Annotated in this window: 98 protein-coding genes, 3 tRNA genes and 1 other RNA gene (2 of these 102 cut by a window edge); 56 read left to right on the top strand and 46 right to left on the bottom strand. The window is 66.6% G+C overall.

What is annotated here, in order from left to right; all coding sequences use genetic code 11:
• The 3 genes in view from KRX55_RS00985 to KRX55_RS00975 are tightly spaced (at most 45 nt apart) and all read right to left on the bottom strand, a layout consistent with a single transcriptional unit that may run on beyond the window.
• Window positions 1-862, bottom strand: partial view of a phosphotransferase gene (locus KRX55_RS00985; RefSeq protein ID WP_370625720.1) — the 5' portion only. Its footprint begins 401 nt before the window's first position; 862 of the gene's 1263 nt are visible here — the first part of the coding sequence; its start codon is at window positions 860-862; the stop codon falls past the left edge of the window.
• 10 nt (window positions 863-872) lie between these two features.
• Window positions 873-2663: a maltose alpha-D-glucosyltransferase gene (treS, locus tag KRX55_RS00980; protein WP_218405999.1), complete on the bottom strand. Its 1791-nt coding sequence runs from the start codon at window positions 2661-2663 to the stop codon at window positions 873-875.
• A 45-nt stretch (window positions 2664-2708) separates the two neighbouring features.
• Window positions 2709-4094, bottom strand: a complete 1386-nt coding sequence (locus KRX55_RS00975) for a carboxylesterase family protein (RefSeq protein WP_218405998.1) — start codon at window positions 4092-4094, stop codon at window positions 2709-2711.
• A gap of 3424 nt (window positions 4095-7518) precedes the next feature.
• Here KRX55_RS00975 and KRX55_RS00970 point away from each other — a divergent pair.
• A complete protein-coding gene (locus KRX55_RS00970; RefSeq protein ID WP_218405997.1) occupies window positions 7519-8853 on the top strand; it encodes an MSCRAMM family adhesin SdrC in 1335 nt (444 codons plus the stop codon).
• 651 nt (window positions 8854-9504) lie between these two features.
• On the opposite strand, the gene malQ is transcribed toward KRX55_RS00970, so the two are convergent.
• Window positions 9505-11667 (bottom strand): 4-alpha-glucanotransferase, encoded by a 2163-nt coding sequence (gene malQ, locus KRX55_RS00965; protein WP_370625719.1) that lies wholly within the window; start codon window positions 11665-11667, stop codon window positions 9505-9507.
• Between the two features lie 194 nt (window positions 11668-11861).
• Here malQ and KRX55_RS00960 point away from each other — a divergent pair, with 194 nt between their 5' ends.
• The 3 genes from KRX55_RS00960 (at window position 11862) to hemW (ending at window position 15771) form a co-directional block, all read left to right on the top strand.
• Window positions 11862-13691 (top strand): AMP-dependent synthetase/ligase, encoded by a 1830-nt coding sequence (locus KRX55_RS00960; protein ID WP_218405995.1) that lies wholly within the window; start codon window positions 11862-11864, stop codon window positions 13689-13691.
• Window positions 13692-13894: 203 nt separating this feature from the next.
• The gene (locus KRX55_RS11740; RefSeq protein WP_255567446.1) at window positions 13895-14596 is read left to right on the top strand and encodes a hypothetical protein; all 702 of its coding nucleotides are present in this window, start codon (window positions 13895-13897) and stop codon (window positions 14594-14596) included.
• On the top strand, window positions 14593-15771 hold the full coding sequence (hemW, locus tag KRX55_RS00955) for a radical SAM family heme chaperone HemW (protein WP_370625718.1): 1179 nt from the start codon (window positions 14593-14595) through the stop codon (window positions 15769-15771). The genes KRX55_RS11740 and hemW overlap by 4 nt, the downstream gene beginning before the upstream one ends.
• A gap of 24 nt (window positions 15772-15795) precedes the next feature.
• Here hemW and KRX55_RS00950 read toward each other — a convergent pair whose 3' ends face one another.
• Genes KRX55_RS00950 through KRX55_RS00940 form a run of 3 tightly spaced genes read right to left on the bottom strand, consistent with a single transcriptional unit; the run spans window position 15796 to window position 19423 of the window.
• A complete protein-coding gene (locus KRX55_RS00950) occupies window positions 15796-17070 on the bottom strand; it encodes an ABC transporter permease (protein WP_218405993.1) in 1275 nt (424 codons plus the stop codon).
• Window positions 17067-17759: an ABC transporter ATP-binding protein gene (locus KRX55_RS00945; RefSeq protein WP_255567445.1), complete on the bottom strand. Its 693-nt coding sequence runs from the start codon at window positions 17757-17759 to the stop codon at window positions 17067-17069. Before KRX55_RS00945 ends, KRX55_RS00950 begins: the two co-directional genes overlap by 4 nt.
• Window positions 17756-19423 carry an efflux RND transporter periplasmic adaptor subunit gene (locus KRX55_RS00940; protein ID WP_218405992.1) on the bottom strand — a complete coding sequence of 556 codons (1668 nt, stop codon included), beginning with the start codon at window positions 19421-19423 and terminating at the stop codon, window positions 17756-17758. The genes KRX55_RS00945 and KRX55_RS00940 overlap by 4 nt, the downstream gene beginning before the upstream one ends.
• 218 nt (window positions 19424-19641) lie before the next feature.
• On the opposite strand from KRX55_RS00940, the gene hrcA reads away from it, so the two are divergent.
• Window positions 19642-20670, top strand: a complete 1029-nt coding sequence (gene hrcA, locus KRX55_RS00935; RefSeq protein WP_218405991.1) for a heat-inducible transcriptional repressor HrcA — start codon at window positions 19642-19644, stop codon at window positions 20668-20670.
• Between the two features lie 153 nt (window positions 20671-20823).
• Here the strand turns inward: hrcA and KRX55_RS00930 are convergent, their stop codons facing one another.
• Complete coding sequence (locus KRX55_RS00930) at window positions 20824-21027, bottom strand: hypothetical protein (protein WP_218405990.1); 204 nt, start codon at window positions 21025-21027, stop codon at window positions 20824-20826.
• Between the two features lie 291 nt (window positions 21028-21318).
• Between KRX55_RS00930 and dnaJ the strand changes: the two genes are divergently transcribed.
• The 9 genes from dnaJ to KRX55_RS00885 all read left to right on the top strand — a co-directional run bounded on the left by dnaJ (window position 21319) and on the right by KRX55_RS00885 (window position 29980).
• Window positions 21319-22452 (top strand): molecular chaperone DnaJ, encoded by a 1134-nt coding sequence (gene dnaJ / locus KRX55_RS00925; RefSeq protein ID WP_218405989.1) that lies wholly within the window; start codon window positions 21319-21321, stop codon window positions 22450-22452.
• Window positions 22449-23228 (top strand): 16S rRNA (uracil(1498)-N(3))-methyltransferase, encoded by a 780-nt coding sequence (locus tag KRX55_RS00920; RefSeq protein WP_218405988.1) that lies wholly within the window; start codon window positions 22449-22451, stop codon window positions 23226-23228. Before dnaJ ends, KRX55_RS00920 begins: the two co-directional genes overlap by 4 nt.
• Before the next feature lie 8 nt (window positions 23229-23236).
• The gene (locus KRX55_RS00915; protein WP_218405987.1) at window positions 23237-24304 is read left to right on the top strand and encodes a PhoH family protein; all 1068 of its coding nucleotides are present in this window, start codon (window positions 23237-23239) and stop codon (window positions 24302-24304) included.
• Window positions 24304-24909, top strand: a complete 606-nt coding sequence (gene ybeY, locus KRX55_RS00910) for an rRNA maturation RNase YbeY (RefSeq protein ID WP_218405986.1) — start codon at window positions 24304-24306, stop codon at window positions 24907-24909. Before KRX55_RS00915 ends, ybeY begins: the two co-directional genes overlap by 1 nt.
• A gap of 2 nt (window positions 24910-24911) precedes the next feature.
• The gene (locus tag KRX55_RS00905) at window positions 24912-26234 is read left to right on the top strand and encodes a hemolysin family protein (RefSeq protein ID WP_218405985.1); all 1323 of its coding nucleotides are present in this window, start codon (window positions 24912-24914) and stop codon (window positions 26232-26234) included.
• A 145-nt stretch (window positions 26235-26379) separates the two neighbouring features.
• Window positions 26380-27300 (top strand): GTPase Era, encoded by a 921-nt coding sequence (era, locus tag KRX55_RS00900; RefSeq protein ID WP_218405984.1) that lies wholly within the window; start codon window positions 26380-26382, stop codon window positions 27298-27300.
• Between the two features lies 1 nt (window position 27301).
• On the top strand, window positions 27302-28069 hold the full coding sequence (recO, locus tag KRX55_RS00895) for a DNA repair protein RecO (RefSeq protein WP_218405983.1): 768 nt from the start codon (window positions 27302-27304) through the stop codon (window positions 28067-28069).
• A 63-nt stretch (window positions 28070-28132) separates the two neighbouring features.
• Window positions 28133-28864: an isoprenyl transferase gene (locus KRX55_RS00890; RefSeq protein ID WP_370625717.1), complete on the top strand. Its 732-nt coding sequence runs from the start codon at window positions 28133-28135 to the stop codon at window positions 28862-28864.
• Window positions 28865-29980: a VIT1/CCC1 transporter family protein gene (locus KRX55_RS00885; protein ID WP_218405981.1), complete on the top strand. Its 1116-nt coding sequence runs from the start codon at window positions 28865-28867 to the stop codon at window positions 29978-29980.
• A 27-nt stretch (window positions 29981-30007) separates the two neighbouring features.
• Here the strand turns inward: KRX55_RS00885 and KRX55_RS00880 are convergent, their stop codons facing one another.
• Window positions 30008-30451 carry a Fur family transcriptional regulator gene (locus KRX55_RS00880; protein WP_200260920.1) on the bottom strand — a complete coding sequence of 148 codons (444 nt, stop codon included), beginning with the start codon at window positions 30449-30451 and terminating at the stop codon, window positions 30008-30010.
• Between the two features lie 369 nt (window positions 30452-30820).
• Here KRX55_RS00880 and KRX55_RS00875 point away from each other — a divergent pair, with 369 nt between their 5' ends.
• The 3 genes from KRX55_RS00875 to KRX55_RS00865 all read left to right on the top strand — a co-directional run bounded on the left by KRX55_RS00875 (window position 30821) and on the right by KRX55_RS00865 (window position 33316).
• Window positions 30821-32206, top strand: coding sequence for a glycine--tRNA ligase (locus KRX55_RS00875; RefSeq protein ID WP_200253150.1), 1386 nt, complete (start codon window positions 30821-30823; stop codon window positions 32204-32206).
• Between the two features lie 70 nt (window positions 32207-32276).
• On the top strand, window positions 32277-32816 hold the full coding sequence (locus KRX55_RS00870) for a hypothetical protein (RefSeq protein WP_218405980.1): 540 nt from the start codon (window positions 32277-32279) through the stop codon (window positions 32814-32816).
• A gap of 14 nt (window positions 32817-32830) precedes the next feature.
• Window positions 32831-33316, top strand: coding sequence for a hypothetical protein (locus tag KRX55_RS00865; RefSeq protein WP_218405979.1), 486 nt, complete (start codon window positions 32831-32833; stop codon window positions 33314-33316).
• 15 nt (window positions 33317-33331) lie between these two features.
• Here KRX55_RS00865 and KRX55_RS00860 read toward each other — a convergent pair whose 3' ends face one another.
• Window positions 33332-35398: a TPM domain-containing protein gene (locus tag KRX55_RS00860; protein WP_218405978.1), complete on the bottom strand. Its 2067-nt coding sequence runs from the start codon at window positions 35396-35398 to the stop codon at window positions 33332-33334.
• A gap of 49 nt (window positions 35399-35447) precedes the next feature.
• Between KRX55_RS00860 and KRX55_RS00855 the strand changes: the two genes are divergently transcribed.
• From KRX55_RS00855 to KRX55_RS00840, 4 genes are all read left to right on the top strand, one after another.
• Window positions 35448-36146 carry a YdcF family protein gene (locus KRX55_RS00855; RefSeq protein WP_218405977.1) on the top strand — a complete coding sequence of 233 codons (699 nt, stop codon included), beginning with the start codon at window positions 35448-35450 and terminating at the stop codon, window positions 36144-36146.
• A gap of 72 nt (window positions 36147-36218) precedes the next feature.
• Window positions 36219-37514 (top strand): deoxyguanosinetriphosphate triphosphohydrolase, encoded by a 1296-nt coding sequence (locus tag KRX55_RS00850; protein ID WP_218405976.1) that lies wholly within the window; start codon window positions 36219-36221, stop codon window positions 37512-37514.
• A 148-nt stretch (window positions 37515-37662) separates the two neighbouring features.
• Entirely contained in the window at window positions 37663-38913 is a 1251-nt protein-coding gene (locus tag KRX55_RS00845) for an MFS transporter (RefSeq protein ID WP_370625716.1), read from the top strand.
• Between the two features lie 6 nt (window positions 38914-38919).
• On the top strand, window positions 38920-39279 hold the full coding sequence (locus tag KRX55_RS00840; protein WP_218405975.1) for an ArsR/SmtB family transcription factor: 360 nt from the start codon (window positions 38920-38922) through the stop codon (window positions 39277-39279).
• Here the strand turns inward: KRX55_RS00840 and KRX55_RS00835 are convergent.
• Entirely contained in the window at window positions 39276-39560 is a 285-nt protein-coding gene (locus tag KRX55_RS00835; RefSeq protein ID WP_218405974.1) for a hypothetical protein, read from the bottom strand. The genes KRX55_RS00840 and KRX55_RS00835 overlap by 4 nt on opposite strands.
• Window positions 39557-40051, bottom strand: a complete 495-nt coding sequence (locus tag KRX55_RS00830; RefSeq protein ID WP_218405973.1) for a ribonuclease domain-containing protein — start codon at window positions 40049-40051, stop codon at window positions 39557-39559. Before KRX55_RS00830 ends, KRX55_RS00835 begins: the two co-directional genes overlap by 4 nt.
• 102 nt (window positions 40052-40153) lie before the next feature.
• On the opposite strand from KRX55_RS00830, the gene dnaG reads away from it, so the two are divergent.
• Complete coding sequence (dnaG, locus tag KRX55_RS00825) at window positions 40154-42052, top strand: DNA primase (RefSeq protein ID WP_218405972.1); 1899 nt, start codon at window positions 40154-40156, stop codon at window positions 42050-42052.
• A 25-nt stretch (window positions 42053-42077) separates the two neighbouring features.
• Here the strand turns inward: dnaG and KRX55_RS00820 are convergent, their stop codons facing one another.
• Both KRX55_RS00820 and KRX55_RS00815 read right to left on the bottom strand, forming a co-directional pair.
• Complete coding sequence (locus KRX55_RS00820) at window positions 42078-42917, bottom strand: class I SAM-dependent methyltransferase (protein WP_218405971.1); 840 nt, start codon at window positions 42915-42917, stop codon at window positions 42078-42080.
• A gap of 155 nt (window positions 42918-43072) precedes the next feature.
• A complete protein-coding gene (locus tag KRX55_RS00815) occupies window positions 43073-43324 on the bottom strand; it encodes a hypothetical protein (protein ID WP_200253125.1) in 252 nt (83 codons plus the stop codon).
• 243 nt (window positions 43325-43567) lie between these two features.
• On the opposite strand from KRX55_RS00815, the gene KRX55_RS00810 reads away from it, so the two are divergent.
• Window positions 43568-44518 carry an ornithine cyclodeaminase family protein gene (locus tag KRX55_RS00810; RefSeq protein ID WP_218405970.1) on the top strand — a complete coding sequence of 317 codons (951 nt, stop codon included), beginning with the start codon at window positions 43568-43570 and terminating at the stop codon, window positions 44516-44518.
• Between the two features lie 57 nt (window positions 44519-44575).
• Here KRX55_RS00810 and KRX55_RS00805 read toward each other — a convergent pair.
• Window positions 44576-44651: transfer RNA gene (locus tag KRX55_RS00805), tRNA-Asn, on the bottom strand.
• Window positions 44652-44842: 191 nt separating this feature from the next.
• Here KRX55_RS00805 and KRX55_RS00800 point away from each other — a divergent pair.
• The 5 genes from KRX55_RS00800 to KRX55_RS00780 all read left to right on the top strand — a co-directional run bounded on the left by KRX55_RS00800 (window position 44843) and on the right by KRX55_RS00780 (window position 49368).
• Window positions 44843-44916, top strand: a tRNA-Ile gene (locus KRX55_RS00800).
• A 181-nt stretch (window positions 44917-45097) separates the two neighbouring features.
• Window positions 45098-45901 (top strand): trimeric intracellular cation channel family protein, encoded by an 804-nt coding sequence (locus KRX55_RS00795; protein WP_218405969.1) that lies wholly within the window; start codon window positions 45098-45100, stop codon window positions 45899-45901.
• A gap of 451 nt (window positions 45902-46352) precedes the next feature.
• Complete coding sequence (locus KRX55_RS00790) at window positions 46353-47636, top strand: dicarboxylate/amino acid:cation symporter (protein WP_218406208.1); 1284 nt, start codon at window positions 46353-46355, stop codon at window positions 47634-47636.
• A 184-nt stretch (window positions 47637-47820) separates the two neighbouring features.
• On the top strand, window positions 47821-48639 hold the full coding sequence (locus KRX55_RS00785; RefSeq protein ID WP_218405968.1) for a serine hydrolase domain-containing protein: 819 nt from the start codon (window positions 47821-47823) through the stop codon (window positions 48637-48639).
• A gap of 306 nt (window positions 48640-48945) precedes the next feature.
• The gene (locus tag KRX55_RS00780) at window positions 48946-49368 is read left to right on the top strand and encodes a hypothetical protein (RefSeq protein WP_218405967.1); all 423 of its coding nucleotides are present in this window, start codon (window positions 48946-48948) and stop codon (window positions 49366-49368) included.
• 34 nt (window positions 49369-49402) lie between these two features.
• Here KRX55_RS00780 and KRX55_RS00775 read toward each other — a convergent pair whose 3' ends face one another.
• The gene (locus KRX55_RS00775) at window positions 49403-49693 is read right to left on the bottom strand and encodes an acyl carrier protein (RefSeq protein WP_218405966.1); all 291 of its coding nucleotides are present in this window, start codon (window positions 49691-49693) and stop codon (window positions 49403-49405) included.
• A 152-nt stretch (window positions 49694-49845) separates the two neighbouring features.
• Here KRX55_RS00775 and KRX55_RS00770 point away from each other — a divergent pair, with 152 nt between their 5' ends.
• Window positions 49846-50883, top strand: a complete 1038-nt coding sequence (locus tag KRX55_RS00770) for an alpha/beta fold hydrolase (protein ID WP_218405965.1) — start codon at window positions 49846-49848, stop codon at window positions 50881-50883.
• Between the two features lie 21 nt (window positions 50884-50904).
• Here KRX55_RS00770 and KRX55_RS00765 read toward each other — a convergent pair whose 3' ends face one another.
• Complete coding sequence (locus tag KRX55_RS00765; RefSeq protein ID WP_218405964.1) at window positions 50905-51501, bottom strand: LiaF domain-containing protein; 597 nt, start codon at window positions 51499-51501, stop codon at window positions 50905-50907.
• A 148-nt stretch (window positions 51502-51649) separates the two neighbouring features.
• Window positions 51650-54394, bottom strand: a complete 2745-nt coding sequence (aceE, locus tag KRX55_RS00760; RefSeq protein WP_218405963.1) for a pyruvate dehydrogenase (acetyl-transferring), homodimeric type — start codon at window positions 54392-54394, stop codon at window positions 51650-51652.
• Between the two features lie 486 nt (window positions 54395-54880).
• Here aceE and KRX55_RS00755 point away from each other — a divergent pair, with 486 nt between their 5' ends.
• The 4 genes from KRX55_RS00755 (at window position 54881) to KRX55_RS00740 (ending at window position 57822) form a co-directional block, all read left to right on the top strand.
• A complete protein-coding gene (locus KRX55_RS00755; RefSeq protein ID WP_200261114.1) occupies window positions 54881-55261 on the top strand; it encodes a DUF3052 domain-containing protein in 381 nt (126 codons plus the stop codon).
• 84 nt (window positions 55262-55345) lie between these two features.
• Window positions 55346-55421, top strand: a tRNA-Val gene (locus tag KRX55_RS00750).
• 131 nt (window positions 55422-55552) lie between these two features.
• Window positions 55553-56842: an acyl-CoA thioesterase/bile acid-CoA:amino acid N-acyltransferase family protein gene (locus KRX55_RS00745; RefSeq protein ID WP_218405962.1), complete on the top strand. Its 1290-nt coding sequence runs from the start codon at window positions 55553-55555 to the stop codon at window positions 56840-56842.
• The gene (locus tag KRX55_RS00740; protein WP_218405961.1) at window positions 56839-57822 is read left to right on the top strand and encodes a cobalamin biosynthesis protein; all 984 of its coding nucleotides are present in this window, start codon (window positions 56839-56841) and stop codon (window positions 57820-57822) included. The genes KRX55_RS00745 and KRX55_RS00740 overlap by 4 nt, the downstream gene beginning before the upstream one ends.
• On the opposite strand, the gene KRX55_RS00735 is transcribed toward KRX55_RS00740, so the two are convergent.
• The 4 genes from KRX55_RS00735 to KRX55_RS00720 are packed head-to-tail and all read right to left on the bottom strand — an operon-like array spanning window position 57792 to window position 60326.
• Window positions 57792-58121, bottom strand: coding sequence for a DUF6968 family protein (locus tag KRX55_RS00735; protein ID WP_218405960.1), 330 nt, complete (start codon window positions 58119-58121; stop codon window positions 57792-57794). The two genes, KRX55_RS00740 and KRX55_RS00735, sit on opposite strands and share 31 nt — an antisense overlap.
• Before the next feature lie 2 nt (window positions 58122-58123).
• Entirely contained in the window at window positions 58124-59140 is a 1017-nt protein-coding gene (locus KRX55_RS00730; protein WP_370625715.1) for an SURF1 family cytochrome oxidase biogenesis protein, read from the bottom strand.
• A gap of 39 nt (window positions 59141-59179) precedes the next feature.
• Window positions 59180-59695: a low molecular weight protein-tyrosine-phosphatase gene (locus KRX55_RS00725; RefSeq protein ID WP_218405959.1), complete on the bottom strand. Its 516-nt coding sequence runs from the start codon at window positions 59693-59695 to the stop codon at window positions 59180-59182.
• Window positions 59673-60326, bottom strand: coding sequence for an HAD-IA family hydrolase (locus KRX55_RS00720; RefSeq protein WP_370625714.1), 654 nt, complete (start codon window positions 60324-60326; stop codon window positions 59673-59675). Before KRX55_RS00720 ends, KRX55_RS00725 begins: the two co-directional genes overlap by 23 nt.
• Window positions 60327-60360: 34 nt before the next feature.
• On the opposite strand from KRX55_RS00720, the gene cobC reads away from it, so the two are divergent.
• From cobC to KRX55_RS00685, 7 genes are all read left to right on the top strand, one after another.
• Window positions 60361-61437 (top strand): Rv2231c family pyridoxal phosphate-dependent protein CobC, encoded by a 1077-nt coding sequence (cobC, locus tag KRX55_RS00715; protein ID WP_370625713.1) that lies wholly within the window; start codon window positions 60361-60363, stop codon window positions 61435-61437.
• Window positions 61434-62579, top strand: a complete 1146-nt coding sequence (locus KRX55_RS00710) for a Nif3-like dinuclear metal center hexameric protein (RefSeq protein ID WP_218405957.1) — start codon at window positions 61434-61436, stop codon at window positions 62577-62579. Before cobC ends, KRX55_RS00710 begins: the two co-directional genes overlap by 4 nt.
• Before the next feature lie 87 nt (window positions 62580-62666).
• Window positions 62667-63392 carry a zinc ribbon domain-containing protein gene (locus KRX55_RS11985; RefSeq protein ID WP_218405956.1) on the top strand — a complete coding sequence of 242 codons (726 nt, stop codon included), beginning with the start codon at window positions 62667-62669 and terminating at the stop codon, window positions 63390-63392.
• A gap of 32 nt (window positions 63393-63424) precedes the next feature.
• The gene (locus tag KRX55_RS00700; protein ID WP_218405955.1) at window positions 63425-64582 is read left to right on the top strand and encodes a bifunctional RNase H/acid phosphatase; all 1158 of its coding nucleotides are present in this window, start codon (window positions 63425-63427) and stop codon (window positions 64580-64582) included.
• A gap of 63 nt (window positions 64583-64645) precedes the next feature.
• An RNA gene (gene rnpB, locus KRX55_RS00695) (RNase P RNA component class A) lies at window positions 64646-65099 on the top strand.
• 34 nt (window positions 65100-65133) lie between these two features.
• The gene (locus tag KRX55_RS00690) at window positions 65134-65334 is read left to right on the top strand and encodes a helix-turn-helix domain-containing protein (RefSeq protein ID WP_218406205.1); all 201 of its coding nucleotides are present in this window, start codon (window positions 65134-65136) and stop codon (window positions 65332-65334) included.
• Between the two features lie 39 nt (window positions 65335-65373).
• Entirely contained in the window at window positions 65374-66783 is a 1410-nt protein-coding gene (locus KRX55_RS00685; protein WP_218405954.1) for an RNB domain-containing ribonuclease, read from the top strand.
• Between the two features lie 17 nt (window positions 66784-66800).
• On the opposite strand, the gene KRX55_RS00680 is transcribed toward KRX55_RS00685, so the two are convergent.
• Window positions 66801-68153 carry a galactokinase family protein gene (locus KRX55_RS00680; RefSeq protein WP_218405953.1) on the bottom strand — a complete coding sequence of 451 codons (1353 nt, stop codon included), beginning with the start codon at window positions 68151-68153 and terminating at the stop codon, window positions 66801-66803.
• Between the two features lie 233 nt (window positions 68154-68386).
• On the opposite strand from KRX55_RS00680, the gene KRX55_RS00675 reads away from it, so the two are divergent.
• Entirely contained in the window at window positions 68387-68620 is a 234-nt protein-coding gene (locus KRX55_RS00675) for a hypothetical protein (RefSeq protein ID WP_218405952.1), read from the top strand.
• Between the two features lie 20 nt (window positions 68621-68640).
• Here the strand turns inward: KRX55_RS00675 and KRX55_RS00670 are convergent, their stop codons facing one another.
• Together KRX55_RS00670 and pip are read right to left on the bottom strand one after the other, a co-directional pair.
• A complete protein-coding gene (locus tag KRX55_RS00670; RefSeq protein WP_218405951.1) occupies window positions 68641-70317 on the bottom strand; it encodes a CYTH and CHAD domain-containing protein in 1677 nt (558 codons plus the stop codon).
• A 65-nt stretch (window positions 70318-70382) separates the two neighbouring features.
• Window positions 70383-71372 carry a prolyl aminopeptidase gene (pip, locus tag KRX55_RS00665; RefSeq protein WP_370625712.1) on the bottom strand — a complete coding sequence of 330 codons (990 nt, stop codon included), beginning with the start codon at window positions 71370-71372 and terminating at the stop codon, window positions 70383-70385.
• Window positions 71373-71511: 139 nt separating this feature from the next.
• Between pip and KRX55_RS00660 the strand changes: the two genes are divergently transcribed.
• Together KRX55_RS00660 and KRX55_RS00655 are read left to right on the top strand one after the other, a co-directional pair.
• Window positions 71512-72852, top strand: coding sequence for a glutamine synthetase family protein (locus tag KRX55_RS00660; RefSeq protein ID WP_218405949.1), 1341 nt, complete (start codon window positions 71512-71514; stop codon window positions 72850-72852).
• Between the two features lie 56 nt (window positions 72853-72908).
• Window positions 72909-76028: a bifunctional [glutamine synthetase] adenylyltransferase/[glutamine synthetase]-adenylyl-L-tyrosine phosphorylase gene (locus KRX55_RS00655; protein WP_218405948.1), complete on the top strand. Its 3120-nt coding sequence runs from the start codon at window positions 72909-72911 to the stop codon at window positions 76026-76028.
• Window positions 76029-77190: 1162 nt separating this feature from the next.
• Here KRX55_RS00655 and KRX55_RS00650 read toward each other — a convergent pair.
• Window positions 77191-77850: a CPBP family intramembrane glutamic endopeptidase gene (locus tag KRX55_RS00650; protein WP_218405947.1), complete on the bottom strand. Its 660-nt coding sequence runs from the start codon at window positions 77848-77850 to the stop codon at window positions 77191-77193.
• 552 nt (window positions 77851-78402) lie between these two features.
• Between KRX55_RS00650 and KRX55_RS00645 the strand changes: the two genes are divergently transcribed.
• Window positions 78403-79077 carry a biliverdin-producing heme oxygenase gene (locus KRX55_RS00645; RefSeq protein ID WP_218405946.1) on the top strand — a complete coding sequence of 225 codons (675 nt, stop codon included), beginning with the start codon at window positions 78403-78405 and terminating at the stop codon, window positions 79075-79077.
• Window positions 79078-79951: 874 nt separating this feature from the next.
• Here the strand turns inward: KRX55_RS00645 and KRX55_RS11980 are convergent.
• Entirely contained in the window at window positions 79952-80473 is a 522-nt protein-coding gene (locus tag KRX55_RS11980; RefSeq protein WP_370625734.1) for a transposase, read from the bottom strand.
• Window positions 80474-82163: 1690 nt separating this feature from the next.
• On the opposite strand from KRX55_RS11980, the gene KRX55_RS00635 reads away from it, so the two are divergent.
• From KRX55_RS00635 to KRX55_RS00625, 3 genes are all read left to right on the top strand, one after another.
• Entirely contained in the window at window positions 82164-82301 is a 138-nt protein-coding gene (locus tag KRX55_RS00635; RefSeq protein WP_218405944.1) for a hypothetical protein, read from the top strand.
• Window positions 82302-83450: 1149 nt separating this feature from the next.
• On the top strand, window positions 83451-85226 hold the full coding sequence (locus KRX55_RS00630) for a ribonucleoside triphosphate reductase (protein ID WP_218406204.1): 1776 nt from the start codon (window positions 83451-83453) through the stop codon (window positions 85224-85226).
• Window positions 85223-85888, top strand: a complete 666-nt coding sequence (locus KRX55_RS00625) for an anaerobic ribonucleoside-triphosphate reductase activating protein (RefSeq protein WP_198738340.1) — start codon at window positions 85223-85225, stop codon at window positions 85886-85888. Before KRX55_RS00630 ends, KRX55_RS00625 begins: the two co-directional genes overlap by 4 nt.
• 6 nt (window positions 85889-85894) lie before the next feature.
• On the opposite strand, the gene KRX55_RS00620 is transcribed toward KRX55_RS00625, so the two are convergent.
• From KRX55_RS00620 to glnA, 7 genes are all read right to left on the bottom strand, one after another.
• The gene (locus tag KRX55_RS00620; RefSeq protein ID WP_198738339.1) at window positions 85895-86548 is read right to left on the bottom strand and encodes a DUF1345 domain-containing protein; all 654 of its coding nucleotides are present in this window, start codon (window positions 86546-86548) and stop codon (window positions 85895-85897) included.
• A gap of 50 nt (window positions 86549-86598) precedes the next feature.
• Window positions 86599-87018, bottom strand: a complete 420-nt coding sequence (locus KRX55_RS00615; protein WP_218405943.1) for an organic hydroperoxide resistance protein — start codon at window positions 87016-87018, stop codon at window positions 86599-86601.
• A 152-nt stretch (window positions 87019-87170) separates the two neighbouring features.
• Window positions 87171-88445: an MFS transporter gene (locus tag KRX55_RS00610; protein ID WP_218405942.1), complete on the bottom strand. Its 1275-nt coding sequence runs from the start codon at window positions 88443-88445 to the stop codon at window positions 87171-87173.
• An 83-nt stretch (window positions 88446-88528) separates the two neighbouring features.
• Window positions 88529-89464, bottom strand: coding sequence for a uridine-preferring nucleoside hydrolase UriH (gene uriH, locus KRX55_RS00605; protein WP_218405941.1), 936 nt, complete (start codon window positions 89462-89464; stop codon window positions 88529-88531).
• An 82-nt stretch (window positions 89465-89546) separates the two neighbouring features.
• The gene (locus KRX55_RS00600) at window positions 89547-90149 is read right to left on the bottom strand and encodes a hypothetical protein (RefSeq protein WP_218405940.1); all 603 of its coding nucleotides are present in this window, start codon (window positions 90147-90149) and stop codon (window positions 89547-89549) included.
• 383 nt (window positions 90150-90532) lie between these two features.
• The gene (locus tag KRX55_RS00595; protein ID WP_218405939.1) at window positions 90533-91345 is read right to left on the bottom strand and encodes a hypothetical protein; all 813 of its coding nucleotides are present in this window, start codon (window positions 91343-91345) and stop codon (window positions 90533-90535) included.
• 257 nt (window positions 91346-91602) lie between these two features.
• A complete protein-coding gene (gene glnA, locus KRX55_RS00590) occupies window positions 91603-93039 on the bottom strand; it encodes a type I glutamate--ammonia ligase (protein ID WP_198738332.1) in 1437 nt (478 codons plus the stop codon).
• Window positions 93040-93262: 223 nt separating this feature from the next.
• On the opposite strand from glnA, the gene KRX55_RS00585 reads away from it, so the two are divergent.
• Entirely contained in the window at window positions 93263-93739 is a 477-nt protein-coding gene (locus KRX55_RS00585) for an RDD family protein (RefSeq protein ID WP_218405938.1), read from the top strand.
• Window positions 93740-93826: 87 nt separating this feature from the next.
• On the opposite strand, the gene KRX55_RS00580 is transcribed toward KRX55_RS00585, so the two are convergent.
• The 6 genes from KRX55_RS00580 to sucB form a co-directional block, all read right to left on the bottom strand.
• Window positions 93827-95446: an aspartate:alanine exchanger family transporter gene (locus KRX55_RS00580; RefSeq protein WP_218405937.1), complete on the bottom strand. Its 1620-nt coding sequence runs from the start codon at window positions 95444-95446 to the stop codon at window positions 93827-93829.
• A 292-nt stretch (window positions 95447-95738) separates the two neighbouring features.
• On the bottom strand, window positions 95739-96512 hold the full coding sequence (locus KRX55_RS00575; protein ID WP_218405936.1) for a DUF4191 domain-containing protein: 774 nt from the start codon (window positions 96510-96512) through the stop codon (window positions 95739-95741).
• A 67-nt stretch (window positions 96513-96579) separates the two neighbouring features.
• Window positions 96580-97647: a lipoyl synthase gene (lipA, locus tag KRX55_RS00570; RefSeq protein WP_198738328.1), complete on the bottom strand. Its 1068-nt coding sequence runs from the start codon at window positions 97645-97647 to the stop codon at window positions 96580-96582.
• Between the two features lie 44 nt (window positions 97648-97691).
• On the bottom strand, window positions 97692-98471 hold the full coding sequence (lipB, locus tag KRX55_RS00565) for a lipoyl(octanoyl) transferase LipB (protein WP_218405935.1): 780 nt from the start codon (window positions 98469-98471) through the stop codon (window positions 97692-97694).
• A gap of 38 nt (window positions 98472-98509) precedes the next feature.
• The gene (locus tag KRX55_RS00560; RefSeq protein WP_218405934.1) at window positions 98510-99118 is read right to left on the bottom strand and encodes a TetR/AcrR family transcriptional regulator; all 609 of its coding nucleotides are present in this window, start codon (window positions 99116-99118) and stop codon (window positions 98510-98512) included.
• A 241-nt stretch (window positions 99119-99359) separates the two neighbouring features.
• Window positions 99360-101378: a 2-oxoglutarate dehydrogenase, E2 component, dihydrolipoamide succinyltransferase gene (gene sucB, locus KRX55_RS00555; RefSeq protein ID WP_218405933.1), complete on the bottom strand. Its 2019-nt coding sequence runs from the start codon at window positions 101376-101378 to the stop codon at window positions 99360-99362.
• Between the two features lie 127 nt (window positions 101379-101505).
• On the opposite strand from sucB, the gene KRX55_RS00550 reads away from it, so the two are divergent.
• Window positions 101506-101901 carry an oxidoreductase gene (locus KRX55_RS00550; protein WP_218405932.1) on the top strand — a complete coding sequence of 132 codons (396 nt, stop codon included), beginning with the start codon at window positions 101506-101508 and terminating at the stop codon, window positions 101899-101901.
• 109 nt (window positions 101902-102010) lie between these two features.
• Here the strand turns inward: KRX55_RS00550 and KRX55_RS00545 are convergent, their stop codons facing one another.
• Entirely contained in the window at window positions 102011-103504 is a 1494-nt protein-coding gene (locus KRX55_RS00545; protein ID WP_218405931.1) for a leucyl aminopeptidase, read from the bottom strand.
• Between the two features lie 189 nt (window positions 103505-103693).
• On the opposite strand from KRX55_RS00545, the gene KRX55_RS00540 reads away from it, so the two are divergent.
• Complete coding sequence (locus KRX55_RS00540; RefSeq protein ID WP_218405930.1) at window positions 103694-104815, top strand: branched-chain amino acid aminotransferase; 1122 nt, start codon at window positions 103694-103696, stop codon at window positions 104813-104815.
• A 114-nt stretch (window positions 104816-104929) separates the two neighbouring features.
• On the opposite strand, the gene KRX55_RS00535 is transcribed toward KRX55_RS00540, so the two are convergent.
• The 4 genes from KRX55_RS00535 to KRX55_RS00520 all read right to left on the bottom strand — a co-directional run bounded on the left by KRX55_RS00535 (window position 104930) and on the right by KRX55_RS00520 (window position 108205).
• On the bottom strand, window positions 104930-105784 hold the full coding sequence (locus KRX55_RS00535) for an adenosylcobinamide-GDP ribazoletransferase (RefSeq protein ID WP_218405929.1): 855 nt from the start codon (window positions 105782-105784) through the stop codon (window positions 104930-104932).
• 2 nt (window positions 105785-105786) lie between these two features.
• Window positions 105787-106830: a nicotinate-nucleotide--dimethylbenzimidazole phosphoribosyltransferase gene (gene cobT, locus KRX55_RS00530; RefSeq protein ID WP_218405928.1), complete on the bottom strand. Its 1044-nt coding sequence runs from the start codon at window positions 106828-106830 to the stop codon at window positions 105787-105789.
• A 96-nt stretch (window positions 106831-106926) separates the two neighbouring features.
• On the bottom strand, window positions 106927-107454 hold the full coding sequence (locus KRX55_RS00525; protein WP_218405927.1) for a bifunctional adenosylcobinamide kinase/adenosylcobinamide-phosphate guanylyltransferase: 528 nt from the start codon (window positions 107452-107454) through the stop codon (window positions 106927-106929).
• A 16-nt stretch (window positions 107455-107470) separates the two neighbouring features.
• Window positions 107471-108205, bottom strand: a complete 735-nt coding sequence (locus KRX55_RS00520) for a DUF3043 domain-containing protein (RefSeq protein ID WP_218405926.1) — start codon at window positions 108203-108205, stop codon at window positions 107471-107473.
• 236 nt (window positions 108206-108441) lie between these two features.
• On the opposite strand from KRX55_RS00520, the gene KRX55_RS00515 reads away from it, so the two are divergent.
• Window positions 108442-108786: a HesB/IscA family protein gene (locus tag KRX55_RS00515; protein ID WP_198736308.1), complete on the top strand. Its 345-nt coding sequence runs from the start codon at window positions 108442-108444 to the stop codon at window positions 108784-108786.
• Window positions 108787-108992: 206 nt separating this feature from the next.
• Window positions 108993-109541 (top strand): hypothetical protein, encoded by a 549-nt coding sequence (locus KRX55_RS00510; protein ID WP_218405925.1) that lies wholly within the window; start codon window positions 108993-108995, stop codon window positions 109539-109541.
• 34 nt (window positions 109542-109575) lie between these two features.
• On the opposite strand, the gene asnB is transcribed toward KRX55_RS00510, so the two are convergent.
• Window positions 109576-111498 carry an asparagine synthase (glutamine-hydrolyzing) gene (gene asnB, locus KRX55_RS00505; protein WP_218405924.1) on the bottom strand — a complete coding sequence of 641 codons (1923 nt, stop codon included), beginning with the start codon at window positions 111496-111498 and terminating at the stop codon, window positions 109576-109578.
• Window positions 111499-112015: 517 nt separating this feature from the next.
• On the opposite strand from asnB, the gene ctaC reads away from it, so the two are divergent.
• The 4 genes from ctaC to qcrC all read left to right on the top strand — a co-directional run.
• Window positions 112016-113152, top strand: a complete 1137-nt coding sequence (ctaC, locus tag KRX55_RS00500) for an aa3-type cytochrome oxidase subunit II (protein WP_218405923.1) — start codon at window positions 112016-112018, stop codon at window positions 113150-113152.
• Window positions 113153-113167: 15 nt separating this feature from the next.
• Window positions 113168-113599 carry an aa3-type cytochrome oxidase subunit IV gene (gene ctaF / locus KRX55_RS00495; RefSeq protein ID WP_218405922.1) on the top strand — a complete coding sequence of 144 codons (432 nt, stop codon included), beginning with the start codon at window positions 113168-113170 and terminating at the stop codon, window positions 113597-113599.
• A 731-nt stretch (window positions 113600-114330) separates the two neighbouring features.
• Window positions 114331-114945, top strand: coding sequence for an aa3-type cytochrome oxidase subunit III (ctaE, locus tag KRX55_RS00490; RefSeq protein WP_198736303.1), 615 nt, complete (start codon window positions 114331-114333; stop codon window positions 114943-114945).
• Window positions 114946-115037: 92 nt separating this feature from the next.
• Window positions 115038-115343, top strand: partial view of a cytochrome bc1 complex diheme cytochrome c subunit gene (qcrC, locus tag KRX55_RS00485; RefSeq protein WP_218405921.1) — the 5' end (the start) only. Its footprint extends 585 nt past the window's final position; only the first 306 of its 891 coding nucleotides appear in the window; its start codon is at window positions 115038-115040; its stop codon lies off the right edge, out of view.

The raw sequence follows: 115343 nt of genomic DNA, 5'->3' as shown, positions 1-115343 counted from the left end.
CCGGCGTCGTCGCCGTCGTGTCGAGCCCGTCGTAGACCGCGTGCGCCGCATCCCGGTAGTCACCGATCACCGGTACATCGCCGGCGAGCTCGGTGAGCCGCCCGGTGAGGTGGTCCCTCACCTCGTCGACGCCCGTGGTGGCGGAGTCGAACGCGGAGGCGAGATCGCCGTGAACCCTACGTACCGCGCGGCCCAGCGCCCGGGCCTCCTCGGCGAATGACCGGCCTTCGGCCGCGTGTTCCAGGGCGAGTTCCCAGCCGTCCGCGGCCCCCCGGGCGAAGTCCTGGACCATCGCTGTGGTGAACTCCCAGCCGTCCACGTCGATGGTGACCCAGCCGCGCAGGGGGGCGATGTTCGGGCAGCCGACCTCCGACAGCCCGGCGAGCAGCTCGACATCGGGGTTGACCCCGGGCTGCAGTTTCCGGAAGTACTTCACCATGAGGAACTCCGTGGAACCGTCGCCGAACACGAGCGAGGTGTTGGACTGCTCCCCGGAGATCCGGCGTCCCCGGAGCTCCCGGGGCATCACGACCCCGGCCAGCTCACCCGGCTCCCGGGTCCCGTCGGGCCCGCCGTCGGTGTCCCCGCCCACGGCGTGGAGGGTGCCACCGCCGGCCGGACGGCCCTCGGAGATGGCCGCGCCTAGGGCCGTCGCGACCTCCGGGGTCCCCAGCACGTCGGGGAGCGCCTCGTCGGTGTCGTCGACGAGCATCTGGTACAGCCCGTCCGGGGTCCGCACCACCAGCCACCGCCCGCCGGCGGCCTCCGTGGCGGCGACGACCTCGACGGTGTCGATCGGGTGCGACTTCGCACCGTAGTAGCGGCTGGTGGACAGGGTGGCTGCCAGAGCGGCGGGGTTCACGTGGATACTCCTACTTGTTGTGACGGGAGGACAGGTCGAACCAGAAGAAACCGTGCGGGGCCAGTGTGACCACCCAGTCGTGGCCCTCCTCGACCGCGGGGAACTCCTCGCCCCCGGTGAGCTCCACCGGCACGGCACCGGCGAACTCGGACAGATCCAGGGAAACGGCCTGCGGGCGGTTGGACAGGTTGTTCACGCACAGGATGACATCGTCGCCGTTCTCCCGCAGATAGCTGAGCACCGCCTGGTTGGCGGAGTCGACCTCGCGGTAGCCGCCGAGCCCGAAGGCGGGGTGCTGCTTCCGGCAGTTGATCAGGCGGCGGTTCCACTGCAGGAGGGAGTTCTCCTGCGCCAGCTGGTTCTCCACGTTTACGACGGAGTAGCCGTACTGTGCGTTCTGGATCGCGGGCAGGTAGAGCCGCTCCGGTGCCGCGGTGGAGAAACCGCCGTTACGGTCGTCGGACCACTGCATCGGGGTACGCACCCCGTCGCGGTCGCCCAACCAGATGTTGTCGCCCATGCCGATCTCGTCGCCGTAGTACAGCACCGGCGAACCCGGCAGACTGAGCAGCATGCCGGTCAGCAGCTCGAGCTGGTTGCGGTCGCCGTCGAGGAGAGGGGCCAGACGGCGCCGGATACCGACGTTCGCACGCATCCGGGGATCCTTCGCGAATTCCGCGTACATGTAGTCGCGTTCGTCGTCGGTGACCATCTCGAGTGTCAGCTCGTCGTGGTTGCGCAGGAAGATGCCCCACTGAGCGGTCTCCGGGATGTCCGGGGTCGCGGCGAGGATGTCGCTGATCGGGGTGCGGGACTCCTGACGGACCGACATGAAGATCCGGGGCATGAGAGGGAAGTGGAACGCCATGTGGCACTCGTCGCCGGACGTCTTCTCGCCGAAGTACTCGACGACGTCCTCGGGCCACTGGTTCGCCTCCGCGAGCAGCACCCGGCCCGGGTAATCCTCTTCCACGAGCGTGCGGCACCGCTTGAGGAACTCGTGGGTCTCGGGCAGGTTCTCGCAGTTGGTGCCCTCCCGCTCGTAGAGGTAGGGCACCGCATCGAGACGGAATCCGTCGAGCCCGAGGTCCAGCCAGAACCGGAGGACGTCGAGCATCGCCTCGCACACGTCAGGATTGTCGTAGTTCAGGTCCGGCTGGTGGCTGAAGAAACGGTGCCAGTAGTACTGGCCGCGTTCCGCGTCCCACGTCCAGTTCGAGGTCTCGGTGTCGATGAAGATGATGCGGGTGTCGGAGTACTTCTGGTCGGAATCGCTCCACACGTAGAAGTCGCCGTAGGGGCCGTCCGGGTCGCGCTTCGACTCGATGAACCAGGGGTGCTGGTCGCTGGTGTGGTTGAGCACGAGATCGGTGATCACGCGGATACCGCGGCGGTGCGCCTGGTCGATGAGTTCGACGAAGTCGTCGACCGTGCCGAACTCGGGGAGGACCTCGCGGAAGTTCCGGATGTCGTACCCGCCGTCCCGCAGGGGGGAATCGTAGAACGGCGGGAGCCAGAGGCAGTCCACGCCTAGCCACTGGAGGTAGTCCAGCTTCTCCGTCAGGCCCTTGAGATCACCGGAGCCGGTGTTCGTCGAGTCGTTGAAGGCTCGGACGAGGACCTCGTAGAACACGGCCTGCTTGTACCACTCGGGTTCGGGGCGTTCATTGGGGGCGTCGCCCGGCGCCGGGGCCGGCGTATCGAAGTCGTCGGAGGTCGGTTCGACGACGTGACCCTCCGCGTCGATCTCCGGCTCGGGTGCCTCTTCGGTCGTGTGCAGTTTCAGGGGATCGTCAGCCATGCACACCAGACTAGAAAATCCGGTGTCCTCCGTGCAGAACCGGGGTCAGGGAAAGGTTCTGCGGACGTACCCCAGAGGATCCGCAGCCGAAGCCGTTTCCCCCGTGGTGATGTCGAGGGTACGGCTGAATCGGCCGCCGTCGACGTCGAACATCCGCCACCCGGGGCGCTGCCCGGAGGCGAAGTCCAGCACCATCCGGTGCACCCGGTCGGCCACCGGCTGCAGGCGTACCGCGGCGTCGCCCCCCAGCAGGGCGTCGACCCGTGCCGGCAGTGTGTCCAGGCAGTCGAACACCAGCGGGAGCTCGGCGCAGTGGAGCGCCGGCTGTTCCCCGCTGCCCGTGAACTGCAGCATCCACACCGGGCCGGGTGCGGTCTCCGCGATGGAGCTCACCCACCGCCGGATCGTCGAATCCCCGATCATCCGCCCCGCGACACGGTCCGGGTCGATCCTCCGGCAGGCGTCGATGTACGCGCCGGGGTCCATCGTCGCGCCCAGGTTCCCGGCGAGCAGCCTGGCGAACCGCGACCCCATGCCCCGGGCGTCGCACCAGGCACCGACCGGCTCGAGATAGAACTCGTCCGCCGTGTGCGTCAGCAGGATGGGGACATCGACCAGCTGTGAACCGTCGAACGGGCTGGGCCCGACCGCGGAATCCGTGATGTAACGGGCGCGGTAGCGGCGGTAGAGGGCGTCCCGCCGTTTCGGGGACAGGGACGTCAGTTTCTCCCGGGCCGCGGAACCGCCGAGGAAGGGCAGTGCACGGCGGCGCCGATCGAAGGACTGGCGCGGGTACCCGGGGGAGAGCGCGACGATCCGGCGGAAGGCTCCCCGGTAGTGGTCGCGGCGGGCCAGCCAGACGGCCATCCCGCCGCCCGCGGACTGCCCCATCAGCGTCACGTTCGTCGGGTCACCGCCGAAGGACTCGATGTTGCGCTGGATCCACTCCAGCGCCATGGCGGCGTCGTCGGTGCCCCGGTAGTGCGACGGGTCCTCGTCGTCGAAGTGAGCGAACCCCTCGAACGCCATCCGGTACCCGATGGACACGAACACCGCCCCGTCCCGGGCGAATGCCTGACCGCCGTACCAGGATCCGTCGTGGTGCCCGGACTCGTAGCGACCTCCGTGGAGGAAGGCGATCACGGGCAGATCCGGCGGTGGTGACGCACCGTCCGCGGCCGCACGGACCGCGGACACCGGTGCACTGACCGTGAGTCCCACCTTGCGCGCCTTCGGGACCGTCGCATCGACGGTTACCCGTTCCCGCAACGGTTCCGGGGTGGCGAAGGGGGACGGGAGCTGCGAGTAGGGCAGTGAATAAAAAGTGACCGTGTCTCCGCCCCTTGGTCGTCGTGTGTCTGAAGGGGAACCGATCGCGCCGGTGGCTACCGCATCGGGTGCGTGGATCTGCAGAGTCGGGGAAGAATCCATGGTCCTCAGGCTAGCAACCCGGAAAATGGTCGAGGTAGGAGCAGGGAGCTAGAAATACAAAGGTATAAGCGCGTCTCCTGCCTAAGGTCCGTGCTTCAACACTGTTCCGAATAGTTCTCGGATACGTGCTCTACGTTGTTGGAGAATCACAGCCGATCTGATCCTCCAATCTCGTATTGAAGAAAAATCGCGGATGTCCCGACCGCTATAACGCCTTCACCGTCGAAATCGCCACCTGAGCTTAGTAGATGTGGCGTTAGAAGGATCTGACTCAAAAGCAAGCAACTGAAAAACCAAGTTGTTGAAACCTGGCGGGTCTCGATCTCAAAAATCTTCAACCGATGCTCCACGAATTCTGACCACCGCAAGTGTTCCACCAACGTTACGGATTATCCGGGGAACAGAATTTCCCCAGACCCAAGACGGCTGAAAAACCTGGAGCACCAAGAAATATCTAAAATTCAGCTTCGGTCACCGAAAGAGCCGAGCCGACCAGCTCGATTGGAGTGACGTTCACTCTTTCAATGGATTGAGCTCACTACCTCAACCAAACGGCTGCCAAGAATCCACCATTCGAACCTGACCACTGGTTAGGCACTCCCGGATTAGAAATATAAGAAGACCAGCCTGGTCACCCTACGTACGGTTCAGATTGGAAAAACTCTGTGCTCCGCACTGACTGATCGAACCCTTTCCCTTTCCCAGATGGCGGAGAACGTGCGGGCGAACCAAAATTTACCCGTTTATTAAGATAACCTCAAGCCGCCGATCTAGATTGACCCGCAAAAAAACGGTAATTAAACTCCGGGGCGCGCACTCAAAAGCAGATGCGGGTCCAGGTCTAACCCTACGGACTTATCAATACGCTCTACTAGGTTGAGATGAGATTGCCAATATCATCGAAAACATCAAAATCTTGAGTCTTGAGCTGGTTTAGGGATTCGATACCCGGCACGTTAGCGTGATCGAAAGATATTCGGATTATTTTCTCGCGAACACAGACGGGTGTCCCGTAGGGGCTGCGATAACCCCCGGTGCGAGCCGAAAGCAGTGACCATCGCGCCGAACCACTTACATCCACCAGGTAGCTTCCGAAGCTCTTCCGGATAGATGTTTCGATCCGTCAGCGATGCTAAACGAACCCGGTCTAGATCTTTGCCAGAATATGTTCCAAGACCAGATCGAGGTCCTTTTCGAACAGAGCTGGAGACCCCGTCGGTTTCGGCGATTGTGAAAACAAGACATTTATGTCGAGACGCCGCCGCACTTATTCTCTCCAAGTGGGGGGAGTGTGGGGTATCGATTCCTGTGGGCCCTGCTGCGGTGTGTAGCAACTTAACGGAAAATCGATTCCTCGACGGCGGTGAATCTGATAGATGTCGATATCCGTTCTATATTGCTCAATTATCCAGGCTAGTGAAAAAGATTCCATGCCGCCGTGGCTGCTCGCAAATTGGTGCAAACTCCGTATGTCTCTAAAGCAGCGGTTAGTAGAAATAAAAAGGATTACACTTCGGAAAGCTCATGCCCGATAGCTTGGCGCAAGACAATTATTTCACCCCAACTATGGCAATTTCGATTCTTTCACTCCGTTTGATTGGGGTGCTGTTTTGAGTAGGTTACGGCCTCGATAGAAATTTTCGAGCTGCTCTACTGGGTTGGCGCTGGTTGGGCGGCGGTCGATTCAATGGGCTGCAATCTTAGGTTCGCTTCGGCCGCCTCGGAGACAGTTAAATTTGGCCCGAAAAGATGTGGCGCGGAAAAACAGTTTCTCAAGAATTAAAAGAGAACTGAATAATCGGAATTGCAGAGATTATGGATAGCTCCAGTGACCATCCGGGATTGGTATTCAGGCCAAATATACGTCAGATGGGCAATGTGTAGGAAGACCGATTGTAAGTCGTCGTTCAAGTACTGCACATGGTGTCAAAAATAAAGTAAGGTGTTTAGATCTCGGTAAACCGGTTGCAGTTCTGTAATTCTGGACCGTACTGTGTGGATGCCGAATGCTCCATGTATGGGATAAACAATGTTTGTCCAAGCAAAACAAAATTAATAACGAGGAATTCGTTTCGAAAATGTAAGATAAGAGTGCTGTCGTTTTCTTATTTCTTGGTGGTGTTCCTAACGGAGTATTGTTTTATCTGATTGAAGAATAATTCGATGACTCCTACGGTCTGGATACAAGTATCCAATTTAAAAGCTAGCGCTTCTGAGGGTACGATGATCTTGGGGAATCGATGTGGAAAAGGCGTCATAAATAGAATTCGATTATTGTATGATTTCAGAGCAGGTATCAATAAAATAGTATAGGCCGATTCTGGCGTCGTGGAGATTCTCCGGCTTTTGTTCTATAAAAGGTTCCAGGTCGCGAGGGAATTGCGGTAATAGGCGCAAGGGGGAGAGTTGGTGACAAATGAATAAGACGAGATGGTGTTCAGTCGCTAACCTATTGCAATTATTGGCCGGGGCTCGTCGCACAGCGTTCTCGATTTGACCCGCTACCGGTGTGGATATCGATCTGGTCGGGGAGTTGGCGATTCGGGTCTTTCAGGAGGAGTTGGGTCCCGTCGGGCCCGTCTCTGTGTTTTTTCTGCTATTTCGGCTAGGCTCAGGAGATTATGGACTATCTCGCAACTATCACACCGTGGGCTGATCGGGTCGGGCAATGGCTTACTAGTGCGCCGCTGTGGATCCAGACGCCCTTGGTCATGGTCGTCGCTCTGCTTATCTGTACTCCGATTGCCGTGTTGGCAACTAAGCTGGTTAACAGATTGGACACTGTCTTTGAACTGCCGTTGGTACGTAGTTCTCGGAACTCGATTTCGTCGGGAACCAATCCTCCTGCTAGTTCAAATTCCTTGATGCGGGTAAGGGTTATGTCCGCCAGTGAGCCAAAAGTTCCTGAGGATGACGATTCTAAGTAGCCCTTTATTGTCGGCGAATTCTTCGGGGCTGGCGGGCTATCTCGGTATTTGGGTATGAGCGTACGTGCTAGGGAGACGTAGGGGTGTCACCCGTGGTGTTCGAGTGTAGCTTTAGCTGTTTTTAAATAGGTTCGGTGCTGCAATAATATAGAGAATGGTCGATTATCGGTAATCAAATAATGGATTATTGTGGATCCTGCGCGGTATCCGATCGATTTGTTTGCGCGGTCTTTAGAAAGGTTGTTGGGTGGCGCGTGGCGATGTATCGCTCATCTAGAATAGCGTGAAAAGGTTACCATGAGACGGCGGGCTAAATAATACCAAATGGTGGGCAGTGGTCCAGTTTTGAGTGTTTGCCACCGTGAAAGATCGGGCTAATCATGATGGGGGTAGTTTCGTGGGAAAGTGGACGGATAATCCGAAAAAAGCTAACCTGCAGCGGTCGATGCCGTAGCGTTGGTATCTCATCATTGTCAATCTCACCGTGAGGAAGCGTCGTGTATTTTCGTAGAACCATTGGGTCGCTGGTCGGAGTCTCTCTTGCGGCCTCAGTTTTCGTCAGCCCAGCATCGGCCGATACATTTGTTTATGCTGGGTCTTGGGATGAAAAGTTGTATTGTAACTCGAAGTTTACGGACAGTGACCGTGCTACTGTGTTAAGTGGTTTCCTGTCGAGCTTTGACTATTCCGAGATTGTCCAAGCCGAATATTTGGCGAAATTGGATCACTATGCTGCGGTTTTTGCGGCGTTAAAAGAAGCCACGAAGGAACCTTCTTTTAAGAAGAGTTGGCAGTTGCAGATGAAAATCACCAAGCTCGAGCAAGAGCGTAAGCTACTGGGCACTGGAGAAGAAGCTTCAGAGAGAATGGCAGAGATTGACGAGGAAATATCTCAACTTAATCAGGGAATTGAAGAACTAGCTCCCGCGAACGAAGCCGTCGGCAAAAAGTATGGTTTTGATGAAGCTTCCTCAGTTCCTGCACTTTGGTCTTCCCTTTTTAGAATCTCCGTCTCGCCTAGTGAGATGGATGTCTTTACTGTCGATGACGATTTGGTACTTTTTGGGGCCACTTCGGTTCACGCGCACCTTGTCGGTGGTGCTGGTTCGCTCCCTGATCTTTCAAAAGAGGAGTTCATTTCGAAATTTGAGGAATATAAGAATCGGGGCATCGACTCGCTTATGGGTAACGGTGAGTATGATTCCTCTATTCCTAATTCAGATCTAGAACTTCAGAAAGTGGTACTTCAGGAGTATAAGAGAATCCGCGAAATGCGGCGCCGGGCCATTCAGGACTTTATGAGCCTCGATGCCGCAGAAGCCTACCGCGCTTATCAGCGTATTTCGGCCTCTAGCAGCGCATGCATGAAGTATTTTGATCAAAAAATTGACGTTGAAGCTATACCCGGATACATGGGGCCGCTCGCGGATCCGAGTTGGATCGGTTTCACTCTTGATGATGATGGGTCGATCCCGGATGGTTCGGGTGACGGTGGGTCGATCCCGGATGGTTCGGGTGATGGTGAGTCGGCTTCGGATGGTTCGGGTGACGGTGAGTCGGCTTCGGATGGTTCGGGTGACGGTGAGTCGGCTTCGGATGGTTCGGGTGACGGTGAGTCGGCTTCGGATGGTTCCGGGGATGATACCCGCGATCCAGATGACAACGCTCCGAATCCCAGTGACGACAACACCGGGACCGGGCCAAGCGATAATTCGCCCGTCGCCGCGGTGGTTGCAATCGTGAAGTTCCTCGGAGGATTGCTCGCGTGGCTTACCGGATTCTTCCGCGATTTTATTCGAGGTCTTAATTTCTTCGTAGGTTTCGGAAACTGACTCCGGTCTGACCGGCCTTGAGGAAAAGCTCACCTGGCGGGTGCGGCTTTGAACTTTGAAGCAGGCGCGGCGTATTTGATGCTTCGCCGATTCGAGTCGCGCAGCGCTGAGGGGACGTGATCACCAAATCAGATGTGGCCGCTAGCGGTTGTGGCTCACCATGCACCGCTTGGTGTTCAGGTCGTCTTGATTACGGATATCTCCACACTCATGCTTCGCTTAGCGTGCTTCAGGAAAGTCCTGGGTGTGGTTGGTAGTTCAAGGCGGTCTTTTCACCCTGCGGGCGATGGTGATCGAGGGCTTTTCAGCGTCCATCGCCATCGCCATTCTAATCCAATCCTGTCGTTGGCATCTGCCTCGAATACCCAACGGGATTTTAAGATATCGGAGGACTAGACTGGTGGTAGGCAGCACCGCCGGACGGCGGACATGACGTTTCGACGAGAAAGCAGTGGCCGATATCCGCTATGAGTAACCAGGCACCGAAGAAGAAGCGCAACTACGGCCGTTCCCGTGTGAAGCTGGCCCTGGTGGCGCTCCTCCTGCTCGTGATCATCGGCTGGCTGGTCACCCTCATCTAGCCGTTCACGACGCGAGGAAATGGAGGGGCGGGCACATGTATGACCACGTGCCCGCCCCTCTTCCACGGATTCAGCGCTTCGACGCCTCGGCCACGGCCCGGAACCACGGATTGTCGGGGAGGTCTTCGATGAGGACCACATCCCCGGATCCGTCACAGAGCGGAACGCACCAGTTCGGATAGAGCTCGTGCGTGGTGCCCGGCTGGTTCTGCGCCCGGACGTCCCCGACCATGTCGACCAGTGACGTGCACGCGAGCGCGGACGGGGTCCCGGCGATGTACCGGTGCATCCCGACGAGAAGCTCCCGGATCGGGCCACGGTCACCGCGGACCGCGCCCTCGAAGCTGCGTCCCTCGACGGTGGTACCGGCGAAGCAACCGTGTTCCCGGATACGGGCGAGAACCTCGTTCTGCCACGCGAGATCCCCGCGGTCCTCCTCCTCCGGATCCGTGGTGAACAGGCCCAGCCGTTCCCGGAGCTGGATGTGCTCGCCCCGGAGCATCCCGGCGGTCGGGGGGAGATCGTGGGTGGTCACCGAGGTCAGCGCGAGCTCCCGGTAGCGGTCCTGGCGGCGTGGCCCGGAGATCTCGGGGTCGTGCTCGAACCACAGGATCGAGGTGCCCATGATGCCGCGACCGCTCAGGACCTCCTGCACCCACGGCTCGAAGGTCCCCAGGTCCTCACCGATGACGACCGCCCCGGCCCGCTCGGCCTCGAGGGCGAGGATACCGACGAGGGCCGCGTAGTCGTAGTGGACGTAGGTGCCGGTGGTCGGCGGCTGCATGCGCGGGATCCACCAGAGGCGGAACAACCCGAGGACGTGATCGACCCGGATGCCGCCGGAGTGACGCAGGACCGTGCGGAGCATGTCCCGCCAGGGGGCGTAGCCGCACTCGGCGAGCCGCTCCGGATGCCACGGCGGCTGCGACCAGTCCTGGCCCTGCTGGTTGTAGTCGTCCGGTGGTGCGCCGACGGATGCCGCCTGGACGAGAACGTCGGAGAGATTCTCGGCGTCGGCGCCACCGGGGTGCACACCGACGGCTAGGTCGGCCATCACGCCGATGGACATACCCGCGTCGGTGGCGGCCTGCTGCGCTGATCGGAGCTGGTCGTCACAGATCCACTGGAGCCACCGGTAGAAGCCCGCGGCCTCCTCGACGGTGCGTTCCCGGGCGGCGTCGACCCCCGGAACGGTGCCGCCGGCGGCGAGAACCTCGAGTTCGCGGCGGGCGCACCAGTTGGCGAAGTCGTCGAGGCCCCGGCCCTCCTTCTCCAGGTAGGAGGTGAATGCCTCGGCGCGGGACGGGGTCATCGGCAGTTCGTAGATCTCCCGCAGCGCCGAGAGCTTCGCCGCGTAGATCGGGTTTCGGCTGATCTCCTCTGGCGAGGTGTTGTCTGCCTTGAGTTTCGCTGCCGTGTCCTCGATGCGGACCCGGTCGGCGGGGGAGAGGAGCCCGTATTCCTCGATGTCCTCGACGCGGATGTACAGCGGATTGGTGAACCGGCGCGTCGTCGGCAGGTAGGGGGAATCCTCCACCGGGGGGAACGGTTCCGCGGCGTGGAGGGGGTTGATGAGGAGGAAGTCGGCGCCCGCGTTCTCCGCCAGCGTGCGTCCGAGGTCGCGGAGGTCGCCGAAGTCGCCGATGCCCCAGCTGTCCCGGGATCTCGTCGAGTAGAGCTGCGCCATGACGCCCGCGACGGGGGTGCGCAGGTAGCGGTCGGAGGTGCTGAGTCGGGCCGGGGTGACGATGAGCCGGCAGGAGCCGCTGACTCCGCCGGTGGATTCCATGGACAGCGTGTGCCATCCGAGGGGGAGGTCGGTGGGTACCGCGAAGCTGGCTTCCCCCCAGGTGACACCGTCGATGGTGCGGGCCTCGACGAAGTTGTCCACCTGCTGTGGTGTGACGGTGCCTCCGTCCTCGAGGGTGATGGTCACGGTGGCGGGTTCCCCGTCGTGCACGTGGACGGTGAACTCGTGTGGTTGTCCCGCGATCGTCACGACGCACGGCGGGAGCGGGCGGGTGAACCGCGAGTCCAGATGGGCCTGACGCGCGGCGGCGAGGGACTCGGCGGTGGGCTCGTCCCCACCGCGGAGGATGTCCACCCCGAGTGCGGCGAGGATCTTGGTCAGGGTGTCTTCCGGCACCTCGACCAGTTCCCCCGCGGCGGTGTGGTAGCTGGTCGCCACCCCGTGGAGGTCTGCCAGGGACTTCAGCTCATTGATGTAGGTCACGGGCACCCATCTTGCCATCCAGTGGTCTCCGGCCGCACCCTCGCCCCGTGGGCGGACGCGCCAGAGCCGGAGGCACCCGCACTCCGGTGGCCGGGAACGGGTAAATTCGTCGGGAGAGACAATCAAATCGACGGCGGATTCCCGTCCACGGTTCTCGGCCGTGATCCGGGCGCACCGCTGCGGAAGGATCATCAGTGCAGGAATACTCAACCCCCGCGAAGTACGAGATCGGGCCCGGTGAGACGTGTCTCACGGCGTTGATCGACCTGGTGAAGGTGCGTCCGTACGGGGTGATGTTCACCCGGCCGCAGAACTTCGAGTGGGTCAGTGTCACCGCCAGGGAGTTCCTGGACGAGGTCTACGAGGTCGCCAAGGGATTCATCGCGAACGGTGTGGAGCAGGGGGACCGCATCGCGCTGCTCAGTGACACCCGCTACGAGTGGGCGCTGCTGGATTTCGCCATCTGGGCGGCCGGAGCGGTCAGCGTCCCGATCTACGGCTCGTCGTCGCTGAGCCAGGTCCAGTGGATCATCGAGGACTCCGGGGCGGTTTTCGCCGTGACCGAGACCCGCGAGCACACCGAGCTGATGCGGCACCTGGAGCTCGGGCCGGACGGTTCGCCGTCCCTGAAGGGATCGACCTCCCGGCTGAAGCGGATCCTGGAGATCAACGCCTCGGCGATCAACACCCTGAAGTTCGAGGGACGTCCGATCGACGATTCCGCGGTCGAGGAGCGCATCGCCGCCACGAAGTCGGCGGATCTCGCGTCGCTCGTGTACACCTCGGGCACGACGGGGCGGCCCAAGGGTTGCCGGCTGACACACCGAAACTGGCTGTCGGAGGCCCGCGCCCTGATGACACATCCGGTGGGTGCGATCGCGGTGCCCGGGACCCGGGTGCTGACATTCCTCCCGCTCGCGCACGTGTTCTCCCGTGCTGTGAGCCTCGCGATCACGATCTCGGGCGCCACCCAGTCGCACTGGTCCGATTTCTCGACGCTGTCGGTCGAGTTCCAGCGGGCGCGGCCGAACCTGATTCTCGGCGTTCCGCGAGTGTTCGAGAAGGTGCGCAACGGTGCCGCGGCGAACGCCCAGGACAACGGGCCCGTCCAGGGGGCGATGTTCCTCAAGGCGGAGAAGGTCGCACAGGACTACTCCAAGGCCCTGGACACGGAGGAGGGACCCTCGCGGGCGCTGCGCCTGAAGCACAGGGCCTTCGACAAGCTCGTCTACTCGAAGATCCGTGAGGCCATGGGGGCGAGTGTGAAGTACTGCATCTCCGGTGGCTCGGCCATGACCCCGGATCTGGCGCACTTCTTCCGTGGCATCGGGGTCACTGTCTACGAGGGGTACGGCCTGACCGAGACCACCGCCGCCGTGGCGGTGAACTTCGAGGACAACGTCATCGGCTCGGTCGGCCGTCCGATCGGGGGCATGGCGGTCCGGGTGAATGAGGAGGGGGAGATCCTCGTCAAGGGTGAGATGGTCTTCGACGGCTACTGGGACAACGAGGAGGCCACCGAGGAGTCCGTCGACGACGGTTGGTTCAACACCGGTGACCTGGGCGAGCTCCTGGATTCCGGGCACCTCGTGATCACGGGCCGCAAGAAGGATCTCATCGTCACCGCGAGCGGCAAGAACGTCTCGCCCGGCCCGATGGAGGACCGCCTGCGCAGTCATCCGCTGATCAGTCAGGCCCTGGTCGTCGGTGACGGCAAGCCGTTCGTCGGTGTGCTGATCGCGCTCGACGAGGAGGCGTTCCGCCGCTGGAAGCTGACGCGGAACTTCCCCGAGTCGAAGTCGGTGGCCGACATGGTGACCGATCCGGTGCTCCGGGCCGAGATCCAGGACGCCATCAACGACTGCAACTCGACCGTGAGCCATGCCGAGGCGATCAAGAAGTTCTACATCCTGGACCGGGATCTGTCCGAGGAGGAGAACGAGCTGACACCGACGATGAAGATCAAGCGCAACGTCGTGGCGCAGCGATTCAACGAGGAGATCCGGCAGCTGTACAAGCGCTAGCGCCGGCCTCCCGGGATAAACCCCCCGTAATCACACCCGTCACACCAGTAACATCGGTGTGGCGGGCGTGTCGTCGGCGGGGCACCCACAAGAATCCGAGGAATGCGCTTAGAGTTCTGTAACCGGAGCACCCGCCACAGGTGGGGCCCGCAGATCCTGACCGAACCACCCGATTTTCCGGGCAGACCCACCGAGGAGCAGCCTTGCCACACTCTGACGCCCTGCTGCGCCACCGTGAGCTGACCCAGGAGGTCTACAACATCGGCGACGAGGTCGCGGAGTACATCGAGCATCTCGCGCAGGCGATCGCGGACTACGACGAGGAACTCGTCGTCGACTGCCACGCGGAATTCGAGCTCATCATCGACGAGGCCCGCACGGACTCCAGACGGACCGTCGCCGAGCTCATCGGACTCCGTCAGGCACTGACCTCCGGAATCCGTTCCGGATCCGTCAGCGTCCGCGGTGCCGTCGCCCGGACCCCCGGGGTCGAACGCCCCGAACTCCTCGACGCCACCACCCTGACCACCATCCATCCGCTGTCCGGAACACCCGTCATCGTCCGGGAACTCAGCGAATCACTGTGTTCCCGCACGCGGGACGTGACCGCGCAGCTCGAGGACATCGTGGAATGGGTGCTCGACCAGACCGCCGTCGCCGCCGACGACCTCGACGCGGTCAGCCTGCCCCTGATGTTCGCCCACACCCGGACCCTCGTCGTCGCCGCCGCCGACGGCTGGCTCACCACCGTCGCCCGTCAGCATCCCGCCTACTGCCGGACCATGCGCGGCAGCAACCCCCCGACGTTCCTGCTGGAGCGAGCCCGCGTCGACGCCGTGGTCGCCAAGGTCGCCCGCAAGCTCGCGCGCAACCGGGGGGCTCACGGCGGTGGCTTCGCCTCGTGAGCGGAGCTGACCCGGCGGTGCCCTTCGGGGTGTACGTCCACGTGCCCTTCTGCGCCAGCCGGTGCGGGTACTGCGACTTCAACACCTACACCCCCGGCGAACTAGGCACCGGCGCCGACCCGGAGAGCTACCTGGCCGCCCTCGACATCGAACTCCGGCTCGCCGCGCGGCGGATGGACCGCGACGGTATCCTCCGACCCGCGGAGACCGTCTTCGTCGGCGGCGGCACCCCGTCCATGCTGGGGGCCGACGGCCTGGCCCGGCTCCTGGACGGCGTCCGGGACCACATCGGCCTGACACCCGGCGCGGAGATCACCACCGAATCCAACCCGGAGTCCACCTCACCGGAGTTCTTCGACCGGTTGCGTACCGCGGGATTCACCCGCGTCTCGCTGGGCATGCAGTCCGCGGCGGGCAACGTGCTCGCCGTCCTCGAACGCCGGCACACCCCCGGGCGCCCCATCGCCGCGGCGCGTGAGGCCCGGGCGGCCGGATTCGAGCACGTCAACCTAGACATGATCTACGGAACCCCCACCGAAACCGATGACGATGTGCGCGCCACCCTCGACGCGATCCTGTCCGCCGAGGTCGACCACGTCTCCGCCTACTCGCTGATCGTCGAGGACGGCACCGCGATGGCCCGCAAGGTGAACAGGGGCCTGCTGCCCGCACCCGACGAGGATGTGCTCGCCGACCGCTACCAGCTCATCGACGACGCCCTGCGTGGTGCCGGATTCGACTGGTACGAGGTCTCCAACTGGGCCCGTCCCGGTGGGGAATGCCGCCACAACATCGGCTACTGGCGCGACGGCGACTGGTGGGGCGCCGGCCCCGGCGCCCACTCCCACCTGGGTGGGGTCCGCTTCTTCAACGTCAAACATCCGCGGACCTACGCCGCGGCGTGCGAGCGAGGCGAGCTTCCGGTCAAGGACTCGGAGCAGCTGTCCGACGCTGACCGGCACACCGAGAAGCTGATGCTCGGTCTCCGCCTCCGCGACGGTGTCACCGAGGCCGATCTGCGCCCCGGCTCCGAGCGGGTCATCGCCGGATACGTGGACTCCGGTCTGCTGTGCTGGATCGACCGTGGGCGCGGTGGGCGCAATCTCGCGCTCACCGACTCCGGAAGACTGCTCGCCGACGGCATCATCGCGGACATCCTCGTCGCCGAGGACTGAACCGGACCGGAAACCGCTCCGCGATCACTCGTGACGCAGTGCCTCGATGGGGTTGAGCCGGGCGGCGCGGGCGGCGGGGTAGAACCCGAAGAAACCGCCGATCGCGACGGAGAACCCCAGCGAGAACAGCACGCCCGCGAGAGGAGGGAACACCAGCGTGCCCATCAGCTTCGCGCCCGTCACGCCGAGCGCCGTGCCGAGCAGCACCCCGATCACCCCGCCGATCAGGCAGATGATCATGGCCTCCACGAGGAACTGCAGCCGGATGTCGCGGTTCCTCGCGCCGAGAGCCTTGCGGATGCCGATCTCCCGGGTCCGTTCCGTGACGGTGACGAGCATGATGTTCATGACGCCGATGCCGCCGACGAGCAGGGAGATTCCGGCGATCACCGACAATCCGATGCTCAGGGAATCGATGACCTGACGGAAGGAGTCGATGTCCTTCTTCATGTCGGTGACCTTCGCCGTGAAGTCCGGGTCCGTCGTGTACTCGGCGGCCGCGAACTCCGACAGCTCCCGCCGGAACGACTCCTCGTCGGTCCCCGGAACGGGGCGCACCGACACCCTGGTCCATGCACCGGAGTCGCCGCCCAGCCGATCCTCCACCGACCACGGGACGTAGATCACCGGTGAATCACTTCCGCCGTCGCCGAACAACCCGCCACCGGACCCTCTGCCCGTGACACCCACGACCGTCAGCGAGATGATCCGCCCGGTCGTGGTCTCGACGTCGACGGATTGTCCGGGTGCGCCGGCGGTGTCCCCGGCGAACAGTGCCGTGACGAGCTCCGGGGAGACCACCGCGACGGGTCGGGCGCCGGTGACGTCGTCGTCCGTGATGGAGCGGCCCGCGGTGACCCCGGTGGTCTTCATCGCGATGAAGTCGGGGTTAACCCCGTTGATCCGGGCACGCTTCGACGTCTCGGGGTGCCCGGTGGGACTGACGGTCCCGGAGTGCTCGGAGCCCTCACCGACCGGGATCCCGGCGAGCCGGCCGGGGAACCTCGTCCGCAGCCGGTCGAGGAGCTCGGGTGTGAGTTTCGACGCGGCTGGGACCGGGGTGGGGGAGAGCAGCGGATCACTCTCGTCGGCGGTACGCGACTCCACCTGCAGCGAGTAATCGTTCGCCCCGGAATCCGCGAGGCTCTTCACCAGTTGCGTCTTCAGTGAGGAACCGAGGGTCAGGACGATGATGACCGAGGTGATGCCGATGATCACGCCGAGGAGGGTGAGCAGCGCCCGCAGCTTGTTGCCGGCGATGCTGCCGACCGCGAGGCGGAGTGCTTCGTTGAAGTTCACTGGAGCAGGTCCCCCTCGGAGATACGGCCGTCGCGCATGGTGACCACGCGGGTGGTCTCCGCGGCGAGCTCGGGATTGTGGGTGATGAACACGATGGTCTTGCCCCGGTTCCGGTTGAGATCGTGGAACATGTCCATGACCAGGCGCCCCGTGTGCGAGTCCAGGGCACCGGTCGGCTCGTCGGCGAGGATGAACTCCGGGTCGTTGGCCAGGGCGCGGGCGATCGCGACGCGCTGCTTCTGGCCGCCCGACAGTTCATTCGGGCGGTGGTCCATGCGCTGCCCCATGCCGACCATCTCCAGGAGTTCGGCGGCGCGCTCCGTGCGCTCCGCCCGGGGCACACCGGCGTACATCATCGGCATCTCGACGTTGCGCCGCGCGCTGATCCGGCCGATGAGGTTGAAGTTCTGGAACACGAACCCGATCGCCCTGCTGCGGTGCGCCGACAGGGCATCGCTGTCCAGGCTCCGCGTGTCGACGCCGGCGAGACTGTAGCTGCCCGACGTGGGCCGGTCGAGCAGTCCGATGATGTTCATCAGCGTCGACTTGCCCGAACCCGATGCCCCCACCACGGAGACGAACTCGCCGTGGTCGACGGTGAAGTCACATCCCGGCAGAACCGTCAGTTCCCCCTCGGTACCGATGTTGTAGGTCTTGACGATGTCCCGCATCTCCACCAGCGGGCTCATGCCTCGTCCCCGAGCGTGACAGTGGTTCCCAGCAGGTCACGGCGGGTCGATCCCTGGCTGATCACCGTCTCGCCCTTCTTCAGCTCGCCACCGGTGACCGCTACGGTGACATCCCCCTCGGTACCGGTCTCGACGCGGCGCTCCTCCACGGTGCCCCTAGCCCCGGGCCCCTCGGCACCGGCGACGACGAGAACCGCCCTCGTGCCGTCGGCACGCTCGAACACGGCCTCCCGCGGCACCGCCAGGCCGCCCTTGTCCGCGGCCAGCACGATCCGGGCGCGGGCGCTGCCGCCGATCCGGAGATCCTTCGTGTCCCCGTCGATCGTGATCTCCACCGGGAAGGTCGGACGCTGTGCACCGGAGGACTGGGGCGTGCCCGCGGCACCCGCCGCGCCCGGCTGCTGCGCGGAGAGCCCACCGCCGGGCGCACCGGCCACGGGCGACACCCGCGACACCTTCCCGCGGAACGTCTTCCCGCCGGTGGCGGCCGTGGTGAACGTGACCTCGGCGCCGGGCCTGAGATCGGCGACGTCGATCTCCGGGACCTCGGTGTGCAGGATCATCCCGGAATCATCCGCGAGCGTGAGCACCGACCCGGCGACGGGGCGACCGACCTCCGACCCGACGCTCACCACCACACCGGAGAACGGTGCCCGGATCTCACTCGCGTTGAGGTCCCGCGTCAGATGGTCGGTGCCCTGGCCGGCCGACTCCCGTGCGACCTGCGCGGCGCGCCGGGCCTGCTCCACACCACTGGCCAGGGAATCCAGTTGCTGCCGGGCCGCCAGCTTCGCCGACTCCACCGACACCGCGGCCTCCTTCTTCGACTCGAAGGTCGCCGCGACCTGCCGCTGGGCCTCCGCCAGATCACGGTCCACCGCCTGGAGCGCGGTCGTGTAGGCCTCCTGGCGGTTGCTCAGTTCCTTCACCGAGTTCTGCAGTGCGGCGGCCGCCTCCACGGTGCCGATGTGGGTGGTCACAGACTGCTGGACCCCTTCGACGGAAGGCTCCGTCTGAAGGAGCGCAGCCGCGGAGGCGACCCCGGAACGTGCGAGATTGATCTCGCCGTTGAGCACCTGATTGCGGGACTCCTCCAGGGCGCGCTGCTGTTCCACCAGTCGGGGATCCCGGCCGTCGGCGGCATCGGCCTTCTTCGCCTCGAACGCGCGGACCGCATCCTCGTGCGCGGCTGTCGCCGTCCGGAGGGCCGCCTGCGCGGCGTTCACCTCGGGGTTCAGTGACTGGTCCAGGCTCTCCTTGTACTGTCGGTGCCGCTGCTCCGCCTGTTCGACGGAATTGAGCTCCGACGTCAGCGCCGTGGCCTGCTGTGACTTCTGGTTCGCCAGCTCCCGCTGCACGGAGGAAACGTCGACCGTCGCCAGCAGCTGGCCCTCCTCGACCCGGTCTCCGGTGACCACCGACAGGTAGGTCAGCGGGCCGGTGAGTGCGGTGGTGACGGCCTCGGTCCTCGCAGCCGCCACCGTGGCGCTGGTCTGCACCGCCCGGCTCACCTCCTCAACCTTCGCTGTCCGGTACTCGTGTGCCGCCAGCACGGTGCCGTCGCCACCCCCGGAGCATCCGGTGGCGGCCAGACACAGCGCGGCGGCCGCGCCGGTGAACAGGCGGCGTGGTCGGGTGAAGCGGAGGACGGTCGGTAGTGACATCGGGATCCAGGGCCTTTCGGTCTTTCGGATACTGCGACCCGCACAGGTCGGCTGCGAAGTCACGCTAGGGGATAATCCCGGGACGGACCCGGGAGGACCCTGGGGGAAACCTGTGGACCTCCACCGGGCCCTATACTGGGGAGAAGACCACACGGATCGGATCGTTGGTGGAGGGGCCGGACACAGGGACGGGAACACCACCGGGGAGAGGAGCGGACATGGCGGGATCCACCGACCAGCGGCGCGCCGAGGTCCTGCGCGCCATCGTCGCCGACTACATCGCCTCCCACGAACCCGTCGGCTCCAAGGCGCTGGTCGACCGCCACCGGCTCGGGGTCAGCTCCGCCACCATCCGCAACGACATGGCCGTCCTCGAATCAGAGGGCTACATCGTCCAGCAGCACGCCAGCTCCGGACGGATCCCCACCGAGAAGGGCTACCGGCTCTTCGTCGATTCCCTCCACGAGGTCAAGCCGCTCTCCCCGGTCGAGCGGCGTGCGATCCGGAGTTTCCTCGAGGACGGGGTCGACCTGGAGGATGTCCTGCGCCGCGGCGTGCAGCTGCTCAGTCAGCTCACCCGCCAGGCCGCCGTCGCGCAGCTGCCGACGCTGAATGTCTCCCGCGTCCGGCACTGCGAGGTCGTGCAGCTCACCCCGTCCCGGATCCTGCTGGTCCTGATCACCGACACGGGTCGCGTCGACCAGCGCAACGTCGACACCGACATCGAGCTCGCCGCCGACCAGGTCGTCCGACTCCGGGATGTTCTCAACCAGGCGTTGGTGGGCAAGACACTGAATGATGCGTCGGTCTCGATGGCGGACCTCGCGGTGAACGCACCGTCCGACATCCGGACAGCCGTGATCCGTGCCTCCACCACACTCATCGAGACCCTCGTCGAGGCCCCCAGTGAGCGGATGGTTCTCGCGGGTGCGTCCAACCTCTCCCGCGTGACCGGCGATTTCCCCGCCGGACTCCCCACGGTCCTCGACGCCCTGGAGGAACAGGTCGTCGTGCTCCGCCTGCTGTCCGGCGTGACGGCGCAGGGGGCGGTGCACGTGAGCATCGGTGAAGAGAACCAGGACGACCAGCTCCGTGGTGCGTCGATCGTGAGCACGGGCTACGGCGCGACCGGAGCGACCTTCGGTGGCATGGGGGTCGTCGGCCCGACGTACATGGACTACCCCGGCACCATCGCCAAGGTGCAGGCCGTCGCCCGCTACGTCTCCCGGGTGCTCGGCGGCAACTAGCCGCGCAAACGCGCCACGGTGGCCCCTCGCCACCATCACCGTCACCGGACTCGACGTCCCTCAAACCATCCCCCATCCCGCACTTCGCCCGCGGGGGAGCGGACACGGCACCCGACATGCGGTGGATCCGGGTCGGGGGCGGAGCCCGGAGATTCAGCGCACCCGCGGCTTCCCGGTCGGCGTCGCCTTCCTTCCCTTCCGGGCCCGGATGTTGTCCGTCGCGAACTGCACCCACACCGACCAGCAGATGAGCAGCACCAGGAGCAGGGCGGTCCACGCGGTGAGCCCGGACAGCGCGAACAGCAGTGCCAGGACCATCAGTGCGAGCGAGACGTAGAAGTGTCGGGCGTCGTGCATGTCAGTTACCTCCGTGTTGTGGGGTCGGGACGACGTGAGCCCGGACTGTGTCCGCATTCACATCGTGGACACGATTGTAGCGGCGCCCCCGGAGCCGGGTCGGGGACGGTTTCCGCCGCTCCGGCGGCGGGGAACGGTACGGACACCGTGAATCCCGCACCCGCTTGGGCGGAGTGCCGGACGCTCACTACTATGGATGGAATGCGGGGATGAACCCCGTTCCCGAACACGCACCCAAGACCCTCATTCCGACCCGGATGTGGTCGGTGACAGAAGGAAGTATCAGACAACGTGGCTCGTGACTACTACGGCATTCTGGGCGTCGACCGTTCCGCATCGGACTCGGAGATCAAGAAGGCCTACCGCAAACTCGCCCGCAAATACCACCCGGACGTCAATCCGGGTGAGGAGGCCGCGGAGAAGTTCCGGGAAGTGTCCCTCGCCTACGAGATCCTGACGGACCCGGAGAAGCGGCGCATCGTCGACCTCGGCGGCGACCCCGCCGAGCAGGGCGGTGGCGGCGGATACGGAGGCGGCTTCGGTGGCGGCGGCTTCGGCGACATCTTCGACGCCTTCTTCGGCGGTGGCGGGACCGGTCGCGGCCCCCGCTCCCGCGTCCAGCCCGGCGCCGACGCTCTTCTGCGTACCTCGATCACACTCGAGGACGCTTTCGTCGGTGTCCGCAAGGACATCACCGTCGACACCGCCGTCCTCTGTGAGGAGTGCTCCGGATCCGGCTCTGAATCGGGAGCCAAGCCCGTGCCGTGCCAGACCTGCTCCGGCACCGGTGAACTGCAGGAGATGCAGCGCAGCTTCCTCGGAAACGTGATGACCTCCCGCCCGTGCCCGAACTGCCAGGGCACCGGCGACGTCATCCAGGACCCCTGCAACCGGTGCCACGGGGAGGGCCGCCGCCGGGCGCGCCGGGACCTCGTGGTCACCGTGCCCGCCGGTATCGACGACGGTATGCGCATCCGGATGGCCGGACAGGGCGAGGTCGGTCCCGGTGGTGGTCCCGCCGGCGACCTCTACGTCGAGATCTCCGTGCAGCGGCACCCCGTGTTCAGCCGGGACGGCGACGATCTCCATCTCACCGTCCGGGTGCCCATGGTCGACGCCGCCCTCGGTACGGAGATCCGCACGGAAACCCTCACCGGTGAGTCGCTGACCATCACACTGCCCGCCGGTTCCCAGCCCGGTGACCGGATCCGGCTCGCCGGCTCCGGCATGCCGCGGCTGCGCGCCGAGGGCGCCGGTGATCTCGTCGCGCACCTCGATGTCTTCGTGCCCCGTGAGCTCGATGACCGGTCCCGGGCCCTCCTCGAGAAGCTCCGCGACCACCGGGACGATTCGGCCGAGGTCAACCGCGAAGGTGACGGGCAGGAGACCCTGTTCAGTCGGCTCCGCAACCGGTTCCGGCGATGACCCTCCCCGTGTTCCTCGCCGACCTCGACGCGGTGCTCGCCGGTACGGAACCGGCGCCGTTGCCCGGCCCGGGGCAGACCGTCACCGTCACCGGCCCCGAGGCCCGGCACGCCGTCAGCGTGCGGCGTCTCGGGAGCGGCGATGAGCTGATCATGGCCGACGGTCGCGGCAACGCCGTTCGGTGCACCGTGCGGGAGACCGCGGGCAGGGACACCATGGTCCTCACCGTCGATCGGGCACTCGCGGCCACGGTGCGTGATCCCCGGGTCACCGTCGTCCAGGCGATCCCGAAATCCGACCGCGCCGAGCTGGCCGTCGATCTCGCGTGCCAGGGTGGTGCGGACGCCATCATCCCGTGGCAGGCCGAGCGCTGCATAGCCCGCTGGACCGGGCCGAAACGCGACAGGGCACTCGGCAAGTGGCGGGCCGCCGCGGTCGCCGCGGCGAAGCAGTCCCGGCGCACCGATGTCCCGCGGATCCCGGCTCTCGCAGACGGCGGTGACGTCGAGAAGCTCATCCGGGACACCGTCGCGGGTGGTGGCGAAGCCGTCCTGCTGCACGAGGAATCGGCAGTCGCCTTCACCACCGTCAACTGGGCGGACGCCGGTGAGGTGGTTCTCGTCATCGGCCCCGAGGGCGGCATCTCCCCGGCGGAGGTGGCGCGCTTCACCGCCGCGGGCGCCCGGTCCGTCCGGCTTGGGCCCGAGGTTCTGCGCACCGCGACCGCGGCACTGTCCGCGCTCTCCGCGATCGGGGTGTCCAGCCCCCGCTGGTAAGGTCCACCATGAGTCCACCGGTCACGCCACCGGACTCCCAGATCCCACCGAACATCTTCCCGAAAGTAGGCGAAGCCCCGCACGTGGCCATCTACAACACCGACCAGAGTGTCTCCGAGACCTTCGACATCGACCCGGCGCTCGTGCAGAGTGTGCTCGGTACCACCGACGGAAACCTGAAGACGCTGGAGAAGTACGTCGACTGCGACATCTTCGTCCGCGGGAACACGGTCACCCTGACCGGGGCGGCACACGAGGTGTCCCGCGCCCGCCGGGTGCTCGACGAACTGCAGGCCACCGCCCGCCGGGGCGGGCACATCAGCCCCACGGCCGTGAAGCACGCCGTCAACCTCATCACCAGTGAGGCGCCCCAGTCGGTCGCGAACGTACTCGCCAGCGACATCATCGCCCGCCGTGGCAGGGTGATCCGGGCGAAGTCGCTGGGGCAGAAGGAGTACGTCGACGCGATCGACGAGAACACCATCGTCTTCGGGCTCGGCCCCGCCGGTTCCGGCAAGACCTACCTGGCGATGGCCAAGGCGGTCCAGGCACTGCAGACCAAACAGGTCAGCCGCATCATCCTCACCCGGCCCGCGGTCGAGGCGGGGGAGAAGCTCGGGTTCCTGCCGGGCACCCTCAACGAGAAGATCGACCCCTACCTGCGTCCGTTGCACGACGCCCTGCGCGACATGGTGGAACCGGAGGTGATCCCGAAACTCATGGAGGCCGGTGTCATAGAGGTCGCGCCGCTGGCCTACATGCGCGGACGCACACTCAACGACGCCTTCGTCATCCTCGATGAGGCGCAGAACACCACCCCGGCGCAGATGAAGATGTTCCTCACCCGACTCGGATTCGGGTCGAAGATGGTCGTCACCGGAGACATCACCCAGGTCGACCTGCCCGGCGGCCAGCGGTCGGGGCTGCGGCTCGTGCGCCACATCCTCCGCGGCGTCGAGGGCGTGCACTTCTCCGAACTGACGAGTGAGGACGTCGTGAGGCACCAGCTGGTCGCCCGGATCGTCGACGCCTACGACGACTGGGAGAACCGGGAGACGAAGGGACGGTCGCTCTGATGGGCACCGAGGTTTTCAATGAGGCCGCCTACGGTGACGTGAACGAGGAGATGCTCATCGACGTCTGCGGCTACGCGCTGTCCCGCATGGACGTGCACCCGCAGGCGGAGTGTTCCCTGCACATCGTCGACCCCGAAGTCATCGCCGAACTACACGAACGCTGGCTGGACCTGCCGGGTCCGACCGATGTGATGAGCTTCCCGATGGACGAACTCACCCCCGGTTCCGGGCGTCCCGACGCCGCGGAGCCGGGCCCCGCGATGCTCGGGGACATCGTGCTGTGTCCCGAGTTCGCCGAGGGGCAGGCCGCCCGCGCGGGACACAGTCTCGACCACGAGCTCTCCCTGCTCACCGTCCACGGGGTCCTGCACCTGCTCGGCTACGATCACGTCGAGGCCGACCAGGAGAGGGAGATGTTCGCGCTGCAGAACGAGATCCTGGCCGACTGGTACGACGACCTGGAGTCGCGGGGCGTCCGGTACCAGCCCAAGCCCTCGGGACCTGGCGCGTTCCCGACCGCATCGGACCGGGAGACACTCGACCATCTGAATGTGGACGGCACGATCCCCGTGATCGCCGAGCCGGACACGACGGAGAAGAACTGACCGTGAACCCAGTCATGCTGGCGCTCGGGGCGGTCACCGCCCTGGTCACCTCCGGCGCGCTCGGATCAGTTGAATCGGCGGTGTCGTCGATCTCCCGAGCGCGTGTCGAGGAACTCGTCAAGGATGAACGCCCCGGGGCGGTGAAGCTGCTCCAGGTCGTGGATCGCCGAGCCGACCACATAAACCTCCTCGTGCTTCTCCGGACCCTCCTGGAGTCCACCGCGGCGGTGTGCACCGGTGCGCTCGCGTTCCAGCTGATCTCATCCCGGGGCTGGGCGCTGGCGACGGCGATCGCGGTCCTCACCCTCGTCACCTACGTCGTGGTCGGGGTCTACTCCCGCACCATCGGCCGCCAGAACCCGTACACGGTGTCCCTCAAGTCGGCTCTCGTGCTCTCCGTGCTGGCGCACCTGCTCGGTCCGGTGACCAAGGTACTGATCTGGTTCGGCAACATCCTCGCCCCCGGGGCGGGATTCCGGGACGGTCCGTTCAACACCGAGGTGGAGCTCCGGGAGATGGTCGACATCGCCCAGGAGCACGGCATCGTCGAGATCGGCGAGCGCCGCATGATCCAGTCGGTGTTCGATCTCGCGTCGACGACGGCCCGCAGCGTCATGGTGCCCCGGCCGGAGATGATCTGGATCGAATCGGACAAGACGGCCGGTCAGGCGACCGCCCTCTGCGTGCGCTCCGGGCTCTCCCGGATCCCGGTGGTCGGGGAGAACGTAGACGACATCGTCGGTGTCGTCTACCTCAAGGATCTGGTCCAGAGGACGTACTCGTCGAGCGACAACGGCCGGAGCGTGAGCGTCGAGGACGTCATGCGCCCGGTGACGTTCGTCCCGGATTCCAAGAACCTCGACGATCTGCTCCGGGAGATGCAGCTCAACCGGATCCACATCGCGTTGCTCGTCGACGAGTACGGAGGTATCGCGGGGCTGATCTCCATCGAGGACATCCTCGAGGAGATCGTCGGTGAGATCGCCGACGAGTACGACTCCGGGGAGGTCGCCCCGATCGAGAGGCTCGCGCCGGGACGCTACCGCGTCGTCTCGCGGCTCACCCTCGAGGATCTCACCGATCTCGTGGATGAGGACCTCGACATCGAGCTGGAGTTCGGTGAGGACATCACCGACCAGGTGGAGACCGTCAGCGGACTCATCGCCTACGAACTCGGCCGGGTGCCGCTGCCCGGTGCCTCGGTGCGCACCTGCGGCCTGGAGCTCACCGCCGAGGGCGGCCGGGACCGTCGGGGACGGATGCGGGTCAAGTCCGTCATCGTCACGGTCCTCGATCCGGAGAGCGGCAGCGCCGACGTGCGCTGAGCGTACTCCGCGGTCACGGCGCACCCACGGGGTACGATGGGAGATCATCAGGGACCGACCGCGCCAAGCACGGGGCGGCCGGGCCCGTCAGCATCACCCACCGACAATCCGGGGCCCTCCGGCTCCGTGGAGGACTAGAACAACGTTGACTTCATTCACCGACACCCCCGAGGGGTTCCGCTCCGGTTTCGTCAGCTTCGTGGGGCGGCCCAACACGGGCAAGTCGACCCTGACGAACGCACTGGTCGGCGAGAAGATCGCCATCACCGCCAACCAGCCGGAGACCACGCGCCACCCGATCCGTGGCATCGTGCACCGTCCCGACGCCCAGATCATCGTCGTGGACACCCCGGGCCTGCACCGCCCGCGGACGCTGCTGGGTGAGCGGTTGAACGAGATGGTCAAGGAGACCTACTCGGACGTCGACGTCATCGGCATCACCGTGCCCGCGGACGAGAAGATCGGCCCCGGTGACCGGTGGATCCTGGACGCGGTGAAGAAGGTCGCCCCGAAGACCACGATCGTCGGGATCGTCACCAAGGTGGACAAGGTCTCCCGGGATTCCGTCGCCGTACAGCTGATGGCCCTGCACGAGATGCTCGGAGGAGACTGCGAGATCGTACCGGTCTCCGCCCAGTCCGGTGAACAGCTCGATGTCCTGGTCGATGTCCTGACCGGTGTGCTCCCGGAGGGGCCGAAGTTCTACCCGGACGATCACGTCACCGACGACGACCGCAACACACGCATGTCGGAACTGATCCGGGAGGCCGCGCTCGCCGGCCTGAAGGACGAGCTGCCGCACTCGGTCGCCGTCGAGATCGACGAGGTCCTGCCCAACGAGGAGCGCCCCGACGTCCTCGACATCCACGCGGTCCTCTACGTGGAACGTCCCGGTCAGAAGGACATCATCATCGGCAAGGACGGCCGTCGCCTGGGACGGATCATCCACAACTCCCGCAAGGAGATCATCGAGCTGATCGGCCAGAACATCTACCTCGATCTGCGGATCAAGGTGCTGAAGAACTGGCAGTCCGACCCGAAGGCGCTCGGTCGCCTCGGTTTCTAGGATGCGCGCACCGAGCTTCCGCGACCGGGCGCTCGTGGTGCGGACCCACGACTTCGGGGAGGCCGACCGTGTCGTCGTCCTCCTGACCCGCGGACACGGCCTGGTGCGCAGCGTCGCGAAGGGCGTGCGGCGCACCAGGTCCCGGTTCGGGTCCCGCCTCCAGCCCTTCGTCGAGCTCGACGTGCAGCTGTACCCGGGGCGGAACCTGCACAGCATCACCGGGGCGGACACCGTCGCCTACCACGGCTCCGGGATCATCGAGGACTACACCCGCTACACCTGCGCGTGCGCTGTCCTCGAGTCCGCGGAACGCCTCGCCGTCGCAGAGTTCGGTGATGACCCGTGGCTCTTCGACGCCAGCGCCGCGGCACTGGCCCGGCTGCGCACGGTCGTCGATCCCACGACCGAACTCGATTCCTTTCTGCTCCGGGCGATGGGCCACGCGGGTTGGGCGCCGAGCCTGTTCGACTGCGCGCAGTGCGGACGGCCCGGACCGCACCACGCCTTCCACCCCGCGGCCGGGGGAGCGGTGTGCGGGACATGCCGGCCCCCGGGGGCCGCGACCCCCGATGAAGCGGTGCTCCGTCTCATGTGGTGGCTCGCCCACGAATCGTGGGCGGCGGTGGAGGATGCGCGGGCGGCCTCCGAGAACGCCGGGGACGGGATGTTCACCGATTTCGCCGGTCAGGCACACCAGCTCGTGCGCGCGCATCTCCAGTGGCACCTGGAACACCGGGTCCGCTCCCTGGATCTGCTCGATCAGGGCTGACCCGGGGGAGTGGCGGGGGTGGTTCCCCGGGACGGGCACGGGTGGCACAATGGAGCGGTGACTGTGAACACCACTCCTCCCGACATCCCCGCCGAGTTCCTCCCCAGGCACATCGCACTGGTGATGGACGGGAACGGCCGCTGGGCCACGGAACGGGGGATGAAGCGTACCGAGGGCCACCGCAGGGGAGAGGCCGTGCTCCTCGATGTCGTGGACGCCTGCATAGCTCTCGGCGTCCCGTATCTGTCCGCGTACGCGTTCTCGACGGAGAACTGGCGGCGTTCCACCGAGGAGGTCCGTTTCCTCATGGGGTTCAACCGCGATGTCCTGCGTCGGCAGCGGGATGGTCTGCACGCCAAGGGGGTGCGTGTCCGGTGGGTCGGAAGGCGTCCGCGGCTGTGGCGTTCGGTGATCCGCGAGCTGGAGGCCGCCGAGGAGCTGACGAAGGACAACACGACCATGACGCTGGCGATGTGCGTGAACTACGGCGGCCGCGCCGAGATCATCGACGCCGCCCGGAAGATCGCCGCGGAAGCCGCGGCCGGTCGACTCCGCCCCGACCAGATCACCGAGGCGACGTTCCCGAAGTTCCTCGACGAGCCGGACATGCCGGACGTCGATCTCTTCCTGCGCCCGTCGGGGGAGAAGCGGACGTCGAACTTCCTGCTCTGGCAGTCCGCCTACGCCGAGATGGTCTACCAGGACAAGCTCTTCCCCGATTTCACCCCGCAGGATCTCTACGACGCGGTGGTCGAGTACGCCCACCGGGACCGGCGGTTCGGAGGTGTCAGGTAGATGACGGAGCACACCGGGGAACCGGTGGTCGGGGAACCGACCCGCGCACAGATCAGGCGGTGGCAGCGCTATCTCGCCAATGAACGGGCGGAGGCCGCCGTCTACCGCGAGCTCGCCCTGCACAAGACGGGCGAGGAGCGAGACATCCTCCTCTCTCTCGCGGACGCGGAGGCCCGGCACGAGGAACACTGGCGCACCCTGCTGGGCAATCACGTGGGAATGCCGCGGCGCCCGGACTACTCCACCCTGCTTATGGGTTTCCTCGCGCGTCGCTTCGGCAGTGTGTTCACCCTCGCCCTCATGCAGTCCGCGGAGCAGCGCACCCCGTACCTGGATGACGAGGACGCCACCGACCAGATGACCGCCGACGAGTGCATCCACGCCGAGGTCGTGCGCGGGCTCGCGGAGAGGGGAAGGGAACAGATCTCCGGCAACTTCCGGGCCGCCGTGTTCGGGATGAACGACGGCCTGGTCAGCAATCTCGCGCTCGTCCTCGGCGTCGTGGGGGCCGTGACGAGCAACGGCGTGATCGTGATGACCGGGTTGACGGGCCTGCTCGCCGGGGCACTGTCCATGGCGGCCGGAGAGTACATCTCGGTGTCCTCGCAGCGGGACCTCCTCGAGGCCTCGACCGCCGATCCGATGGCCTCCGCGCAGCTGCCGCAGCTGGACGTGAACGCCAATGAACTCGAGCTGGTCTACCGTGCGCGCGGCATGAGTGGCGACGAGGCGAGGGCGAAGGCCGCGGCGGTCTTCGCCGGTATCCGGGCGAACCGCCCCGTGGAACGGGAGGCGATCTCCACGGTCCCGGTCGGTGCCGCCCCCACCGATCCGGAGGTCGTGGGGTCCGGGACGTCCGCCGCGGTGCACAGTTTCCTGTTCTTCGCCTCCGGCGCCCTGATCCCGTGCGTGCCGTTCTTCTTCGGGCTGTCCACCCTGACGGCCACGGTGCTCTCCTGCGTTCTCGTCGGGATCGCCCTGCTGTGCACCGGTTCCATCGTCGGCCTGCTGTCCGGGGTGCCGCCCATCCGGAAGGCTCTGGTCCAGCTCGGGGTCGGTCTCGGTGCCGCGGCGGTCACCTTCGGCCTCGGCAACGTGATCGGCGTCGTGGTCTGAGCTGACCGACGCCGTTTCCCGGCCCCGTCAGTTGTCCGTGCCGGTGCTCCGTCCGGCACGGCAGTCGGCGCACACGCCGAACACCTCGGCGGTGTGGCCGGTGAGCTGGAAGTCGTTGCGGCGGGACTCCTCCAGCGCCCACTTCTCCACCGGTCCGCCCTCGATCTCGATCGTGTGACCGCACTCGGTGCAGACCAGGTGGTGGTGGTGCGCCTCGGTGTCGCAGTGCCGGTAGAGGGACTCACCGGTCGCCATGTGCAGGACATCGACCGCGTGGATGTCCGCGAGCGACTGCAGCGTCCGGTACACCGTCGTCAGGCCGACCTTGTGGTTGCGTTCACCGAGTTCGCGGTGGATCGTCTTCGCGGAAGCGAATGTGTCCAGATCGCGGAGCACCTCGACCACGGCTGCTCGCTGGCGGGTGCTTCGGACACCCAGCTTCGGAATTGTCGAGTCCTGATTACCGGACATGTGCGGAGTCCTTCCTGCGGGGTGCATGGTCAGCCGCCCCTGATCCAGGGGGCTTGGGGTCCCTGCCGGACCGTACGACGGCGGGACGGCCTGTTTCCCACATGATAGCGCGTCCACGTCATCCGCTACCCGGTGCCCGCCGCCGTCCCACGGGGTGGACCGCGGGAGTGGACCGCGGGAAAACCCCGGGCCGAACCTGAGGCCGGGATCCCGCGGGTTAGACTGGTCCCGGACCGGTGCGGCGGGGGAGACCCCTCGTCCGGTGTGCTCCGGTATCCACGGAGCGTACCGGGGCGGGATAAACCCCGGCGCCGCCGTCACCGAGCATCAACGAACCGTACATCTTCCCTTTAGGAGTACTGAAGAATCGTGGCACAGAAAACCACCATCGAAACCGTCGTGAACCTCTGTAAACGACGCGGACTGGTCTACCCCTGCGGCGAGATCTACGGCGGTACCCGCTCCGCGTGGGACTACGGTCCGCTCGGTGTCGAGCTCAAGGAGAACATCAAGAAGCAGTGGTGGCGGTCCATGGTGACCTCGCGTCCCGACGTCGTCGGCCTGGATTCCTCGGTCATCCTGCCCCGTCAGGTCTGGGTCTCCTCCGGCCACCTCGAGGTGTTCACCGACCCGCTCGTGGAGTCACTCCACACCCACAAGCGCTACCGCGCCGACCACCTGCTGGAGGCCTACGAGGAGAAGCACGGTCACCCGCCGGCAAACGGTCTCGCCGACATCAACGACCCCGAGACGGGGCAGCCCGGCAACTGGACCGAGCCCCGCGAGTTCTCCGGCATGCTCAAGACGTTCCTCGGCCCCGTGGATGACGAGGAGGGGCTGCACTACCTGCGCCCGGAGACCGCACAGGGCATCTTCGTCAACTTCAAGAACGTCATGACCTCGGCCCGTATGAAGCCGCCGTTCGGTATCGCGCAGATCGGCAAGTCCTTCCGCAACGAGATCACCCCGGGCAACTTCATCTTCCGGACCCGCGAGTTCGAGCAGATGGAGATGGAGTTCTTCGTCAAGCCCGGCGAGGACGAGGAATGGCACCAGTACTGGATCGACCACCGGTTCAACTGGTACGTCGACCTCGGTATCGACCCGGAGAACCTGCGCCTCTACGAGCACCCGCAGGAGAAGCTGTCGCACTACTCCAAGCGCACCGTCGACGTGGAGTACGCGTTCCACTTCGCCAACGGCAAGTGGGGAGAGCTCGAGGGTGTGGCCAACCGCACCGACTTCGACCTGTCCACCCACGCGAAGGGCTCCGGCGAGGATCTCTCCTTCTTCGACCAGGAGTCCGGCGAGCGCTGGATCCCCTACGTCATCGAGCCCGCGGCCGGTCTCGGCCGCTCCATGATGGCGTTCCTCGTGGACGCCTACCACGAGGATGAGGCCCCGAACTCGAAGGGCGGGGTGGACAAGCGCGTCGTGCTGAAGCTCGACCGCCGCCTCGCGCCGGTCAAGGTCGCCGTACTGCCGCTGTCCAAGAAGGACACGCTCACCCCGACCGCGGAGAAGGTCGCCGAGACCCTCCGCCAGCACTGGAACATCGAGTACGACACCTCCGGCGCCATCGGCCGTCGCTACCGCCGCCAGGACGAGATCGGCACCCCGTTCTGCGTCACGGTCGACTTCGACACCCTCGAGGACAATGCGGTCACCGTGCGTGAGCGTGACACGATGGAGCAGGAGCGGGTCGCCATCGACGAGCTGGAGAGCTACCTCGCCGCACGACTGATCGGCTGCTGAAACCTCCCTCAGGGGAAACCGGGCCCCGGATCCGGGGCCCGTTCACCGGAAGAAAGGCTGACACACCGCCATGGAGAACCTGACCTGGGGACCACGGGAAACGACCGACGGGCACACGACGCTGTCCCTCGCGCTGGGGGACCGGGACGTCGCCGTGTTCGGCACCGAGCCCGTGGAGGATCACCGTGCCACGGTCGAGGGCGAGGAATGGCGGTTGTCGGCCCCCAAAGCCGGACCGCTGCGCGCGACCCTCGCCGACGGCCGGGTGTTCACCGCGACGCCCGACAGACCCCGACTGGCCCGCGCGAAGAAGATCGCGGTCGACTTCGCCGGTGAGGCGGAGGCCGTGTTCGTCAACGAGGCACGCACCGACTGGGTCATCGAGGCCGCCGACGGCACGAAACTGGGCCAGTTCTCCGGGGCGAACCACGGGGTCCGGAAGGTCATCGTGGAGATGGAGCCCGACGCGGATCTACCGCTCGACCGTGCGGTGTTCAACGCGTGGGTGTCCCGGATGGCGCTCGAGGCGAAGATGATCAGCTCCACCGTGGTGCTCACGGTCAGCCTGCTGATCCTGACTCCGCTGATCATCTGGTTCTTCCTGAATTGAGCACCGGAGGAACGATGCCTGCCGGGGACGAGGACAAGGCGGGACTGTTCGCCGACGAGTCACCCGACCACTGGGTCTGGGCGGACGGGTACCTGAGGGACGGTCACGGGGATGTCATCGCGATGATGTCCGCCGGCGTGATTCACACCGCGGAAGACCGGATCCTCGTGGAACGTTCCGCCCCCGGACTCCGTTTCCGTTGTCGGGCGACGCTGTCCGGTGGCGATGTCTACACCGTGGCCCAGCAGGGCCTCACCGTCCGCAGGCTGACCGGTTACTGCGCGGGGACCCGGTACACCCTGCGCCGTCGTTCGCTGCTCCGCACCGACCGCGACATCATCGGTCCCACGGGGATCGTCGCCTCGACGCATCCGGACCTCCGGGGAGGTCTGCAGGTGTTCGACGGTCCCCGGCACACCGACCTGCCCAAGGCTCACGCTGTCGTACTGTCCTGGGCGTGCGTCCTCGTGGACGCCGCCGAACGCAATATCAGGATCTGACCCGCGGGGTCGGGGTCAGAACTTGCCGCCGAAGGATCCGCCGAGGTTTCCGCCTCCGCCGCCGCCGAAACCGCCGCCGCCGAAACCCCCTCCGAAGCCGCCGCCGCGGCCACCGTTGCTGAGGATCGAGTTGAGCACCATGCCCGCGATGAACGCACCGTTCCCGCCGCCGCTGCGACGATTCATCCGGCGCTCGTAGTCACGTATGTCCCGCTGCGCGGCGGCGAGCGCCGCATTCGACGCCGAGACGCACTGCCCCGCGGCCCGGGTCGCGGCACGGAGATCCCCGTCCCGTTCGTTGAGCGCCGTGGCGTGCAGCCGCTTGGCTGCGGCCAGGTGGGTCCGTGCGGTCCCCCCGATCACCCTGCCGCGGGTGGAGATGAGGTCCTCCGCAGCCTGCAGGGTTGTGCTCGCGGTCCCCATCGCCCTGTTGAACATCTCCCGCCGCCGTCCGGCGTCGGCGGCCTCGGTGCGGAAGGAGTCGAGGTGGTCGTCGAGCTCGGCGTCGAGGGCGAGCAGCGCCTCCCAGGTCCCCAGCGGGTCACTGTCGGCCCGGGACATCGCCTCGGGGGTCTCCCGCTCCGCTCGTGCGGTGATGTCGGCGAGCGCCGAGTGATCGACGCGGAGATCGTCCCGCTCGGCGGCGGAGATGATCTGCCGGGCCTCGGCGATCTCCGATCGGATCTCCTCGGCGAGGGGACCGAGATTGGCGCGGGCGGCGCGGATGTTCGACTCCCCGTGCTCCACGCCGTCGAGGAGCTTCTCCGCCTGCTGGAGAGCGGACTCGATGTGCCGGATGTCGTCCACGAGGCCGCCCTGCTGCCCGGCCGGTTTCGCGGCCAGGGCACGGGCCCGCTCCATGGTGGACTCGGCCTCTTCCAGGTGAGCCTCGGCCAGATCCGGGTTGTCGTCCAGCGTGGACACCCACCCGGCGTCGAAGCGGTCGTGCAGTTGGGTGAGGGATCCGCGGGCCTGCGGGAGGCGGGTGCGGAGCCCGATGGTCCTCTGCGTGAGCTCGTCCAGTCGACTGTCCGCGTTGATCAGCAGGTTCCGCATGGAACTGAACTCGTCGGCTCGGGCTGCGAGCGTCTGATCGGCCTTCTTGCAGCTGGTGATGATGTCGATCAGCATCCCCCGGCGGGTTCCGGCATCCTCGGGCACCGCGTCATCGAGGCGCCGCTTCATCGTGAAGGCCCGCTGCAGCGTCCCCGTCGAATCGTTCATCGCACGGGTGAACGGACGCGTGCGTTCCGCACCGAACTCAGCCACCGCGAGATCGAGCTCCTCACGGGCCCCCCGGATCGACTCGTCGGTGCTCACGAGTTCCTCCTGCGCCAGCTCCTCGAGGACGTCGAGGGGCATGTCCTCCAGCCGGTCCGACTGCTCGGGAGGCAGTTCCCGGGCACCGGTGACCAGGGCGGCGCGCTTCTTTCGTGAGTTCTTCTTCGCGGAGCGCTTCACGCCGACGAACGTCGCCGCGGCGGCGCCACCGCCACCGAGGAGGAACAGCCAGCCCGTGCCCGACATCCCGCCGCCGGAACCGGAGGCCGCGTCGACGAGCGCGAAGGCGGAGCCCGCGAAGTCGGAGTCCACCAGGTGGTCGTACGCCGCGTCGCGCATGCGCTCGACCTCGGAGGAGGAGAACTCCTTCCCGTAGCTCAGTCCGTAATCCCGGGACTCCACCGCCACCGCGTACACGAGCACATTGGCACCGTCATTCGCGCGGAACTCCCTCTCGGCCCATTCGGAGCCCTCGGTGCCGCCGAAGTCGCGCTCGAAGACGATGTAGATCTTCTTCGCCGAGGACTTCTGGTAGTCCCGGATCCTCGCCTCCAGGTCGGCGATCTGCCCGGCATCCAGGACCCCGGCGTTGTCGGTCACCGTCGAGGTCAGCACCCCCGGCTGCTGCGCGACGACGGAGACCTCCTGATCCGCCCACGCGGCCGGCGCGCCGGTACCGAGGAGCGCCATCACCCCGATGGCACCCGCCCCCGCCAGACGGACGGGGAGCCGGTGGAACAGCGGTGGGTGCGACGGTCGGGCGGCGCGGCGCGGACGGGGGGACGGTGCTGCGGAACTCATGGCCCAAGAGTACCGCGACGTTGTAGCGGAGGGATGGCAGACTGACACCATGAAGTACGTGACCACCATCTGGATCGCCGCCGCCGTGGTGATGACCTGGCCGGCGCGGGTGATCCTGCAGGCCGTCCGTCCGGCACCCGATCCGCGGTCGGCGCAGACCCTCATCGTCCCGGGAACAGCCCAGTACGACGGTCGCCCCAGCGCCCAGTTCGCGGCCCGGTTGGAGCAGGCGGCCGATCTCTGGCGGGTCAATCCGTCCCTCCGCGTCATCACCGTCGGCGGGAACCTGCCGGGGGACCGGTTCACGGAAGCCGAGGTCGGAGAGGACCATCTCCGCCGCGCTGGGGTCGACCCCGGGGCGATCACCGCGGTGGAACAGGGCAACGACACCAGGGGCTCCCTCGCCGCCGCGTTGGCCGCCTGTCCGGATCCGGGTGGGGTCATCATCGTCACCGACCCGAACCACAGGTCCCGTGCCCGGTTGATCGCCCGGGAGGTCGGGTTCCCCGGGGTGGACACCGTCGGTGCGGCCGGGACACCGACCCGGTTCCCGGGAAAGCACTGGGCGTGGACACTGCTCCACGAATCCGCGGGACTCGCCGTAGCTGACCTGCGTCGCCTACCCGTGTCGGCCGGGGTGGCCGATATGCTGGAAAGGGCACTGCGCACCGCCGCCGGTCGACTGAGACCGTCGAGAAGCACCCGGTACCGTCACCTCGACCGCGACGGACACCGCGCCAGAGCCTGAGACATTCCGAGACACAACGCGTCGTCGCATCAACGACCGACCACACCCCCGACCAGGAGACGCCGACCGACCGTGGAGAGCCCCGCCCAGTACCGCTACACCGCCGAAGACAGGGCGCGCTTCTGCGATGAGCAACCGAAAGGCAGCCAGATGGGTGCGGCCTCGGTGGACAACCGTGGTGCGTTCGCCCGCGACCGGGCACGGGTCCTCCACTCCGCGGCGCTGCGACGGTTGGCCGACAAGACCCAGGTCGTCGGACCCAGGGACGGAGACACCCCGAGAACCCGGCTCACGCACTCCCTCGAGGTGGCCCAGATCGCCCGCGGCATCGCCTCCGGCATCGGCGTGAACCCGGATCTGGCTGATCTCGCCGGTCTCTGCCACGACATCGGGCACCCGCCCTACGGGCACAACGGTGAGGTGGCCCTCGACGAGCTGGCCGCCGACTGCGGAGGCTTCGAGGGAAACGCCCAGACGCTGCGGATCATCTCGCGCCTGGAACCGAAGATCCTCGCCCCGGACGGATCGCCGCACGGTCTCAACCTGACACGTGCCTCCCTCGATGCCGCCTGCAAGTACCCGTGGCCCCGGATCGCGCCCGACGGGACACCGCGCCGCAAGTACGGCGCCTACGACGAGGAGGTGGAGCTGCTCGCCTGGATCCGCGAGGGCCACGACCCACTGGACACCAGGCCCTCCATCGAGGGGCAGGTGATGGACTGGTCCGATGACGTCGCCTACTCGGTGCACGACGTCGAGGACGGCATCTGCTCGGGGCGCATCAGCCTGCGGGTCCTGTGGGATCTCTTCGAGCTCGCGGAACTCGCGGAGAAGGGGGCCGAGGCCTTCGGCGGCGACCCGGAGGAGATGATCGCCGCGGCGGATTCCCTCCGCCAGCTCCCCGTCGTCGCGGCGGCGGCGGACTACGACGGTTCACTCTCGTCTCTCGTCGCGCTCAAGGCGCTGACCAGCGAACTGGTCGGCCGGTATGTGGGGGCCACCGTCGGCGCGACTCTCGAGGCCACCGGGGACGAGCGGTTGGGCAGGATGCACGGGCGTCTCGTCGTCCCACCGGCCGCCGCCGCGGAGGTTCAGATGCTCAAGACCATCGCAGTTCTCTACGTCATGGAGGAGACCCGCCACCAGCAGCGGCAGAACCGGCAGCGGGAGCGGATCGCGCGGGTCCACGACTACCTGACCTTCGGCGCCCCCGGCACGCTGGACCCGATCTTCGCGGCCTGGTGGGCCGACGCCGACAGTGACGCCGCACGGTCCCGGGTGATCATCGACCAGATCGCCTCGATGACGGAGTCCCGACTCGAACGCACCGCGAAACAGGCCAGCGGAGTGGCGGGGTACTACATCTGACGTTTTCGCCCGGCCCGGGGGAGTGCGTGGTTGCGGAGATCCGTGAAGGCAGCCTAATCTGCATACATGTGCGCACCTGTGCACATGTATGCAGATTCCCGGCCCCACCCGACCGGGGATCCCCCGCGACGACAGAAACGAGCCCGGAGTGTCCGCACCCGCCGCCCCACCACTGCTGAGTGTCCTCCGGCACCGGACCTACCGGAGGCTCTTCACCGCCCAGGTCGTAGCACTGGTGGGCACAGGTCTGCTCACGGTCGCCCTCGGGCTCCTCGCCTTCGACATCGCGGGCGGCGACGCCGGACTCGTGCTCGGCACCGCGTTGACCATCAAGATCCTCGTCTACGTGATCGGGGCACCGACCGTCACGGCGGTCGCGGCTAAGCTGCCCGTCAAGCCCGTCCTGATCACCGCGGATCTCGTCCGCGCCTCCATCGCGGTCTGCCTGCCGTTCGTCCACTCCGAATGGCAGCTCTACGTCGCGATCTTCCTGCTGCAGGCCGCATCGGCCACCTTCACCCCGACCTTCCAGTCGGTCATACCGCAGGTGCTCCCCGACGAGGACGAGTACACCAACGCCCTGTCCCTGTCCCGGATGGCGTACGACGTCGAGCAGATCACCAGCCCCGCCGTCGCGGCGTTGTTCCTCGCGGTGATGAGCTACCACAACCTGTTCATCGGGACGATGCTCGGTTTCCTCGTCTCCGCGGCGCTGGTGATCGGGACACGCCTGCCGGCACGTCCCGATCCGGAGGCGGAGCAGTCCGGGTTCCTGTCCCGGGTGTTCCGTGGGGCCCGGATCATGGCGGCTGAACCGGAACTGCGGGGAGTGCTCTGGCTCAACCTCGCGGTGGCCGCGCCGATGGCGACGGTCATGATCAACACCGTCGTGATCGTCCGTGGGGAGATGGACAGAAGCGACACCGCGCTCGCGATCACCCTCGCCGGATTCGGTCTCGGGTCGATGCTGACCGCGCTGGCTCTTCCCCGGATCCTCGCCCTGGTGTCCGACCGTGCCGTGATGACGGCCGGCGCCCTCGCGGGAGCCGCGACGCTGGCGGGACTCATGCTGCTGCTGACCGTCGGCGGTCGGCTCGACGGCGCCGGCGCCTGGTTCACGGTCATCGCCCTCTGGCTCGTCCTCGGTTCCGCGACGTCGGCGCTGCAGACCCCCATGTCCCGGGTGCTGCGACGGAACGTCGAACCCGAGAGCTACAGCTACATATTCGCGGCCCAGTTCTCACTGTCCCACGCCTGCTATCTGGCGACGTATCCGGCGGCGGGATTCCTCGGGGTCTGGTTCGGACTGCCCGCGGCCACAGGGGTACTTCTCGCCATGACCCTCCTGGCGGTCGGCGCGGGGTCCAGGGCGTTCAGCTCCCGGCGGCCGGTAGCGTGAGGGATCATGAAGATGAAACCGCGTGATCCCGCCGCCTCCCTGGTGCACGATCCGCCCGTATCGGCCGAGCTTCTGGACACCGGCGCCGCCACCCTGAAACTCCTGGCTGAACCGACGCGCCTCCACCTCCTGTGGTTGCTCAGTGGCGCCGAGTACTCGGTCGGTGATCTGGTGGCGGCCACGGGAATCTCCCGGACGGCCGTCTCCCAGCACCTGGCCAAGCTCCGGTCCGGAAACCTGGTGCAGACCAGGAGGGACGGGCGCCGCGTGATCTACCGGATGGACGACGGGCACCTGGTCCGGCTCGTGACCGAGGCCGTCAATCACGCCGATCACGTCATCAGCGGCGAGCCCCGGCACCCCTAGATGTGGTCCCCGGTACCGGGGGAGCGGCGCAGCTGCAGATCGACCCCGGCACCGAGAAACACCCGGCACAGCAGGACCCGCCGTTCCCGGGCCCAGTGCGACAGATCAGGGCTCACCACCTTCCGTAGCCCGGTCTGTTCCCCGAGGAAGTCCGCGAGGGCATCGAGATTCTTCGGGACGGGCCTCTCGGGATCTGCGTCGCAGGCATGGAACAGGGCGGCGAACCACGTGGTCTCGTTGGCGGCGGCGGCCGCTCCGAGAGTCACCGTCCGTGCGGTCATCGGTTCTCCTCCGCATCCGGGATCAGGCAGAAACTGTCGTAGTGGTCGTCCGTGTAGTACCAGACGTCCGGGTCGCGGTCGGTGCCGCCGCCGGTGATGATGCGGCGTTCACCGCGGTGTCTGAGGCCCGGCGTCTCCACCGTGTACTCCCGGTAGTAGCTGTTGTTCTCCCGCGGCAGGCGACGCTCGTAGTTGCCGAAGTGCTTTCCGTCGTGCGACGGATGGTCGAACGGGCCACCCGCGAGGATGTCCTCCACCACGAGTTCTGCCTGCTCCGGAAGGGTGTCCAGCGGACAGGTCCGTTCCCGTGCCGCGGACGGTGCCCGGGTCCCCGAACGCGCGGGCGAGGGTTGCGTCGTCGATGCGCGGGTGGATTCCCGCGTCGGGGTCGAAGGTGGCGTGGGATCTCCGCTCAGATCGATACCGAACCACGCCGCACCGAGCACGAGAACGGCTCCGGCGACGGCACCCAGCAGGCGGCGATTGTCCATTGCCCCATGATCGCATGAACACCGCGGCGTACCGGGACCCGGGTGGTACGAGGGCCCGTGGTCAGTCCTCCGGTCCGCCGATCCGGCACTACAGTGGTGGGCATGGCAAAGGGACGTATTCCGGAGAGTGACATCGCGGCGATCCGTGAGCGCACCCCGATCGAGGAGATCATCGGGGAGTACGTCCAGCTCAAGCCCGCCGGAAGCGACTCCTTGAAGGGCCTTTCCCCGTTCAAGGACGAGAAGACCCCGTCTTTCCACGTCCGGCCGAACCGGGGGTACTTCCACTGTTTCTCCACCGGTGAGGGCGGGGACGTATTCAGCTTCCTGATGAAGATGGAGCAGATCCCCTTCCCGGAGGCCGTGGAGATCTGTGCCGAGAAGATCGGCTACCACATCAACTACGAGGGGGGCGGTCCCGGACGCCGTGAGGAACCCGGGACCAGGCAGCGGCTCGTCGCCGTGAACAAGGCCGCCCACGCCTTCTACCGGGAACAGCTCGAGACCCCGGAGGCCGCGACCGCCCGCGCGTTCCTCACCGACCGGGGTTTCTCCGCCGAGCACGCCCGGAGCTTCGGCTGCGGCTACGCACCCGGAGGATGGGACACGACGACGAAGCATCTGCTGCGGAAGGGCTTCGACGTCAAGGAGCTGACCGCGGCGGGTGTGACCACGATGGGCAAACGCGGCCCCATCGACAGGTTCCACCGCCGGCTGCTCTGGCCCATCCGCAACCTCGCGGGCGACGTCATCGGCTTCGGGGCGCGCAAGCTCTTCGACGATGACCAGATGGGCAAGTACATGAACACCCCGGACACGCTGCTCTACCACAAGTCGAAGGTGCTGTTCGGGCTCGACCACGCGAAGAAGGCCATCGCCTCCGGGCACCAGGCCGTCGTGGTCGAGGGGTACACCGATGTCATGGCCATGCACGCGGCCGGGGTGACGACGGCCGTCGCGGCGTGCGGCACCGCGTTCGGTGAGGAGCACCTGCAGATACTGCGCCGCCTCATGCTGGACGACAACTACTTCCGCGGTGAGTTGATCTACACCTTCGACGGGGATGAGGCGGGACAGAAGGCCGCCATGCGCGCCTTCGAGGGGGATCAGCAGTTCACCGGTCAGTCCTACGTCTCGGTGGCACCCGACGGCATGGACCCGTGCGATCTCCGCCTCGAGCGCGGCGATGCCGCGGTCCGGGATCTCGTCGCCCGGCGGGTGCCCATGTTCGAGTTCGTCGTCCGGACGATGATCGCCGATTACCCGCTCGATTCCGCGGACGGGCGCCTGCAGGCACTCCGGCGGGGCGTACCCGTCGTTGCGGGGATCAGGGACGAGACGCTCCGCAACGAGTACGCCCGACAACTCGCCGGATGGGTCGGCTGGGCGGATCCGACCGAGGTTCTCGAGCAGGTCCGCGCGGAGGCCAGGCGGCCGAAGAAGAAGCAGGAGCCGCGGCGCGCCCGCCGGTTCGACAACGCGGAGACGCCACCCGCCGACAAGCCGGCGCTCGAGCTACCGGATCAGCGCACACCCCGGCTCTGGCCGGAACGGGAGAGTCTCAAACTCGCCCTGCAGTACCCGGAGTACGCGGGGGAGTACTTCGACGGTCTGCCCGTGGACGCGTTCACGCATCCCACCTACCGGGCGATCCGGCGCGCCATCAGCGAGGCCGGCGGATGCGGCAACGCCCACGACGGCGTCGACTGGTTGTCGAGGGTCGCCGGGGAGATGGACGATCTGGTCGGACAGCATCTGGTCTCCGGTCTGGCGGTGGAGCCGATCCACTGCGAGGACGGGGAACTGGGCCGGTACACCGACAGTGTGCTGTCCAGGCTGCAGGAGGTCCGCGTCGGAAACCAGATCGCGCAGCTCAAGGGACAGCTGCAGCGGATGCGCCCCTCGGATGACGAGCTGGCGTACAACTCGATGTTCGCCGATCTCGTCGCGCTCGAGCAGGCGCGCCGGGAGCTCCTGGACCGGGCATTCAGGACCGGCTGATCCCGCCACCGGTCCGTTCACCTCATCAGTGGTTCGGCAACTCGATGGTCTTGATCCCGTAGAGGACGCCGCCGCGGAGCATCCGGAACACCCCGGACGCGATCTTCATGCCGACACCGATCGGGCTGCACGTGTCGTCGTCCCCGACCGCCCGCCAGCCCGGTGCCAGCGCCGCCAGATGGCGGGAGTCCTCGATACCGAAGGTGTAGACGGCGCCGGTGCGTCTGGTGATCTGGGACCTGGTCGGACGTCGGATGATGCTCGCGTGGTGGGCGTCGCAGATGAACCGCGCCGGGGCGGACATGTGCCGCCCGATGTCGGTGAGAATCTGTGTGACATCGTCGCGGGTCAGGTACATGAGCAACCCTTCCGCGACGAACACGGCGGGTACCGCGGCGTCGATGCCGTCGATCCACCCGGGTTCGGTGACGGAGGCGTCGATGAGCTGCGTGTCGTCCTCCGGGATCAGCCTGGACCGGAGTTCCAGGACCTTCGTCCTGTCGATCCCGAACCAGGACGCGTCGAGGTCCGCGAGACGGGAGGCGCGGTTGCACAGCCCGACGCCGAGCGTGACCACCTGGATCTCCGAATCCTCGTGCTCGGCGGCGAACTGACGGACGCGTGCGTCCATGGCCATCGACCGCCACACGGTTCCCGCGACGTTCGATTTACCGGTCAGCACGAGATCGTTGGGGTCGGATCCGGCGGCGCGTCCGACCTCGACCAGTCTCTCCCACACTTCCCGGGCCTGATCGTCGTGCCATCCGGGTATGCGGTAGCGTTCACCCGCCGTGGCGCGCGAGTACACCGTGGTCGCCAGCGTGGCGCCGACGTTGTCCCCGTAGAGGTCCGCTGTCGCGGTCATTTTCGTCCCCTCTCACCTGGTACCGGCGGCCCCGGGTGGGGGTCGCCACAGGAGAGAGCCACCGTGGCCGCATCCTGCACCAGCGAGAATACGCTGTTTTGCAGCAGTGCGGAACGGTGGCTCGAAAGATTTTTTTCGGGCGGCCGAAGCCCGGGTCAGTCCTCGTCGGGTTCAAGGATCGTCTGACCGGACCCCGTGGTGCCCCTGCGGAGGTCCTTGACCTCCTTCATCCGGGGTTCCGGATCGAGTTTGTTGGCGACGGCCTTCCGGGTCGCGGTGACAGCGGCGCGGGCCACCGGAGACTCGACCGCCATGGTGTACCCCTTCTTGAGCTGGTGGTAGCGCTTTCGGCCGGCCTTCGTGCCGAAGACGTAACCTGCGGCCGCACCGACGACGAACTGGATCATGTGAGGGGGATGCTCCTTGATTGGGGGGGGGCTGGGGTCGTTGTCCTCACTCTACCGAAGGTGTCGACCACGGGCAGCGGTCCGGAGCAGGCGACCCACCACCGCCGGTGGGCGGCTCCGGGTTGCCACCGGTCGCGACGGGGAATGTTGTTAGTCTGGGGTCGGTTCCGTGCCCCGGGGACCGGTGGAGCGTCGGGGCGGTGCACGGCACACGATCCTCCACCGCTACCCCGAGGAGGACATGTGGCACCGTCCCGTACCATCTGGTTCGACGCCGAGCAGCTGCGCGTGGCCGTCGACATGGGCACCGTCGTCGACCGGGTCCGCGAGGCCCTGATCAGCCTGCACGGGGGTGAGTTCGAGATCCCGTTGCGTTTCGCTCCGGGCGAGGGGAACTTCCTCGTCATGCCGGTGCGACACATCGCGAGTGAGACGCTCGCGGTGAAGTCGTTGTCGGCGAATTTCACGGGCCGGCGTCCGGCGCTGTCGGGGACGCTCACGTGGGAGGAGTGGCGCACCGAACGGCACGTCGGTACGGACGCGGCGGAGGCCACCGCGATGCGCACCGGGGCTGTCAGCGGTGTCGCGGCGGATCTGCTGGCGGCGCCCGACGCCGATGCGCTGACGGTCATCGGCGCCGGGGGACAGGCCCCCGACCAGATCCGCGCGGTGCTCGCCGTCCGCGCGATCAGCTCGGTCACCGTCGCCGCCCTGACCCGGGAATCGGCGGAGGCGTGCATCGCACGGGTCGCCGGCGAATTCCCGGATGTCCGGTTCACCGCCTCCGACGATCCGCGTGCCGCCGTCGCCGGCGCCGACATCATCTGCTGTGTCACACCGTCGACCGAGGAACTGTTCAGACTCGAGGACCTCGAACCCGGAGCGCACGTCAATCTCATCGGGTCCTACCGTCCGGAGATGCGGGAGATGTCGGGAGCGGACGTCGCACGCACGGCACTGTTCGTCGACGACGTCGAGGCCGTGACGGCTGAAGCGGGGGAGATCATAGAGGCGGTGGACAACGGCGAACTGGATCCGGGGGATCTGCGTACCCTCGGCTCCGCCCTCGCGGCGGGAGATGTGTCCCACGATCCGGCGAGGGTCACCGTATTCAAATCCGTGGGCGTAGCCGTCCAGGACTGGGCACTCATGCGTGCGCTCGTGGACACCGTGGACACCGACGGATCCGACTGACGCCCGGGCGGTGGAAAGAAGAAAGGCCGGGCGGTGGAAACCGTCCGACCTTCTCTGTGGCTCCCCCAACTGGACTCGAACCAGTAACCCTTCGATTAACAGTCGAATGCTCTGCCAATTGAGCTATGGGGGAATGACTTCATCGTGTCCCGGAGCGCGCCCCGGGCAACGAAAAATTACTATATCGGCGCCCGTGGGGGATGGCAAATTGCCACCTCAGACATCTTTTCAGGTGGTTGGCCCGGGGTCGGTGACGCCGGTGTGACCGGGAGGTGGCGTCGCGGTTATACTGTGAACCGGTCGACGGTCACCGAGCGTCGGCGCGGGGCTGTAGCTCAGTCGGTTAGAGCCGCGGACTCATAATCCGCTGGTCCCGGGTTCGAGCCCCGGCGGCCCCACCGTGATGTCCCGCTGCGAGCGCAGCGGGACATCACGCTTTCCCGGGGCACCGGGATGCGGATGTGTGCTCCCGCGGTTCCGTGGTGTCAGGTGGGTGTGCCGGGTTGTCGGGGGTGTTTGCGGGGCCGCCCCCGGTGGGTGGGATGACATGCGGGGTGGATTCGTGGTCGGATAAGGCACATGCTCACTGTCGACCCCTCCATCCTGGGGATCTACCGCAGTCTCGACCTGATCGGCGTCCTGCTCAACGGGGCCATCGGCGGGACGATAGCCCGGCAACGGAACTTCGACATCATCGGGTTCTCCGTACTGGCGCTGCTGTCCGCGCTCGGCGGAGGCATGGTCCGGGACGCCCTGCTCCAGCAGGGACCGCCGGCGGCGATCGCCGAACCGATGTACATGGGTGTCGCCGTCGCCGGCGGTGTGCTGGCCATGGTCATCCACCTGAAGGGGCGCGCGTGGGAGCTGTTCCGGGTGCACGGGGACGCGGTGATCCTCGGGGTGTGGGCGGTCACCGGGTCGACCAAGGCGCTCAGCTACGGGCTCCCGGCGGCCTCCGCCGTATTCATGGGTGTGCTGACGGCGGTCGGCGGGGGAATGATCCGGGATGTGGCCTGCGGGGACATCCCGTCGATCTTCGGTGGGAACACGCTCTACGCCACCCCGGCCATCACCGCTGCGACGACGATGGTCGTCTTCAACTGGGCGGGTCACGACGGCGTGGGCATGATCGCGGCGACGGTCTGCGGCGCCGGCTTCGCGATCCTCGCCTACTGGCGCGGCTGGGTGCTGCCGGCCAATCCGGAGTGGGCGCCGGTCAACATGACGGCGGCGCAGCTGGTGAAGGCGTTGAAGCGCGCCGAGCGCAGGGGGGAGCGCGACGGTATCGCTGAAGGACGTCGCGAGGGCCACGCGGAAGGCGTCGCCGAGGAGCGCAGGAGATGGCGGGCTTCGGGCGCTGAGGATCCCGACCTTTCGGACTGATAGCCACTGAAAGGTGTCGTGAACTGGGTTGAAGCACCCTTCCAAAAATAGACAGATCGGTATATATTGACTGGACAGATCGGTTCGGAGTAGGGTCTTCGGCATGAGCCTCCGCCAGTCCGTGAACATCACCCCCGGAACCGTGACCGGCCCGGTCACGGGCTGCTGTCCGGGCATGCGGATGTCGCGCCACTGTCGCTGACCCACCTCGTGGAGCGTGGCGGGCGAGCCGTCACCGCGACCGGCCCCGCCGCCCTGCGCCGGTACACCGTGAAGCCACAGAACTCAGGCCGCGTGCCGGCGTGCCAGGGAACCCGCGCCCCCGAACCAACACACCCATCTTCAGTTAGGACCATTTGACGTGTCTACATCAATCTCCGGTTCCCGGACCCGCTCTGACGATGTCCGGGATCCCGACGCGGCGACGAAGCCCGGGAAGCGGTCCAATCCGCTGACGAGTTTCGGCGCCCAGATCATCTACGGCCTGATCATCGGACTCATTCTCGGTCTCGTCTCCCGTTCCCTGGGCGGCGGGAACTGGCTCGCCGCGACGCTCACCACCGTCGGTTCGGCCTATGTCGGCCTGCTCAAGGTGCTCATTCCGCCACTGGTCATCACCGCGGTGGTGACCTCGATCGCCAACCTCCGACAGGTCACCGATGCAGCCCGCCTCGCCTGGCAGACCCTGCTGTGGTTCGCCGTCACGGCGCTCGCCGCAGTCCTCGTCGGCATCGGCGTCGGGCTCCTGATCCACCCGGGACGCGGTGCCAGCATCGACGTGGCCTCAGCGGCAGATCCCGGCTTCGTGGGAAGCTGGTCCGCCTTCATCCAGTCCCTGGTGCCGAGCAACATCCTCGGGCTCGATGTCCGTCTCTACGGCTCCGGAGATGCGCTGGAGGCCAGCCCCAACTTCAACGTGCTGCAGCTGCTGCTCATCTCGATCGCGTTCGGCATCGCCGCGGTCAAGGTCGGCAAGGACGCGGAGCCGGTGATCGGCTTCGCCCGCTCCCTGCTCGCCATCGTGCAGAAGGTCCTCTGGTGGATCATCCGCCTCGCCCCGATCGGCACCGCCGCGCTCATCGGTAAGGCCGTCGCCGTCTACGGCTGGGAGGCCATCGGTTCCCTCGGCAGCTTCGTGCTCGCGATATACATCGGACTGGCCATAGTCATCGGCGTCATCTACCCGCTGGTGCTGAAGTTCAACGGGCTGTCCATCACGCAGTTCTACCGCAAGGTCTGGCCCGCGACCTCGCTGGGCTTCGCCACCCGTTCCTCGATGGGCACCATGCCGGTCACGGAGCGTACCGCCGTCGGTGCACTCGGAGTTCCCCGCGCCTACGGCTCCTTCGCCGTCCCGCTCGGTGCCACGACGAAGATGGACGGCTGCGCCTCGATCTACCCCGCCATCGCGGCGATCTTCGTCGCCGAGTTCTACGGCATCGATCTCCAGCTGACCGACTACCTCCTCATCGTCTTCGTCTCGGTCATCGGCTCCGCCGCCACGGCGGGAACCACGGGAGCCATCGTCATGCTCACGCTGACGCTGTCCACTCTCGGCCTTCCGCTCGAGGGTGTCGGGCTGCTCCTCGCGGTCGATCCGATCCTGGACATGGGCCGGACCGCGGTCAACGTCACCGGCCAGGCACTCGTTCCGACCGTCGTGTCGAAGCGCGAGGGCATCCTCGATGAGGAGCTGTTCGCCTCGGACCGTACGGCGGCCAGCGCCGAGCGCTGAATCCGGTGGTCCCGTCCCCGACAGGAACCGGGGAAGAAGCGGCCGATCCGACGGACACCACGTGCCCGTCGGATCGGCCGTTCGCCGTGGGAGCCGGCCCGACGCCCGGGGCCTGCCGGTGCAACGGTCTGCCTGGCTCCGCACCGGGGCGGGGTACGGCCCGACACCCGATAGAATCCCGTGCATGGACCTCAACGCTCTCGCTTCCCTGGACTCCTGGCCCGTCGACAACGCCGCTGCCGCGGTCGTGTCGGGCGGAGAGCTGACGACCGTGGGGGACACCGGACGAAGCTATCAGCTGGCCAGCGTCACCAAGCTGTTGTCGGCGTGGGGATTCCTTCTCGCGGTGGAGGAGGGCGTGTTCGACCTTGATTCCGGGGTCGGTCCCCACGGGGCGACGGTCCGACAGCTCCTCTCCCACGCGGGTGGAGTGGGATTCGCCTCCCGGGAGCCGGAGCGGGATCCGGGTACCAGGCGCATCTACTCCTCCGCGGGCTTCGAGATCCTCGCCGACGTGGTGGCGGGGGAGGCGGAGATGGAGTTCTCCGAGTATCTCCGGGAGGGTGTCTTCGAACCCCTGGGGATGAACCGGACGAGATTGACCGGATCCGCCGGGCACGGCGCGGAATCGACCGTCCGTGATCTGACGGTCTTCGCCCGGGAGGTGCTCAGTCCGACCCTGCTGCACCCGGAGACCGTTGACGCCGCCATGCAGGTGCAGTTCCCCGATCTCGACGGGGTGGTTCCCGGGTACGGGATGCAGAAGCCCTGTCCGTGGGGACTCGGATTCGAGATCCGTGGACGGAAGGACCCGCACTGGACCGGGGCCGGGATGCCCGCCGACACGGTGGGGCATTTCGGGCAGTCGGGCACGTATCTCTGGGTGCACCGCCCCACGGAACGGGCGATGGTGGTACTGACGGACAGGAACTTCGGCGAATGGGCGAAGCCGCTCTGGTCGGAAACGAACGATACGGTCTGGGCGGAGCTGGCCACCTTCTGATCCTCAGGTTGAGGTTCAGGAAATGGGGGGATCAAGTTGTCGTCGAGAGTTGCCGGTGTGATCTGTGTTGCCTGACACTTGGGTCAGGATAGTCCGCCGTTACCTTTCTGTTATCGCCCGCCGTCACCTGATCGATGATCACCGTGACCGGGGAGACGGACAGGGGCGGGGGAGCGCAGACCGAGGCCGTTGGGGAAGACGAACCTCGTCTTGCACCATCCAGCGTGGGCGCACGAACGATGGAGACATCGTGCGACCGCTCACGCTGGCATGGTGTTCACCGTGCTGCCCATTGCGAGGACATCCGTGACACAGCGATCAACATGCTCCACCGCGCCTGCCCTGCGCGACGGTTCCGGCGCCGGACAACCGGACCGTGCCGCTGGCGCGCGCACGAACACCACCCACGCACGCCTGACCATCACCGGACTTCCGGTGAACCTCCGTCCGGTGGTGGAGACCGCCATGGCCGTGTGCCTGCCGACTCCGGGCCTCCAGGCCCCGCCCGGTACCGATCCGCTGACCGCGGACTGGTGCACCGGCTGGAGTCGCTCGTGCGCCGTTCCGCGCGGAGTCGACTGCAGTCAGCCGCTCAGCGGGGCACGGAACGAACTGCTCCGGTTGGCCAGGCTCCTGGACGGTCTGGGCGACACCCACGGATTCGACGTCGAACTGACCGTGTTCGACCGCAATCCAGCGGATGACCGGTGGACGGCGGGGTGGGGCTGAATCCCGCGACGGGAAACCGGAACGGGGAATCCCGTTACTGACCGGAGTTGTCCTCCGCGGCGCGTTCGTCGACCAGCGCCACGATATCGGCGACCGTGCCGAAACGGTCCATGTCGGTGTCGACGATCCGGATGCCGAAGGCATCCTCGAGGCGCACCGCGATCTCCACCAGGGACAGTGAGTCGATGGCCAGATCCGAGATCCGGGAGTCGCCCGAGATCTCCTCCGGCTCGAGCCCCGAGGCGGTGCCGATGACGTCCACGACGGTTGTCAGTGTTCCGGTACCCGGTTCGGCGGCATGGGTGATGGGTTCGGTGAGCGACATCTCGGGCGGTGTCCTTCGCTGTTGATCAGACGGTTCGGGGCGGTGGTGCCACTGCCCAGGCTACCGGCACGTGACCGTGTCATACCAACGGGCGCCGAGACGGTATTGTGTGATCGATCGAAACCGTCGACCCCTCAATCAGGAAGGCCACCATGGTCCTGGATCCCGGCCGCGCGGCCAACGCACTGCGCCGTATCTCCCACCGGATCACCCCGTGGGGGCGCTCCGGTCTGCGCACCGTCCGAGCCGGCATCCAGACGGAGGGGATCCGCCCCGGACTCACCGACATCGACCGTCGCGGGATCGTGACCAACGACGGGATCGACCTCCACTACTACGAGGTCGGCCCGGAACACGCGGACACCACCGTCGTCTTCGTGCACGGGTTCACACTGACCGCGGAAGCCTGGTTCTTCCAGGTGGATCATCTGCGCCACAGCCACCCCGACATCCGGTCCGTGCTGCTCGATCTCCGCGGGCACGGCGCCACCGGGAAGGTCGACCCCGAACGGTGCACGATCGACGGCGCGGCGGATGACGTCCTCGCAGTGATCACCGCGAGGGTCCCCACCGGTCGGATCATCCTCGTCGGACACTCCATGGGGGGAATGATCCTGATGAGCCTCGTGCGCCGCTGCGGCGACGCCCTGCGCGCCCGGATCTCCGCCGTGATCACGGTCTCCACCGCGATGGAGCCGATGGCCTCCGGCGGGATCGCCCAGATCATCGACAATCCTGTCGCGGACCGGGTCCACGGGGTGATCTCCCGGAACCCCGAGGAATCCGACCGGATCCGGAAGGAGATGATGGAGATGCTCGCGCCGGTTCTGGCGGTGACGATCTTCCAGCGCAACGACACCGACTACGACGTCATCGAGTTCCACGCCGACCAGATCCAGGAGACCCCGGCCGAGACGTACATCGGCTTCTTCCCGGAACTGCAGAGCCACCAGGAACTCGCTGCCGTCGCCTACCTGAGCGAGATACCCGGCTACGTCGTCGTCGGGGACAAGGACAACGTCACGCCGGTAGAGCAGGCGGAGCGCACCGTCGAACTGTGGCCGCGGGCGAAACTGAGGGTCATCCCCGACGCGGGGCACATGGTGGTGCTGGAGGCCCCGGACGCGGTCAACGCGATCATCGACGAGGCCATCCTCGCCACCCGCCCGGCGGTTCCGCACGCGAACTGACGATCACCGGAGAAGGCTGAATCAGAGGCCCGTGACCGAGGTCTGCCCCGGAGCCGCGGTCTTCACGGTGAGGTCACCGCAGAAACTGAACCCCCCGATCTCGATCTCGGGGCCGGTGGGCCTGCCCGCAGCTGCGGTGCGGAAATCCCCGAGGACCGTCGTCGCGGTCACCGTCACAGACACCCCCTCCGGGATGATCAGGGTGCAGTCCCCGAGCAGGCTCACCAACGTGATCCGGCAGTGGTCCGACGCCATCGTGGCCTCCCGCAGATCGAGCGTCACATCCCCGATGAGCGTACGGATCCGCAGTTCCCGGGGCAGGTGCCAGACGCCCCGGGTGGAGACGTCCCCGAGCACCATGTTCATGGTTCTCCGGTCGGGGTCCGAGACGGCGGCGCGGTTCTGGATCGGCGCCGGAACCCGCTGCACCGTCGCCCGGATCTCGTCGGGGGTCTCAGCCGCCCAGACCGCCGCGGACAACTCACTGAACGTCCCGAGATCGAGCTGACCCCGTCCCACGGCCCCGATCAGGTCCGCCTCGGTCTCCTCGCGCAACCGGCGGTGCGGGATCCCACCCGGATCCCCGGTTGCTCCCGGCCCGCCAGATGTTGAGTCCATGGTCCCGATACTAGCGGGGTCTCCCCGTGTCGATCCTGCTGGCCGGTCGGGGGACGTACCGTAGGTCGACGGAAGAAACGGGCTGTGTGCCCCGGAAACCAGTTTTCCGGGGCGCACAGCCCGTGAGCGAGAAGCGTCGACGATCCGGTCAGACCACCGTCGGATCCGTGATCTCGAACTTCGTGGCGGCGTTGTCCGCCACGGAGACGTCGATCTTCCCTTCACGGGCGAGACCGGCGAGAACAGCCACGACGACGGACTCGGCGTCGGTGTTGAAGAACCGGCGGGCGGCCCGGCGGGTGTCGGAGAATCCGAAGCCGTCGGTACCGAGGGTGGTGTAGTCACCGGGCACCCACTTGCGGATCTGTTCCGGCAGCGCGGTGGCGAAGTCTGAGACCGCGACGAACGGGCCGGAGACGTCAGCCAGCTTGCGCTGGACGTACGGGTCCTCGATCTCCTCCGCGGGGTGGCGGAGCTGCTCGAGATCGCGGGCCTGGCCGTCACGGGCGAGCTCGTTCCACGAGGTGACGGAGAAGATGTTGGACCGGACGCCGTACTCCTCGGCCAGGATCCCCTTCGCCTTGAGCGCCGCCTGCATCCCGATGCCGGAGGCGAGGATGGAGGCCTCGTGGCCCTCGCCCTCACCGGCCGGATCGTAGAGGTAGATGCCCTTGTGCAGGCCCTCCACATCGAGGTTCTCCGGCTCCTTCGGCTGCGGGGTCGGCTCGTTGTAGATGGTGAGGTAGTAGATCACGTTCTCACCGCGACCCGGGCCGTACATGCGGTCGATGCCCTCCCGGATGAGGTGCGCGAGCTCGAACGCGAACGCCGGGTCGTAGGTGACGACGGCGGGGTTGGTCGAGGCCAGGATCGGCGAGTGGCCGTCCATGTGCTGCAGACCCTCACCGGTCAGTGTGGTGCGACCCGCGGTCGCACCGAGGAGGAAGCCACGGGCCATCTGGTCCGCTGCGGCCCAGATAGAGTCACCGGTGCGCTGGAACCCGAACATCGAGTAGAAGATGTAGAGCGGGATCATCGGTTCGCCGTGCGTGGCGTACGAGGTGCCGGCGGCCATGAACTCGCCCATGGAACCGGCCTCGTTGATGCCCTCGTGCATGATCTGCCCGTCGACGGCCTCCCGGTAGGAGAGCATCAGGTCGTGGTCGACAGGGGTGTAGTTCTGGCCGTGCGGGTTGTAGATCTTCAGGGTCGGGAACCAGGAGTCCATGCCGAAGGTGCGTGCCTCGTCCGGGATGATCGGGACGAACCGGCGGCGCAGTTCCTTGTCGCGCATGAGTTCCTTGAAGGTGCGCACGAGCGCCATGGTGGTGGCGACCTCCTGCTTGCCGGAACCCTTGCGCAGGGACTTCAGCGCGTCGATGCCCGGGACCTCGAGCGGCGTGTACGAGGAACGGCGTTCGGGCACGAAGCCGCCGAGCTTGCGCCGGCGCTCCAGCATGTACCGGATCTCCTCGGAATCCTCGCCGGGATGGTAGTACGGCGGCAGGTAGGGGTCCTTTTCGAGCTCCTCGTCGGAGATCGGGATCTGCTGCTTGTCGCGGAACAGCTTCAGGTCGTCGAGGGTGAGCTTCTTCATCTGGTGGGTCGCGTTGCGGCCCTCGAAGTTGTGGCCCAGTCCGTAGCCCTTGATGGTGTGTGCCAGGATGACCGTCGGGCGGTCCCTGGTCTCCATCGCGCGCTGGTAGGCGGCGTAGATCTTGCGGTAGTCGTGGCCACCGCGCTTCAGCTTCCAGATCTCCTCGTCGGTCATGTCCTCGACGAGCTTCTTCGTCTCCGGTGTCCGGTTGAAGAACTCCTCGCGGACGAATTTCCCGTCGTTCGCGCGGAACGTCTGGAAGTCGCCGTCGGGGGTGGTGTTCATCAGGTGGACGAGCTCGCCGGTCTTGTCGCGCTCGAACAGCTCGTCCCATTCGCGGCCCCACACGACCTTGATGACGGACCAGCCGGCACCGCGGAAGAAGGACTCGAGCTCCTGGATGATCTTGGTGTTGCCGCGGACGGGTCCGTCGAGACGCTGCAGGTTGCAGTTGATCACGAAGGTCAGGTTGTCCAGGTTATTCAGTGCGGCGAGCTGGATCAGGCCACGGGATTCCGGCTCATCCATCTCACCGTCACCGAGGAACGCCCACACGTGCTGCTGGGAGGTGTCCTTGATGCCCCGGTTGTGCAGGTAGCGGTTGAACCGGGCCTGGTAGATGGCGTCCATCGGACCGAGACCCATGGACACGGTGGGGAACTCCCAGAAATCGGGCATGCCGTGCGGGTGCGGGTAGCTGGGCATACCGCCCTGGGGGCGGGAGACCTCCTGGCGGAAACCGTCCATGTCGTCCTCGCTGAGTCGACCCTCGAGGAACGCGCGGGCGTACATGCCGGGGGAGGCGTGGCCCTGGAAGAAGACCTGGTCGCCGCCGCCGGGGTGGTCCTTGCCGCGGAAGAAGTAGTTGAAGCCGACCTCGTACAGCGGGGCCGAAGAGGCGTACGTGGAGATGTGTCCGCCCACACCGATGCCCGGTCGCTGGGCGCGGTGCACCATGATCGCCGCGTTCCAGCGCATCCACTTGCGGTAACGGCGCTCGATGGCCTCGTCGCCGGGGAACTCGGGTTCCATCTCCGTCGGGATGGTGTTGACGTAGTCGGTTGAGGTGAGCGGAGGAAGGGGAACGCGCTTGGCCGTGGCGCGCTCCAGGAGCCGGAGCATGAGGAATCGTGCCCGATCAGGGGTGGCTTCCGCGAGGAGGCCGTCCAGCGACTCCATCCACTCGCGGGTCTCCTCGGGGTCCGAGTCGTTCAGATACGACGCGACACCGTCCCGGATCAGCGCGAAGTTGCTGTCATCGGGTGGCGTGGCAGTGGTGTCCTGGTTCTGGGACATACCGAATCCTCCTGTGGATCAATCATCTGGTGCCTGTGTTCGGGCTGCCCGGCTCGGGAGCCCCTGTTCGGGGTTTTCCTCCGGAAGGTGTGCCCGTTCCCACGATCAGTGGGAAACGCACGTGTGTACACAAGGATACGGGTCCGACGGCGGTATGGGCGCCCCGGGCGATATCCCCACGGAACACACCCGCCGCGAGCACTGCTTTTAGCCGGGACGGCGTGGCGGACAACGACCGGGAAATTGTTTCGGGGGCGACACCGGTGTGGATTCTGGCTGAAATACCCCGGGTGATGGACCACTGCGACGAGAAACCCGGTAGCGTGTACTAGCGAGATCACATCACCCGGGTAATCTCCGGACCCCAGCACCCGGCCACACGGGCCGGGAGTGGGCAACGGTGCACCTTCCCGGATCTATTTTAGGAGGAAACACACAGTGAGCGACGCTCCGGGCGCGGCCAAGGAAAGCGCCCAGGATTACGCCATGCTTCTCGGGGTCGAGCCGGACCACATCGTTCAGGAGGTCGGCTGGGACGAGGACTGCGACACCGACATCAGTGAAGCGGTCGAGGACGTCATCGGGGAGGCCCTTCTCGAGGAAGACACCGACGAAATCTGCGACATCGTTCTGCTGTGGTGGCGCGAGGAAGACGGCGATCTGGTGGACGGCCTGGTCGATTCGATCCGCCCCATCGCCGAGAACGGTCGGATCTGGCTGTTGACCCCCGGGGCCGGTAGGCCGGGCCACGTCGAACCCGGCCTGATCGCGGAGTCCGCGCAGCTCGCGGGTCTCGTCCAGACCTCCGCCGAGCGTCTCGGGACATGGCAGGGCTCGTGCCTCGTGCAGAGCGGCAAGAAGCGTTAGCTTCGGTGTTACGGCGGCGCTCGTGCTAGAGTGACCGTCGTTGTTGACCGTGTTCACGAGCGCTCGCGAGTGGACCCGGTGCGCGCGCCTTTAGCTCAGCTGGAAGAGCAGCTGGTTTACACCCAGCAGGTCGGCGGTTCGAGCCCGTCAGGGCGCACCACGACGGGAGGGCCCGTCCGGCGAAGGCCGGGTGGGCCCTCCCGTCTATCTTCTGTTGTCTTCCGTGCGTCAAATGGTCAGGTTGTCGGCTGTTTTCACAGGTTGGGAAAAGGGTGGCGGAGCAGCGCTACGATGGCGGATATGTTCCTCGATGTTCCCCCGGTTTCAGGTCTCAGTGCCCCGTTCCCGATCCGCGTCTCGGACGTGTCACCGGGTGCGGTGGTGCGGGTCGGACTCCGGGCCACCGATGCAGCGGGGGTCGTCTGGTCCTCCATGACCGAGTTCACGGCGGACGGAGACGGGCGGGTCGACACCCGTTCATCCCTGCCGGGGGCCGCTGAATGGGGGCCCGCGAACAGCCTGGGACCGTTGTGGACGCTCCGGTCGGAACACGCGACACCCGGCCACGGATTCGCGCTGGAGCCGTCCGGCGCGGTCAGCCTGGATGTCCGGGTCCGGAGCACGGATGCGGCCCTCGGCGCCGGTGCGTCGCGCACGGTCGGCCGCCGCGCCCACGAGGTCGACGCGCCGCCGGTGTCGGGTGTCAGGTCGGCGCGTTTCTTCGTGCCGGACGACGGTGCACCGCATCCCGGAGTGGTGCTGCTCGGCGGCGCCGAGGGCGGTGTCCCCGCCGCAGCGGCGGCGGAGCTCGCGGACGGTGGCTGGTCCACCGTCGCCTGGGACTGGTTCCCCCGGGAGTCCGGCGGGGTCGACGTGGGTGAGCTCCGTGCGGCCCTCCGCACGTTCGTGGATAACCGGCTGGTCGCAGGTGGTCACGTCGCACTGGTCGGGAGGGGCCGGGGGGCGGAGCTCGCGTTGCTCCTCGCGGTGGCGGAACCGGATCTCGTCGGCCCCGTCGTCGCGCACTCGCCCACGGACGTGCGCACGAACGATCCGCACGCGGACCCCTCTGCCACGACGTACCTCGGGGAAGCAGGCCCGGCCGTGGATCTGCCCGCCCCGGAAATCGGTTCCGCATTCGCGCGCTTCCGGTCGAGGCTTCGACCGGCACTGGCCCACAAGCCACTGGAACTTGCCGGCTACTACGCGGACGCGCGTCGGAAGGCGGGGGAGGAAGCCGTGTCCGCGGCCCGGATCCCGGTCGAGCGGATGCGTGGTCCGCTGCTGGTGACCGCCGGAACCGCCGATGCGGTGTGGGACTCGGAGACCATGACGGGGGCACTCGCCCGGCGCGCCGCCGAGGCCGGGATCGACGCCTACGCCGTCGTGTACCCGGGTGCCGGGCACGGGGTGGGGTGGCCGTTCACCCCGGCGGGACTACCCGTACCCGACACGACCACCGCCTACGGCTCCACGGTGGCACTCGGCGGCGACCGGACCGCATCCGGCGCGGCGGCAGCACGATCGCGGGACGCGGTTCTCGAGTTCCTGGGCGAATTCCACGGCGGGGAGGCGCAGTGAGCGTCGGGATTCTCGCCGGTGTGGTCGCCGACCGGGTGATCCCGGATCCCCGCCGTGGACACCCCGTCGCGGTGTTCGGGAGCTGGGCCGCCCGGCTGGAGGGACTCTGCTACCGGGACTCCAGGGCCGCCGGCTGTCTGCACCTCGTGCTTTCGGTGGCTCCGCCGGTGGCGGCGACGGCGGTAGCGGCGCGCCGCGCGCCGCGGTTGACCACCGCCGTGTGTCTGTGGGCGGCTCTCGGTGGCACGATGCTGGAGCGGACCGGGACCCGCATGGGCGACGTCCTCGAATCCGGGGACACGTCCGCCGCCCGGGCACTGGTGCCGTGGCTGTGCTCCCGTGATCCGGAGCTTCTCGACGCCGCCGGGATGGCCAGGGCCGCTGTTGAGTCGCTCGCGGAGAACACCTCCGACGCGGCCATCGCGCCACTCGTGTGGGCGGCGGTCGGCGGAGCCCCGGCGGTGGTCGCGCACCGGGCGGTCAACACGCTCGATGCGATGGTCGGATACCGGAACGATCGCTACGGAAATTTCGGGTGGGCGGCCGCACGAACGGATGACGTGCTGGCGTGGTTGCCCGCCCGGGTGACCGCCCTGGTGCACACGGGTCTGGCGTACGCCGTCGGGCGGGGCGGAGACGCCGTGCGCGCCTGGCGGGAGGATGCACGGTCCCACCCGAGCCCCAATGCCGGCATCGTGGAGGCGACCGCGGCGGCCGCACTGGGTGTGCGTCTCGGGGGGCCCACCGTCTACGCTCACGGCGTCGAGAACCGGCCCGTCCTCGGCACGGGCCGGGAACCGGACGTGGCTGCGATCCGGGACGCCGTCAGGCTGTCCGGAAGGACCCAGGCCATCGCGACCGGCGTCGCCGTCGCCACGGCCGCGGTTCTGTCGCGCTGTGGGCGGAGCCGTCTGCGGGGCTCCCCTGGAGGACGGCTGGGTCGACCGCTCTACGTCGGCATCCGCAGAACGGCGGTGTAGAAGCCGTCCTCCCGCTTGCCGGAGTGCAGCAGTCCCGTTCCGGGCCCCTCCAGGAAACTGAGCGACGAATCCCCGGCCACGCGGTCACCCGACATGGCGAGAGCGGCGAGGAGTGACTGCATGGAGTCGACGCCCCCCGATGCGAATTCGACGTCGCCGTCCTTCAGCCCGGTGATGCGCCAGCGGGTCTCCCAGAAATCCTCGCCGCGGTTGACGGGGGCAGCGATCTCCACGGTGACGGAGCTTCCGTCCTCACGGTGCAGGGTGCGGCTGACCAGGGGCTGGATGGTGTTGTCCACGGCTAGAACCTCTCTTCATTCTTCTCGGCGATGGTGCGGTAGTGATCGGTGTGCCCGGAACCGTAGCGGGCGCGTCTGCGGAGTCGCTCCCGGGGCGGCCCGGGCGGCGGGGCGGCGTTCGAGATCTCTTCATCGTCCCGTGTGCCGTTGCCGGCATGCCGCGGTGCGTCAGGATCGTCCCCGGGTCCGTCCGCGTTCCCGGCCGGTGCCGGGGTGGCCGCCACGGCGGCCGCCTCCTCTTCCCGTTCCCGGCGGCGTTCCCGGATCTCGGCCCAGATGAAGTAGCCGAGTCCCAGTGGGGCCATGATCCCGAAGGCGATCCACTGGACCCCGTACGAGAGGTAGGGGCCAGCGTCGAGTTTCGGCAGCGGGACGGGATCGAGTTCCCCGGGGGAGCCCTCGGAGAGCTGGATGTAGTCCCGCCCGAGCGGAACCCCGGTGAGCTCGGCGATCTGCTCGGTGGAGATCCCGTGGACCTGGGTGTGGTCCTGTTCGGTGACGGGGGAACGCTCGGGGACCGCCTCGTTCCGGCGGAGATATCCCGAGATGGTGACCTCCCGGGTGGGTGCCGGGGGAACCTCCGGGATCTGCCCGGCCTCGACCGGGAGCCAACCGCGGTTGACCAGGAGTACGCCACCGTCGTCCAGCTCGAAGGGGATGAGTCCCTGAACCGCCGGCCGGTGATCGACGGGCCGTAGCCTCAGGAGCACCTCGGAGTCCGGCAGGTAGTGCCCGTCGAGGGTCACCCTGCGCCACTCCAGGTCGGGGTCGACCACCCCGTCGCGCCCGACGAGGGTGGTGACGGGGACCGGGTCCGTGTTGAAGGCCTGCTCGATGCGCTGGTTCCGGGCACTGGTGGCCTCGTTCTTCCCGAGCTGCCAGGGGGCGAGAACGGTGAAGGCGGTGTAGGCGAAGATGATCACCACGATTGCGGTGATGACCCATCCCGGGGTGAGAAACACCCGGAGCAGCGACAGGGGACCCTTGGATCCTCCGGGGCGTGCTGCGTCGGCGTTCACACCGGCCAGTCTAGTGCCCGGTGGCTGGACTACCGAAAATCACCGTTCCGACATGTCCGCGCAGGTCTCCCGCATCCAGTCGATCAGTCCGGGAACGGCGGCGTCGATCTGCTCGCGGACCACGGTGAAATCGTCGGAGGTGCCGTAGTAGGGGTCGGCGCAGTCGACCTCGCCGGCGGCGGGGTCGAAACCGCGTAGCAACCTGATCCGCTCGCGGGGCACGCCTGCGCCGCAGAGGGCACGCACGTGCCCGGAATCGAGGGCGACGAGCAGATCGGCGTCACGGTGCTCGTCCCCGAACTGGCTGGCGCGGTGGTCCGCGCCATCGTGGCCCGCGGCCTTGAGCTCGGCCAACGCCCGATCATCAGCGGGCTGGCCGACGTGCCAACCGCCCATTCCGCAGGACCGGAGGAGGACCCGGTCGGTGAGACCGGCCTCCTCGACGGCATCGCGCACGATGACCTCGGCCATGGGGGAGCGGCAGATGTTGCCGGTGCACACGAAGACGACGTACACGTCCTCGGTACGTTCCCTAACTCTGCTCGTTCCACTCATCGACTATGTCCTCCAGGTCTCGGGTGCTGGTCGCGGTCCAGCGGGCCTTCGCGTGTTCCTCGGCGTCACCGTACCCCCAGGCACAGGCCACTGCATCGATTCCGAAAGTGGCCGCACCGTCGAAATCGTGGATGCGGTCGCCGATCATGAGGATATCGGACTCGGTCCCCCGCAGGCCCAGGGAGTCGAGGACGTACGCGATGACCGACTCCTTGGAACGGCGCGGACCGTTCTCCTCCGCCGCGCCGAGGAAATCGATGGAATCGTACATCCCGTACCGTTCGAGGGATTTCCGGGCGAAGTGCTCGCCCTTCGAGGTGGCGGTGCAGACCCGGTAGCCCTTCTCCCGCCAGCGGGCGAGGAGCTCCCGCATGCCGGGATAAGGCTCCGCGTTCGCCCAGGACCCCTCACCGTAGTGCCGGAGGTAGATGCGCACCCCCTCCCGTGCCTGCTCCGGGGTCATTCCGATGGAACGCATCGTCAGCTCCATCGGGGGACCGGCTATCCGGGAGAGCACCTCCTCGCCCGGACGCGGTTGACCCATGGCGTCCAGGGCGTGCAGGAAGCTCGCCCGGATCCCCGGGTACGAATCGATGAGTGTGCCGTCCACGTCTATCAGCAGAGTTTTCACGCCCTCCAGTGTGACAGAACGTAATCTGGTCCGTGTGAACGAGGACGACCTGCTGCGGTACCACGGCGATCTCGCGACCGCCGGTGCGGTGGATCCCGGCTGCGGGATCGTGGACTTCGCCGTGAACGTACGTGCCCCGGGCCCCCCGGAGTGGCTGGCCGCCGCGCTGCGGGACGGGATCCCGGGCCTCGGGTCCTACCCGCCGGCAGCGGTCACCGACTCCGCGAGGGCCGCCGTGGCGGAGCACCACGGAGTGGACCCGGGGTGCGTGCTGCTGCTGTCCGGTGCCGCCGAGGGATTCTCGCTCATCGCCGGACTCGGCGCCCGGCACCCGGTCGTGGTGCATCCCGGATTCACCGAACCGGAGGCGGCCCTTCGGGCCGCCGGTGCACGGGTGGAGCGCATGGTGCTGGACGCACCGTTCACCCTGGCCGGTCGCACGCCACCCGAGGACGCCGACCTGGTCGTCATCGGCAACCCGACCAACCCGACCGGGGTGCTGCACCCGGCGGCCGTGATCCGCGGATGGTGCAGGCCAGGGCGGACCACCGTCGTCGACGAGGCATTCATGGATCTGACGGACGAGAGCTGTTCCCTCGCCGCCGAGGTCGCACGGCACCCCGGGCTGGTGGTGCTGCGCAGCCTCACCAAGACCTTCTCCCTCGCCGGGCTACGGTGCGGCTATCTGCTGGCCGCACCGGAACTGGTTCACGAACTCGCCGCCCGACGGCCCCACTGGCCACTGGGGACGCTCCAGGCGGTCGCGATCCGCACCGCTCTCAAGGAGGGCGCCGGGTTCGTCGCCGCGGAGACACGGGCCGTCGCCCGCCAGCGCACGGAGATGGTCAGCGCGTTGCTCGGGGCGGGGTTCACGGTGCACACCAGGTCCCGGGCACCGTACCTCCTCGTCACGCCGCCCGTCGACGATCCGGAGGCGACCCGTGTCGCGCTCGCGCGGCGGGGGATCGCCGTCCGCCGCTGCGACACCTTCCCCGGACTGGACAACACCCACTGGCGGCTCGCTGTGCGAGGCGCCCCGGAAGTTGCGACACTGGTGGAGGCAGTCACCGGACACACCCCGAACAACGTCAAGGAAAGAGAACGACAATGACCAGCACCGTCGCCGAGATCCGCCGGATCATGGACACCGCCTACCCGCCGCACCTCGCGGAGAGCTGGGACAGCGTCGGACTGATCTGCGGTGACCCCGACGCCCCCGTGGACAAGGTCGTGTTCGCCCTCGACTGCACCGACGAGGTCGCCCGGGCCGCGGTCGACGCCGGCGCCGACATGCTCATCGTCCACCACCCGCTCCTCCTGCGTGGTGTGGACAGCGTCGCGGCCGACACCCCGAAGGGCCGCGTCCTCCACACCCTGATCCGCGGGGGAGTGGCGCTGTTCGCCGCGCACACCAACGCGGACTCCGCCCGTCCCGGTGTCAACGACGCCCTCGCCGAGACCATCGGCATCACCCCGGGCCGCGCGGTCGCACCGAAACACGGCGCAGGTCCAGACAAGTGGGGTGTCCACATCCCCGCCCCCGACGTCGAGACCGTGAAGCAGGCGCTGTTCGACGCCGGCGCCGGGGCGATCGGGAACTACCGCGAATGCTCCTTCCAGTTCCCGGGGCAGGGCCAGTTCCGGCCCGTCGACGGGGCGAACCCGACACTCGGCTCCGTCGGAGAACTCGAGCACGTCGACGAGGTCCGCGTGGAGTTCGTGGCACCCCGGTCTCGCCGCGGAGCGATCACCGCCGCACTGCGCGCCGCCCACCCGTACGAGGAACCCGCCTTCGACATCACCGCCACCGAGGACGCCGGTGACCCGGACACCGTGCCGGGCCTCGGGCGGATCGGGGATCTGCCGGAGCCGATGCGCTTCGCCGACTTCGTGCAGCAGGTCGCCGACCGGCTCCCGGTCACCGAATGGGGCGTCCGCGCCGCCGGCGACCCGGACCGGATGGTCCGGAGGATCGCGGTGTGCTCGGGTTCCGGGGACAGTTTCCTCGACACGGTCGCCGGAATGGGGGACATCGACGTGTTCCTCACCTCGGATCTCAGGCACCACCCCGTGGACGAGCACCTGCGCGCCGGGGGCCCCGCCGTGATCGACACCGCGCACTGGGCGAGCGAATCGCCCTGGTGCGCCCGCGCCGCGGAACTCGTCGCCGACGAGGCCGGTGTCGACACCCGTGTCCTCGACATCCGCACCGATCCGTGGACCATCTCCCGGCACGCCCGCGATGAAGGGTAACGTGAACTCTCCCGTACCGTGATCACGGGCGGACACCGTGAAAACCCGTGAAACCACCGCACCGACCGAAGAACAGAAAGCACCACCGTGAAACTCGCCCCCGACCACCAGCGTCTCCTCCTCGAGCTCGCCGACACCGACGCGGCACTCACCGTCGACCGCGCGGAACCGACCCTCGAGGAACAGAAGGAGCTCGACGCCCTCATCGCGGAGCGGGCGAAGCTCCGGGACGGCGCGGCGGTGTCCAAGATGGGTGTCGAGGATCTGCGCCGTGATCTCGGGCGCCTCGACCATGACCTGGCGAAGCTCGAGCGCAGACAGAAGGCCGACCTCGACGGCCTCGGTGCCGCCACCGACATGGAGGACCGGCGCGATCTCGAGCACGATCTCGCGTCAACGCGCCGTCGTATCCGGAAGATCACGGAGGAGCGGGAGAACATGCGCCTCCGGATTGAGGCGACCGACCTCAACCACGACTCCGACGGGGCGCTGTTCGACGAGATCGAGGAGAAGATCGCCGCCGCCACCCGCGCCCGGGACGCTGCCCTGCAGGGACGGCGGTCCGCGCGTGCCGACCTCGAGATGAAGCGCGACCATCTCCGGTCCCGGCTCGCCGAGACGACCCCTGAGGCCCTCGACGCCTACGACGAACAGTACGAGTCCTTCGGCGTGGGGGCAGCCCGGTTCACCGGGAACTCGTGCACCGCCTGCTACCTCGTTCTGCCCGCCGCCGGGATCTCCCGGATCCGGGCCACCGCGAAAGACATCGTCCCCCGGTGCCCGGAGTGCGGCACCTGGCTGATCCGAAGCTGACCCGGTACCGGAAGAAACGTGGAGGACACGCTGTGAAGGTGATCATCGAAGCCGACGGAGGTTCCCGCGGCAACCCCGGAATCGCGGGCAGCGGAACCCTTCTGCTCGACGAACGGGGTGAGAGGATCCTCCGCAGGATCTCCGAGTTCGTGGGGAAGACGACCAACAACGTCGCCGAGTACCGCGGCCTGATCAACGGACTGGTCGCGGCCCACGAGCTGGGTGCCACCCGGGTCGAGGTCCGACTGGACTCCAAACTCGTCGTCGAACAGATGTCGGGACGCTGGAAGGTCAAGCACCCCGACATGAAGAGACTCGCCCTCGAGGCACGTGACCTCGCGTCCCGGTTCGAGAAGATCAACTACACCTGGATCCCACGGAAGAAGAACAGCCGGGCCGACGAACTGGCGAACATCGCGATGGACGCCGGCGCCGACGGTGCGGCACCCGGGAAGATCGACCTCGGGGAGCGCGCCGACGGGACACCGGAGCCCACCGCGGAACCCGCGGAACCCGACGCGAAGAACAGGTCAGCCACGCGTACCGCGGCGCCCACCTCCTGGAACGGCGCGGTCACCCACCCCACCCGCATGATCCTGCTCCGTCACGGGCAGACCGAGATGTCCGCGGAGCGCCGCTACTCCGGACGGGGCAACCCGCCACTCACCGCCGTGGGCAGACGGCAGGCGGAGCTCGCCGCAGCCATGCTCTCGGCACGCGGCGGCATCGACGCCATCGTGTCCTCACCGTTGGCCCGCACCCGCGAAACCGCGGAGACGTGCGCCGCGGCCCTCGGGATCGACGTCGACATCCTCGACGATCTCACCGAGCTCGACTTCGGCGACTGGGACGGCCTGACCTTCGCGCAGGCCCGGGAGGCGGACCCGGAGCTGCACGCGAAATGGCTGACCGACACCTCGGTGTCGCCACCCGGCGGGGAGTCGCTCCAGGCGGCGTACCGCCGCATCAGGCGTGCGAAGAAGCACATCGTGGACACCTACGGCGAAGCGAACGTCCTCGTCGTCAGTCACGTCACCCCGATCAAGGGCATACTCCGCCTCGCCCTCGACGCCGGTCCCGGCATCTTCCACCGTATGCACCTGGATCTCGCGTCCCTGTCCGTCGCCGAGTTCTACGCCGACGGGCCGACGACCGTCCGACTCGTCAACGAGACCTCCCACCTGCGCTGATCCTCCCCGGACACGGGCGGCTCATGCGACCGGGCCGGGGCACGGTACAGTGACGGATGCGAATGAGTCGACCGGGCGGTCGCGGCCGGTGAAACGGCGGACGGGTTCACCCCGTCCGTGCAGACACCGTGCCGAGGAAAGTCCGGACTCCACAGTGGCAGGGTGGTTGTCAACGGCAACCCAGGGTGACCTGCGGGACAGTGCCACAGAAAACAAACCGCCCCGGATCCCGGGAAACCGGGTCGCGGGGTAAGGGTGAAACGGTGCGGTAAGAGCGCACCAGCACCGCAGGTGACTGCGGTGGCTAGGTAAACCCCACCCGGAGCAAGGTAAGAGGGCGCACCGACGGATCCTCGCGGAGACACCGGTGTGCCTGCGCGGACGACCGAGGGCTGCCCGCCCGAGTCCGCGGGTCAACCGCTCGAGGCGCCCAGCGATGGTGCGTCCAGATGGATGACCGCCACCGCGCCGGTCACACGGCGCGGTACAGAATCCGGCTTACAGGTCGGCTCATTCGCCCCAAACCTCCCCGGTCACGGGACCACGTGTGAATCCCCGGGGCCGCGCAGACCTCGGAACGGCTCGTCGACCACGACCGGATCACCGCGTGCGCGGAGACACTCGGGGTGCACCGGCACACCATCCGCACCCGGCTGGCCCGGATCAGCGAGGTCACCGGGGTGGATCTGCCGGATCCGGTGGCGTGCGCGGAGCTGCTGCCGGTTATCGTCACGCGAACAGGTGGTGAATGACCGCATCCATGATCGCCGGATGTGCCAGAATCGGACCCCATGAGACTCTATGCGGCAGCACTCGACTTCAGCGGCATCGCCGAGGAGTTCGGGATCGTCCGCGACTTCGACGGGGAGGTCAGCCGGGAGGCCGCCACCGCCGGAGACCGGTACGCGGAGCAGCGTGTCGACAGGAGGGACATCGAATTGGTCACCATCGATCCCGAGGGATCCATGGACCTCGACCAGGCGGTGTGCATCCTGCCCGACGGCGACGGATACCTCGTGCACTACGCGATCGCGGATGTCGCCGCGTTCGTCGACCCCGTCGGATCGGTGGCCGCGGAATCACTGCGCCGGGGACAGACCATCTACCTGCCGGACGGCCCCGCACGCCTGCACCCGCCGGCACTGTCCGAGGGATCCGCGAGCCTCCTGCCCGGGGTCGACCGCCCGGCGGTCCTGTGGAGCATGCGACTCGACGCCCGCGGCGAAGTGACGGGACATGATCTCACCCGCGCACTGGTCCGGAGCCGGGCACGGTTCAACTACGTCGAGACCACGGCCGACATGGAGAACGGAACGCTGCACCCGGCGATCCGGCTGCTCCCGGACGTCGGTGAGCTGAGGTCCCGGACGGCGCTGCGCCGCAGGGCGGTCTCCCTGAGCACACCGGCCCAGAGCGTCGGCAGGCAACCCGACGGCCGTTACCGGCTCGATGTCGAGCCTCGCCTGGCCATGATGGAGTACAACTCCGAGATCTCGCTGCTCACCGGGATGATCGCCGGACGGATGATGGCCTCCGCGGGCATCGGCATTCTCCGCACCCTCGCACCGGCGGACCCCGCCGATCTCTGGGAATTCGCCGCCGAGGTCGCCGCCCTCGGCTACACCTACGACCCCGCCGACCCGATCGGCACATTCCTCGACGGGGTCGACGTCACCGGGCCGAAGGGCATGGCCGTCATGCGCGAGGCCCAGAAACTCCTGCGCGGCGCCGGATACGAGATCCTCACCGGGGAGGACGGAGAGACTCCCGAGGAGTTCACCCACGCCGGTGTCGGAGGCCACTACGCCCACGTCACCGCGCCCCTGCGCCGCCTGGTCGACCGCTACGCCACCGAGTTCTGCCTCGCGATCCACAACGGCACTCCGATCCCGGACTGGACCGAGGACGGTGCCACCGACGTCGTGGAGACGATGCACAGGACGGCCCCGCTGGCCAGTGGGGTGGACCGGGCGTGCCTCAACCTCGTGGAGGCCACCGTCCTCGAACCGTGGGTGGGGGAGACCTTCAGCGCCGTCGTCCTCGCGACGTCGGAATCCTCGGGAAGCGCGCGGATATTCATCGCCGAACCACCCGTGGTCGCCCGCTGCACCGGGACACCGGAGCAGGGAACGCGGGTCACCGTCCGTCTCGACGGCGTCGACACCGCCAGACGTGAGGTCTCCTTCTCCTGGGTCCCCTGACCGTCCGGGAGGCCCGGTCAGTTCCAGTGGTCCGGATCGTCAGCGACCTCCGCCGGTCGGCCACCGGCCAGTGGGATGACCAACAGACCGTCGTCGGCCAGCCGCAGCGCCGCATCTTCGGCACCCCGCCCCTCCGCTCCGGCCGGGAACCAGGCGATCACCGCGCCGGAGGCTCCCGCGTGCGCGGCTCTGGCCGCGGCCGCCCCCCGGCTCCGGCACAACTGCACCAGGGCGTCCGTGTCGGAGCCGAGTCCGAACGCGGCGCAGGTCTGCACCTGTGAATCGGTCAGTCGGGCGAGTGCCTCGGTGGTCCGGCGCGAACGCAGGAGAGCCGCGCAGTCGGACGCCCGCCGGGTCTCGGCGGTGAGATAGGACATCCATCCGGAGGCCTCAGCCACCGGGGGATGTGCACCGGCCCCCCTCACCTCGTGCACGGTCTCCAGCCAGTCGATCACCCGCTCCTCGGAATCGGGCAGCAGCCGGAGTGACGGAACCCCGTAGGTCCGCGAGGCGAGCGCGATGAAGTCACCCCGTCGACGGAGTTCCGGGATCCGGTTGTCCGGGGGATCGGTGATCCGGCCCGGAACCGTGACGAGATAGGGGCGGTAACCGCCTGGCACGGGCGAGGGGGCGTGGGTGACGGAGCCGTCCGCGTAGTCGATGACCGACAGATTCCTCTCGGTGCCGCCCCGGAGCGCCGTGGTGTGCCGGGCCCGCAGCGGGGGAGTGGCTCCGAAGAGGGTCGCGGCCTGGGTGCAGATTTCCGCCACCCGGGCCCGCAGCGGGGCGTCCGGCTGATGGCCCGTGAGATCCGCCAGACCGAGTGCGAACGCCGCTTCCGCGGATGACCGGCCCCCGAGACCACAGTGCGGGGGAATGTCCGAGACCACCGTGATGTCGAAGCCCGGGGTCTCACGGCTGATCAGCTGCCGGTGGATCATCATCCAGGCCACGCCGCCGAGCCGGTTCGCCCAGTCGTCTCCGCCGTCTCCGCCGCCGTGCGGCGGTGGCGGGCACGCTGCTCCAGCGTCGGGATCGTCCTGCTCGGACTGGTGCCGGTTCGCGTGAGCCGCGAGCTGCGTCATCGTCACCTCGCCCGTGACCGGTACACTTCGGCCGTCGGCGTCGGTACGCAGCACCCGAACCCGGACCAGGTCATCGGTTCGGCGGGACGCCGCGACGACGACCTGCCTGGCGGAGACACCGGTAAGGACGACCCCTCCGTAGGAGTCGGTGTGCTCACCGATCACCGGGAAGGTGGCGGGCGCGGCGGCGACGAGACCCGGTTCGGTCCCGTAGCTGCTCCGGTGCTCGTCGAGCGCGGTGTTCCGGACGGAATCGTCCGCGATCGGCCACATCAGGTTGGTCAAGAAATCGGCTCCTCGGATCGGTGACGGACACTCCCACTGTAGTCGGCCGGCGGTTCACCGGCGGGGTGGGTGCGCCCCGCACCCGACGGCGGGTCCGCCGGTAATCTTGGGATACGTCACCGCCGCGCTGACGGGTGTCGCCCGTCACCGGCGCAGCGTACCCTCCCGGCGGTCCGCCGGGGCTGGACAACCGTGCCGGCATTACGCCGGACTTATGTGAGGAGTGACCGATCATGGACCCCGTGACCCCCGAGGACCGGAAGTGGTACTACAACCCCGAGACCGGCGAGGTGTCGGCCGGCAAGCAGGGTAGCTGGGCCAGCCGCATGGGCCCCTACGACTCCGAGGAGGAGGCCCGGCACGCCATGGACATCGCGAGACAGCGCAACCGCCAGGCGGACTCCCTCGACCGCGAGGACGACTCGTGGGGCGAGGCCCCCTCCTGGGAGCGGGACGCGGGCAACTGACCTGCGGGAGGGGAAGGGGATCAGTGCTTCCTCTTCCCCTCCTTCTTCCCTGATTTACCCGATTTCCCCGACTTGCCCTCGGCCCTACGGCGGGCCTTCCTGCGCTGGTTGTCCAGCTCCGAATACGCGTCGACGACGCTGTCCATCGTCTTCCGGTACCCGGCCAGAGCCTGCTCGCCGTTGCTCATCTCCCGCTGGTACAGAAGGCCGTGGATGAAGGTGTCCGCACCACCCTCGGCACGTGCCTGCTCCGCCTTGGCCAGGAGAACGTCGCGCGAGGTGACCGCGTCCTGGAAATCACCGAGGACGGACTGCATCCTGCTGCACGCCTTGTACAGGTGCTTCGTCCTGAGCCCCGTGGCCGCACCGACGGCCTCGGCCGAGTAGCGCAGCTTCTTCGCCGACTTCCGGATCCGGTGGATGTTCTCCTCCCGCTCACGCAGCGGGACGGACGGGTCCTCCCAGACCGACATCGCGTGGTCGTGGCGGGCGAGAAGCTTCCGGTACGCACGTCCGAGATGATCCAGCAGCACCTCTGCCGTCGGGTCCGTGGCCCCCCGGCTCCCCTTCGCGCCGACGTCTCCGCGGAACGGTGGATCGGCGAGCAGATCCTCCAGCTCGCCGAGCAGACGCAGGTAGTCCGGGGAGTTCAGGTACTCCACCACCCGGGCGTGTGCGTCGCGGTAGTCGGCGCGGACGGAGTCGACGAGAGCGGCCGCCGTTTCGGGGGCCATGACCCCCGCATCCCCGTCGGAGGTCAGCTCCCGGAAACGCTCGGCGACTACCTCCGCATCGCGGGCGACGCCGAGTACAGAGGCCAGTTCCCGGAGCCCACGTGCGGTACCCCGGTAGCTCTCACCGTCCATCACCCCGTCGAAGGTCTCGAGATGGCTGCGGAGTTCCCGCGTGGCGACGCGCATCTGGTGCACCGAGTCCCACTCGTCCACCCGGACCCGGGGGTCGTAGTCCAGCAGTCTGCGGTAGTTGTGCTCCAGTGCCGCGAGTACACCGGCCTCCGCCGAATCCGGGGCCAGCTCCGCGACTCCCGGCGGGCGCGGGGCGTCATCGATGGAGTTCCCGAGCGCTGCGACCAGCTTCGACGGGCTCCCGGAGGGTTCCGCACCGGCGGCCCCGAACAGCTCGGTCGCGGATTCGATCAGGTCCGCTCCGGCGTCGGTGCCGGCGTAGTCGTCCGAGAGCTCGATCTCCCATTCCCGCCAGGTCGTCCTGTCCCCGCCGGGGAGAAGCGACCACGCGGTGACGTGGTCGTCGCAGAACTCGGCGCACACGGTCCCTCCGGCGTCCGTCAACGTCGACACGTGACGCTCGTTGTCCACCCGCGCGATCGGGATGAGCGGCAGATCCCGGACGATCGCCCGCACCGGATCGATGAGCGGCTCCGGAACGGTGTTCGCGTCAGCGTCATCGTCAGTCAGATCGTGGTGGAGCTCCCGGCGGCCGCCGTCCCCCGGAAGTTTCGCGTGCCACCCGGCGTCGGTTCCCCCGGTCCGGCGGCGCAGGGTGATCCTCGAACGGGTGAGCCGCAGGTCCCCGGTGTCGTAGTAGACGGCGGACAGTTCGTGTACCGCGGTATCCGCGACCCTCTCCACACCGGAGACACCGGTCAGATCCGGGACCTCCGTGTCGTCGGCGACGGCGAATTTCGCTTCGACCTCAAAAAACTCACGAGTGGACATGTGTCCGTTTCTACCAGCTTTACCTCCCCTGCATAGGGGAGCGGAAGGAGCGGGGGCGGCGCAGATCAGCAGCCCTCCGGCGCGGCGTCCGCGAATCGGTCCGTGGCGGCAACGAGAGCACGGGATATCTCCCGCTCCATCTGCGAGTGACCGGAGGTCGGGCAGATGGTCAGATCCGCCTCCGGCCAGGCCCGGTGCAGGTCCCAGGCGCTCCGCGCGGGGCACACCACGTCGTAGCGTCCCTGGACGATCACAGCCGGTATGTGCCGGATCCGGTCGATGTTGGCTTTCTCCAGCAGCTGCCCCTCCCGCATGAACGCACCGTTGACGAAGTAGTGGTTCTCGATCCTCGCGAAGGCGAGCGCGTAGTCGTCGGGCAGGTTCCCGTCGACATCGTCCGGGACAACCAGCGCGGAGGTCGATTTCTCCCAGGTCGTCCAGGCTCGGGCCGCCCGTAGCGCTGTCGCCCGGTCCGGATCGGACAGCAGCCGGTGATACTCCGCGATCAGGTCGAGGCCCGCGGCATCGTCACCACCGTGGGCACGCCGCACCGGCTCGAGATATCCCTCCCAGAGATCCGGGAACAGGTGATCCGCACCGCCGTTGTAGAACCAGTCCAGTTCGCTGCGCCGGAGCAGGAAGACGCCCCGCAGGACGAGTTCCCGGACCCGGTCCGGGTGCGCCTGGGCGTAGGCCAGTGAGAGCGTCGAACCCCAGGAACCGCCGAACACCTGCCACCCGGACACCCCGAGGTGCTCACGCAGTTTCTCCATGTCCGAGATGAGGTGCGCGGTGGTGTTCGTCGCCAGGGCACGGTCCAGGTCGGTGGCCGGATCGGCGAGATGCGGTGTCGATCGCCCGCAGCCCCGCTGATCGAACATGATCACGCGGTAACGGTCCGGGTCGAAGAACCGGGACACCGCGGGATCACTCGCCCCTCCCGGTCCGCCGTGCACGACTATCACGGGGCGTCCCCCCGGATTGCCGTGGACCTCGTAGTGGATCAGCTGTCCGTCCCCGACGTCGAGACGTCCGGACTCGTGTGCTTCGGTCACCGGGTGAAATTCCGTGGGCACCGGTTGTCCTCCTCGCGGTGTTCTAGGGTGGTGCTCCGCCCCGGATCCGACAGAGACCCCGGGCGGTCGGCGAGTATACCCCTGCCCCGTGGAAGTCCGACCGCTACAGTTGGATGTCATGAACAGCCAACAGGAATTCGTCCTGCGCACCGTGGAGGAACGGGAGATCCGCTTCGTCCGGCTCTGGTTCACCGACGTTCTCGGCTACCTGAAGTCCGTCGCGGTCGCGCCCGCCGAGCTCGAGACCGCGTTCGCGGAAGGCATCGGATTCGACGGTTCGGCCATCGAGGGATTCTCCCGTGTCAGTGAGGCGGACACCATCGCCCGCCCGGATCCCTCGACGTTCCAGGTGCTGCCGTTCGACCGGGACGAGAGTTCCCCCAAGCAGGCGCGGATGTTCTGTGACATCACGATGCCCGACGGCCAGCCGTCGTGGGCCGACCCACGGCAGGTGCTGCGCCGCCAGATGACCGCCGCAGCCGATGACGGGTTCGTGTGCAACATCCACCCGGAGATCGAGTTCTTCCTGGTCAAATCCCTCGACACCGACGGTCAGCCACCGGTGCCCACCGACAACGGCGGCTACTTCGACCAGGCGGTGCACGACGACGCCCCGAACTTCCGCCGCGACGCGATCGAGGCCCTGGAGTACATGGGCATCTCCGTGGAGTTCTCCCACCACGAGACCGCCCCGGGGCAGCAGGAGATCGACCTCCGGTACGCCGATGCGCTCACGATGAGCGACAACATCATGAGCTTCCGCTACCTGATCAAGCAGGTCGCCCTGCTCAACAACGTGCGTGCCACGTTCATGCCGAAACCCTTCACCGACCACGCCGGTTCCGGAATGCACACCCACATGTCCCTCTTCGAGGGGGACACCAACGCCTTCCACGACCCGGACGACCCCTACAACCTCTCCCGGACCGCACGCAGCTTCATCGCGGGCATCATCGAACACGCACCCGAGCTCTCCGCCGTCACCAACCAGTGGGTGAATTCCTACAAGCGGATCGTCTTCGGATCAGAGGCGCCCACCTCCGCCACCTGGGGTCTGTCCAACCGGTCCGCGCTGATCCGCGTCCCGAACTACCGGCCCGGCAACGTGGAATCCAGACGCGTCGAGGTCCGCAACCTCGATTCCGGGTGCAACCCGTACCTCGCCTACTCGGTGCTTCTGGCGGCCGGGCTCAAGGGCATCCGTGAAGGCTACGAGCTCGGCGAGCCCGCCGAGGACGACATCTCCTCACTGACCCGTCGCGAACGCCGCGCCCTGGGATACAAGGACCTGCCCACCTCACTCGACCAGGCGCTGCGGCTCATGGAGCAGTCGGAACTCGTCGCCGAGACCCTCGGGGAGCACGTCTTCGAGTTCTTCCTGCGCAACAAGTGGCGGGAATGGCACGAATACCAGGCGCAGATCACCCAGTGGGAGCTGCGCACCAACCTCGACTACTGACCCGCCGATGTCTCCGGGGGCCAGGGACAGGCCCCCAGTCAGGATCCTGACCCAGCATGAAACACGCCCGATCGACCCGCAGAACACTGCCCACCCCGGCGGGCCTCAGCCTCAACGGCAAATCCGCCGCACGGGACCTCGACTGGCTCGGGTGGATGAACCCCGAGTCCGTCGACCTCCTCTGGGCGCTCTCCGGCGCAGGTGACCCGGACCTCGCGTTGAACACCCTGATCCGGCTGATGGAGGCCCTCGACGCCGCCGACGGGACGCCGAAAGGGGAGATGGGGGCATCCCGCCGCGAACTCGACCGGCAACTGCGTGAGGACATCCCCCTCCGCGTGCGGCTGATCTCCCTGCTCGGCGCGTCCACTGCACTCGGTGACCACCTCGTCGCCAATCCCGGTCTCTGGTGCCTCCTCGCGAAACCGGCACCTGACCGCGCCGAGATGATGCAGGCGATGCTCGGCTGTGTCGATGCCACCCCGGCCGTCTTCGATCTCCCCGACGGCGCGGAATCCGATGACGCGGCCAACGAGTACCTCTCCGCGGCGGGCACCTACCGGGCGCGGATGACCGGGAGGGAAGCCGAGCAGGAACTGCGCCGCACCTACCGGACACTGCTCATGCGGATCGCCGCCCACGACCTCGCGGGAACCTACCCCGAATCACCCCGCCGCGTCGGACAACCCGAGGTCCCCTTCACGGTCGTCGCGGGCCTGCTCACCGACCTCGCCGACGCCGCCCTGACAGCCGCGCTCGCCGTCGCCGTCGGTGGGGTCTACGGCGACAGACCCCTCGACACCCGCATCTCCGTCATGGCGATGGGCAAGTGCGGTGCCCGTGAGCTGAACTACATCTCCGACGTCGACGTCATCTTCATCGCCGAACCGGCGCACAGCCGCGCGACCCGTCTCGCCGGCGAGTTCATCCGCATAGGCTGCCGTGCCTTCTTCGAGGTCGATGCGGCCCTCCGGCCGGAAGGCAAGCACGGAGCCCTCGTCCGCACCCTCGAATCCCACATCGCGTACTACAAACGGTGGGCCCACACCTGGGAGTTCCAGGCGCTGCTCAAGGCCCGCCCCATGACCGGTGACCGGGGACTCGGCCACGCCTATCTCGATGCGCTGAACCCGATGGTCTGGGACGCCAGTCGACGCGAGAGCTTCGTCGATGATGTCCAGGCGATGCGCCGTCGGGTGATCGACAACGTCCCGGAGAACCTCCGCGACCGCGAACTCAAACTCGGACGCGGTGGACTCCGGGACGTGGAATTCGCCGTGCAACTGCTGCAGATGGTGCACGGCAGGTCCGACGAGACACTCCGGGTCACCTCCACCGTCGACGCACTCGGTGCCCTCATCGAGGCCGGCTACATCGGCCGCGAGGACGGACAGACCCTGATCGGCGCATATGAATTCATGCGGCTGCTCGAGCACAGGCTCCAGCTGCAGCGTGTGCGACGCACGCACACCATGCCCGAACCCGACGACGAAGCGGCCCTGCGCTGGCTCGCACGCACCTCCGGGATCCGTGGATCCGGGCACACATCGCTCCCGGTGGCCATGCTCGAGGAGCACCGCCGCGTCGTCCGCCAGATCTCGTCGCTGCACGCCAAACTGTTCTACCGGCCGCTGCTCAACTCCGTGGTCAATCTGCCCGTCGAGACCCTCAGGCTCTCCGCGGAATCCGCGAAACTCCAGCTCGCCGCTCTCCGTTACAAGTTCCCCGACCGCGCCTACGAACATCTGCAGGCACTGGCCTCCGGGGGCTCGCGCCGGGCGAAGATCCAGGCGATGCTGTTGCCCACTCTCATGGAGTGGCTGTCGACGACCGCGGATCCGGATGCGGGGCTCCTCAACTACCGGAAGCTGTCCGAGGCCGTCACCGACAGGCAGTGGTTCCTGCGCATGCTGCGGGATGAGGGGATCGTCGGTCAGCGGCTGATGAGGATTCTCGGTAACTCCCCCTACGTCTCCGATCTGATCCTGTCGACCCCGGACACCGTCAAACGGCTGGGGGATGGCGCGAACGGGCCGAAACTCCTGGACACCAACCCGGACACGGTGTCCAGGTCCCTCGTCAGCGCCGCCTGCCGACACACGAACCCGGACAAGGCCATCGCGACCGCCCGTTCCCTCCGCCGTGCAGAACTCGCCCGCGTGGCCGCCGCCGATCTGCTCGGCATGATGGACGTCAAGGAGGTCTGCCGCAGTCTGTCGCTCGTCTGGGACGCTGTCCTGGAAGCTGCATTGCAGGTCGAGATGGCCGCGGCCGACGCCAACTCCGGCGACGGACCCCTCGCGCGGATCGCCGTCATCGGAATGGGACGCCTCGGCGGTGCCGAACTCGGATACGGATCCGACGCGGACGTGATGTTCGTGTGCGAACCGACGGACGGGGTGAGCGACTCCGACGCGGTCAAATGGTCCATCGGTATCTGCGACCGTCTCCGGAGACGCCTGTCGAAGCCGAGTGACGATCCGCCACTGGAGGTAGATCTGGGCCTCCGCCCGGAGGGACGCTCCGGGGCGATCGTCCGCACCATCGAATCCTACGAGAGGTACTACGGGAAGTGGGGGGAGACCTGGGAGATCCAGGCGCTCCTGCGTGCCACCGCCATCGCCGGTGACCCCGACGTCGGGAAGCGGTTCCTGACCACCATCGACCGGTTCCGCTACCCACCGGAGGGCATCAGCGCGGACACCGTCCGCGAGGTCCGCCGGATGAAGGCCAGGGTGGACAACGAACGGCTCCCACGCGGTGCGGACCGCAAGACCCACACCAAGCTCGGCCGCGGGGCCCTCACGGACATCGAGTGGACCGTCCAGCTCCTCACGATGCTGCACTCACACGAGGTCCCTCAGCTGCACAACACCTCGACACTCGAGGTCCTCGACGTCATCGAGGCCCACGACATCCTCGATGACGTGAAGGTGGAACGGCTCCGGACCGCGTGGCTGACGGCCACCCGTGCCCGGAACGCACTGGTCCTCGTGCGTGGGAAACGGACCGACCAGCTGCCCCCGGCCGGCCCGCAACTGGCGCAGGTCGCCGGAGCCGCGGGCTGGGACCCGAGCCACTACCAGGAGTTCCTCGAGTACTACCTGAAGGTCACCCGCCGGGCCCGGCAGGTCGTCGACGAGGTGTTCTGGGGTGAACCCACCTTCGAACCGTAGAATCCCGGTCGGGCACGGATCCCCGACATCGGGGTCACCGTGGCGGGTGGCCTGCCCGGTTGCCCGGACCAGGGCCTCTCACCGTCGGTCGCCCGACCCGGAGCGAGGTGGCGGAGGAACGTCCGGGCCGCTGGGGAGACCCCGGGCCACTGAATGATCCGTCATGGTGAACGAATCAGACCGTTGACCCGGTCACGGTCGAGGTGGGGAACGATCAAACCCGATCCGCCATGCGGATGCAACCCGGGGCTCCAGCCGCGGACGGCGGGGGTATCCGGGACACAGATCCGGAAGGACGGCGGATGCACAGATGACGCCGGTGCAGATTTCGCCACGGGACCCCGGCGAAACCCCGCTCCGGACATCACCGGAGGGAGAATCCACCGGTGATGTTCCGGGGGCGAGGTCCCGAGCGTGGTGAGAGGCCGGTCATCCGGACACCGGCGACGACTCCCGTGAGAAACACCGATGCGCCCCTGATCCGTCCGCCCATCGTGGCACAGCGACGGGATCGTCGGTGGACGCCGCTTCCCCGCACGGATGGACTTCGGGAGTCTGTTCCAGTCAGCTGGGGACAGAGCGACAGAATACCCACGGACGTGACCGCCACAACCCTGGTGCAGCGGTCGTGGTACCGGAAGCAGTGTCCGGAGATCATCCCCGACCGTGTGCCAGGCGGCTCCATCACGGTTCCCCTGGTGGGCAGGAGTGACAGTGAGATGAGCGGGACGGCGTGGATCGGGGCCTGCACACCGCAGAAGACGGTCAGGAATGCCATTCATGTCGGTGGTGGAGCCACGCCGGATCATAAGCGACATCGGCGGGATGTCCGGGAAAACCGGAGTGTATTCCCTGTGACTGATCATCTGAGCAATATCCGTGGCTACTCGAGCGTCCCGGGGCACGGAACCGACACCGATGTCCGAGGGGCATGAGTGACCGTGGCAGTCGGTGGGGAACCGTCACAGATCCGGGGAGCAGGGAAGATGTCCGTCCCCGATGTCCCGGCAGTCGATGCCGGGGATCACGCCACGTTCGGAGCACCGTTTCTCGGTCCGGCGGCGGGCGAACGGGCGAAGACCCCGCCTCAACGGTGGGACGGGGTCGACGGACAGGGGCGGGGTCCGGTGAGCCGGCTCCCGGGGCATGGATCCAACGCGGGTTATTCCTTCGCGGTCTCCCGGACGTACATCCGACGTGCGACCCAGATGGAGGGCATCAGCATGACGAGGAGAATCGCCGCTGTGAAGAGCGGCATGTCGGGAGTGGGGCCGGACGGAGGATTCGTGAACAACGCACTGACACCGCCCAGCATGTTGAACACGGCGTGGAGCAGAATCACCGTCACCAGATCACGTGTGAAGTAGTAGATGACACCCAGCAGCAGCCCGATCGCGAACGCGTAGAGAACCTGGGTTGTCGTGGTCACCACGAGGTGCGGATCGGTGATGAGGCGTACGAAGTGCATCACGGCGAAAATCGCTGATGACGCGACGATCGACCACCATGTCCGACGCCGGTCGGTCCCGAAGGCGTCGACGAGGGTGTTCTGGATCAGTCCCCGGCACAGGAGTTCCTCCCAGATACCGGTCATGAGGCAACCCAGCACGAAGAACACCACCGGTCCCACCGAGGGTGTCATGATTCCTTCGGAAGTGGGGAAGATGAAGAACACGGAACTGAGGATCACTCCGGCGAACAGCAGATAGCCGCCACGTCGGATGTTCGCGACGCGAAAGGTGGCGTCCCGGAGCACGGAGACCCGACCGAGGATGACATACAGCAGACCGGTGACAAGGAGCGGAATGCCATAAGTGGCCACTGCATTTGGTGAGGTGGGTTGTTTGCTTCCGAACAGAAGGGAAGACACCCAGAGGCTCGCCAGGCCTACCACCGTGATGAGGACGGCCAGTGGTGCCGCCCAGCGGTGCTGCCAGTGAGTTTGACGCAACATCGTTCCTTTCTCTTGAACGGCACCGGTTCGGTGCCGCAGAAAATGCTAACCGGGCATACCTGACAGAAACGTGTCGCCGGGGGTTCCGCCGGACAGCTCGCCGCGAACTCACAGGTTCCGCACAGGCGGTGTCGAGGGGTCGTCCGGCGGGGCGAAGCCGAGAGGTGGGACGGGGTGCGAACGGCGGGGCCATCGCCCACCGGCGGAAAAGCTGGGGACCTCCGTCGGTGGAGATATCCCGAGGTAGAGGGCCGGTGGGGTTAGTAGGTTCGATACGACATCAACAATTCGTACTATAGATCGGTCAGGGTGCCCTTAGTTACAGTGGAGCCATCGAACGGAGCGCGGTACAGCGCACGTGATCCGCAGAAGAGACACAGTCGGAGTGCACGACGCTCCACAACCGAGAAGGCGAACGACATGACCACAGCAATCCAGTCGCGACGGGAATCAGACTTCCTCCCGCTCTCCAAGGCCCTCAAGTCATCCACCGCGGATGCCCACAAGTCAGCGGAGTACTCCACCTTCACGCAGGATCTGATGGCGGGCAAGCTCACGGTGGCGGACTTCATCGCCCTGCAGGAGCAGTCCTGGTTGTTCTACCGGGCACTCGAGAACGCCGCCCGCGCGGTCGCAGATGATCCCATCGCCGCAGCCATCGTGGATCCCGCGCTCGAGCGTGTTCCCTCCATCGAGGCCGACCTCGATGCCCTCCACGGAACCACGGACTGGAGGGAGAAGGTCACCGCGCTGCCCGCGACCGAGGCATACGTCGCCAGGCTCAACGAGATCGCCGATGACGCCGACGCCCCCGGGCTGATCGCGCACCACTACGTCCGCTACCTCGGGGACCTCTCCGGGGGACAGGTCATCGCCCGCATGATGCAGCGCCACTACGGTCTCGGGCCCGAGGTGCTCTCCTTCTACCGCTTCGCCGGGATCCCGAAGGTCAAGCCGTACAAGGACAGCTACCGCGCGGCGCTAGATTCCCTGCCTCTCGAAGCGAGCGACCGCGAGCGTCTGCTCGATGAGGCGTGCGCGGCGTTCCTGTTCAACTTCAACCTCTTCGCCGACCTCGGGCGCACCAGCCGGTAAACAGGTCCGGGCAGGTAGCTCAGTTCCTTCTCACCCAGCATGACCCCGGCCCGTCACCGGTCCCGGATCCGCATTGATCCCGCGCCAGCCCCGCGGCAGTATCAGCGGCACCGGGGACACCGCACGGCGGCACACCGGAGTGGATATCCAGAGTCACCGAAGTGGTTGCACGCCCCAACCGCTTCGCCATGATGGACACGGCAGCACCGGCCCGCAGCGGTTTCACCGCGCGGAAGCGCCGGAAGATGTGGAACGTGCCCCGCCGGCGGGGATCCCACCCTTGACCCCGTGGGTGTGCACCGACGCGTATTAGGCCGCGTCGCCCGCACCATGCACCCGGAAGATCCGCGACGCTCACCCGCCGCATAATCAACCGGTCAACGCGCCAGCCCGTGTTGACCGAAACAGTCCGGCGGACATCCCCGTCTTTCAACGGCGCACCGCCGGCCTGCCGGGCCGAATGGATCGTCCCCCGTCACCGTGCCCACATCACACAGTCGCTCACCCGGTAGCACACCCGCATGCATCCCCGTGCGGGTCGCGGGATCAACTGCCACAGCACCCGTGAAATTGGGGGCGCCGGTCGTACGGCCCGCGGCTTCGTGATCGGCTTTCGGATCTGAGCAGCCATCGGCAGGCTCGCCACATCGACTCCGTCGCTCGCGGTTTAGAGGCTCTTCCGGTTTTAGGGTGGGTTGATCTGGTCGTGGAGTCGCCCGGGGCGGGTGAGGGGCGCGGGATGTCGTTGGGTTGCGGAAAGCCCGGGGCGATGCCGCGGAGGTGTTCGAGGTGTGCGTTGATCGCTTCGGCAGGAGCTGTTGCCTGTGCCGGCATCGGAACAGGCCCAGCTCTCGTGGCGTCTTGTCCACGGTGATCATCCGAGTCGGGCGGCTCCGGCCAAGAGCCTAGGGCGCACCCCGGGTGGATCGAGCGGAGCGCCTTGTCCATGGTGATTCCGCCGTCCCGGCGCCGAGCACCGGTGCAGGTGTCGATGAGTCGCTGGTCGACGCGGTAGAGCACCTGCAACCGCGGGGTGGGGCCGTGGGCGGTCAAGGCAGGTATCGGGGCGGGTTCGTCGCCGCCCGGTGCACAATCCGGTGTGGGCCAGAATCGTGCGTCGGATCCCGTACAACAGATCCCCGGTGCGCCCTCGGTGCCCGCAGGTCCCGTGCCGGATTCGTTGCCGGCGCAGCGTCAGCTTCCCGGAGGCGAAGTGCACGACGTGGAACGGATCCATCACCGCGGCTGCGGCAGGTACTGCCGTGGCGGTCGGGGTGTGGCGGCCGGCGGACCCGCCAATGGTCACGACCTTGATCCGGTCCCGGAACTGCCGGTCACGGGCACCCGACCAGCCGGTCGGGACCTTCGCGCAGCGGCCCTGGATCATGTCCGGCAGCCGGGCCGGCCCGGTGCCTGCCGACCAGCGGTGTGAAGGCCCACCGGGATGGTGACGAACGCGCTGCCGTCATCCCCGCGAATGTGTTTCGACCTGTGCTCATCGACGCCAGGCGTCCGCACTCCTTTCGAGGTGACGCCCGCCGCCGTAGACCGGGGCCCGCACGGCGCTGACTGCGAGGCCGTCGACCGGGGTCCAACCCACGCCGGGTGCTGCTGTGACCGTGGAAAACTCTGGCGCGGTCGACCACCGAACCGCTGCAGGATCCACTTCGTGCACCGGCGGGTGGTCGTGGTCCTCGGTTCGGCCGGAGGCGGTGACTGCTGTCGGATGATCCTCGTGCCGCGGTCGTGGTTGCTGCAGGCGGACCGGGGTAACCGTGCGTGCCGGGTGGGCTGTCCGACAATCGGTGAATCGGGGAGCGTGCGCTGGAGGTGATCACACAACCGGCCCGCGACCTTGTGATCCGGGAATGCCGGGTCGAGGGTGAGCGGGGCACAGAAACGGGTGCGTCCGGTCGTCGTCGGCCGCGGCATCGGTGATCGTTGTCCCGCAACTCCACGGTGCGGCACACCGTCTCAGTGGGCAGACCGGCGGTGGCGTTCGGGGCAGGTCCCGGTGGTGTGGGATACAGGCGTGGACAACCTCCATCTTCACACCCCGAGATCGCCTCCCCTCACCGCGGTCACCACCATGGCCCTTCCGCCCATGACGCACTCTCAAATATCCTGCTTGGGTCAGTTGTATGAGTTCCTTTTGCTCATGTGTCAGTACCGAGATTGTCTCTCGAATAGAGAAGAGTGAGGTTATGCACAAAAAGACGGTTCCGTTTACCAATGTGATCGGAATCGTGGTCGCGTTGATCGCGTCACGGGTCTTACACAGCACCACTGAATGGAATGTGATAGGCGTTATTGCGGCATCCATCGGTATCGCGTTCGTGGTGACTGCCACCATCGTTTTCCTCGGAGGGGCACTGGGACTTTCGAGAGACAGTTCCCACGAAAACTGATGGGGTTTCGGGGGCTCTTCCGGATTGAGAGTGCGTCATGGGACGGGTGGGCGGCACCAGTGCCATCCCGTCCTCAGGCTCCGGGGGTGCCTGATTGTGCGAGTAACCGGCCGCCTGCTCGATGTGGTCGAGTGACCGGACAGTGGAGGGCCGGGAGCCGGACTCCAGGTCCTCAAAGTTCGTCGACTCGACCGGGACAAAGAGAAGACGGGCAGTGGATCTGCGTCGCCGGAAATCAGACCATCGTCCGGGAGGCGAACAAGCCCTGACTGGGGTGCGTGCGTATCAGGGGAAGGTGCAGACCACTGAATCAACTCGCAGTCAGCACAAATGAGATTCGGCGGGTGGAAACGGGCATCCCAGAAAGGAGGCGTCGGGACATCCTCTGGGGGAACAGTGCACCATCAGTGGCAGGTTTATTCTCTACGGCGTCTCAGTCAGATGGGGACAGTGGTGACCAGCCGCACTATCGCGACGAAAATGCTGGCTCCGACCACCCGGTCCGGGTTATCGGTGGGGTGTCCCAGCAACAGGACTCAGGGGACCGTGACAACGATCCGCAACAGCCGCTCAGGAAACATGTTCATCTCGATCCGCACCATCGCCGATGGGTCTGCTGCACGAACAGGTGGCATTTGGGATGGCCAGCCCGACAGAGCCGGCTGGAAGGATGTCAGCATGCCCGAGCCCTACCCGGGAGAGCTCAGCGGGGACGTGGTCCGGGGCACCCGCAGCCGCGAAGACGGCGTGAGCCCGGAGCAGGTCGCCGAGGACCCCGGAATCCACCCGGTGACGTTGAACAAGTGGTTCCGGTAGCATCGCATCGACACCGGTGAGCGGTCTGGAACCACCACCATCGAGTCGGTGGCTTTGCATCGGGCGGACGGTGTTCGGGGGGAACCTGGCTGCGGCAGGCACCGACGTGTCGGGCCGCCCGTCCGTGACGACCTCTCGGAGTTCCGGTTCCGTGCCGGGGCGCCGAACCAGGTGCAGGTCACGGGGATCTCCGGGCAGAACGCCGCCCGGGGAAGGGGCGGACTCTGTGTGGTCAAGGACATGTTCTCAGGGTCGGATCGTGAACTTATTCATCGACTCGTGCAGGAAGGACTGCCTGGCCGTCGCTGTCTTGGACGACGCCGTAACCCGCAGGCGATGGGAGGGCCGGCAGGTTGTCGGTGATGACGCACCTGCGGGGAGCTGCGGGTCGCGATCGTGATCTGGATCGGGGAGACCGACCACCGCCGGCGACGGCACGAGGTGACCCGGACGGTTGTACGCCGTCGGATTCGAGATGGTCACGGGGTGGACAGTTACCGGGGGCTGGACAACCACTGTCACCGGATCCTGAGAAGGGACTCCGACCGCAGGTCAGCCTCGGTTGCCCAGCGGTCCCGGTCCCACGGGAACGTGCCACCGGCGATGAGCCGGCCCTCCGTCATCGATGTCGGGCCGGCCTACGGATGATCGGGCGTCCCGGGGCGCACGCGTCGACAACGGGAACACCCGACAGGGACCCGGTGTATCCGGTCGCCGGGCCCCGGATCGTGGGGTGGGTATCGGGCAAGTGTGTGCCCTGTCCCCGGGGTGCGGAACCGGAGGGTGCTGGCCTGATGGAGCTGGTACTGACTGTGCCCTGTCCCCGGGGTGCGGAACCGGACGGAGGCGTGAGCGATGTCTCGTTCCCGGAACTTTGGGGCGGTGGATGTCCTCGCCGGTGTCGGCTCGGCCGGGTGCCGCCGCCACAACGGATGGGGTCAGCCGCCGATCGCGCGTGCTGGGCAATCGCGGATCTGTCGAGGGCGGGAGAGCGGTCCTATGGTCCATATATTGTGCCTGTGATCCATTCCGGGAGCGCATATCGTGTTTCTCACAATGGCGTTCGAATAATGACACCAGTGTCATTCCAGGCTTAGAGTGACGGGCATGAGCACAATTCTCCCTCCCCACGTGAGCCACTCCGCCGACATGGTCGATCCCGTGAGCACCGTAACCGAGTACCTCTCCCGCGCTGACTGGCGGGTGAACGCGAACGCCAACCAGGACTACTCCCTGGGCGGGCTGATGCTGAATGCCACCGGGAAAGTGGTGGCGAACTACTGGCTGAGCGAGGTGTTCAGCACCGATGCCGCGGCGGCTCACCGCGACGGCGACATCCACATCCATGACCTCGACATGCTCGCCGGGTACTGCGCGGGATGGTCGCTCCGGCAGCTGCTGGAGCAGGGGTTCGGGGGAGTGCCCGGTTCGGTGAGCTCCGCACCGCCGAAGCACTTCTCCTCGGCCTGCGGACAGATCGTCAACTTCCTCGGCACGCTCCAGAACGAGTGGGCCGGTGCGCAGGCGTTCAGTTCCTTCGACACCTACATGGCACCGTTCGTGCGTATCGACGGTCTCGACTACCCGCAGCTGAAGCAACTCCTGCAGGAGTTCGTCTTCAACCTCAACGTTCCTAGCCGGTGGGGGATGCAGACCCCGTTCACCAACCTCACCTTCGACTGGACCTGCCCCGGAGATCTCGCCGAGGACCACCCGTTCGTCGGCGGAGAGGTCATGGACTTCACCTACGGTGAACTCGGTGCGGAGATGGATCTGATCAACCGCGCCTTCATCGAGGTGATGGCGGAGGGGGACGCCGACGACCGGGTATTCACGTTCCCGATCCCCACCTACAACATCACCCGCGACTTCGACTGGGACAGCGACAACGCCCGTCGGCTGTTCGACATGACCGCGCGTTACGGCCTGCCCTACTTCCAGAACTTCATCAACTCCGAGCTTGACCCCGGCCAGATCCGCTCCATGTGCTGTCGGCTCCAACTGGATCTGCGTGAGCTCCTCGCCCGTGGCAACGGACTCTTCGGGTCCGCAGAACAGACCGGTTCCATAGGCGTGGTCACACTCAACTGCGCACGCCTGGGATACCGGTTCGCCGGCGACGAGGAAGCACTTCTCGCCGAGGTGGATCGCCTGGTCGGACTCGGGGTGGACACGCTGGAGCGGCGCCGGGAGCAGATCGCGGAGCTCATCGACGCCGGCCTGTACCCCCACACCCGCCGTTGGCTGCCGAGCCTTGACAACCACTTCTCGACCATCGGTGTCAACGGGTGCAACGAGATGATCCGGAATTTCACGGGTGACGCCTACGACATCACCGATCCCCAGGGACACGCGCAGGTCGCACGCCTCCTGGATCACGTCAACGCGCTGCTCGTGGAAGCCCAGGAGACCACAGGGCACCTCTACAACCTCGAGGCCACGCCCGCGGAAGGGGCGACCCACCGGTTCGCACGGGAGGACCTCCGGCGGTTCGGCGAAGGAATCATCCACGCCGGAACAGCCGCCGAACCGTACTACACAAATTCCTCCCAACTACCGGTCGATCACACCCCCGACCCGTTCGCCGCGCTCTCGCAGCAGGAGGACCTGCAGGTCAAGTACACGGGAGGCACCGTCCTCCACCTCTACATGGGGGCTGAGATGAGCTCCGGGGAAGCCTGTTCCACCCTGGTGCGGCGGGCGCTGGAGACGTTCCGGCTGCCGTACATCACCATCACGCCGACCTTCTCCATCTGTCCGAACCACGGCTACCTGTCCGGGGAACACCCGACGTGTGGGCACTGCGGGGAGGAAACCGAGATGTGGACCCGTGTCATGGGGTACTTCCGCCCGGTGTCGAGCTTCAACACCGGGAAGAAGGGGGAGTTCCGCGAGCGGACGTACTTCGCGGAACCGGCGCTGTGACCAAGGAGCCGGAGGGGGAGGGGCCAGGGTTGCCGGTCGCGGGGATCATCCCGTTCTCCGCGACGGACTGGCCCGGCCGTCTCACCGCGACGGTGTTCACGCAGGGATGTCCGTGGAGGTGCGTCTACTGCCACAACCCGTCCCTGCAGGACGTGGGCACCGGTTCACATGAGTTCGGGGAGGCGCTGGAGTTGATGGAGTGCCGCCGCGGTCTGCTCGACGGTCTGGTCATCAGTGGTGGAGAACCCACCATGCACCGGGCGCTTCCCGGGGCGATCCGGGAGGCACACCGCCGCGGATTTCCGGTCGGGTTGCACACCTGCGGATACGCACCGGCACGACTCGCGGCGCTCCTGGACGATGAACTGACCCGGCCGGAATGGATCGGGCTGGACGTCAAGGCGCTTCCGGCGGATCTGCCTTCCGTCGTCGGCTGCACCTCCGCTGTGGCGGAGCGGTCCGCCACAGCGCTCGGTCTGGTCGCTGAGACGGCGCTCCGAACCGGTATGGAGGTGCAGGTACGTACCACTGTCTGGCGGGGTGGAGTCGTGGACCGGAACCTCGGTGAATTGAGGGAACTGGTCGCGGCGCACGGGTTCGATCTGGTTGTGCAGCAGGCCCGGAACGTCGACCCTGAGGGCGTCTACCGGCTGCCGGCGTGACCGATCCTAGAACAGGGAGACGACGAGATTGACCGTCGTCGCAGTGACCGCCGTTCCGAAATAGAAGGAATAGAAGGCGTGAACGAGTGCGGTCCGCCGAATCTCCGGTGCCGTGAATGAGGTGTCTGACGCCGCGTAGGTCATTCCGAATGTGAAGGCGGTGTACGCGAAATCCGTGTACCGGGGAGCCTCGGGCTGATTGAAGTCGATTCCCCGACCGGTGTCCCCGTCGGCGTGATCCGAGTAGTGCTGAGAGGCATACTGCAGCATGAACAGCAGATGGACGAATGTCCACGTGGCACACACCGCGATCAATCCGAACAGGGACAACAGGATCCGCTCGTCACCGTGAACACGGGTCGAGTCGTAGATCAACAGACCCACGGTCACCGTGGCGGCGATGGTCGCCGCATTGAGCAGGATCGTGTGGACTCTGTGGGGGACACCTCTGGCTCGGGCATGCTCCCGGGAACCGGCGGGGTCGAGTCGTCCGACCGAGCGCCAGACCATCAGGTCCCAGACCGTCGCTGCGGTGGCCCAGCCTATCGCGGGACCACGCCACGCGGAGGTGAGAACCGTCGCTGCGGCGGTGGCCAGGACGAACACCACCGTGAGAACGATGATCCGGTCGGTTGATTCGCGCTGTCCGAGGGAACCCATGTCACGTACATCCATCCTTCCGCGGCCCCGGGAGACGGCCGGCGTGGGGTCTAGTCCTCCACCGCAGTGACGGTGACCTCGATGTTCCCGCTCGTCGCCCGGGAGTACGGGCAGACCGTGTGCGCGGTGTCGGCGAGCTTCTGAGCGGAGTCGAGATCCATTTCCGGGATGTGGACCTCGATCTCGACGGCGAGGGCGAACCCCTCGTCGTCCTTGCCGAGGCTGACCCGTGAGCCGACGGAGGACCCGTCGATGGACGCGCCCTCGTTCCCCGCGACGAGCTGGAGGGCACCGTGGAAGCAGGCGGCGTAGCCGGCGGCGAAGAAGAGCTCCGGGTTCGGGGCGTTCTCCGCACCACCCATCGCCCTCGGAAGAGCGAGATCCGTGTCGACGATTCCGTCGGTGGTGCGGACGTGGCCGTCGCGCCCGCCACCGGTCGCGAGTGCTTCTGCGGTGTAGATGGTCTCCATGTGATGTCTCCTTGTCGGCGATGAACGGAAAGTACTGCCCACCGTAGAGGAATTGCCGTTGACGTGTTCCCGGGCGTGGAAACGGGGTGCCACCCGGGACACTCACCGGATGCGTGGACCGGACGCACCTGCGGCATCCGGGAAGACGCGGTTCAACGACCCGGGGCGCGACGTTTCTGCAGCTTACGGCGGCTCATGAGGAAACCCCCTATTCCCGCGGTCCACACGATGAGCGCCGCCCAGCCCGCAACCTGAAAATCCGACCACACGTAGTCCGGTTCACCACCCGTGTGGGCGATGTCGAGCAGTACCCCGATACCCTGTGTCGCGATCATTCCCCCGGTGAAACCGCCCATGTTCGCCAGCCCCGTACCCGCCGCCAGTACCCGTCGGTCGACATGCTCACGCACCGTGTCAAAGGCGAAGTTCCCTGCCGGGCTGACTAGCGCCATCGTCAGGTTCACCGCCATCAGTGCGATGTATCCGCGTGGTTCGGGGTGGGAGAGGAACCACACCCAGATACCGGAGAGGATCACCGCGGAGGTCAACACGAGATAATCCCGGCTCCGCCCCGCACGTCCGGAGACAAGCCCGGCCAGGGGGCTGGCGAGCATGATGACCACCATGTTGGCCACCAGGGCGGTGCTGACCTGCGACTGGCTCAGACCGAGCCCCAGGGACATCAACGGAACGCCCCAGATGAGCGTGAACACTATCTGGGGGAAGACGCAGGTGAAGTGGGTGAAGAACCCCTGCCAGCAGGCCGGGTGGGTGACGACGCTACGCAGCGCCGCCGCGAGATGCACGGGAGTGTCCGCCTGCACGGTCCGGGTCGGTTCCGGGACATCGCGGATGACGAGGGAGGCCGCGACCGCAACGATCAGACCGGACGCCCCGAGGGAGACGAACGCCGTCGACCAGCCTCTCGAGTACAGGATCGCGGCGAACGGGACCGCGGACAGCACCTGCCCCAGCTGGCCGAGGGCGGAGGTCAGCTGCATCATCAACGGTGCTCTGCGCAGCGGGAACCAATTCGGCAGCATCCGGAGCACTGAGAGAAACGCCGTCGCGTCGCCCGCCCCGATCAACACCCGTGCCGACACCGCGACGGTGAAGGAACCGGTGGACCCGAGGATGATCTGGCCTACGGCCATGATGACGGCCCCGACCACGAGCATCCGCCGCGGCCCGAAGCGATCGACCGCGAGCCCCATCGGAATCTGCGCCAGGGAGTAGACGCCGACCTGCACCGCGGTGAAGACCGCGACCCGGGACGCATCGATCTGGAAATGCTCCAGGGCGGCGACACCGGCGACCCCGAAGGACGTCCGGCCCGTCGTCGCCGTGATGTAGACGGCGACCGCCGCCAACCAGACCACGAGCGCGCGTCTGGTCACCCGGGTCGTCTCATCTCCGCTGCCAGCCATAGGGAAGACAATAGGACGTGGTGCAGTCGATCACTGATCCCGGACAACCCGGGAGGGGGAGTGCCCGGGGGAAACCGGAACTGCTATCCGACCGCGGCGACCGCGGCGATAACGAGGTCCCAGAACCGCCGGTGGTCGAGATCGACCGCGACCCTGGTCGAGCAGCCCTCCGGTACCGGTGCCCGGAAATCGGCGACGGTCATGCCGGCGGTCAATGACCCGTTCAACTCCACGTCGACGGGCGCTGTGCGGGTCGTCATCACCCCGGGGTCGATGAGGTACGCGACCGCGCAGGGGTCGTGCACCGGCGGATCATCGAAGCCCTGGTTATCCCTGTACGCCCGACGGAAGAAGCCGAACAGCCCCAACAGAAAACGGGCCGCGTCGCTGTCGAGAGCCCGGAGTTCCTCCTCGACCTCCGCGGTGGCGAGCGCCTGGTGGGTGAGATCCAGTCCAACCATCGTCACCGGCCAGTCCTCGTTGAACACTATGTGTGCGGCCTCCGGGTCGGTGTGCACGTTGAACTCGGCGACCGCCGTGCAGTTGCCGGTCCTGTAACCACCACCCATCAGGACCACCTCACGGACACGCTCCACGATGCGGGGCTCCTTGCGTACCGCCAGGGCGATGTTGGTCAGTGGCCCGACGGGGACCAGCGTGATCGTTTTCGGTTCGGCGGACATGACCGTGTCGATGATGAAGTCGACGGCGTGCCCGTCCGCGACGTCCCCCGTGATCTCGGGCAGGTCGACCCCGTCGAGACCGGATTCACCGTGGACGTGCGCCGCCACCGCACCCTCGCGGACGAGTGGGCGTCCGCAGCCGGCGTGGACGGGAATCTCCGGATGTCCCGCCACCCGGAGAACGGCGAGTGCATTCCGGGTCACCTTCTCCAGGGTCTGGTTGCCGCCCACCGTCGTCACCCCGACCAGATCAATCTCGGGGTTGCCGACCGCGAGTATCAGCGCCACCGCGTCATCATGCCCCGGATCGCAGTCGAGGATGATCTTCCGTGCCATGGTGTTCCGCCCTGCCTGTCGGTGTTCGACGTCGTCGTGAGTACCCCGGTTCCTTCTCCCGATGGTACGTGGCCCGGATCGCTCAGCGGTCGGAAACCGAGAGGATGCCCCGCTCGTCCTCGGCCCGGGCCGTGACCCGGACCAACTCACCGAGAGGATGGGCCGCAGTCAGATCGAGGGATGCCACGGTGGGCGCGCCGGGCACGTCCGCGAAGACCCGCCACCGCACGCGACCGTTGTCGAGCATCCCGAACGCCACCGCCTGATCGTCGCCGATCTGGGCCAGACAATCGGACAGACGGTCATCGGGAAGCGCCATGGTGACGATGAGTTCACCGTCCCCGGCGGTCGTGGCACCGCGCAGTGCGCGGACCAGATCCCGGTCAGCGGCGAGCGCCTTCGTGAGGCGGGGAACCATGAGGTTCCGCAGATCCAGGTGATCGTCCTCCGGATCGCGGTAGACGCGGACCACCACAGAACCCGAGTCGTCGAGGGGAGTCTCGTCGTGGACCTTGAGAGCCACCTCCGATGGTGCGACACCCCGGGCGGCGGCGGCCGCTGCGGTGGCGTCCCTCAGTGCGGCGGCCCGGTCGTGGGTCTCGGTGGTGAAGTCGAAGTCGATGCCGCGGGTGGCGCATTCTTCCCCGGAAATCCGCTGGGTGACATGCGCTTCGTGGGTGTTCATGTCGTCATCAATCCTTGAACCTGGGGTGTGTGGGTCGGTGCGCCCGTGTCGGGCGCACCCCCAGGATACGGCACCGTAGGTTAGGTGAGGGTGGTGCAGGGGCGCCAGCCCCTCGAATGAAGCGGACCACCGCCGACCGGTCTCTGAATTCGTGGCTGATGAGTCGGGGATGTCTGGCAGCATCAGATGACTGACGGAGACCGGAGATCCGTTTCTCCGCGCGGTGCCACGTGGATCCGGGTGGTGTCATTGTCATGGATGTTCAGGGTCGGCTCGCCGGCGGCAGTGGGACGGGCCTCCGCAATGCACGTCTTCGGAGACATGCGGAATGAACGCAGGCTGAAGTCCGGTTACAACGGTGGCCATCTCCCGGGTCCGATGATCTACCAGGTCGTGCCGGGCACGCCTACCGCGGCACTCATGTCGTCGCGCCTGGAGAAGCGGGGTAACTTCGCCCCTTCCGGGTCGTCATTTTCCAGTTCATCGATGATCGAGACCAGTTCGTCCCCGGCGCCGGCCTGCACCCGGTCGAAGAGCTCCGGGTAGGTGAGCGCCCCGAGTAGTTCGACGATCCGGCTCATACCGTCGGTGCACGCGGAGACCCGCGACACCGATCCAGTCGGGAACGTGCGCACCGTGATCCGCGCGGCGATGTCTTCCGCGGGCGTGAAGTCCGAGATGATCCACCGTCCCCCGCGGGTGTTCCGGGCCGCCCTGTCAGCGGCCAGGGGCGGTCGTGCTGACGTGTACGCCCGGGAAGCAGGCAGGCCTTGGTCCAGTGCCTCTCTGACCCGGGTGAGAGCTGCATCCTCGTGGCCGTCATAGGCGGGGTCGGTGATGATCACCGTGGCGTGCTCCCCGGTCGGCTCGACGACGACCGGGCTGTCGCCGATGACCGCCACCGCGAGGTTCTCCGCGTCCCAGACGGCGAGCGCCAGAGTGGCGGTCACCCCGTGGTTGCCGCACCGCTTCTGCGTGTTCTGCAGGGCCGTCGCGATCTGACCGCGGACATGGCCCGGATCCGACACGCTGGCTGCGAGATCCTCCGCGAAACTAGCCGCGAAATCGGAGACCCGTTCACCGGAGCCATCCGCCGACGAAATGGGGGAGCACCCGTCGATCGCCGCGATCATCCGGTCGGTGGCGATGACGGCATCCTGGTTCCGCGGCTTCCACGAGTGTGTGTAGGTCACCATGCCCGCCAGGCTACCGGTGCCCGGACGCCGTCGAGGACAGTCGGCGCTCACCCGTACTGTCCGAGTCCGGATCCCACGGGAGCCACACTCCCCGTCTCGTCCGGGGCTGGGGCCAGACGCAGAAGGCGGGCCAGAGCACAACTCTCCGGCCCGCATTTCGCCCGCATCATTCCGGAGAGAAGCCGGGGATGTGGGGGATGTGGACTACATGGGTAGCCCCTGACCGGCGGAAACGCAACGGTCAGGGGCCACTCAAATCAGCAGTCGTAGTACATTTCGAATTCCTGCGGGGTGGGACGCAGTCGGACCGGGGTGATCTCGTTGTCGTACTTGAACTTGATGTACGTGTCGATGAGATCCTCGGTGAACACGTCACCCTCGGTGAGGAAGTCGTGGTCGCGCTCCAGCTCCTTCAGGGAGGCCTCGAGTGAGGTCGGTGCCTGCGGGATGCTGGCGGCCTCCTCCGGGGGTAGCTCGTAGAGGTCCTTGTCCACGGGCGCGTGTGGTTCGATGCGGTTCTTGATGCCGTCGAGACCGGCGAGCATCATCGCAGCGAAGCCCAGATAGGGGTTGCCGGACGGGTCCGGTGCGCGGAACTCGATGCGCTTGGCCTTCGGGTTCGAACCGGTGATCGGGATGCGTACGGCGGCGGAACGGTTGCGCTGCGAGTAGACGAGGTTGATCGGCGCCTCGAAGCCCGGCACGAGACGGTGATAGGAGTTCAGCGTCGGGTTTGTGAACGCGAGAACCGCGCCGGCGTGGTGCAGGATACCGCCGATGTAGTAGCGGGCCATGTCCGACAGCCCGGCGTACCCGGACTCGTCGTGGAACAGCGGCTTGCCGTCCTTCCACAGTGACTGGTGGGCGTGCATGCCGGAGCCGTTGTCGCCGGCGATGGGCTTCGGCATGAAGGTGACCGACTTGCCCTGCTGGAACGCGGTGTTCTTGATGATGTACTTGAAACTCTGCAGGTCGTCCGCGGCGTGCAGCAGGGTGTTGAACTTGTAGTTGATCTCCTGCTGGCCGCCGGTGCCGACCTCGTGGTGCGCACGCTCGAGGGAGAACCCGCAGTTCGCCAGGTTCCGGCACATGTCGTCGCGCAGATCCTGTGCGTGATCGTACGGGGCGACGGGGAAGTAGCCGCCCTTCATGCGGTTCTTGTATCCGAGGTTCGGGCTGCCGTCGAGGTTCTCCTCCTCACCGCGGTTCCACCAGCCCTCGACGGAGTCGAGGTGGTAGAAGCCGGAGTTGGTGTCGGTCGCGTAGGAGACCTTGTCGAAGATGTAGAACTCGGCCTCGGCACCGAAGAAGCAGGTGTCGGCGATACCGGTGGAGGTGAGGTACTCCTCCGCCTTGCGGGCGACGTTGCGCGGGTCCCTGGAGAAGGGTTCGCGGGTGAAGGGGTCGTGAACGAAGAACTTCATGTTCAGCGTCTTCGCCTTGCGGAACGGGTCCACCACCGCCGTCGCGAGATCCGGGAGCAGGTTCATGTCGGATTCGTCGATCGTGGTGAAGCCACGGATGGAGGAACCGTCGAATGCGAGCCCCTCCTCGACCGCATCTTCGTCGAACATCGACGCCGGAATGGTGAAGTGCTGTTCAATTCCGGGAACGTCGGTGAATCGGATGTCGACGAACTCGATGTTCTCGTCGGCGATGAACTTGGTGACGTCTTCTGTGGTTTCAAATGCCACGGTGACTCCTAATAGCGGGCCGGTCTCGGGGTGCCGGGTGCATGATCGTCTCGGATGATCTCTGATGTGAACGGAATCCGATGCGGCTGTCGTGGCGCGCGATGGATGACGGTCCCCGTCGGAAACTGTTCACATATACCAACCACTGTACCCAGTATCTGTCGCGCGACCATAACCCACGCCCCGTGCGCAGGGGCACCGCGCGGACGCTAAGTTAGGGGACATGGCACGCGACAAACACAGTTGGCTCGATGGACCGCAGATTCCCGCGGAGAATGAGGACCCACGCGCACCGGCGAAATGGCCCGGTGAGCGACTCGGTCTGCCCGAAAAGGGCTACGGTGCGCTGGCCAGCGTCATGCGCCGTGTCGGCGGGATCGCCCTCGACTGGGTCGTGGCCTCGCTCGCCACCGTGACCGTCACCTCGATGACGGATGCGCTCGGGGGATCCGCCACCGTCAGGCTGCTGATGTTCTTCATCATCAGCGTCATCTCTGTGACGCTGTTCGCCCGCACCCCGGGCCAGGCGATGATGAGGATGGGGGTGGCGCGGATCGACCGTCCCGACCAGCGCGTCGGATTCGTCCGGGCCCTGGTCCGGGCCGTTCTGACCGTATTCATCTTCCCGCCGGTGCTCGTCGACTCCGACGGCCGCGGCCTCCACGACAGGGTGACCGGGACAGCGGTGATTCTCGGCTGACCACGGAGTCCGGAAGATGACAGGAAGGGCGCGTACCCACCCGGGGTACGCGCCCTTCCTGTCACGGGTCGACGACCCGTGACAGGATCACAACAGGGTGAACAGGACAGCCTGGGCGGCGATGATCTTCACCATCATCGACATCGGATACACCGTGGTGTAACCCATTGAGGGCAGCTCGTTCCTGGTCTGGTCGGAGACGTAGCTCAGGATCGCGGGGTGCGTCTGTAGCCCCGCGACGATACCGGCGGCCTGTCCGAACGGTATCCCCATCACACGGTGACCGATGATCAGGGTGAACAGGGAGAGCACGAAGGTCAGGACGGCACCACCGGCGATGATCTTCAGCGTCGCGGGGTCGCCGAGAGCAGCCTTGAATCCGGCCCCCGCTGTGGTGCCGATGCCGGCGAGGAACAGTGTGATCCCGAACTGCCGCAGCGCGAGGTTCGCGCCGTAGGGGACCTGCCAGACGATCCTTCCGGTGCGGCCGAGAGCTCCGAGCGTCAGCGCCACGACGAGCGGGCCGCCTGCGCTGCCGAGGCGGAGCGTGATGCCACCGGGTAGCGGCAGGGGGATCATGCCGACGAGGACACCGATCGCCATCCCGGCGAGCAGCGGGAGGAGGTTGATGTCGGAGAGCCGCTTGTAGGAGTCACCGAACAGCCGGGTCGCCTGGTCGATCCGGTCATGGGTGCTCACGACCCGGACGCGGTCACCGAGCTGGAGCACCGTGTCCGGGGTGGCGACCATGTCGACGTCACCCCGACGCACGCGGGTGACCAGTATTCCGGGCATACGGGAATTCAGCTTTGACAGGGGGATGCCGACCATTGAACTGGTGGAGACGAAGATTCGGCGGTAATCGAGGCGTTCATCGTGGGTCGGATCTCCCGGGAGGAGCTCACCTATCTCGGCGGCGGCCCGTTCGATCTCCTCGGCCGTTCCCACGATCGAGAGGATGTCCCCGGGTTCCACCGTGTCACCGGGTTCGGGGAGGAAGAGCTTGCCGTTGTGCTCGATCCGGGAGACGATGATCTGGAGGTGCAGACCGTTCCGGAGATTGACGACCTCGGCGAGATCGTCCCGCTCGACGCGGATCCGGCGGGTGATGAGCTTCTGTGGGGCGACCCCGGCCTTCCGTGCCTCGGCGTCGTGGTCTATCTTCCACACCTTGCCCAGGATCGCGACCGACACGATCACCCCGAGAACACCGATGGGGTAGGCGAGCGAGTAGGCGACGACGGGGAGTTCGACGACCTCGGCCAACCGGGCGGGATCATTGACCAGTCCCGGGATGGCGTCGACGACGGCGGCCATGGCGGGCGTGTTGGTCATCGCTCCGGTGAACATGCCGGCTCCGGAGGCGCCGCCGATCCCCAGCAGCGGGATGATGACGAGTGCCGTCAGCGTGGCCAGCAGGATCGCGCCGGCACCGAGGAGGTTGTGGCGGACACCGGTGGTGCGCAGCGAGCGGAAGAACCCGGGGCCCGCCTCGAGTCCGATCGTGTACACGAACAGGGAGAGCCCGATGATGAAGACGATCGGAGGGAGCTGGATCTCGGGCTCGGCGGTGGAGAACCCGATGCCGACGAAGAGGACTGCGGCGACACCGAGACTGAATCCGCCGATCCGGAGCCGGCCGATGACCAGACCGATCGACATGATGACGAGGAGGGCCAGGAGCTGATTGTCGACGAGTAGTTGCACATCTCCATGATCCCGCCGGTCACGCCCGGTTTGCAAACGGGTTCACTAGGGGAATCATCACATTAAGGTGCAGGTGGGCGGACATAATGGAGATACCCGGAAAACAGAGATCTCCTGGGGTTGTGCCCGAGGGGGTCCGATCGGGCGCATTCAGACAATGGCGATCGGCCACCTGTTGGTCCTGTCTCCTGAAAGAGGGCGGTTTCCGGTGTGTCGTGGGAACGGTGCAGAAATCCGGGAAACGAAAAGCCCTCCCGGGAGGAGTCCGGGAGGGGGCAGCTACGTTGAGGTGCTACTTCTTCTTGCGGTCGGCGGCGCGACGGGCACGTCGGTTGAGACCCGACATGGAACCGCCCTTCGGGATGGGCCCCTTCGGCAGACCCGGAGTGCCCTGCTGCGTGTCCATCGCCTCCAGGCGGGCGTACAGCGAGTGGACCTCGTCCTTCTTGATGTTTCTCGGGAGCCGGACCATGGCCCGCTGCAGTTTCGCCACCGGGACCTCGTCCTCGCCGTCGCCGACGTAGATCTCGTACACCGGGTACTGGCTGGCGATGCGCTGGAGCCGGCGGCGCTGCTGTGCCATCAGCGGCTTCAACCGGCGTTGCTCGCCTTCGCCGACCAGGACGATGCCGCAGACGCCGACGACGCGGTGCACGGCGTCCATCTGTGTCGTGGCGGCGACGGCGGTGTGGGTCTTCCACACCATTCCGACACCGCTCCGCAGGTTCTCCAGCGCCCAACCGGCGGCTCCCGGCTGTCCCTCGGCGCGGGTGTAGACCGACTTCTGCAGTCGGTTGGTGAAGATCCACAGGGCGGCGAGGACGCCGAAGATGAGCCCGATGGGCAGCATGAACCACTCGCCACCCCAGAGCAGCCCGATGAGGAAGCCGACGAGGCCGAGTCCGAGAATGGCCAGCAGGACCAGCGGCAGGAACTTCTTGTCCTGCTTCCGCAGCATGTTGAACGCCTGCCACAGTTGGGCGCGCGTCTCCTTGCGTCGGGCGCGCTTCGCGGCTTTCTCTTCCTTCATCGCGGCCTTCGCGGCCGCCTTCTTCTCGTCTGCCATGGCCTCAACAATAGGCGATGCCGGCCGAAACCCGACCACCGGCCCCGTGGCCCGTCGGGGCCTGCGTTCAGCAGCCGGTGCGCTGGAAGGGGGCGAAGCTCTGTACGGGGGTGTCCTGCGAGGCACCGTACTTGCCGAGGAGACTGGACGCCTCCTGCGCGGTGGTGCCCTCCGTCGTCTCCTTGAGATGCGCGAGATTCTCCGGCAGTTCCTCACCCCGGGCCTCGATGGTCTGGGCGTACAGCCGTCCGGCCCGGTACGAGGACCGGACGAGGGGGCCGGACATGACCCCGGTGAAGCCCATCTCCTTGGCGGCCTCCGCGTGCTCCAGGAATTCCTCCGGCTTCACCCATCGGGCGATCGGGTGGTACATCGGTCCGGGGCGGAGGTACTGGGTGATGGTGAGGATGTCGCAGCCCGCGTCGTGCAGGTCGTGCATCGCCTGCGTGATCTCCTCGTAGGTTTCCCCCATCCCGAGGATCAGGTTCGACTTGGTCACCAGGCCGAAGTCGCGGGCCTGCCGGATGACGTCCAGGGAACGGTCGTAACGGAACGCGGGGCGGATGCGCTTGAAGATCCTGGGGACCGTCTCCACGTTGTGGGCGAACACCTCTGGCCGGGCCTCGAAGACCTCCTGGAGCAGATCCGGTTTGCCGGAGAAGTCCGGGGTGAGGTTCTCGACACCGGTGTTCGGGTTGAGCTCATGGATCTTGCGCACGACCTCCGCGTACAGCCAGGCGCCCTCATCGGCGAGATCGTCACGGGTGACACCGGTGATGGTCGCGTAGTTGAGTTTCATCTCCCGGATGGACTCCGCGACGCGCCGCGGCTCGTCTTTGTCGAGGGGGTCGGGTTTGCCGGACGAGATCTGGCAGAAGTCACACCTGCGGGAACACTGCGAACCACCGATGAGGAACGTGGCCTCGCGGGATTCCCAGCACTCGTGCAGGTTCGGGCAACCTGCCTCCTGGCACACGGTGTGGAGGGAGGCACCCGCGACCCGCTTCTTCATGTCCTTGAATTCGGGACCGGTTTTCGCGGTGGTGCGGATCCACCGGGGTTTGGTCTCGATCGGGGTCTGCGCGTTGCGGGCCTCGACCCTGAGCAGCTTTCGTCCTTCTGGTGCGACAGTCACGGCCCCCACCCTACCCGGGGGAGTGGACACGGTGAAAAGTCCCGTCAGCGCTCCGATGGTCCGGATGTCGCATTCGGGCTACACGCCGGGGCGCAGGGGTCCGGAGCGCTCCCCAGCGAATGGTCCGCGACGGTGAGTCGGCCGGAAAAGGCGTCGTCCAGTGCCCCAGCCAGCGGGGAGATCATCTCCTCCGGGGTCACCTCTCTCCCGAGCTCCGCTGTGAGTGTGGTGACGCCCGCATCGGATATGCCGCAGGGGACGATGTGCTCGTAGTACTCGAGCGTGTTGCAGCAGTTGAGGGCGAGCCCGTGCATCGTCACCCCGCGTGTCACGCGGACACCCAACGCGGCCACCTTCCGGTCCGGGAGATGGCCGGTCGCGGGTAGCCAGACCCCCGACCGGCCGTCGATCCGCCCCGCCTCCGCCAGTCCGGCCTGCCGGATGACCTGGATCAACGCCTCCTCGACGCGGCGGACGTAGTCGACGACATCGATCGGTTCGGCGAGTTTGATGATCGGGTAGCAGATGAGCTGTCCCGGGCCGTGCCACGTGATCCGTCCACCTCGGTCCACGTCGACGCAGGGGATCCCGTTCGTCGGGCGGTCCGATGGTTGGGTCCGCTTTCCCGCCGTGTAGATCGACGGATGGGTCAGCATCAACAGTTGGTCGGGGACGTCACCGGCGGCCCGCGCCGCGGCGATCTCGGCCTGCTCGTGCCACATCCGCAGGTACTCCACCTCCCCGAGCTCCCTGGTGAGGAGCGGGACTCCGCAATCTCGGATCGGTGCATCGGCCGGGGTGAATGGGGGGCGTGGTGCGGTCATAGTGGATTCAACAGTACAACTGCGCCGGGGTGCCCGGGTCAGGGGCGGGGAGGTGTTGCCGCCGTCGTGCGCTGTCGGGAGCAGTACGGCCCGAAGGCGGCCACCAGAGTCTCCCAGATGGTGTCGGCGACTGTGGAATCCGGGTAGCGGCCGTCCGTCTCCATGCTGGCGATACCGTGTGCGGAGGACCAGAGTGTGATTGCGACGAGTTCCGTGTCCGCGATCGAGGTGACCGGGGTGCCCGCCCATTTCTGCATGTCCGCGAGGAGCTGGCGCCAGGGGTCCGAACGGAGGGTCAGGCAATGGGTGGTTCCGGTTGCCACCAGGCGGTAGAGCTCGGGTTGTTCGGTCGCCACCCGCCGGAACGCGGCCATGAGGTCTGACAGGTGAAACTGCCCGTCGTCGTCGCGCGTCGCCCAGAGGACGTTGCCGATGATCTCGACGGCGTCAATCGTGAGCATCGCCCGGAGCTCGTCCTTGTTCGCGGTGTGCTTGTAGAGTGACGGTGCCTTGATCCCGATTCGCTCCGCCAGACCCCGCATGGTCAGGGATTCCCACCCCTCGGATTCCGTCATCTCTCGGGCGGTCGCGATGATCTGCTCGGCTCGAGCGGTGCGGGAGGGGAGCGTGGGGGCGAGGATATTCACGGAGCTAAATGTATCACCGTTGAGGTATTCGGGATGCAGAATAGAAGCCCTGTCCGATAGTTTTGTCGGGATTTTGCCGGAGAGATTCGGGTGTTGAAAGTGACGGGAAAGTCTGTGACCGTACCTTTTGTCCGGCTGGGACGACGCTGAGACTAGCCTAAAATGGGGGTGTGACGGGGTCGTGAATGGCCACCGCCCCACGGTGCTGAAGCGCACTGTGGGGCGGTGAGGATGGGTCGGACTAGAGCTCCAGATCCTCCATGAAGTTGCCGGTCTCCAGGCGGTCCCGGACCGTCGTCATGAAGCGACCGGCGTCCGCGCCGTCAATGACCTGGTGGTCGTACGTCATCGGGAGGAACACCATCTGCCGGACGGCGATCGCGTCAACCCCCTCATCCGTGACGACGACCGGGCGCTTGACGATCGCACCGGTTCCGACCATCGCGGCCTGCGGCGGAACGAGGATCGGGGTATCCGTCAGTGCGCCCTCGGAGCCGATGTTCGTGATCGTGAACGTGCCACCGGTGAGGTCGCTCGGCTTGAGCTTGTTGTCCCGGGCGCGCTCGGCCAGGTCCACGATCGCCTTGGCCAGCTCGGGCAGCGACATGTCCTGGGCCTTGTGGATGACCGGGGAGAGCAGCCCGCGCGGCGTATCCACGGCGATACCGAGGTTCACGTCCCCGTGGTAGGTCATCTCCTTGGTCTCGGCGTTGTAGCTCGCGTTGACGTTCGGGTGCGAGACCAGTGCCTCGACCATCGCCTTCGCGAAGAACGGGAGGTAGGTGAGGTTGATGCCGTGCGCCGACTGGAACGCGGCCTTGTTCGCCTTGCGCAGCTCTGCGACACGGGACATGTCCACCTCGTGCACCTGCGTCAGCTGGGCCGCCGAGTGCAGGGACTCGAGGGTCTTCTTCGCGGTGATCTCGCGGATCCGGTTGACGCGCTGGGTGGTGCCACGCAGCTTCGCCTTCTCCGGATCGACGGACTTGGTCGAGACCCGGGAAGCCTTCTCCCGGGGAGCACCGGAATCACCGGACCCGCCTTCCGCGGCAGCCAGAACATCCTGCTTGCGGATACGGCCACCGACACCGGTGCCCTCGACGGAGTTGAGATCCACGCCGTGCTTGTCCGCGAGCTTCCGCACCAGCGGGGTCACGTAGGGAACGGACTCGTTGCCGGAGGACTTCTTCTCCTGCTTGGGCTCCGGCTTCTTCTCCGCGGCCTTCTCCTGCTTGGGCTCCGGCTTCTTCTCCGCGGCCTTCTCCTGCTTCGGCTCGTCCTTCTTGGCGGACGGCTCGGCGGAGCCGTCGCCGATGCGGACGATGACCTCACCGACGTCGACGGTGTCGTCTTCTTCGGCGAGGATCTCGATGATGGTGCCCGCGACGGGGGAGGGGACCTCGGTGTCGACCTTGTCGGTGGAGACCTCGAGGAGTGCCTCGTCGACCTCGACGGTGTCGCCGACGGACTTCAGCCAACGGGTGATGGTGCCTTCGGTGACGGACTCGCCGAGTTCGGGCATCTCCACATCGGTGGACTCGCCGGAACCGGAGTCGTTGTCCGCGGCCTCCTCGACGGTGTCGTCCTCATCCTTGGACTCGGATGCCTCGATCTCCTCCTCGGAGGGAACCTCGTCATCCGAACCGGACTCATCCTGATCATCCGAATCACCGGATGCGGCGGAGCCGTCGCCGATGCGGACGATGACCTCACCGACGTCGACGGTGTCGTCTTCTTCGGCGAGGATCTCGATGATGGTGCCCGCGACGGGGGAGGGGACCTCGGTGTCGACCTTGTCGGTGGAGACCTCGAGGAGTGCCTCGTCGACCTCGACGGTGTCGCCGACGGACTTCAGCCAACGGGTGATGGTGCCTTCGGTGACGGACTCGCCGAGTTCGGGCATCTCCACATCGGTGGACTCGCCGGAACCGCCGCTCTTACCCGAGCCGGAGGTGGAGTTCTTCTCCGCATCCTTCCCGGACTCATCGGAGGACTCGGAGTCGGAATCATCCGCGTCGTCTGCGGAATCGCCGATCTCGGCGATCACCGCGCCAACATCCACGGTGTCATCCTCTTCCGCCAGGATCTTGGTCAGGACGCCGGAGGCCGGGGCCGGGATCTCGGTGTCGACCTTGTCTGTGGAGACCTCCAACAACGGCTCATCGGTTTCGACCGTGTTACCGACTTCTTTGAGCCAGCGGGTGATTGTGCCCTCGGTGACGGATTCACCAAGCTCGGGCATCTCTACAGAGAACGCCATTGTGTCAGACTCCTCAAAAAACGTCGTGTCGGGTAAAGCTCTTAGTAACTTGAGAGTACCGGTTCGACCCGTCAGGTGTGGCCTCCGGGCCGCAGAGAATCGGTTTTTCCCCCTACAATCGTTGATTGTGTTCAACATATTCGGTCGCAGCAAGTCAAAACCGGGGCTGAAGCCTCCGAGGGCCCCCGGGGACACGATCCGGGAGGATGATCTCGCGGACCTCCTGAAATGGGTCGGCGGAAGAACCCTGATCGAGGGGTTCGTGGAGCCCGAGACCGTGGTGAACGAGATGTCGGTGGTCCTCGTGGACGGGGACGGAGACTTCATCCGCCGGAGCATCGGCGGTCCCAACGGCATCGACGTGGTCGCGAAACGGCTGGGCATCCCGATCTACGACGTCGAGGAGACGGGCTATCCCCAACGGATGCGTGAGCGAATCGAACGTGAGCGGCTGCTGCGGAAACGACGCGAGCAGCAGGAGCGCAGAGCAAGGTTCGAACGGGGGGAGAACCCGCACACCTGAGTCTGACGGACCGCGCGACCGCTCCACGCGCCGACTTCAGGGGCCCGACCACGCCGTGGTCGGGCCCCTGAAGTTCTGCCGGTCAGTGCTCCCGTTCCGGGGCAGCGGACTATTCGCCCGCGATACCGCTGAGCGCATCGATGATCGTCCGGACGGGAACACCCGTCGCACGCTTCGGTGTGCAACCCCAGATCCCGTCGGTGTTGAACGCCGGACCGGCGACATCGATGTGCGCCCACTCCACGCCCTCGGTGACGAAGGTGCTGAGGTAGTGCGCGGCGCCGAGCATCCCGCCGTTCCGGGAGGGGTTGACGTTCCGGAGATCGGCCACGGTGGATTCCATGCCTTCGGCCACATCCTCCGGGATCGGCATCGCCCAGGCGTCCTCGCCCACCGCGCGACCGTGCGAGGCGACCCGGTCCCGGAACTCCGGGGAGCCCATGACCCCGGCGGTGCGGGCACCGAGAGCGACCAGCTGTGCGCCGGTGAGGGTCGCGGTCTCGATGAGGTAATCCGGGTCATCCTCGCAGGCGCGGGCGATGGCATCCGCGAGAATGAGACGGCCCTCCGCATCCGTGTTGAGGATTTCGGAGGTAGTGCCACCGTAGTGGGTGATCACGTCGCCGGGGCGGTAGGAACCGCCACCGGGCATGTTCTCCGCCAGTGGGACGGTGGCAGTCACATTCACCCGCAGATTCAGGCGGGCGGCGGCGATCACGGAGGCGATGACCGCCGCTGATCCGCCCATGTCGGAGATCATGTGGTCCATGTTCGAGGACGGCTTGATGGAGATACCACCGGTGTCGAAGGTGATTCCCTTGCCCACCAGTGCCACAGACTTCGAGGCTTTCCGGGTGGACCAGGTCAGCCGCAGCAGACGCGGCTTCCGGCTCGAGCCCTGGCCGACCGCCATGATGCCGCCGTATCCGTCCTTCAGCAGACGTTTGTCATCGAGGATCTCGACCTTGACGCCGTGCTCCCTGGCCTCCTTCGCGGCGATCTCCGCGTAGGACTCCGGATAGAGGTGCGAGGAGGGGGTATTGACGAGGTCGCGGGCGAGGATGACCGCTTCAGCGGTGATCTGTGCGGCGACGAACTCCTTCTTGTCGCCACCGAGGAACACCACCTCGCCGACGGTCCGCTTTCGCTCGGGCACCTCATCGGTCTTCAACCCCCGGTAGTCGTAGGCGCCGAGAGCTGTCCCCTCGACCGCGGCACGCAGACCGAAGACACCGATGGTCGTCGCCACGCGGTTGAATCCCCGGAGGCTTCGGGCGGCGACACCCGCGGCCCGGCGGAGGCGATCGTCGCTCAGGTCGTCCGGATCGCCGAGACCGACGGCAACGACGGTGCCGACACCCGTGGCCTTGAGTCCCGGGACCCTGGTGATCTCCTCCTTCGCGCCGGTGGCGCCGACGGCGGCGAGCTGCTGCCACACGGCGATCTCGACCTCATCGTCGAACAGGCCGGTGGCCGCGAGCTCAAGTCCCTCCTCGCCCTCGAAGACGGCGACGAGCAGTGCGTCGGTGCCGTCGGAGATCTTCTTCGCGAGGCTGAGGACAGGGGTGCTGCCCCTGGCGGGAAGCGTGAAAGTGGCACTCACAGTGATGTTCCTCCAGAGATAACTCGGTAGTACCTGAACGCCCGGATGCACCGGAACACAGGTTTCCGGTGCCGCTAGGGCTCGGGGACAAGCCTAGCCCGACCGGGACCGGGGTGCCCGGCGGGGAAGGCGCAGGAACGGGGCGGAACACCGCAGGACCCCGGATAACGGAGGTGTAACCTTGGGGCCATGAGTTCCCTGACATTCGAAGTGACCCCGACCGATACCCCGACCAGTGCCGAACGACGTGCCGAGATCCTCGCGGATCCCGGATTCGGCCGCTACTTCACCGACCACATGGTCACCATCGAGTGGACCGCGGACAAGGGCTGGCATGACGCCCGGGTCCGGCCCTACGGCCCCCTGACCCTCGATCCCTCGACCTCGGTGCTGCACTACGGTCAGGCGATCTTCGAGGGGCTCAAGGCCTACCGGCACGCGGACGGATCGATCCGTACCTTCCGCCCCGACGCCAATGGCGAGCGCATGCAGCAGTCCGCCGCCCGGATGGCCATGCCGGAGCTTCCCGTCGACGTGTTCATCGAGTCCATCCGCCAGCTGGTCGACATCGACCGTGACTGGGTTCCCGCCGCCGGGAGCGAGGAGGCCCTCTATCTCCGCCCGTTCATGATCGCGACCGAGAGCACCCTCGGCGTGCATCCCTCGACCAGCTACACCTATGCGGTCATCGCCTCGCCCGCCGGCGCGTACTTCAGCGGCGGCGTCAATCCCGTCTCCGTGTGGCTCTGCGAGGACTTCGTCCGCGCCTGCCCCGGTGGCACCGGCGCGGCGAAGTTCGCCGGCAACTACGCAGCCTCTCTGAAGGCCCAGGCGCAGGCCGCGGAGAAGGGCTGCGACCAGGTCGTCTGGCTCGATGCCATCGAACACTCCTACGTGGAGGAGATGGGGGGCATGAACCTCTTCTTCGTCTACGGTGACGGCGACCCCGACACCGCGCCCGGTGAGGTGACCGTCGCGACCCCGGCGCTCTCCGGGTCGCTGCTCCCCGGTGTCACCCGCCGGTCCCTGCTGCAGGTCGCCGAGGACCAGGGTTTCCGGACCGAGGAGTTCCGGATCTCCACGGATCAGTGGCGCGAAGATGCGGCCTCCGGCAAGCTCAAGGAGGTCTTCGCCTGCGGCACCGCCGCCGTGATCACCCCGGTCGGGCACGTCAAGAGCCGGCACGGGGACTTCGACATCGCCGACGGCGGTTCCGGTGACATCACGATGAAACTCCGCGGGATCCTCACCGGGATTCAGAAGGGTGAGATCGAGGACACCCACGGCTGGCTGCACACCCTCGTCGACTAGAGGCGCGGCGTTCGGGCGACAGGGTTCCGGGCGCACACCGTTCCTCCGCACGGGGAACGGTGTGCGCCCCTCTGTTTTGCGAACGGTGCCACCGGAAGCCGCAACGTCCGGGCGTCACAGGGCCGGTACGGACCGGACGGTGATCAGCGCCGTCAGTGCACACACCGCCGTCGCCATCTCGATCAGTGCGCCCATGCAGTCTCCATTGAGCCCTCCGAGTCTGCGGTCGAGGTGCCGGGCGATCAGCAGCGCGAATCCCACACCACCGGCCCCACCGGCGGCTACGCCGACCGTGACGGACACCGCGATGGAACCGGACAGGAGAAGCGCTGCGGTACCGCCGGTGGCGGCGGTGATCGCCAGCCACCAGAAGCCGACCCAGCGAAGTGGAACCGTCCCGATGATCATCGTGCCGAAGCCACCCGTCGAGAACGGGCGGAACAGCCGGCTGCACCCGATCATCGCCGACATCCTGGCCAGCGCCGGCGCCACCCCGACGACCAGGATTCCGACGGTCGTGGACGGCGACGCGAGGAGATCTGAGAGCGTGGCGACCTGGATCCCCAAAGTGAGGAGGACGGCGCCCATCCCGAGCGCACCCGTGTAGCGGTCCGCGATGATCTCCCTGGCCCTCTCCGGTGCGGCGTAGGAGCCCAGGGCGTCGCCGACATCCGCGAGGCCGTCGATGTGCATCATCCGCGTCAGCAACTCCCAGGAGACTACGCAGAGCACGGCCGTGAGTAGCGGGCTGAAGCCCAGGAACACGGCCACCGATGCGATGGCGGCTGCTACGGCCCCCAGGAACAGGCCTGGAACCGGGATCGCCGCCATGGCGCGACGACCGGTGGTGCGGTCGAACACGGTCGCCCCTGTGACCGGGAGGACGGTCAGCCAGCTCAGTGCGGTGGACAGACCCTCGCGGAACGCCGGACCGTGTTCCCCGGTCGTCTCGACGGCTTTACCGGACAACGTCAGTGCGCCCCGGAGACGCCGGCGGACTCGAACGTCGTCATGTCCCGCATGATGTCCACGGCGACCCGGACCAGCGGCAGGGCTGCGGCGGCCCCCGACCCCTCGCCGAGGCGCATGCCGAGTTCGACGATCGGTTGCTTGCCGAGGTGCGCGAGCGCGATGCTGTGCGCCGGCTCGACGCTGCGGTGGCCGGCCATCCACCACGCCGCGGCCCCGGGCGCGAGGCGGTCGGCCCACAGGGCGGCGGCGGTCACGACGACCCCGTCCAGCAGCACCGGTGTACGGCGTACGGCGGCCTGTGCGAGAAACGCCGCCATCGCGGTCATGTCCGGGGAGGACACGGTACGCAGGACCTCCACCGGATCGTGCTTGAGGTCCCGGGCCCGGAACATCGCGTCCCGTACGACTGCGGTCTTCCGCTTCCAGCCCTCGTCGTCGATGCCGCTGCCCCGACCGACGACGATGACGGGTTCCGTTCCGGTGGCCAGTCCGATCAGGACGGCTGACGGAGTGGTGTTGCCGATGCCGAGATCGCCCGCGATGAGAAGGTCCGCGCCGGAATCTACCTCCCGATCGGCGAGTCGTTTGCCCACCTCGATCGCGCGGAGTGTCTCCTCCTGTGTCATCGCGTCCTCGATGTTGATCGCTCCGCAGCCGCGGCGTACCCGGTCCGGGCCGGTGACGTCATGATCGAGGGAGATGTCGGCGACCTGCACCCGTGCTCCCGCAGCCCGGGCCAGGACGTTCACCCCGGCACCCCCGACCTCACCGATGTTGTGGGCCATCTGCAGTGACACCTCCGCGGGGAACGCGGAGACGCCGTGAGCCGCGACTCCGTGATCGCCGGCGAAGACGACGACGGACGGGTCCGTGATCCTGTTCGGCGGGCAGCAGCCCTGACACGCGGAGAGCCATGCGCCGATCTCCTCGAGGCGGCCGAGGGAACCTGCGGGCTTGGTGAGGGTCAGCTGGTGGTCGAACGCGGCCCGGTGCACGTCGGCGTCCGGAGGTGTCACGGGCGGGAACAGATCGGTTTCAGTCATGAGGCCTTCTCCTTGGTGGTGGTGTCGACCGGGTGGGGCCCGGTGGGGGAGTGTGGCTGGGATGCCCGGGTTCCCGGCGGGTCGGGTGGCCGGTAGCTATCCCAAGCGTAGCGGGAGGCCGGCGACGACCAGGACCGTTTCATCGCAGACCTGGGCGAGGTCCCCGTTGAGTTTCCCGATCTCGTCGCGGAACAGGCGTGCCGAGCGATGCTCCGGAATCACACCCATGCCCACTTCAGGGGAGACGAGGATGAGGTCGGAGCTCCCGGGGAACTGCGCGACCGCGGTGACCAGCTCCCGGCACCGGGGACCGACGGTACCCCGGGGGCCGTCCCAGGCCTGCGCGGTGTCGATGGTGTGCGTCAACCACGTCCCGAGGTCGTCGACGATGATCCAGCCCGGCGGAGGATCCGCGAGAACCTCGACCGCGTCGACGGTGTCGACGGTGTTCCAGTGATCGGGGCGCCTGCTGGTGTGCTCCCGGATCCGTTCCGAGAAGTCGTCGTCGCCGGGCCACGGACGTGCGGTCGCGACGTAGGTGACTGCGGTGGCGTCGGCGGGGACCAGCCCCTCGGCGTGGGTCGACTTCCCTGATCTGGCCCCGCCGAGAACGAGTGTGCGCACGGGTGCGACGCCGTCTCTAGATGTCGTCGCCGACGTTGACGCGGGGCTTCGGGGTGCGCAGCTTCCGGGGCTGTGTGGACCGGGAGTACGCGTAGAAGCCGAGCGAGAACCCGGGGGCGGTGCTGCCCGGGAAACGCTCCCGCGTGGCCCGGTTCACCCGACGGCCGATGAGGACACCCTCGATGAAGAACATCAGGATGACGGCCATCGCGATCAGGGTCAGGACGTTGGCGACCACGGGATAGTACTGGGAGGTGAACATCACCACCAGGAGGATGAGGGCCACGGGCATGAACAGGGAGTTGAAGAACCGACGGCTGTCGATCCAGTCCCGGGCGAAACGCCGTTCCTCGCCCTTGTCCCGGTCCTGCAGGTAGCGTTCGTCACCGGCGTCGATCCGCTTCTGCGCCTCGTGTCTGCGCGCGGCGCGCTCGTCGCGTTCGCGCTTCTTGTACGCCTTGTACTCCTCTTTCGACATTGACGCCTTCAGCGCCTTCTTCCGCTCCCTCATCTGGCGGAAGGTCTGCGGGGTGTCCGCGGGTTCCCGGATGATCCCCTTCTCGCGTTCGACCTCCCGGCGCTTCGGCGTCGGTCGTCCCTTGGGCGGGGTATACCCCTTCGGGAGGGAGGCGTCCCGGGAAGCGGACGGGGATGCGTCGTGCCCGTCGGCGGCTCCGGCCCCGGTGGGACCGGAGCGCGTCGTGTCGTCGGCGGCGTCGGTGCTCGAGGATTTCTGCCAGGGTAGTTTCACGGACTCAAGGGTACAGGGGCCCCTGTCGACCGGGAATACCGGGATACGCCCGCGCGTTGCAGTCGGTGTCCCCGGAAACCGGAATCCGTGAGGGCGGTGCCGATACCGAAAATCCCGGTCGTGTGATGCGGACGGCACCCGCCGGGTGCACCACTCCCCGGCGCAGTAGTACGGTGGTGCACACGAGTTCTACGTCACCCGTCACAGGGTGCCACTTATCAAGGAGAGACACCGATATGACCGCACCCGAGACAAGCACCGGTGTGATCCTCACTGACGCTGCGGCAGCCAAGGCCAAGGCACTGCTCGATCAGGAGGGTCGCGACGACCTGTCCCTGCGCATCGCCGTGCAGCCAGGTGGCTGCGCCGGACTGCGCTACCAGCTCTACTTCGACGACCGTGACCTCGACGGAGACAAAGTCGACGTCATCGGTGGTGTCCGTCTCGTCGTCGACAAGATGAGTGTCCCGTACCTCAACGGTGCACGGATCGACTTCGCCGACACCATCGAGTCCCAGGGATTCACCATCGACAATCCGAATGCGTCCGGTTCCTGTGCCTGCGGGGACTCCTTCAACTGAGACCGAAGGTCGCCCCGGTGCGTCAGCGCCGCGGCATCTTACGGAGGAACGGCCGTTGAACCGGCGGGGTTCAGCGGCCGTCTCATCTGTGTGGGCAGGTTGCTGAGGGGGTGGATTTCCCGGGTGATCCGCTAGGCTCTGCAGGCGTGCAGCCCACTGGTGAACCGCACGTACGGGTCGCCTCTCCCGGGAAGGATTCCACCGCCATGTCCGCACTGGATCGTCTGCTCGAGTTGGTCAACCGGAAGATGACGGCTCTCCGGAAGCGGCTCGATGGACTCGAAGAACAGAAGCGGATCGATGCTCTCGCGGTTGCGGGCCTGTCCGCGGACGGGGTCACCCCGACCGCTCCCCGGCGGCGGCCACACTTGGCCCGGGTCGAGGGGTTCCTCGCTCTCGTGGTGGTGATCGTCCCGATGGTGTCCCCCCGGGAGGAAATTATCATGCCGACACTCTGGCTCGCCGGAACGCTGCTGTGCGCCCTGTTCTGGAACCTCATCCTCGGTCTCTGGCGGTTTTTCGCGTCCGTGCACCTGCCGACGGTGCGCAGTGCGTGGTACGAGATCGCCGTGGGAGCACTGTTCACCGTGCTGTTGCTCGGCTATGCCGCGGTCCGGCTCAATGACGCCACGGAGATGTCGACGGTGATGACCGTCGCCATGGTCCCCGCGGGTCTCACGGTGACCGCGACGATCAGTCTCCTGCTGCGCAGGTTCGTGCCGTACACCCCCCGGACCAGCTGGTGGCTGTACTAGCACGGTACCGGTGGGGTGGTGGCGCCCCGTGGCGTCAGATCTCCACGGGGTAGTCCCTGTCCTCGATGTCCGGATGGATGCGGTCCTCGACGAAGATCCCGTGCCAGATCATGAAGGCCAGTACCGTCCACAGGCGGCGCGAGTGGTCGGATGCGCCCTTGCGGTGTTCCGCGAGCATCTCGCGGATCGCGGGGATGTTGAAGATGTGCTCCGTGCCCGATTCGTTGATCGTCGCCAGCGCCCAGTCGTGGAGTTCCTCTCCGGCGAGCCAGTGCCGCATCGGGACGGGAAAACCGAGCTTCCTCCGGTGCAGGACGTGCGGGGGAACGATCTGCTCGAGGGCTTTGCGCAGGGCGTATTTCGTGGTGCCCTCGGCGATCTTCAGGTCGTACGGGATCGTCTCGGCGACGGCGAACACCTCCCGGTCGAGGAACGGGACGCGGAGTTCCAGCGAATTGGCCATGGTGATCTTGTCCGCCTTGACGAGGATGTCACCGCGCATCCAGGTGAAGAGATCGAGGTGCTGCATCCGCGCGACCGGGTCCATGTCCACGGATTCGGCATAGATGGGCGCGGTCACGTCGGTGTGATCCCAGTCGCGCCGGGCATCGGGAAGTACGCGCTGCAGTTGTTCCCAGTTGAAGGAACGCGCGTTGCCGTAGTAGCGCTGCTCCATGGGCGTTGTTCCGCGTTCGAGGAGGGACTTCCCCTTCATTCCCTCGGGAAGTGAGCGGGAGAACATCGCCAGGGCCTTCTTGAGCGGATCCGGGATCAGGTTGAACGGTGCCAGCGACAGCGGTTCCTTGTAGATGGTGTAGCCGCCGAACAACTCGTCCGCGCCTTCGCCGGAGAGGACCACCTTGACGTGTTTTCTGGCTTCGGCGGCGACGAAGTAGAGGGGGACCAGCGACGGATCCGCGACCGGGTCGTCGAGGTACCACATGATCTTCGGTACGGCGTCGACGTACTCCTCCGGGGAGACGATCTTCACTATGTGCTCCGCACCGATCGCCTCGGCGGATTCCGCCGCGACGTCGACCTCGGAGTACCCGTCGCGTTCGAAGCCCGTGGTGAAGGTCAGGAGGTCGGGGTTGTGGCGCTTCGCCAGGGCGGCGATGGCGGTCGAGTCGATTCCACCGGAGAGGAAGGAACCGACGGTCACGTCGGCGCGCATGTGCTTGGCGACGGAGTCCTCGAGAGCCGCGGCGATCCGGTCGAACAGATCCTGCTCGCGTCCTTTCGTGACGGGGCGGGCCGGGAACCGGGGGCGGAAGTACCGACGCTGGATGACGTCACCACCGGGGGAAACGGTCGCGGTGCACCCCGATTCGAGCCGCCGGATCCCGGCGTGCAGTGTCTCCGGTTCCGGCACGTACTGCAGGTCGACATAGTGCTCGATGGCGCGGTCGTCCAGGGCCGGGGCCATCCCGATCGCGGGCCCCATCTCGAGAATGCACTTCTTCTCGCTCGCGAACACCGTGCCGCGGTCCGTGGTCGCGTAGAAGAGCGGCTTGATCCCGAACGGATCCCTGGCGAGAAAGAGCTGACGTTCGGTCGTGTCCCAGATCGCGAACGCGAACATCCCGCGCAGATGCTCCACCACTTCGGCCCCCCAGTGGTGGAATCCGACCAAGATGGGCTCGCCGTCCCCTGAGGTGGAGAAGGTGTACCCGGCGTCCTCGAGCTCTCCGCGGAGTTCCAGATAGTTGTAGATCTCGCCGTTGAAGGTCATCGTGTACCGGTCTGCCTCGCCCTCGGGCCCCCAGGAGATGGGCTGGTGGGAGTGGGCGATGTCGATGATCGAGAGCCGGTTGAAGCCGAAGACCGCCGAATCATCGTGCCAGGTGCCGTCCTCGTCCGGGCCGCGGTGCCGCATGCAGGGCAGGGCCTGCTCGACAGCTGTCACGTACGACGCGGCGTCACCGCCGGACGTGAGCATTCCTAGTAGACCGCACATTGCCGGGTGTCCTTCTTCCTGTCGGGGTCGGGTACTTGGGACGGTCCGGCCGGAACCGGACTCATTGGGATCACTGTACTTGGGTCGTCACGGCGGTGGTTCGGGCAGTCGCCCGGCTGTGTCGTTGTGAGGGGCCGGGAACCTGCCCGTGTCCGTTGATCGTTGGGAACGGGGGTGATTTCGGGGGCATCGGACGGAGCCCGACTGTGGGGGTGACGGAAACGTGATACTCCAAAGCGTCATGTGACTCGATGGGCGCTCGGTCGATCCATTCGCCCATTTGAGGGTAGCCACAAGATGGACATGGTGTGAGTTGTCTAACAGTCGAAGGGGTTCGCGTTGGGTCTGACCATGGCGCATGCAGTAAAATCCTCACTGTTTTATCAGGCGCGTGATGATCGCGCAGGTGCAGCGACAGCGAACGGCGTGGATTACCGGGCCGGATGCGATAGTCTGCGAAGTTAGGAAGGGCGTTAACGTCCTTACATCTTTAGTGTGGACAGGAAGGCAGACACACGTGGAACAGCGAAACAAGCGTGGCTTCAGGCGCAAGGCGATGCTCGCCGGCACCATCGGTGCGGGCAGCCTTGCCCTGACCGGCTGTGATGTCGCGGCACCCGGCGGCACCATCGGTCATCTCCTCCGTTTCGGGTGGCCGGAGGGTATCACTCCCGAAGCGACGGCCATGGGGAACTTCTGGGTCTGGATCTGGGTCGCGGCCTGGATCATCGGCGCCGTGATGTGGGGTCTGATGCTCTACTCGCTCTTCGTGTTCTCCGCGAAGCGTGCCGAGAAGCAGGGCAAGGGTGAGTTCCCGAAGCAGGTCGGGTACAACGTCCCCGTCGAGCTCGTGCTCACGGTCATGCCCATCCTGATCGTGCTGACCATCTTCTTCTTCACCGTCCAGACCCAGGACAAGGTCACCGCCCTGGACAAGGATCCGAAGGTCACCGTCGACGTCACCGCGTTCCAGTGGAACTGGAAGTTCGGCTACGGCGAGGTCGCACCGGAGCTCTCGCCGACGGGAAGCCTGTACGACGGCACCGATCGGGAGCGCCAGGCTGCCGCCGAGCAGCATGAGGGATTCGACACCACCCGTGGTGCCGAAGGGGAGGCGCACCACGCCACCGAGGCCGGTCCGATCCACGGCAAGCCCGCCTCGGACCTCAGCTACCTCCACTTCAACAAAATCGAGACGATCGGTTCCACCGAGGAGGTCCCGGTGCTGGTTCTGCCCTCGCAGACGGCCATCGAGTTCGACCTCGCCTCCGCGGACGTCGTGCACTCCTTCTGGATCCCCGAGTTCCTGTTCAAGCGTGACGCATTCCCGCATCCGGAGGCCAACCTCTCCGAGCGTCGTTTCCAGGTGGCGGCGATCGAGAAAGAGGGCGCCTTCGTCGGACGCTGTGCCGAGATGTGCGGTACCTACCACGCGATGATGAACCTGGAGATCCGGGTCGTTTCCCCGGAGCGGTTCACCGAGTACCTCAGGTACCGGATGGACAATCCGGACGCCCCGAACTCGGAGGCGCTCAAGGCCATCGGTGAGGCTCCCTACGCCACCAGCACCAGCCCGTTCCTTCCCGGCCGCACGGACACCCGCTCCGTCAGCCCCGGAAGCAACACCGTCGACCTCAACAAGACCGCACTGTAAGGGAGCTGACCAACAATGAGGAATGCCTCCAAGATCTTCTACGGGATCACCGTATTCATGGCGGTCATGGCCATCATCTACATCGTGACCACCATGCACCTCAACGACTCCGGAAACATCCGGGGACTTGAGTGGGCCGGCGCCACCGGGCTCGCACTTTCCGCGGGTCTCGCGCTGATGCTCGGCGCCTACTTCCACTTCACCGAGCGTCGGATGGACATCCTCCCGCAGGACTGGGAGGAGGCCGAGGTCGAGGACGGATCCGGAATGCTCGGGTTCTTCAGCCCGTCATCGATCTGGCCGTTCGCGATGACCTGCGCGATCGCCGTGCTCGGTTACGGGATCGTCTTCATGGCCTACTGGCTCATCGCCATCGGCGCCGTGCTGCTGATCCTCTTCGCGACCCTGCTCAATCTCCAGTACGGAATTCCGCGCGAGAAGCACTGACGAAGCAGTTTCCTCCCCAGCCTTCCGGGGAAGGTGGTGCTCCATCCGTCATTCGGATGGGGCACCACCTTTTTGGGTGGGTACCGGTGGGTGCAGCGGTCCGTTCCGGCCTCCGGATCGGGGTTTCCTGAGAACAGTGGAGCATCGGAATGGTACGTATTCGCTCGGTCCGGCGGCGGGAGGCCGCCTTGTCGGTCGTCTCCCGCCGTTACCGCGGGTGTCCGGTGGTGCGTACACTGAGCCGGTTTCCGGGCGGGGACGGGGGCTCCGGTACGGGGGGGATGACTGAGTGCGTCAGCTGAAACAGCTCCGGCTCACCGAAGTGGCCCCCGTCGTTGCCGAAGCTGCTCCCCAAGGCCGGTCGTGCCGGTGCTGAGCCTCAAAAAGCCAGGTTATCGGGGGTCAAACTAAAGTTGTAGACGGTGCATTCGGGGGGCCGCCAAAATGTGAGAAGGCACACAGTTGATTCTCGAGACAATCGGGTGGAACGTGGTCGGGGGTGCCCGGAGATATCTGTGATCGGCACACCGTGGGGGAGCCGTTTCGGGGGGTCGACCCCACTACCTGCGGAAACCGTGCGTCGGATGAAAGGTTCCTAAAGTTCCACGGGATCGGGAAAATTTCTGAAAATTTAAGGCGGTGCCGGTGACACCTGCGCCTTTTGGTATCGAGCTAAATGTGCCGGGGGGCGTGAGGTGACTTGAACCTGAAAACCGACCATACTGGTTCACGTGACGAGCGCAGTAGGAAACCCAGGAATGGCAGCAACGCAACGTGTTGCGGCACTGAACCGACCCAACATGGTCAGTGTCGGCACCATTGTGTTCCTGTCGCAGGAATTGATGTTCTTCGCTGGCCTGTTCGCGATGTACTTCGTGTCGCGCGCCAACGGCCAGGGGGAGAGCTGGGACCACTGGACCAGCTTTCTCAACGTCCCGTACGCGTTGGTGTTCACCACCATTCTGGTGGCGTCATCGTTCACCGCGCAGTGGGGCGTCTTCGCCGCTGAAAGGGGTGACGTATTCAGCCTTCGGATCTGGTACACGATCTCGACACTCATGGGTCTGACATTCCTCGGTGGTCAGATGTACGAGTACACGCACGCGGTGCACGAGGGCATGACCATCCAGAGCAGCGTGTACGGTTCGGTCTTCTACATCACGACCGGCTTCCACGCGGCCCACGTTCTCGCCGGTGTCCTCGCCTTCGTGGTGGTTCTCATCCGCGTGAGCAAGTCCAAGTTCACGCCCGCCCAGGCAACCGCTGCGATGGTGGTGTCGTACTACTGGCACTTCGTCGACGTCGTCTGGATCGCGCTGTTCATCACCATTTACTTCATTAAGTAGGCCGTAGCTGCCGACGCGATCACGGACTCGCCCCCGGGTATCCGCGCACAGGCCTACAGCCCTTCACTTTCCGAGCACACGTAATAAGGAAAATGATGGAAACCAACCCACAGACCACCGGGAACGCTGCTCCGGCAGCGGACTCGGCCAAGAAGGTCAAGAATCGCCGCAAGGTCCGGCGCACCGTGGCCGGTGCAGTCGCACTGACCGTCGGTCTGACCGGTACCGGCCTCCTGGCCGGCGCTCTGACACCCGATGTTCAGACCGCCACCGCGGCCAAGGATGAACAGGCCCTGATCCAGGAGGGCAAGGACATCTACGACACCGCCTGCATCACCTGCCACGGAGCCAACCTCCAGGGTGTGAAGGACCGCGGTCCCTCACTGATCGGTGTCGGT

It is taken from the genome of Corynebacterium sp. TAE3-ERU16, from assembly GCF_019209935.1.
Classification (GTDB): Bacteria; Actinomycetota; Actinomycetes; order Mycobacteriales; family Mycobacteriaceae; genus Corynebacterium; species Corynebacterium antarcticum.
The sequence above is the reverse complement of the archived record's forward strand: the minus strand, read 5'-3'. Positions and strand labels throughout refer to the sequence as shown.

What these genes read in the sequence shown, in the direction of transcription:
- treS (WP_218405999.1), bottom strand. Translation starts at nt 2,663, where the DNA reads ATGGCTGACGATCCCCTGAAACTGCACACGACCGAAGAGGCACCCGAG.
- KRX55_RS00975 (WP_218405998.1), bottom strand. Translation starts at nt 4,094, where the DNA reads ATGGATTCTTCCCCGACTCTGCAGATCCACGCACCCGATGCGGTAGCC.
- KRX55_RS00945 (WP_255567445.1), bottom strand. Translation starts at nt 17,759, where the DNA reads ATGAGCCCGCTGGTGGAGATGCGGGACATCGTCAAGACCTACAACATC.
- KRX55_RS00940 (WP_218405992.1), bottom strand. Translation starts at nt 19,423, where the DNA reads ATGTCACTACCGACCGTCCTCCGCTTCACCCGACCACGCCGCCTGTTC.
- hrcA (WP_218405991.1), top strand. Translation starts at nt 19,642, where the DNA reads ATGGCGGGATCCACCGACCAGCGGCGCGCCGAGGTCCTGCGCGCCATC.
- KRX55_RS00930 (WP_218405990.1), bottom strand. Translation starts at nt 21,027, where the DNA reads ATGCACGACGCCCGACACTTCTACGTCTCGCTCGCACTGATGGTCCTG.
- KRX55_RS00920 (WP_218405988.1), top strand. Translation starts at nt 22,449, where the DNA reads ATGACCCTCCCCGTGTTCCTCGCCGACCTCGACGCGGTGCTCGCCGGT.
- KRX55_RS00915 (WP_218405987.1), top strand. Translation starts at nt 23,237, where the DNA reads ATGAGTCCACCGGTCACGCCACCGGACTCCCAGATCCCACCGAACATC.
- ybeY (WP_218405986.1), top strand. Translation starts at nt 24,304, where the DNA reads ATGGGCACCGAGGTTTTCAATGAGGCCGCCTACGGTGACGTGAACGAG.
- recO (WP_218405983.1), top strand. Translation starts at nt 27,302, where the DNA reads ATGCGCGCACCGAGCTTCCGCGACCGGGCGCTCGTGGTGCGGACCCAC.
- KRX55_RS00885 (WP_218405981.1), top strand. Translation starts at nt 28,865, where the DNA reads ATGACGGAGCACACCGGGGAACCGGTGGTCGGGGAACCGACCCGCGCA.
- KRX55_RS00880 (WP_200260920.1), bottom strand. Translation starts at nt 30,451, where the DNA reads ATGTCCGGTAATCAGGACTCGACAATTCCGAAGCTGGGTGTCCGAAGC.
- KRX55_RS00870 (WP_218405980.1), top strand. Translation starts at nt 32,277, where the DNA reads ATGGAGAACCTGACCTGGGGACCACGGGAAACGACCGACGGGCACACG.
- KRX55_RS00865 (WP_218405979.1), top strand. Translation starts at nt 32,831, where the DNA reads ATGCCTGCCGGGGACGAGGACAAGGCGGGACTGTTCGCCGACGAGTCA.
- KRX55_RS00860 (WP_218405978.1), bottom strand. Translation starts at nt 35,398, where the DNA reads ATGAGTTCCGCAGCACCGTCCCCCCGTCCGCGCCGCGCCGCCCGACCG.
- KRX55_RS00855 (WP_218405977.1), top strand. Translation starts at nt 35,448, where the DNA reads ATGAAGTACGTGACCACCATCTGGATCGCCGCCGCCGTGGTGATGACC.
- KRX55_RS00840 (WP_218405975.1), top strand. Translation starts at nt 38,920, where the DNA reads ATGAAGATGAAACCGCGTGATCCCGCCGCCTCCCTGGTGCACGATCCG.
- KRX55_RS00835 (WP_218405974.1), bottom strand. Translation starts at nt 39,560, where the DNA reads ATGACCGCACGGACGGTGACTCTCGGAGCGGCCGCCGCCGCCAACGAG.
- KRX55_RS00830 (WP_218405973.1), bottom strand. Translation starts at nt 40,051, where the DNA reads ATGGACAATCGCCGCCTGCTGGGTGCCGTCGCCGGAGCCGTTCTCGTG.
- dnaG (WP_218405972.1), top strand. Translation starts at nt 40,154, where the DNA reads ATGGCAAAGGGACGTATTCCGGAGAGTGACATCGCGGCGATCCGTGAG.
- KRX55_RS00820 (WP_218405971.1), bottom strand. Translation starts at nt 42,917, where the DNA reads ATGACCGCGACAGCGGACCTCTACGGGGACAACGTCGGCGCCACGCTG.
- KRX55_RS00815 (WP_200253125.1), bottom strand. Translation starts at nt 43,324, where the DNA reads ATGATCCAGTTCGTCGTCGGTGCGGCCGCAGGTTACGTCTTCGGCACG.
- KRX55_RS00795 (WP_218405969.1), top strand. Translation starts at nt 45,098, where the DNA reads ATGCTCACTGTCGACCCCTCCATCCTGGGGATCTACCGCAGTCTCGAC.
- KRX55_RS00785 (WP_218405968.1), top strand. Translation starts at nt 47,821, where the DNA reads ATGGACCTCAACGCTCTCGCTTCCCTGGACTCCTGGCCCGTCGACAAC.
- KRX55_RS00775 (WP_218405966.1), bottom strand. Translation starts at nt 49,693, where the DNA reads ATGTCGCTCACCGAACCCATCACCCATGCCGCCGAACCGGGTACCGGA.
- KRX55_RS00770 (WP_218405965.1), top strand. Translation starts at nt 49,846, where the DNA reads ATGGTCCTGGATCCCGGCCGCGCGGCCAACGCACTGCGCCGTATCTCC.
- KRX55_RS00765 (WP_218405964.1), bottom strand. Translation starts at nt 51,501, where the DNA reads ATGGACTCAACATCTGGCGGGCCGGGAGCAACCGGGGATCCGGGTGGG.
- aceE (WP_218405963.1), bottom strand. Translation starts at nt 54,394, where the DNA reads ATGTCCCAGAACCAGGACACCACTGCCACGCCACCCGATGACAGCAAC.
- KRX55_RS00755 (WP_200261114.1), top strand. Translation starts at nt 54,881, where the DNA reads ATGCTTCTCGGGGTCGAGCCGGACCACATCGTTCAGGAGGTCGGCTGG.
- KRX55_RS00745 (WP_218405962.1), top strand. Translation starts at nt 55,553, where the DNA reads ATGGCGGATATGTTCCTCGATGTTCCCCCGGTTTCAGGTCTCAGTGCC.
- KRX55_RS00725 (WP_218405959.1), bottom strand. Translation starts at nt 59,695, where the DNA reads ATGAGTGGAACGAGCAGAGTTAGGGAACGTACCGAGGACGTGTACGTC.
- KRX55_RS00710 (WP_218405957.1), top strand. Translation starts at nt 61,434, where the DNA reads ATGACCAGCACCGTCGCCGAGATCCGCCGGATCATGGACACCGCCTAC.
- KRX55_RS00685 (WP_218405954.1), top strand. Translation starts at nt 65,374, where the DNA reads ATGAGACTCTATGCGGCAGCACTCGACTTCAGCGGCATCGCCGAGGAG.
- KRX55_RS00675 (WP_218405952.1), top strand. Translation starts at nt 68,387, where the DNA reads ATGGACCCCGTGACCCCCGAGGACCGGAAGTGGTACTACAACCCCGAG.
- KRX55_RS00670 (WP_218405951.1), bottom strand. Translation starts at nt 70,317, where the DNA reads ATGTCCACTCGTGAGTTTTTTGAGGTCGAAGCGAAATTCGCCGTCGCC.
- KRX55_RS00660 (WP_218405949.1), top strand. Translation starts at nt 71,512, where the DNA reads ATGAACAGCCAACAGGAATTCGTCCTGCGCACCGTGGAGGAACGGGAG.
- KRX55_RS00655 (WP_218405948.1), top strand. Translation starts at nt 72,909, where the DNA reads ATGAAACACGCCCGATCGACCCGCAGAACACTGCCCACCCCGGCGGGC.
- KRX55_RS00645 (WP_218405946.1), top strand. Translation starts at nt 78,403, where the DNA reads ATGACCACAGCAATCCAGTCGCGACGGGAATCAGACTTCCTCCCGCTC.
- KRX55_RS00635 (WP_218405944.1), top strand. Translation starts at nt 82,164, where the DNA reads ATGCCCGAGCCCTACCCGGGAGAGCTCAGCGGGGACGTGGTCCGGGGC.
- KRX55_RS00630 (WP_218406204.1), top strand. Translation starts at nt 83,451, where the DNA reads ATGGTCGATCCCGTGAGCACCGTAACCGAGTACCTCTCCCGCGCTGAC.
- KRX55_RS00620 (WP_198738339.1), bottom strand. Translation starts at nt 86,548, where the DNA reads ATGGGTTCCCTCGGACAGCGCGAATCAACCGACCGGATCATCGTTCTC.
- KRX55_RS00615 (WP_218405943.1), bottom strand. Translation starts at nt 87,018, where the DNA reads ATGGAGACCATCTACACCGCAGAAGCACTCGCGACCGGTGGCGGGCGC.
- KRX55_RS00610 (WP_218405942.1), bottom strand. Translation starts at nt 88,445, where the DNA reads ATGGCTGGCAGCGGAGATGAGACGACCCGGGTGACCAGACGCGCGCTC.
- uriH (WP_218405941.1), bottom strand. Translation starts at nt 89,464, where the DNA reads ATGGCACGGAAGATCATCCTCGACTGCGATCCGGGGCATGATGACGCG.
- KRX55_RS00600 (WP_218405940.1), bottom strand. Translation starts at nt 90,149, where the DNA reads ATGAACACCCACGAAGCGCATGTCACCCAGCGGATTTCCGGGGAAGAA.
- KRX55_RS00595 (WP_218405939.1), bottom strand. Translation starts at nt 91,345, where the DNA reads ATGGTGACCTACACACACTCGTGGAAGCCGCGGAACCAGGATGCCGTC.
- KRX55_RS00585 (WP_218405938.1), top strand. Translation starts at nt 93,263, where the DNA reads ATGGCACGCGACAAACACAGTTGGCTCGATGGACCGCAGATTCCCGCG.
- KRX55_RS00575 (WP_218405936.1), bottom strand. Translation starts at nt 96,512, where the DNA reads ATGGCAGACGAGAAGAAGGCGGCCGCGAAGGCCGCGATGAAGGAAGAG.
- lipB (WP_218405935.1), bottom strand. Translation starts at nt 98,471, where the DNA reads ATGACCGCACCACGCCCCCCATTCACCCCGGCCGATGCACCGATCCGA.
- sucB (WP_218405933.1), bottom strand. Translation starts at nt 101,378, where the DNA reads ATGGCGTTCTCTGTAGAGATGCCCGAGCTTGGTGAATCCGTCACCGAG.
- KRX55_RS00540 (WP_218405930.1), top strand. Translation starts at nt 103,694, where the DNA reads ATGAGTTCCCTGACATTCGAAGTGACCCCGACCGATACCCCGACCAGT.
- cobT (WP_218405928.1), bottom strand. Translation starts at nt 106,830, where the DNA reads ATGACTGAAACCGATCTGTTCCCGCCCGTGACACCTCCGGACGCCGAC.
- KRX55_RS00515 (WP_198736308.1), top strand. Translation starts at nt 108,442, where the DNA reads ATGACCGCACCCGAGACAAGCACCGGTGTGATCCTCACTGACGCTGCG.
- KRX55_RS00510 (WP_218405925.1), top strand. Translation starts at nt 108,993, where the DNA reads ATGTCCGCACTGGATCGTCTGCTCGAGTTGGTCAACCGGAAGATGACG.
- asnB (WP_218405924.1), bottom strand. Translation starts at nt 111,498, where the DNA reads ATGTGCGGTCTACTAGGAATGCTCACGTCCGGCGGTGACGCCGCGTCG.
- ctaF (WP_218405922.1), top strand. Translation starts at nt 113,168, where the DNA reads ATGAGGAATGCCTCCAAGATCTTCTACGGGATCACCGTATTCATGGCG.